The sequence below is a fragment of the Streptomyces sp. NPDC111628 genome, assembly GCF_055635195.1.
Genome location: NZ_JBVKBZ010000001.1, coordinates 591,476 through 705,458, shown reverse-complemented (window position 1 = coordinate 705,458; position 113,983 = coordinate 591,476). Strand labels below are relative to the sequence as shown.

General features: G+C 71.7%; 97 protein-coding genes, 1 pseudogene, 2 riboswitches and 1 other annotated feature (2 of these 101 cut by a window edge). Of the genes and pseudogenes, 36 read left to right on the top strand and 62 right to left on the bottom strand.

The window, feature by feature from the left end:
* The 9 genes from ACZ7MF_RS03440 to ACZ7MF_RS03400 all read right to left on the bottom strand — a co-directional run.
* Positions 1–194, bottom strand: partial view of a hypothetical protein gene (locus tag ACZ7MF_RS03440; RefSeq protein WP_471474226.1) — the 5' portion only. The gene continues 106 nt to the left of window position 1, outside the view; the window shows 194 of its 300 coding nt (coding positions 1–194); its start codon is at positions 192–194; its stop codon lies off the left edge, out of view.
* A gap of 596 nt (positions 195–790) precedes the next feature.
* Positions 791–988: a hypothetical protein gene (locus tag ACZ7MF_RS03435; protein WP_471474225.1), complete on the bottom strand. Its 198-nt coding sequence runs from the start codon at positions 986–988 to the stop codon at positions 791–793.
* A 116-nt stretch (positions 989–1,104) separates the two neighbouring features.
* Complete coding sequence (locus ACZ7MF_RS03430) at positions 1,105–1,377, bottom strand: hypothetical protein (RefSeq protein ID WP_471474223.1); 273 nt, start codon at positions 1,375–1,377, stop codon at positions 1,105–1,107.
* Positions 1,374–1,661, bottom strand: a complete 288-nt coding sequence (locus ACZ7MF_RS03425; RefSeq protein ID WP_471474222.1) for a hypothetical protein — start codon at positions 1,659–1,661, stop codon at positions 1,374–1,376. The genes ACZ7MF_RS03430 and ACZ7MF_RS03425 overlap by 4 nt, the downstream gene beginning before the upstream one ends.
* 951 nt (positions 1,662–2,612) lie before the next feature.
* Complete coding sequence (locus tag ACZ7MF_RS03420) at positions 2,613–3,095, bottom strand: hypothetical protein (RefSeq protein ID WP_471474221.1); 483 nt, start codon at positions 3,093–3,095, stop codon at positions 2,613–2,615.
* Positions 3,096–3,500: 405 nt separating this feature from the next.
* Positions 3,501–3,797, bottom strand: coding sequence for a hypothetical protein (locus ACZ7MF_RS03415; protein WP_471474220.1), 297 nt, complete (start codon positions 3,795–3,797; stop codon positions 3,501–3,503).
* A 342-nt stretch (positions 3,798–4,139) separates the two neighbouring features.
* Positions 4,140–4,278: a sequence feature (16S ribosomal RNA rRNA prediction is too short), on the bottom strand.
* 2,074 nt (positions 4,279–6,352) lie between these two features.
* On the bottom strand, positions 6,353–6,829 hold the full coding sequence (locus ACZ7MF_RS03410) for a hypothetical protein (RefSeq protein ID WP_471474218.1): 477 nt from the start codon (positions 6,827–6,829) through the stop codon (positions 6,353–6,355).
* Positions 6,830–7,131: 302 nt separating this feature from the next.
* Complete coding sequence (locus tag ACZ7MF_RS03405) at positions 7,132–7,314, bottom strand: hypothetical protein (RefSeq protein WP_471475212.1); 183 nt, start codon at positions 7,312–7,314, stop codon at positions 7,132–7,134.
* Positions 7,315–7,318: 4 nt separating this feature from the next.
* On the bottom strand, positions 7,319–7,579 hold the full coding sequence (locus tag ACZ7MF_RS03400; protein WP_471475211.1) for a hypothetical protein: 261 nt from the start codon (positions 7,577–7,579) through the stop codon (positions 7,319–7,321).
* 48 nt (positions 7,580–7,627) lie between these two features.
* On the opposite strand from ACZ7MF_RS03400, the gene ACZ7MF_RS03395 reads away from it, so the two are divergent.
* Both ACZ7MF_RS03395 and ACZ7MF_RS03390 read left to right on the top strand, forming a co-directional pair.
* Positions 7,628–8,521 (top strand): helix-turn-helix domain-containing protein, encoded by an 894-nt coding sequence (locus ACZ7MF_RS03395; RefSeq protein ID WP_471475178.1) that lies wholly within the window; start codon positions 7,628–7,630, stop codon positions 8,519–8,521.
* Entirely contained in the window at positions 8,518–8,724 is a 207-nt protein-coding gene (locus ACZ7MF_RS03390; protein ID WP_471474217.1) for a DUF397 domain-containing protein, read from the top strand. The genes ACZ7MF_RS03395 and ACZ7MF_RS03390 overlap by 4 nt, the downstream gene beginning before the upstream one ends.
* 66 nt (positions 8,725–8,790) lie before the next feature.
* On the opposite strand, the gene ACZ7MF_RS03385 is transcribed toward ACZ7MF_RS03390, so the two are convergent.
* From ACZ7MF_RS03385 to pdxR, 4 genes and pseudogenes are all read right to left on the bottom strand, one after another.
* Positions 8,791–9,558, bottom strand: coding sequence for a putative transcriptional regulator (locus tag ACZ7MF_RS03385; protein WP_471474216.1), 768 nt, complete (start codon positions 9,556–9,558; stop codon positions 8,791–8,793).
* A gap of 42 nt (positions 9,559–9,600) precedes the next feature.
* Positions 9,601–10,383, bottom strand: a complete 783-nt coding sequence (locus ACZ7MF_RS03380; RefSeq protein WP_471475177.1) for a helix-turn-helix domain-containing protein — start codon at positions 10,381–10,383, stop codon at positions 9,601–9,603.
* 381 nt (positions 10,384–10,764) lie between these two features.
* Positions 10,765–11,310 (bottom strand): annotated as a pseudogene (locus ACZ7MF_RS03375) (PLP-dependent aminotransferase family protein); the annotation flags it as partial.
* Between the two features lie 35 nt (positions 11,311–11,345).
* Positions 11,346–11,434: riboswitch (ZMP/ZTP riboswitch) on the bottom strand.
* A gap of 98 nt (positions 11,435–11,532) precedes the next feature.
* Positions 11,533–12,921, bottom strand: a complete 1,389-nt coding sequence (gene pdxR, locus ACZ7MF_RS03370; RefSeq protein WP_471474215.1) for a MocR-like pyridoxine biosynthesis transcription factor PdxR — start codon at positions 12,919–12,921, stop codon at positions 11,533–11,535.
* Between the two features lie 47 nt (positions 12,922–12,968).
* Between pdxR and ACZ7MF_RS03365 the strand changes: the two genes are divergently transcribed.
* Genes ACZ7MF_RS03365 through ACZ7MF_RS03355 form a run of 3 tightly spaced genes read left to right on the top strand, consistent with a single transcriptional unit; the run spans position 12,969 to position 14,649 of the window.
* Positions 12,969–13,478 carry a carboxymuconolactone decarboxylase family protein gene (locus ACZ7MF_RS03365; RefSeq protein WP_356854990.1) on the top strand — a complete coding sequence of 170 codons (510 nt, stop codon included), beginning with the start codon at positions 12,969–12,971 and terminating at the stop codon, positions 13,476–13,478.
* Positions 13,475–13,921, top strand: coding sequence for a carboxymuconolactone decarboxylase family protein (locus ACZ7MF_RS03360; protein WP_471474213.1), 447 nt, complete (start codon positions 13,475–13,477; stop codon positions 13,919–13,921). Before ACZ7MF_RS03365 ends, ACZ7MF_RS03360 begins: the two co-directional genes overlap by 4 nt.
* A complete protein-coding gene (locus ACZ7MF_RS03355) occupies positions 13,918–14,649 on the top strand; it encodes an isocitrate lyase/PEP mutase family protein (protein WP_471474212.1) in 732 nt (243 codons plus the stop codon). The genes ACZ7MF_RS03360 and ACZ7MF_RS03355 overlap by 4 nt, the downstream gene beginning before the upstream one ends.
* A 3-nt stretch (positions 14,650–14,652) precedes the next feature.
* Here ACZ7MF_RS03355 and ACZ7MF_RS03350 read toward each other — a convergent pair whose 3' ends face one another.
* The 9 genes from ACZ7MF_RS03350 to ACZ7MF_RS03310 form a co-directional block, all read right to left on the bottom strand.
* Positions 14,653–15,603, bottom strand: a complete 951-nt coding sequence (locus tag ACZ7MF_RS03350) for an ABC transporter substrate-binding protein (protein WP_471474210.1) — start codon at positions 15,601–15,603, stop codon at positions 14,653–14,655.
* Position 15,604: 1 nt separating this feature from the next.
* The gene (locus ACZ7MF_RS03345; RefSeq protein ID WP_471474209.1) at positions 15,605–17,551 is read right to left on the bottom strand and encodes an ABC transporter permease; all 1,947 of its coding nucleotides are present in this window, start codon (positions 17,549–17,551) and stop codon (positions 15,605–15,607) included.
* Positions 17,551–18,780 (bottom strand): quaternary amine ABC transporter ATP-binding protein, encoded by a 1,230-nt coding sequence (locus ACZ7MF_RS03340; protein WP_471474208.1) that lies wholly within the window; start codon positions 18,778–18,780, stop codon positions 17,551–17,553. The genes ACZ7MF_RS03345 and ACZ7MF_RS03340 overlap by 1 nt, the downstream gene beginning before the upstream one ends.
* Entirely contained in the window at positions 18,777–20,309 is a 1,533-nt protein-coding gene (locus tag ACZ7MF_RS03335; RefSeq protein WP_471474206.1) for a GMC family oxidoreductase, read from the bottom strand. The genes ACZ7MF_RS03340 and ACZ7MF_RS03335 overlap by 4 nt, the downstream gene beginning before the upstream one ends.
* Positions 20,310–20,369: 60 nt before the next feature.
* Positions 20,370–21,899 (bottom strand): aldehyde dehydrogenase family protein, encoded by a 1,530-nt coding sequence (locus ACZ7MF_RS03330; RefSeq protein ID WP_471474205.1) that lies wholly within the window; start codon positions 21,897–21,899, stop codon positions 20,370–20,372.
* A gap of 229 nt (positions 21,900–22,128) precedes the next feature.
* Entirely contained in the window at positions 22,129–23,118 is a 990-nt protein-coding gene (locus ACZ7MF_RS03325; protein ID WP_471474204.1) for a malate dehydrogenase, read from the bottom strand.
* 363 nt (positions 23,119–23,481) lie between these two features.
* The gene (locus tag ACZ7MF_RS03320; RefSeq protein ID WP_471474202.1) at positions 23,482–24,855 is read right to left on the bottom strand and encodes a helix-turn-helix domain-containing protein; all 1,374 of its coding nucleotides are present in this window, start codon (positions 24,853–24,855) and stop codon (positions 23,482–23,484) included.
* A gap of 403 nt (positions 24,856–25,258) precedes the next feature.
* On the bottom strand, positions 25,259–25,831 hold the full coding sequence (locus tag ACZ7MF_RS03315; protein WP_471474201.1) for a DUF3017 domain-containing protein: 573 nt from the start codon (positions 25,829–25,831) through the stop codon (positions 25,259–25,261).
* A complete protein-coding gene (locus tag ACZ7MF_RS03310; RefSeq protein ID WP_003974148.1) occupies positions 25,821–26,675 on the bottom strand; it encodes a bifunctional methylenetetrahydrofolate dehydrogenase/methenyltetrahydrofolate cyclohydrolase in 855 nt (284 codons plus the stop codon). The genes ACZ7MF_RS03315 and ACZ7MF_RS03310 overlap by 11 nt, the downstream gene beginning before the upstream one ends.
* A gap of 295 nt (positions 26,676–26,970) precedes the next feature.
* On the opposite strand from ACZ7MF_RS03310, the gene ACZ7MF_RS03305 reads away from it, so the two are divergent.
* The 9 genes from ACZ7MF_RS03305 to ACZ7MF_RS03265 all read left to right on the top strand — a co-directional run bounded on the left by ACZ7MF_RS03305 (position 26,971) and on the right by ACZ7MF_RS03265 (position 36,960).
* A complete protein-coding gene (locus ACZ7MF_RS03305; protein WP_471474200.1) occupies positions 26,971–27,549 on the top strand; it encodes a hypothetical protein in 579 nt (192 codons plus the stop codon).
* Between the two features lie 149 nt (positions 27,550–27,698).
* Entirely contained in the window at positions 27,699–28,445 is a 747-nt protein-coding gene (locus ACZ7MF_RS03300) for an FHA domain-containing protein (RefSeq protein WP_471474198.1), read from the top strand.
* Positions 28,442–30,040 (top strand): serine/threonine protein kinase, encoded by a 1,599-nt coding sequence (locus ACZ7MF_RS03295; RefSeq protein ID WP_471474197.1) that lies wholly within the window; start codon positions 28,442–28,444, stop codon positions 30,038–30,040. The genes ACZ7MF_RS03300 and ACZ7MF_RS03295 overlap by 4 nt, the downstream gene beginning before the upstream one ends.
* A 98-nt stretch (positions 30,041–30,138) precedes the next feature.
* On the top strand, positions 30,139–30,609 hold the full coding sequence (locus tag ACZ7MF_RS03290; RefSeq protein WP_471474196.1) for a hypothetical protein: 471 nt from the start codon (positions 30,139–30,141) through the stop codon (positions 30,607–30,609).
* 197 nt (positions 30,610–30,806) lie between these two features.
* The gene (locus ACZ7MF_RS03285; RefSeq protein ID WP_471474194.1) at positions 30,807–31,550 is read left to right on the top strand and encodes an FHA domain-containing protein; all 744 of its coding nucleotides are present in this window, start codon (positions 30,807–30,809) and stop codon (positions 31,548–31,550) included.
* Positions 31,547–32,893 (top strand): protein kinase domain-containing protein, encoded by a 1,347-nt coding sequence (locus tag ACZ7MF_RS03280; protein ID WP_471474193.1) that lies wholly within the window; start codon positions 31,547–31,549, stop codon positions 32,891–32,893. Before ACZ7MF_RS03285 ends, ACZ7MF_RS03280 begins: the two co-directional genes overlap by 4 nt.
* Positions 32,894–33,175: 282 nt before the next feature.
* Positions 33,176–35,599 (top strand): glycoside hydrolase domain-containing protein, encoded by a 2,424-nt coding sequence (locus ACZ7MF_RS03275; RefSeq protein WP_471474192.1) that lies wholly within the window; start codon positions 33,176–33,178, stop codon positions 35,597–35,599.
* 1 nt (position 35,600) lies between these two features.
* Positions 35,601–36,293 carry a hypothetical protein gene (locus ACZ7MF_RS03270; protein WP_471474190.1) on the top strand — a complete coding sequence of 231 codons (693 nt, stop codon included), beginning with the start codon at positions 35,601–35,603 and terminating at the stop codon, positions 36,291–36,293.
* A 73-nt stretch (positions 36,294–36,366) separates the two neighbouring features.
* The gene (locus ACZ7MF_RS03265; protein WP_471474189.1) at positions 36,367–36,960 is read left to right on the top strand and encodes a peptidoglycan-binding domain-containing protein; all 594 of its coding nucleotides are present in this window, start codon (positions 36,367–36,369) and stop codon (positions 36,958–36,960) included.
* A 43-nt stretch (positions 36,961–37,003) separates the two neighbouring features.
* Here the strand turns inward: ACZ7MF_RS03265 and purH are convergent, their stop codons facing one another.
* Positions 37,004–38,575: a bifunctional phosphoribosylaminoimidazolecarboxamide formyltransferase/IMP cyclohydrolase gene (gene purH / locus ACZ7MF_RS03260; RefSeq protein ID WP_471474188.1), complete on the bottom strand. Its 1,572-nt coding sequence runs from the start codon at positions 38,573–38,575 to the stop codon at positions 37,004–37,006.
* Entirely contained in the window at positions 38,572–39,219 is a 648-nt protein-coding gene (purN, locus tag ACZ7MF_RS03255) for a phosphoribosylglycinamide formyltransferase (protein WP_471474186.1), read from the bottom strand. Before purN ends, purH begins: the two co-directional genes overlap by 4 nt.
* 294 nt (positions 39,220–39,513) lie before the next feature.
* On the opposite strand from purN, the gene ACZ7MF_RS03250 reads away from it, so the two are divergent.
* The gene (locus tag ACZ7MF_RS03250; protein ID WP_471474185.1) at positions 39,514–40,311 is read left to right on the top strand and encodes a hypothetical protein; all 798 of its coding nucleotides are present in this window, start codon (positions 39,514–39,516) and stop codon (positions 40,309–40,311) included.
* A gap of 141 nt (positions 40,312–40,452) precedes the next feature.
* Here ACZ7MF_RS03250 and ACZ7MF_RS03245 read toward each other — a convergent pair whose 3' ends face one another.
* Positions 40,453–42,111 carry a cell division protein PerM gene (locus ACZ7MF_RS03245; RefSeq protein WP_471474183.1) on the bottom strand — a complete coding sequence of 553 codons (1,659 nt, stop codon included), beginning with the start codon at positions 42,109–42,111 and terminating at the stop codon, positions 40,453–40,455.
* Between the two features lie 96 nt (positions 42,112–42,207).
* Between ACZ7MF_RS03245 and ACZ7MF_RS03240 the strand changes: the two genes are divergently transcribed.
* Positions 42,208–43,296, top strand: a complete 1,089-nt coding sequence (locus tag ACZ7MF_RS03240) for a helix-turn-helix domain-containing protein (protein ID WP_471474182.1) — start codon at positions 42,208–42,210, stop codon at positions 43,294–43,296.
* A 111-nt stretch (positions 43,297–43,407) separates the two neighbouring features.
* Here ACZ7MF_RS03240 and sucD read toward each other — a convergent pair whose 3' ends face one another.
* The 6 genes from sucD to ACZ7MF_RS03210 all read right to left on the bottom strand — a co-directional run bounded on the left by sucD (position 43,408) and on the right by ACZ7MF_RS03210 (position 52,017).
* Positions 43,408–44,292 (bottom strand): succinate--CoA ligase subunit alpha, encoded by an 885-nt coding sequence (gene sucD / locus ACZ7MF_RS03235; RefSeq protein WP_003974163.1) that lies wholly within the window; start codon positions 44,290–44,292, stop codon positions 43,408–43,410.
* A 28-nt stretch (positions 44,293–44,320) separates the two neighbouring features.
* Positions 44,321–45,505, bottom strand: a complete 1,185-nt coding sequence (gene sucC, locus ACZ7MF_RS03230; RefSeq protein WP_471474181.1) for an ADP-forming succinate--CoA ligase subunit beta — start codon at positions 45,503–45,505, stop codon at positions 44,321–44,323.
* 625 nt (positions 45,506–46,130) lie between these two features.
* Positions 46,131–47,039, bottom strand: a complete 909-nt coding sequence (locus ACZ7MF_RS03225; RefSeq protein ID WP_471474180.1) for a hypothetical protein — start codon at positions 47,037–47,039, stop codon at positions 46,131–46,133.
* A 170-nt stretch (positions 47,040–47,209) separates the two neighbouring features.
* The gene (locus ACZ7MF_RS03220) at positions 47,210–48,394 is read right to left on the bottom strand and encodes a VWA domain-containing protein (RefSeq protein WP_471474178.1); all 1,185 of its coding nucleotides are present in this window, start codon (positions 48,392–48,394) and stop codon (positions 47,210–47,212) included.
* Positions 48,391–50,838, bottom strand: coding sequence for a DUF5682 family protein (locus ACZ7MF_RS03215; protein ID WP_471474177.1), 2,448 nt, complete (start codon positions 50,836–50,838; stop codon positions 48,391–48,393). The genes ACZ7MF_RS03220 and ACZ7MF_RS03215 overlap by 4 nt, the downstream gene beginning before the upstream one ends.
* A 57-nt stretch (positions 50,839–50,895) precedes the next feature.
* A complete protein-coding gene (locus ACZ7MF_RS03210; protein ID WP_471474176.1) occupies positions 50,896–52,017 on the bottom strand; it encodes an ATP-binding protein in 1,122 nt (373 codons plus the stop codon).
* A gap of 83 nt (positions 52,018–52,100) precedes the next feature.
* On the opposite strand from ACZ7MF_RS03210, the gene ACZ7MF_RS03205 reads away from it, so the two are divergent.
* Together ACZ7MF_RS03205 and ACZ7MF_RS03200 are read left to right on the top strand one after the other, a co-directional pair.
* The gene (locus ACZ7MF_RS03205) at positions 52,101–53,240 is read left to right on the top strand and encodes a hypothetical protein (RefSeq protein WP_471474174.1); all 1,140 of its coding nucleotides are present in this window, start codon (positions 52,101–52,103) and stop codon (positions 53,238–53,240) included.
* A 35-nt stretch (positions 53,241–53,275) separates the two neighbouring features.
* Positions 53,276–55,057: a DUF5691 domain-containing protein gene (locus ACZ7MF_RS03200; protein WP_471474173.1), complete on the top strand. Its 1,782-nt coding sequence runs from the start codon at positions 53,276–53,278 to the stop codon at positions 55,055–55,057.
* Positions 55,058–55,085: 28 nt separating this feature from the next.
* Here ACZ7MF_RS03200 and ACZ7MF_RS03195 read toward each other — a convergent pair whose 3' ends face one another.
* The gene (locus ACZ7MF_RS03195; RefSeq protein WP_003974171.1) at positions 55,086–55,502 is read right to left on the bottom strand and encodes a cobalamin B12-binding domain-containing protein; all 417 of its coding nucleotides are present in this window, start codon (positions 55,500–55,502) and stop codon (positions 55,086–55,088) included.
* A 395-nt stretch (positions 55,503–55,897) separates the two neighbouring features.
* On the opposite strand from ACZ7MF_RS03195, the gene ACZ7MF_RS03190 reads away from it, so the two are divergent.
* Together ACZ7MF_RS03190 and ACZ7MF_RS03185 are read left to right on the top strand one after the other, a co-directional pair.
* On the top strand, positions 55,898–56,893 hold the full coding sequence (locus tag ACZ7MF_RS03190; RefSeq protein ID WP_471474171.1) for an esterase/lipase family protein: 996 nt from the start codon (positions 55,898–55,900) through the stop codon (positions 56,891–56,893).
* 196 nt (positions 56,894–57,089) lie between these two features.
* Entirely contained in the window at positions 57,090–58,682 is a 1,593-nt protein-coding gene (locus tag ACZ7MF_RS03185) for a M23 family metallopeptidase (RefSeq protein WP_471474170.1), read from the top strand.
* Positions 58,683–58,771: 89 nt separating this feature from the next.
* Here ACZ7MF_RS03185 and pcrA read toward each other — a convergent pair whose 3' ends face one another.
* Entirely contained in the window at positions 58,772–61,294 is a 2,523-nt protein-coding gene (gene pcrA / locus ACZ7MF_RS03180; RefSeq protein ID WP_471474169.1) for a DNA helicase PcrA, read from the bottom strand.
* A gap of 254 nt (positions 61,295–61,548) precedes the next feature.
* Positions 61,549–61,734, top strand: a riboswitch (cyclic di-AMP (ydaO/yuaA leader).
* A 6-nt stretch (positions 61,735–61,740) separates the two neighbouring features.
* On the opposite strand from pcrA, the gene ACZ7MF_RS03175 reads away from it, so the two are divergent.
* Both ACZ7MF_RS03175 and ACZ7MF_RS03170 read left to right on the top strand, forming a co-directional pair.
* Positions 61,741–62,934, top strand: a complete 1,194-nt coding sequence (locus ACZ7MF_RS03175; protein WP_471474167.1) for a C40 family peptidase — start codon at positions 61,741–61,743, stop codon at positions 62,932–62,934.
* A 26-nt stretch (positions 62,935–62,960) separates the two neighbouring features.
* Positions 62,961–63,977: a tellurite resistance/C4-dicarboxylate transporter family protein gene (locus tag ACZ7MF_RS03170; protein ID WP_471474166.1), complete on the top strand. Its 1,017-nt coding sequence runs from the start codon at positions 62,961–62,963 to the stop codon at positions 63,975–63,977.
* Here the strand turns inward: ACZ7MF_RS03170 and ACZ7MF_RS03165 are convergent.
* Positions 63,955–64,308, bottom strand: a complete 354-nt coding sequence (locus tag ACZ7MF_RS03165) for a hypothetical protein (RefSeq protein ID WP_356855070.1) — start codon at positions 64,306–64,308, stop codon at positions 63,955–63,957. The two genes, ACZ7MF_RS03170 and ACZ7MF_RS03165, sit on opposite strands and share 23 nt — an antisense overlap.
* Before the next feature lie 308 nt (positions 64,309–64,616).
* On the opposite strand from ACZ7MF_RS03165, the gene ACZ7MF_RS03160 reads away from it, so the two are divergent.
* The 3 genes from ACZ7MF_RS03160 (at position 64,617) to ACZ7MF_RS03150 (ending at position 67,182) form a co-directional block, all read left to right on the top strand.
* Positions 64,617–65,669, top strand: a complete 1,053-nt coding sequence (locus ACZ7MF_RS03160; RefSeq protein ID WP_471474164.1) for a C40 family peptidase — start codon at positions 64,617–64,619, stop codon at positions 65,667–65,669.
* Between the two features lie 98 nt (positions 65,670–65,767).
* Positions 65,768–66,142, top strand: a complete 375-nt coding sequence (locus tag ACZ7MF_RS03155; RefSeq protein WP_471474163.1) for an ArsR/SmtB family transcription factor — start codon at positions 65,768–65,770, stop codon at positions 66,140–66,142.
* Positions 66,139–67,182: a TIGR03086 family metal-binding protein gene (locus tag ACZ7MF_RS03150; protein WP_471474161.1), complete on the top strand. Its 1,044-nt coding sequence runs from the start codon at positions 66,139–66,141 to the stop codon at positions 67,180–67,182. Before ACZ7MF_RS03155 ends, ACZ7MF_RS03150 begins: the two co-directional genes overlap by 4 nt.
* Before the next feature lie 21 nt (positions 67,183–67,203).
* On the opposite strand, the gene ACZ7MF_RS03145 is transcribed toward ACZ7MF_RS03150, so the two are convergent.
* Positions 67,204–67,950, bottom strand: a complete 747-nt coding sequence (locus ACZ7MF_RS03145) for a LuxR C-terminal-related transcriptional regulator (protein WP_471474160.1) — start codon at positions 67,948–67,950, stop codon at positions 67,204–67,206.
* Positions 67,947–69,239, bottom strand: coding sequence for a PspC domain-containing protein (locus tag ACZ7MF_RS03140; RefSeq protein ID WP_356855080.1), 1,293 nt, complete (start codon positions 69,237–69,239; stop codon positions 67,947–67,949). The genes ACZ7MF_RS03145 and ACZ7MF_RS03140 overlap by 4 nt, the downstream gene beginning before the upstream one ends.
* A 189-nt stretch (positions 69,240–69,428) precedes the next feature.
* Here ACZ7MF_RS03140 and ACZ7MF_RS03135 point away from each other — a divergent pair, with 189 nt between their 5' ends.
* Both ACZ7MF_RS03135 and ACZ7MF_RS03130 read left to right on the top strand, forming a co-directional pair.
* Positions 69,429–70,841, top strand: a complete 1,413-nt coding sequence (locus ACZ7MF_RS03135) for a PspC domain-containing protein (protein ID WP_471474158.1) — start codon at positions 69,429–69,431, stop codon at positions 70,839–70,841.
* Positions 70,828–71,055 carry a hypothetical protein gene (locus ACZ7MF_RS03130; RefSeq protein ID WP_471474157.1) on the top strand — a complete coding sequence of 76 codons (228 nt, stop codon included), beginning with the start codon at positions 70,828–70,830 and terminating at the stop codon, positions 71,053–71,055. The genes ACZ7MF_RS03135 and ACZ7MF_RS03130 overlap by 14 nt, the downstream gene beginning before the upstream one ends.
* Here ACZ7MF_RS03130 and ACZ7MF_RS03125 read toward each other — a convergent pair.
* From ACZ7MF_RS03125 to ACZ7MF_RS03115, 3 genes are all read right to left on the bottom strand, one after another.
* On the bottom strand, positions 71,052–71,579 hold the full coding sequence (locus tag ACZ7MF_RS03125) for a DoxX family membrane protein (RefSeq protein WP_356855086.1): 528 nt from the start codon (positions 71,577–71,579) through the stop codon (positions 71,052–71,054). The genes ACZ7MF_RS03130 and ACZ7MF_RS03125 overlap by 4 nt on opposite strands.
* A gap of 136 nt (positions 71,580–71,715) precedes the next feature.
* Positions 71,716–73,011: a hypothetical protein gene (locus ACZ7MF_RS03120; protein ID WP_356855088.1), complete on the bottom strand. Its 1,296-nt coding sequence runs from the start codon at positions 73,009–73,011 to the stop codon at positions 71,716–71,718.
* Between the two features lie 160 nt (positions 73,012–73,171).
* Entirely contained in the window at positions 73,172–73,975 is an 804-nt protein-coding gene (locus tag ACZ7MF_RS03115) for a class II aldolase/adducin family protein (protein WP_471474155.1), read from the bottom strand.
* Between the two features lie 127 nt (positions 73,976–74,102).
* Here ACZ7MF_RS03115 and ACZ7MF_RS03110 point away from each other — a divergent pair, with 127 nt between their 5' ends.
* Positions 74,103–74,588 carry a pyridoxamine 5'-phosphate oxidase family protein gene (locus ACZ7MF_RS03110; RefSeq protein WP_471474154.1) on the top strand — a complete coding sequence of 162 codons (486 nt, stop codon included), beginning with the start codon at positions 74,103–74,105 and terminating at the stop codon, positions 74,586–74,588.
* Between the two features lie 12 nt (positions 74,589–74,600).
* Here ACZ7MF_RS03110 and guaA read toward each other — a convergent pair whose 3' ends face one another.
* Positions 74,601–76,181 (bottom strand): glutamine-hydrolyzing GMP synthase, encoded by a 1,581-nt coding sequence (gene guaA / locus ACZ7MF_RS03105; protein ID WP_471474153.1) that lies wholly within the window; start codon positions 76,179–76,181, stop codon positions 74,601–74,603.
* Between the two features lie 345 nt (positions 76,182–76,526).
* Between guaA and ACZ7MF_RS03100 the strand changes: the two genes are divergently transcribed.
* The gene (locus tag ACZ7MF_RS03100) at positions 76,527–76,814 is read left to right on the top strand and encodes a chorismate mutase (protein ID WP_356855096.1); all 288 of its coding nucleotides are present in this window, start codon (positions 76,527–76,529) and stop codon (positions 76,812–76,814) included.
* 349 nt (positions 76,815–77,163) lie between these two features.
* Here ACZ7MF_RS03100 and ACZ7MF_RS03095 read toward each other — a convergent pair whose 3' ends face one another.
* Complete coding sequence (locus ACZ7MF_RS03095) at positions 77,164–77,556, bottom strand: hypothetical protein (RefSeq protein ID WP_471474151.1); 393 nt, start codon at positions 77,554–77,556, stop codon at positions 77,164–77,166.
* Between ACZ7MF_RS03095 and ACZ7MF_RS03090 the strand changes: the two genes are divergently transcribed.
* Positions 77,543–78,202: an LAETG motif-containing sortase-dependent surface protein gene (locus ACZ7MF_RS03090; protein ID WP_471474150.1), complete on the top strand. Its 660-nt coding sequence runs from the start codon at positions 77,543–77,545 to the stop codon at positions 78,200–78,202. The two genes, ACZ7MF_RS03095 and ACZ7MF_RS03090, sit on opposite strands and share 14 nt — an antisense overlap.
* 118 nt (positions 78,203–78,320) lie before the next feature.
* Here the strand turns inward: ACZ7MF_RS03090 and ACZ7MF_RS03085 are convergent, their stop codons facing one another.
* The 8 genes from ACZ7MF_RS03085 to ACZ7MF_RS03050 form a co-directional block, all read right to left on the bottom strand.
* A complete protein-coding gene (locus ACZ7MF_RS03085; protein ID WP_471474148.1) occupies positions 78,321–80,138 on the bottom strand; it encodes a GMC oxidoreductase in 1,818 nt (605 codons plus the stop codon).
* 74 nt (positions 80,139–80,212) lie between these two features.
* Entirely contained in the window at positions 80,213–81,826 is a 1,614-nt protein-coding gene (locus tag ACZ7MF_RS03080) for a succinic semialdehyde dehydrogenase (protein WP_471474147.1), read from the bottom strand.
* Between the two features lie 139 nt (positions 81,827–81,965).
* Positions 81,966–83,678, bottom strand: coding sequence for a serine/threonine-protein kinase (locus ACZ7MF_RS03075; RefSeq protein WP_471474146.1), 1,713 nt, complete (start codon positions 83,676–83,678; stop codon positions 81,966–81,968).
* A 92-nt stretch (positions 83,679–83,770) separates the two neighbouring features.
* Entirely contained in the window at positions 83,771–84,871 is a 1,101-nt protein-coding gene (locus ACZ7MF_RS03070) for a serine/threonine-protein kinase (protein ID WP_471475176.1), read from the bottom strand.
* Positions 84,872–84,964: 93 nt separating this feature from the next.
* On the bottom strand, positions 84,965–86,803 hold the full coding sequence (locus ACZ7MF_RS03065; RefSeq protein ID WP_471474144.1) for a serine/threonine-protein kinase: 1,839 nt from the start codon (positions 86,801–86,803) through the stop codon (positions 84,965–84,967).
* Between the two features lie 145 nt (positions 86,804–86,948).
* Complete coding sequence (locus tag ACZ7MF_RS03060; RefSeq protein ID WP_471474143.1) at positions 86,949–89,846, bottom strand: protein kinase; 2,898 nt, start codon at positions 89,844–89,846, stop codon at positions 86,949–86,951.
* Positions 89,847–90,019: 173 nt separating this feature from the next.
* Entirely contained in the window at positions 90,020–92,176 is a 2,157-nt protein-coding gene (locus ACZ7MF_RS03055; protein WP_471475174.1) for a serine/threonine-protein kinase, read from the bottom strand.
* A gap of 99 nt (positions 92,177–92,275) precedes the next feature.
* Positions 92,276–93,982 carry a glycerol-3-phosphate dehydrogenase/oxidase gene (locus ACZ7MF_RS03050; protein WP_471474142.1) on the bottom strand — a complete coding sequence of 569 codons (1,707 nt, stop codon included), beginning with the start codon at positions 93,980–93,982 and terminating at the stop codon, positions 92,276–92,278.
* Between the two features lie 302 nt (positions 93,983–94,284).
* Here ACZ7MF_RS03050 and ACZ7MF_RS03045 point away from each other — a divergent pair, with 302 nt between their 5' ends.
* Positions 94,285–95,502, top strand: coding sequence for a nucleotide sugar dehydrogenase (locus tag ACZ7MF_RS03045; protein WP_471474140.1), 1,218 nt, complete (start codon positions 94,285–94,287; stop codon positions 95,500–95,502).
* 632 nt (positions 95,503–96,134) lie between these two features.
* Here the strand turns inward: ACZ7MF_RS03045 and ACZ7MF_RS03040 are convergent.
* From ACZ7MF_RS03040 to ACZ7MF_RS03025, 4 genes are all read right to left on the bottom strand, one after another.
* Positions 96,135–97,259: a GuaB3 family IMP dehydrogenase-related protein gene (locus ACZ7MF_RS03040; protein ID WP_052839813.1), complete on the bottom strand. Its 1,125-nt coding sequence runs from the start codon at positions 97,257–97,259 to the stop codon at positions 96,135–96,137.
* 140 nt (positions 97,260–97,399) lie between these two features.
* Positions 97,400–98,905 carry an IMP dehydrogenase gene (gene guaB / locus ACZ7MF_RS03035; protein ID WP_076975886.1) on the bottom strand — a complete coding sequence of 502 codons (1,506 nt, stop codon included), beginning with the start codon at positions 98,903–98,905 and terminating at the stop codon, positions 97,400–97,402.
* A 139-nt stretch (positions 98,906–99,044) separates the two neighbouring features.
* Positions 99,045–99,632, bottom strand: coding sequence for a sigma-70 family RNA polymerase sigma factor (locus tag ACZ7MF_RS03030; RefSeq protein ID WP_003974204.1), 588 nt, complete (start codon positions 99,630–99,632; stop codon positions 99,045–99,047).
* Positions 99,633–99,919: 287 nt separating this feature from the next.
* Positions 99,920–100,531: a response regulator transcription factor gene (locus ACZ7MF_RS03025; RefSeq protein ID WP_003948568.1), complete on the bottom strand. Its 612-nt coding sequence runs from the start codon at positions 100,529–100,531 to the stop codon at positions 99,920–99,922.
* A gap of 381 nt (positions 100,532–100,912) precedes the next feature.
* Between ACZ7MF_RS03025 and ACZ7MF_RS03020 the strand changes: the two genes are divergently transcribed.
* On the top strand, positions 100,913–101,251 hold the full coding sequence (locus ACZ7MF_RS03020) for a WhiB family transcriptional regulator (RefSeq protein WP_029394253.1): 339 nt from the start codon (positions 100,913–100,915) through the stop codon (positions 101,249–101,251).
* A gap of 68 nt (positions 101,252–101,319) precedes the next feature.
* Here ACZ7MF_RS03020 and ACZ7MF_RS03015 read toward each other — a convergent pair whose 3' ends face one another.
* Entirely contained in the window at positions 101,320–102,240 is a 921-nt protein-coding gene (locus ACZ7MF_RS03015; protein WP_471474139.1) for a LysR family transcriptional regulator, read from the bottom strand.
* A gap of 96 nt (positions 102,241–102,336) precedes the next feature.
* Between ACZ7MF_RS03015 and ACZ7MF_RS03010 the strand changes: the two genes are divergently transcribed.
* The 3 genes from ACZ7MF_RS03010 to ACZ7MF_RS03000 all read left to right on the top strand — a co-directional run bounded on the left by ACZ7MF_RS03010 (position 102,337) and on the right by ACZ7MF_RS03000 (position 105,223).
* Positions 102,337–103,050: an MOSC domain-containing protein gene (locus ACZ7MF_RS03010; protein WP_471474137.1), complete on the top strand. Its 714-nt coding sequence runs from the start codon at positions 102,337–102,339 to the stop codon at positions 103,048–103,050.
* Positions 103,051–103,059: 9 nt separating this feature from the next.
* A complete protein-coding gene (locus ACZ7MF_RS03005; RefSeq protein WP_471474136.1) occupies positions 103,060–103,833 on the top strand; it encodes an SDR family NAD(P)-dependent oxidoreductase in 774 nt (257 codons plus the stop codon).
* A 235-nt stretch (positions 103,834–104,068) separates the two neighbouring features.
* Positions 104,069–105,223 (top strand): hypothetical protein, encoded by a 1,155-nt coding sequence (locus ACZ7MF_RS03000; RefSeq protein WP_471474135.1) that lies wholly within the window; start codon positions 104,069–104,071, stop codon positions 105,221–105,223.
* Between the two features lie 211 nt (positions 105,224–105,434).
* Here ACZ7MF_RS03000 and groL read toward each other — a convergent pair whose 3' ends face one another.
* The 4 genes from groL to ACZ7MF_RS02980 all read right to left on the bottom strand — a co-directional run bounded on the left by groL (position 105,435) and on the right by ACZ7MF_RS02980 (position 109,535).
* Positions 105,435–107,060 (bottom strand): chaperonin GroEL, encoded by a 1,626-nt coding sequence (groL, locus tag ACZ7MF_RS02995; protein ID WP_356855127.1) that lies wholly within the window; start codon positions 107,058–107,060, stop codon positions 105,435–105,437.
* Positions 107,061–107,180: 120 nt separating this feature from the next.
* Entirely contained in the window at positions 107,181–107,489 is a 309-nt protein-coding gene (groES, locus tag ACZ7MF_RS02990) for a co-chaperone GroES (RefSeq protein WP_003974211.1), read from the bottom strand.
* A gap of 364 nt (positions 107,490–107,853) precedes the next feature.
* Entirely contained in the window at positions 107,854–108,603 is a 750-nt protein-coding gene (locus ACZ7MF_RS02985; RefSeq protein ID WP_471474133.1) for a polysaccharide deacetylase family protein, read from the bottom strand.
* Positions 108,600–109,535 (bottom strand): polysaccharide deacetylase family protein, encoded by a 936-nt coding sequence (locus ACZ7MF_RS02980; protein WP_471474132.1) that lies wholly within the window; start codon positions 109,533–109,535, stop codon positions 108,600–108,602. The genes ACZ7MF_RS02985 and ACZ7MF_RS02980 overlap by 4 nt, the downstream gene beginning before the upstream one ends.
* Positions 109,536–109,625: 90 nt before the next feature.
* Here ACZ7MF_RS02980 and ACZ7MF_RS02975 point away from each other — a divergent pair, with 90 nt between their 5' ends.
* Positions 109,626–110,807, top strand: coding sequence for a class I SAM-dependent methyltransferase (locus ACZ7MF_RS02975; RefSeq protein ID WP_471474131.1), 1,182 nt, complete (start codon positions 109,626–109,628; stop codon positions 110,805–110,807).
* Positions 110,808–110,811: 4 nt separating this feature from the next.
* Here the strand turns inward: ACZ7MF_RS02975 and ACZ7MF_RS02970 are convergent, their stop codons facing one another.
* From ACZ7MF_RS02970 to ACZ7MF_RS02955, 4 genes are all read right to left on the bottom strand, one after another.
* Positions 110,812–112,071 carry an RNA polymerase sigma factor gene (locus ACZ7MF_RS02970; RefSeq protein ID WP_471474129.1) on the bottom strand — a complete coding sequence of 420 codons (1,260 nt, stop codon included), beginning with the start codon at positions 112,069–112,071 and terminating at the stop codon, positions 110,812–110,814.
* 63 nt (positions 112,072–112,134) lie between these two features.
* Positions 112,135–112,491, bottom strand: coding sequence for a YciI family protein (locus ACZ7MF_RS02965; RefSeq protein ID WP_356855139.1), 357 nt, complete (start codon positions 112,489–112,491; stop codon positions 112,135–112,137).
* Between the two features lie 109 nt (positions 112,492–112,600).
* Entirely contained in the window at positions 112,601–113,638 is a 1,038-nt protein-coding gene (locus tag ACZ7MF_RS02960) for an LCP family protein (protein ID WP_471474128.1), read from the bottom strand.
* Between the two features lie 138 nt (positions 113,639–113,776).
* A protein-coding gene (locus ACZ7MF_RS02955; protein ID WP_356855143.1) for a LacI family DNA-binding transcriptional regulator crosses the window boundary here: on the bottom strand, positions 113,777–113,983 show its final stretch. Its footprint extends 861 nt past the window's final position; 207 of the gene's 1,068 nt are visible here — the last part of the coding sequence; its start codon lies beyond the right edge, outside the window; its stop codon occupies positions 113,777–113,779.

Genomic DNA, 113,983 nt, shown 5'->3' with positions numbered 1-113,983 from the left:
AATTTGTGGAGTGCCGTCCCCATGAGGTGATTGAGCCGCTGATTTTCGAGCGTCTCGCCCGGCAACGGGTCAACGGTCTGCACGTCCCACGCGCCGTATTCCTCCGTCAAGTCGTCATCCTTCAAGACGAGACGGAAACCCTTCTCCCCCGCGCGCCAGTAGAAGTAGGCCATGAGGTTAAGCGGCTCTGCCATGTCCGCGACCGCGCAATGAGTCGCGTTGTCTTCCGTAACTTGCACTTGCCTGCCTTCCTAGGGGGAGGGCACCCCCGAATAAGGCACCCCCCAACTTGCTAGCGACTGCTGCGGCATTCCTGGCAGTACTCACACGGATCAGCGAGCCTGATTCCAGACTCCTCCTCCACCATGCGAGCCCAGCCGGTAAGCGGCACGCGACCACTACGGGCGATGCCTGTAGCGGTAAGCCAATGACGGAACCCTTCCGGGTCAACCTCCCGCCATTCCATGAGTGTCTCGTTTCGACGCTCAGCCCACTGCTGCCGATCGGACTCCGGAAGTCCGGCCCTACGGTCGGACCAGTACAGGAGGTTACGGAGACTGATTGCAACTGTCTTAGGTGTTCTCCGCACCGCAACACACCCCCAATGGAACTTGAGCCAGGGGGACGACGAACGCGAAGTAGCGGCGGATGTGCCGTCGCACCGCACCCTTACGCGTGCAGGGGCCACAGAGATGCATGGCGCAAAAGCCATCGTTTACAAGAACGTTGGCCGTGCCTCCACATGCGACACACACGTGCTTGACGAGATTCACACTCACTCGCATACCCCTTACCTGACTTCCATGGACAGCACGCGATTGACGTGAATGTCCTCATGCAGCCGCATGTCCGTGCGGGCACCGATACGGCCACCAATGCCGGTCACGCGACCGGTAAGGATGGACTCACCCGCAATGAAGGTGATGTACAGGGACTCATCCCGGTACAGCCCCCGGAATGCCGCCTTAATCGTGCTCAGCGTCAGCACCTATTGCCCTTTCCCTTACGGCCTCTTGAGAGTGTCTCTAGAGACTCACAGAGTGCAGTAAGGGTGATCCCGCCCGGAATACCGGGTGACCTCCCCTTACTGCCTACTGTCAAGCGCTAGTGACAGAGACGGCCGTTACCGTCCTCCCATACCGACGAACCGTCCTCGTAAGTCGTCTTACTGCACGCGCCGTAGAGAAAACCGTCGTTGAACGCGTCCACCTCCATACGGGAGAGACGCGCTTCGGTTCGTGCCAGTCGTTCCCTGGTCTGAGACAGCCCCGTTTCTGCTGTCTCGGTCCGCTCCTCCATGACTGCCTGAGTGATTCCACCCACCAGGGAACCGGTCACGAGAATGGAGGCAAGCAGGACCATGATGTTTCGCGTCATGCCGACCACTCCGGAAGTTCTTGCGTGATGTACTGCTGTTCCATGTCTCGCACCCACTGAACAGCCGCATCAAAGCTGTCAGCGTTCAACTGACAAGCAACCGTAAGAGGGATGTTCGGTCGGTGGTTGAAGTAGTCGGAACGCCGGTGTGCGACGCTCCAAAAGCTTCCGTCCCGCATCTGAACAACATCAGTTGCCCAGAGCGCGACAGAGTTGCCCAGCATCAACCGGATGCGCCGCGCCATTTTCAGGAGAACAACAGTCCCCCGGTCAAGCTCAATCACTTGAGTCTGCCTTTCCGGCCCCCGTAGGGCCGAGAGAAAGGCACACGTACCCCCGAATAAAGCACGTGTGCCGATTGCCTACAGGGATGACTAGCGACGCCGCCACGCATTCATGCACAAGGGCGAGGCACCGTTGTACGGGCCGCACTCCTCGCAGCACTCCCCTTTGTTGACCACACACCCGCACGGGGCCTGCCAGCGACCCAAGAGGCTGTAGCCGTTGCGGTCCAGGTTGACCAGCGGCACGCGTCCGACGTGCACGCATTCCCCGTCCATGAGTACGTAGGTGCCGACTCCATAGGGGGTCGACTTACGCACGGTCCACCACCCCGGCATCGTGGGGTGAGGCAGGGCCGGACCCTCCACGATCTCTACCGGCTCCATGTGGAAACCGAGCACGACATCCCCCCGCCTGAGGTATTGCGCGGGTACGGACGTACCGAGGTAGCACGAAGCCTTACGCCCTACCTCCTGCCATGCGTTCATCTGTTGCCCTTTCACTCGCCATTGCGCCTATTCGCAACGGTCTAGAGACTGCACGTACAGCCGAATACAGCACGTGCAGACCCTGAGACCCAACGACTATGCGTGTTGCTAGTCCCCGTACACCCAAGAGGAGACGAGAGACGTCTGTTCGTTCTGCCCCCAATACTCATGTTCGGGGCAGTCTCGCCATTCAACGCGCGTGAGTTCTTCCAGTCCCTCACGCTCGTACAGCAGGTCCAGGAGGTGACTACGGCACCCCTCACACGCAACGATGGACGTAGGCACGTTCAGGAACGTGTGCCCCGGCTCAATCGCGTTGAGTTCCTGTACTTCCGTGATGGCACGCTCACGCGTGCTCAGGAAGTAACCGGGGCTGATGAGTTCCCCTTGCCGGAAGACGTAGAAACGGTCTTCCGGTCCCTGAACGAGTGTGCTTTCCAGGAGGATTCGCGTATGAGCCATTGCTCAGACCTCCCGCGACTTGAGCCACGGGGAGGTGGCGTCCACCCGAATGACTTCCCCGCAGTCGTAGTGAGGGTTAGTGCGGGACGTAACCCGCACCTGAACTTCCCTATCGGTCACGGTGACGTGAGACCCCCGGACGTGCCCAACCACGACACCCAAGAGGGTGCCACTACGAAGAGTGCGGTACGACACCTTCGTACGGTCACGGAAACGGGTGATCATCACCCATTCGTTGTTCAGCTCCCGCACGCCGTCCTGCCCGTACTCCTTACGCCAGTGGATACCCGCAATCGTCCTCATGTGGTCCCACATCCCCTCCGCAATGTCCCGGGGTGACTTCCCCCGGTAGTCGGACGGAATGGGGTAGTACCGCACGTGTTCGAAGGGCTGACCTTCGGTGGAACGCTTAACCTCCACGTCCCCACGGTCGTAGTTCCACTCCACTGTGATTTGGACGTTCCCCTGAATCAGGTGAGCGGTCATGCCCCAATTGTGCGCACTGTCGATAACCTTCAATGCCATTGCCTTACCTCCCATTGCACTACCGCGATTCCTGTACGCAGTAGGTAAGGGGGCACACAAGCCTTAACTTGTGCACCCGATACCCATGCTGCGGACTACGCAGGTTCCACCGACAGAACAGAGCTTGCGACTGTCTTACTGTCGGTCTCGTCACCATCCATGAGGTAACGATTCTCGGCATCCTCCACCGACGTTGACGGCACGGCATACGTAATGACCTCCGTACGCGACACCGTGACGTACCGAATGCGCTCTTCTCCCATTGCCCTACCTCCACTTACGCCACTACGAACCGTTCGCAATGGGCCATAGGACACACGGAATGCCGAATACAACCCGTGTGCCCGTCCTACCCCTACGCTGCGGTTAGTCTCCGATCGGAGAGACGCGCACGTTGAAGCCGTTCACCAGGGCATACCCCGTGGAATACAGGTTCGCCTTTGCGGTGAGACGTACGCCGTGATGCGCCACGCTTTCGGTGAATGCGCCGACGGCATCGATCATGTTCCCCCACGAACGCACGTCAAAAGAGAACGTGCTCAGTTCGTCCGTGATGTGCACGCGGAACATGTAGTGATTCCGGTACTCACGATGGAATGAGTACTGCCGCAGCGCCACATTCCCGCGCTTGCGCTCACCCTGTACCGGCTCAATCCCGCTCACTGCCATTACATCCCCTAGGGATCGCTGTACGGCCGTTTCCGGCCCCTGCAAGTGCCTTGACGACACTCCCCTAGACAGACACGTCTCAGGCGCTTAGGAGACAACCCGCAACCGGGTGAGTATCAGTCACCCTGATTGCCGTGTCTCGGCCCTGCCGTGTTGGCGTGTCTGCCGTAGGCAATCTCGTAACGCACCGTGGGTTACCGGGCGTGCAGTCGAGTGCAAGTGGCTGCTTACCCTTGTTGCCCACTCATCCGCTGTACAGCGCTCACGCATTGCTGATTTGCGGGAATGTGAGGTTGCCGTGCGCCTTGTGTTGCGCGCACGGTCTTACTTGAATGCGGCCGGGACGCCCTCTCGGGCCCGATACCCATCGTCGCCTAGGTGAGCCGTTACCCCACCTACTAGCTCAAGGCCGGAGTGCCTGTATTTGAGCCGTCCCCAGCATGCGCCAGGAACACGGTTCACTCCGTATTACTCCCACACCTCACACCTAGTGCAGTCCCTAGGCAGACACTAGGTACTCACCCCTAGTCGGTGTCCCTGGGACCGGCCCCCAGGGTGACCCGCTCAGTTCGTCTCTGAGCGCACGCCATGACTTGTGGCAGCAGGAAGCATGGGCCCTGCCCCGTTCGCGCCCTAGAGACGCTTACAGCGCCATTGCTGGCACCGCGTAGGTGTTGGCCTTAGTCCGCCAACTAGGAGACTCCCGTTTCCGGGTGAGTCACCGTGCGCCCTAGGTAGGGAATGTTCGACGCGTCATCATTGATCGATGGCATTTGGCACGCTATTGAGTTCTCAAGAAACGATCGGCCACTCATCACCCCCGCGCATTCGCGCTGAGTTCACTGAGACCGGATGAAGCTAGGTCCCGCATCAACACCCCGGTGCGATCCCCCGCGCTATCCCCGTATTCGCGTGACGCCCGGTATCTCGACCCCGCTTCAGCGGGTGAGTTCTTCGGGCCGCTCCGTTCGGCGCGGTCGGTGTTGCTGGGAGGACTCCATCACGGATCACCGCAACGTGAACACCGCACCGTGAATTATCGTCAGACTGACGCTTCTTACGTATACGCGCGCGTAAGAGGTCTACGAGGGCTGAGAATGTGGACATACAGGGACAGACCTAGACACAAAATGAGGTGAGCAAGCGCTTAGGTGGCTCGCAAGTTCGTTATCTGGCCGTTACGAAAGTGTCTCGCCATTCGAGAATCAGGGCTCTAGCGTGACCTTTCCGTTACCACGTTTACATAGGGCGTACCCATACAGAATGGACACTGATAGTGCGTCAGATCACCTACTGACCTGCCATTCAGTAGCCCTGTATATAGACCTATGTCCCATATGCGTGTGACCCACATCACCCATGAATCTGCGTACTGACTCGCCATTCAGTACGTACTGACCATTCGTTCAGTAGGGCATGCGTTGTGGTCGTGCACGACCACTGAATGGCCGTGCTGCATTCCGCATCCATTCCGACATGCCTCACTCGTATTCCGTGCCCGCATTCCCACATCAGTGCGTGCTGCAATAACAATGACGAATGTAACGCGTTGATAACGTTAATACTGCATCGCTCCTGCTGCATGAATACGGGGGTAATGCATAACGTAATTGTGGAAGAGGACCGCAGGGGCGCCTTCCTTCCGGCGTGTACGGGTTTCGTTATCTTCACAAGCGCACAAGCCTCTGTGCGGCCCTGTGCGGCCCTCTGAGCCCCTCGGGCCTCTCCAGGTGCCTCAGACCCCCTTCCAGGCCCTTTAAGGGCCCTTCTGGGCCGTTTTGGATCATCACGAGAAGGTAACGGCAGCTCCTCATTCTTGCAGCAAGGCCGCTGCAACAATAATAAAGTTGACTGCATCACAGTCGTGTCCTGGTTCGGAGCAGAGGACACCTACGTAATTTATGTAGGGGTTGGGTATACCCCCCTGCCAGAGCCCTCTAGACACACCTGAGGCCCCCTCCCTGAAGAGGGGGCCCCGAGGTCGACACTCCTACGTGTGTGCTGGCTTGTCCTCAGCATTCATCCTGGGAATGTCCTCCTCCAGAAGGAGCGATCTGGCCTGCTTCATGAGGTCTGGATCTGAGAACTTGAGTCTCCCGACCAGCAATGAGTCATGCCCATAGAGTGACCTCCCGAGATTCACACTCCCATCGACTTCCATTGCCCAGCCGGCATGCCGAAAGTCCAAGGTCTCAGCCTTTTTCACAATTCGGCTTGACCAGCCAGTGCAGAGGAGCCAACTAGCCTCCGAAATTTGACTTCCTGTGCCTCTCCAATCGGTAACCGCGGAAGGTTTATGCCTTGCTGCTACGTCCAACAGGGAGATATCCGGGATTTCGGGGAACGGAATGTACCCAACCACGGCTGTGGTGCCGAAATTGCCCGTTGAAGTGTAGGCGACAATACCCACCCGCCTAGGTGACCACATGTGCAGTAGTCGAAATACAGTTACTCGGCCTGTGCCGGTGATCTCTCTCGCCATATACGCTCCTACGCAATCAGCCCCCGCCACTGTACCGGCGAGGGCTGACGCGATTCAGGGCTACTGACTAGCCGTGGTCACCGCACGGCGGCGGGTCACCCGGCTTCCCGTCGCTGTCGTCGGAGCAGTCCACGTGCGAGGCCGCCCACAGCTCGGGCAGGAGCACGTAACCGGCCTTCTCGATCTCGGCCATGGTCCGGGGGATCACCACGGCGGAGGACTCGTACGTCTTGGAGGGGTCGTCCCAGGGGTTGTGGTGCACCTTGGGCCAGCCGTGAGCCTTGAAGAAGTCGTCGTAGGGCTCCGTGTACTCCAGGTAGCAGTGAAGGCCCATGTCGATGGTCGGGCTCGGGCTGAGGGTGCCGGTGTCCGGCGCCTTCTGCGCCGAGGTGGCGAGGTAGGCCAACGTCTGATCCGTGATGGCCTGCGCCTTGTCGTCGTCCAGGCCGTGAACGGTGGCCACACGACGGCTGAGCCGCGTGAAGAACGCGGGATCGACCAGGGACCTTGCGTGAGTCGCCTCAATGGCGACGCTTGCAGTCATGCTCACTCCTCTTGAATCAGAGATGTGGTGCATTGGAGACCCCTCCCGACTACCGCTTGTGCGGACTCACGGGGAAAGCGGTAGCCGAGAGGGGGAATTGCCCTGCCCTACCGGGCCTGTGGATGGGTTTTGGGGAGCCATCGGTTCATCCGGTAGGACAGGAGACTAGGCGTTGCCCATTTGGACAACTGAGGTAAGGAGAACGGCAACCACTGAGCCCCAGAGCATGAGTCCCAGAATGCCGCCCCAGAAGGGGCCGTCTTGGGTGACCTTCCAGGCCCGTAACCGGCGTCGAGTGTTGTTCATGACCGGATCACCCGGATACTGTCGACCCTCGTAAGGGCGAGGGCGAGTTGAACGGCCTTCGTGGGGTCAATGCCAATGGCGTTGATCCGGGGGCCCTCGCTCGTCTCCTGAATGCGGAACTCGGCGACAACGCCCAGGTCCAGGAAAGCCGTCTGGAGAGCCACCAGGGCGCCGGACACGTCTCTACTCTCCACGGTTCACGGCCTCCTCAGGGTGCCTCTCCCGCAGGGTCATTCCGTCCTTGCAGAGGTTGGCCAGTGCCATGGCTGCCCGGACGTTGCAGGCCCCCAGCTCGACACGCCACGTCCCCTGTACCGGCTGTGCCCAGAGCTGCGGGAGCTTGATCCCGGCCTCTCCGAGCACAACGGCCAAGGCCTCTCGCGCTTCGAACACTTCTCGCTCAAGGATGGGTGGCACGTCGTTGTCACGATCGTCCGGAGACATGGGGGTACCTCTCAGGAGCTGATTACTGCGTGTGCTCCCAGCATCGCCGTGTGCGGCCTACCCTTGACAGGTGCGACGCGGTTACAACTCATCTGTAACGCTGGGGGTGTTCGAGTGATCGAAAGACCAGAGCAGCCGGAAGAGCCGAAGGACGGAGCGGGGTTCATCGGGCGGGAAGTCCGCTTCAGTCGGACACAGGCCGGGATGACCCAAGAGGCGCTGGGAAGCGCCACGGGGTACACCCGCCCCTACGTGGCCCGAGTTGAGTCAGGGAGTCTCCTGGCCTCCGAAGACTTCGTAGAAGCCTGTGACAGGACGTTCAACACGTCGGGGTACCTGTCCCGCCTGCGGCTCAGGCTCAGCGAGGGCGGGCATCCTCGTTGGTTTGTGCCGTACCTCAAGCTAGAGGCATCAGCAGCTCAGATCCTGGACTACTCCAACGCCCTGGTGATGGGCATGCTCCAGACGTCGAACTATGCCGCAGCCGTCTTCCGCGCTACTCGTCCGAGGGAGGGCACAGACGAGATCAAGCAGCGGGTTGAGAGTCGGATACGGCGTCATGACGTGATGACTCGGCCTAGCCCTCCGCTCCTGTGGGTGGTCCTGCATGAGGTCTGCCTGAGAACGCTGGTGGGTGGCCCTGAGGTCATGCGCGAGCAGATGGCTCGGCTCCTGGTGGAGGCTGAGTCCCCTCACGTGACGATCCAGGTTCTTCCCTTCAAAGCGGGTGCCCCTGCGTCCAGCTTGCCGTTTACTCTGATCACGCAGGACGGGGAACCGACCGTCATGTGCTCGGAGTCTCGGGGTCAAGGCCACGTCGATGACTCGGCAACTGAGGTAGACCGTGCGAGTGTTACGTACGATCGCCTCAGGGCTTCGGCCCTGTCTCCCGAGGACTCCTCAACCATGATCCGTGAAGTGATGGAGGGCTACACCCAATGAGCAACATCGACCCCGGCACCAAGTGGGTCAAGTCGAGTTACAGCGGTGGCGAGGGTGGCCAGTGCCTTGAGTGGGCGCCCTCTGCCATTTCGGCCGGCATGGTCCCGGTGCGTGACAGCAAGGCCCCTCAGGGCCCGTCCCTCAACCTCTCGGCCTCGGCTTGGTCGGCGTTCGTCGGCTTCGCCTCTCGGGCCGACGTCTGACAGACTGAACACCTGAGGGTCCCTCCCTGCCGAATACGGGGAGGGGCCCTCTTCGTGTGTCAGGGGTCAGGCTGCGTTGTACCGGTAGTAGGTCGCCTGAGAGATCCCCAGGGCCTGACAGACCCTCTCCACGGTGACCTTCTCACCCTGAGCGGTCAGTGACTGCCGGGTCTCTTCGATCTTGTCCCGCGTGAGAGCGAGAGCCTTCCGGCGAGGCTTCGGGGTGAGAGCCTTCTCCGCCTCCTCCAGCTCCTTGCCAAGGGCCTCGTTCGTCTGAGAGGCCCACTCCGTTAGCTCCTCAGTCTTCTCAGAGGCATGCTCGACCTCCACCAGGACCTGAGAGGCATCCGTGAGCAGAGAGCGGCTCTCAGAGGCGACCAGAGCCGTCATGAGGGCCCGGTTCATCTCCTGCGACTCCTTCAGCTTCTCGTCAGCCGTCTTGACCTCTGAGGGGGTCTCGGCCATGTGGACAAGGTGGAAGATCGTGAGAGGCGGGACGCAGGAGACAGCCACCACCAGGAGAGCGGAAGTTCCCATGTAGTTCTGGGCGATCAGGTGAGAGATCGACTGCGCCGACATGGCCAGCATGCCAGCGAGGACAGCTCCGATGAGAGCCGTCTTCTGCCCGGCGAGAGAGGCCTTGCGGCGGTACGTGGCGATGGCTCCAGCGACCAGGGCGTACACGGAGAGACAGACCGGCATGGCGTACGAGTAGTTCTCAGACCATCCGGCAGTACGGGCCAAGGCCACCTCTCCAGGAATCGAGAGGTACAGCGCCGCAAGGCAGGCCGACGGAAGGCCGATGTACAGCACGGCCTTGAGGTACCAGGGCATAGCGGAAGACATGGGTGTCCCTTCAGATGTGGTGAGAGAGGTTCAGCGGCAGTTGCGGCAGATGCCGCCGGGGTGTCCCAGAGGGAAGGGCACTTCACACTCAGGGCAGGACTGCCGCACGGAGGCCCGTGAAGGGGCCTGAGAGGGGCTAGGAGCCGCTACCGGCTCGGGCTGGTGGTTCTTCAGCCGGTAGGCCACGAGAGCGGCAGCAGAGCTGATCTCGCTCGGGAGAGCGGCAGAGAGGTTCTTGAGCATCTCGGCTTCGCTCAGGCCAGAGGCCAGCCACGCCCCCGCCTGAGGGGCGAGGCGTCGAGCCTCCCGGGGCGAGAGGATCAGCCGATGGCTGTAGGTGGCCAGGTTCAGGAGAGCTTTGGTTGCCTGCTTGCTCAGCGGGGTCTCGGTCTTCTCCTGGTGGGACTTCTCCCCCTCCCCCTCTGAGCCGTCGCGGCCTACCGGCCGCAGCTCCTCACGGATGGGAGTAGGGAGGTCATTACAGCCAGCGTCTTTCTCCGTAGGAGAGGCGCCGACAGCCGGACCAGTCGGAACACCGACCGTCGGCATGTGGTTGGTCGGAGAGTCCGTGACGGAGGTCAGGGTGACCCAACGGCCCGTCTCGGGGTCCTGCATGCGAGCACGCTTGACGTAGCCAGCAGTGACTAGCTCGTTCATGGCGTTGGCGACGGACCGGCGTCCGTTGGGGGTGTGCTCCGTGATGCGCTCGACCGTGGCGCCGTTGGCGTCCGGGAGCGACAGGAGGTATCCGAGGAGTCCCCGAGCCTCAAGGCTCAAGGATCGGTTGCGTGCGATCTCGTTAGGGATCTGCACATAGGCACGGGTGTGCCTTGTACGCTGTACCTGCACTTAGAGACCCACTCTCTAGGTGTACTGGCCTCAGGGGTTGCGCCCCCTGGGGCCTTCATCTTGCCCGCACGCTCACGTTGCGGTGATGGGGACCGTAGCACGTCCCAAGATCATCCGTTAGGAGCCGTCTCCCCGGACGGGGCCACGGATGACCCGAACAGTCATCTTGCGAGTTGTCCGGCTGGTCAGCAGCGGGACGTAGGTACGGACCTCGGGGGGCTCGCTGACAGGCTCTGGGCCGTCGATGATCCGCAACACCTCTGCTTGCCCCGCAGGGCTCAGTGAGGCCAGCTCCTCAGCAAGTTTCCGGAACGTTTCCACAGGTCAGACCCCTACTGCGCTACCGAACATCTTGCCGGAGATGTTCGGGCGGAAGCCGTGGGTGAGGTGGCCGCCGGCGTCCAGGGACATGCCGAGCATCCGCTGGTTGCCGAAGGCGCGGCGCAGCTCGGCCCAGTCGGCGTCGGTCAGGTCGTTGACCTGGCGGGCGCCGGTCTTCTCCAGGAAGGGCACCTCGACGCGGGCGCCGAGGACGGCCCAGAAGGCGACCAGGTTGGCGTCGATGCCGGAGTGCGGCTGGACGTAGGCGTGGCGGGCGCCGAACAGCTCGCGGGCGTGCTCGGCGGCGAGGGACTCGACGGTGTCGACGTTGCGGCAGCCGGCGTAGAAGCGGCGGCCGATGGTGCCCTCGGCGTACTTGTCGCTGAACCAGTTGCCCATCGCCAGGAGCGTGGCCGGGGAGGCGTAGTTCTCGGAGGCGATCAGCTTGAGCATCTCGCGCTGGTCGGCGACCTCCTGGCCGATGGCGTCCGCGACACGGGGCTCGACGGCTCGGATGACGTCGAGCGCGGCGCGGTAGGCGGTGGACTCGGGGGAGATTTCGGCGGGCAAGGGGTCCTCCGGACGTCGGTTTCAGCGTTCGCGGTACGGATGGCCCAGGCGCACGGCTCTCGGTGTTCCGGGGCCGCTTCCCGATGGTTCGTCCCATCCCAGCGCGCCAGTCACGGCCCGGGGCCAGGCTACCGGGTGGGGCGGGGGCATGCCGTGCGTGTCCGTGATACGGAAAGGCGCCGGTCGAACCGGTCGCGGGCCCGGCCGGCATCGCGGCGGACGCTAGGGCAGCGCCCGGCACAGTGCGTCCAGGGCGCCCGTCCAGGCGTGGTCGGGCGGGGTGGCGTAGCCGACGACCACCGCGTCCAGCGGGTCGGTCGTGGCCGCCGGGTGGCGGAAGACGGACAGGCCGTGCAGGCCCAGGCCGTGCCAGGCCGCCGATCTGAGTACCTGCTGCTCGGTGCCGGGCGGCAGCCCGAGTACGGCGTGCAGACCGGCCGCGATGCCGGCGATCCGCACCTCCGGGACCCGCCCGGCGAGGGCCGCGACCAGGGCGTCCCGGCGGCGCCGGTAACGCAGGCGGGAGGCGCGGACGTGACGGTCGTAGGCCCCGGAGGCGAGGAACTCGGCCAGCGTGAGCTGTTCCAGCACGCCGCAGGTGTCGGAGCCGCCGCGGGTCGCCGTGACCTCGTCGGCGAGCCCCGGCGGGAGCACCGCCCAGGCCAGTCGCAGGCCGGGGGCGAGGGACTTGCTGGCGGTGCCGAGGTAGACGACGTGGTCGGGGGCGAGTCCCTGGAGGGCGCCGACGGGCTGGCGGTCGTAGCGGAACTCGCCGTCGTAGTCGTCCTCCAGGATCAGCGCGCCGGTGCGCCGCGCCCAGTCCACGACGGCCGCCCGGCGGTCGGGGTGCAGCGGCACGCCGGTCGGGAACTGGTGGGCGGGGGTGAGCAGTACGGCGCCCGCGTCCGTGAGCGCCCCGGGGTCGGCGCCCCGGTCGTCGACGGGCAGCGGGACGGTCCGCAGACCGGCGGCTTCGAGCAGGTCGCGGTGGACGTGGAGGCCGTACGACTCGACGGCCACGGTGCGCACGCCACGCGCCCGCAGCACCGCGGCCAGCACCACCAGGGCGTGCGCGACGCCGCCGCACACGAGCAGGTGGTCCGGGGCGGCGCGCACGCCGCGGGCACGGGCGAGGTAGGCGGACAGCGCACCGCGCAGCTCGGTGTGGCCGCGGGGATCGCCGTAGCCGAAGGCGTCGTTGGGGGCGGCCGTGACGGCGCGGCGGGCGGCTCTGAGCCACTCGACGCGCGGAAAGCTGGCCAGGTCCGGGCTGCCGGGGCGCAGATCGTGGACGGGCCGGGCGGGCTTCCGGGGGCGCCGGGCCGAGGCTTCGGGCGGCGGGGCGGCGACACGGTCGGCGACGCGGGTGCCCGAGCCCTGGCGCGCGGTGAGCCAGCCCTCGGCGACGAGGTCGGCGTAGGCGTCGGCGACGGTGTTGCGGGCGATGCCGAGGTCGGCGGCGAGGACCCGGGAGGAGGGCAGCCGGGTGCCGGGGGCCAGGCGGCCGGTGCGGACGGCCTCGCGCAGCGCGTCGGTGAGGCCGCGGCGCAGGCCGGGACCGGTGGGTTCGAGGTGGAGGTCGACGCCGAGAGTGGCCCAGGAATTCGCCATGGAAATGGACCATACCGGTGGGCTGTTTTCTTCCTAGGGTCGAAGGCATGACGACACCCACCGATGACACGAAGACCACGGCCTACGCCCCCGAGCTGCCCGTCCGGCTGAACTGGTCCCAGCACGCCCCCGAGGTCTACAAGGCGATGATCCGGCTCGAGACCGTCGCCAAGCGGGGACTGGACCCGGCGCTGTACGAGCTGGTCAAGATCCGCGCCTCGCAGATCAACCACTGCGCCTTCTGCCTCGACATGCACACCAAGGACGCCCTCGCCGCCGGCGAGAGCGTGGAGCGGATCGTGCAGTTGGCCGCCTGGGAGGAGTCGCGGCACTTCTACACGGAGAAGGAGCTGGCGGCGATCGAGCTGACCGAGGCGGTCACCGTCCTGACCGACGGCTTCGTGCCGGACGAGGTGTACGAGAAGGCCGCCGAGCACTTCGACGAGCCCGAGCTGGCGCAGCTGATCGCCGCGATCACGACGATCAACGCCTGGAACCGGTTCGGCGTGACCTGCCGGATGACGCCGGGCCACTACACGCCCGGCGGGCACGCGTGACGGCACGCACCCAGCTCCTGGACCGGGAGGTCGGGAAGGCGCTGTCGGCGCTGAGCGCGGCGGCCAAGAAGGGGCTCGGCGACCCCGTCCTCGCCGAGCTGGTGATGATCCGGGCCTCGCAGCTCAACCACTGCGCGTTCTGCCTGGACATGCACCTCACCCTGGCCCGCAAGAACGGGGAGGACGAGCAGCGCCTCGGTCTGCTCGCCGCCTGGGAGGAGGCGGCGGACCTGTACGACGGGCGGGAGCGGGCCGCGCTCGCGCTGACCGAGGCGATGACCGTGCTGACCGAGGGCTTCGTGCCGGACGCGGTGTACGAGGAGGCCGCCGTACACTTCGACGACGGTGAACTGGCCCATCTGATCGGGCTGATCACCGTCATCAACAGCTGGAACCGGCTGATGGTCAGCCGCAGGGTCCCACCGGGGGGTTACACACCGTGAGTCACGCCGCCGCGTTCCGCGCCCTGCACCACGGCCGGGTCCCGGACGACCCTCTCGTCCTGCCGGGACCCTGGGACGCGGCGAGCGCCCGGGTGTTCGTGGAGGCCGGGTTCCCGGCGCTCGCGACCCCGAGCGCCGGGGTGGCGGCCTCGCTCGGGTACGAGGACGGGCAGACCCCGGCCGACGAGATGTTCGCGGCGGTGGCGCGGATCGTGCGCGCCGTGGACGTACCCGTGTCGGCGGACGTCGAGGACGGCTACGGCCTGGCGCCGAAGGAGCTGGTGGAGCGGCTCCTCGAGGTGGGCGTGGTCGGCTGCAACCTGGAGGACTCCACCGACGAGGGGCTCAAGGACCCGGCGGAGCACGCCGAGTGGCTGGCCGGGGTGCGGGAGGAGGCCGGTGACCGGCTCTTCCTGAATGCCCGGATCGACACGTTCATCCGGGGCGTCGACGACCCGGGAGCGGCGATCGAGCGGGCCGCCGCCTACGTCGCCGCGGGCGCCGACTGCGTGTATCCCATCGCCGCACCCACCAAACTGCTGCCGCTGCTGCGGTCCGGGATCCAGGGCCCGGTGAACGTGTTCGCGCGGCCCGGGCAGGGCCCCGCACCCGCCGAACTCGGCGGGCTCGGGGCCACCCGGATCACGTTCGGGCCCGGCCTCCAGCGGCATGCGGAGCAGTCGGTGCGGGAGGCCGCGGCAGGGCTCGCGGCACGCCCCGCGGAGTGAGGGTCAGGGCAGCCACTTCTTCCAGACGGACTCGTGGCCGTCCACCCACTTCTTCGCCGCCTCCTCGGGCCGCATCTTCTGCTCGGCGATCATCAGGGAGACCTGGTTCTGGTCCTCCGTCGTCCACTTGAACCGCTTGAGGAACTCCGCCGCCTTGCCGCCGTCCTTCGCGAAGCCGGCGTTGAGGTACTTCTGCAGCGGGGTGACGGGGTAGGCGCAGGCGACCTTCTCCGGGTCGGCGTCGCAGCCCTCCTCGTACGGCGGCAGCTTCACCTCGGTCATCGGGACCTTCTCCATCAGCCACTGGGGGGTGTACCAGTAGCTGAGGAAGGGCTTCTTCTCCTTGGCGAACTGCTGCATCTGGGTGATCTGGGCGGCCTCGGAACCGGCGAAGACGACCTGGTAGTCCAGGTCCAGGTTCTTCACCAGGGCCTTGTCGTTGGTGACGTAGGACGGGGAGCCGTCCAGGAGCTGGCCCTTGCCGCCGCTCTCCGCGGTGCGCAGCAGGTCGGCGTACTTGTCGAGGTTCTTCCAGTTCGTGACGTCCGGGTGCTTCTTGGCGAAGTACGTCGGGACGAACCAGCCGATGTGCCCGGTGACGCCGAGGTCGCCGCCGGGGGCGATGGTCTTCTTGTCCTGGACGTAGCGCTGTTCCTGCTCGGGGTGGCCCCAGTCCTCCAGGATGGCGTCGACGCGGCCCTGGCTGAGCGCGTCCCAGGCGGGGACCTCGTCGACCTGGACGGTGTCGACGCGGTAGCCCAGCTCGTGCTCCAGCAGGTACTGGGCGACGGCCACGTTGGCCTGGGCGCCGACCCAGGACTGCACGGACAGGGTGACGGTCTTGGCGCCCTGGGCATTGGCGTAGGGGGATGCCTGCTTGGTCATGTCGGCGGCACCGCAGCCGGTGGCCAGCACCAGCACGGCGGCGGCCGCCGTGATCCGCTTGCGGGACATCTCAGGCTCCCTTCTTGGTCGTACGGCGTTCGGTGGGCTGGGTGACGCGGTCGAGCATCAGGCCGAGGCAGACGATCGCGGCGCCCGCCACCAGGCCGGTCGCCAGGTCGCCCTGTGCCAGGCCGAAGACGACCTGGTAGCCGAGCGCGCCACCGCCGACCAGGCCGCCGATGATGACGACGGCGAGGACCAGGACGACGCCCTGGTTGACGGCGAGCAGCAGGGCCGGGCGGGCCAGCGGAAGCTGGACCTGGCGGAGCTGCTGGCCGCTGGTGGCGCCGAGCGAGCGGGCCGACTCCAGGGCGGCCGGGTCGACCTGGCGCAGGCCTTGGGCGGTGATGCGGACGACGGCCGGGAGGGCGTAGACGACGGCGGCGGCCACGGCGGGCGCGCGGCCCACGCCGAACAGGGCGACGACCGGGATCAGGTACACGAACTGCGGCATGGTCTGGAAGACGTCGAGCACGGGCCGCAGGAGGCGCTCGAAGCGGTCGCTGCGGGCGGCGGCGATGCCGGTGGCGAAGCCGACGACCAGGGTCACGGCGACGGCGGCGAGCACCTGGGAGAGCGTGTCCAGGGACGGGTTCCACACGCCGAGCACGCCGATCGCGGCCATCGCGAGGACGGCGGTGAGCGCGGTGCGCCAGGTGCCGATGAGCCAGGCCAGGGCGGCGACGATCAGGAGTACGGACCACCAGGGCAGCCACTGGAGGCCGTCGCGGAGCGGGTTGAGGACCCAGCTGGTGAAGTGCGCGGCCCAGTCGGCGGTGCCGCCGACGACGGGGACGCCGGAGTACAGGTGGGCGGTCATCCAGTCGACGGCCCGGTTGACGGGCTCGGCGATGTTCAGCTCCCACCCGTCGGGCCAGTCGAGGAAGCCGGCCAGGCGTCCGGCGAGCGCCACGGCCGCGGCGACGACCAGGGCGTACAGCCAGGTCACCGGGGACTTTCCGGACTCGCCGAGCTGCTCCCCCGCCGCGCCGGTCACCCGGTCCAGGACGACGGCGAGCAGCACGATGGGGATGCCGGCCGCGAGGGCGGCGCCGACGTCGACCGAGGCGAGCGCCTGGTAGACGCGGTCGCCGAGGCCGCCGGCGCCGATGACCGAGGCGATGACGGCCATGGACAGCGCCATCATGATCGTCTGGTTGACGCCGAGGAGGAGTTCCTTGCGGGCCAGCGGGATGCGGGCGGTCAGCAGGCGCTGGCGGGCGGTGGTGCCGAGGGACTCGACGGCCTCCAGGACCTCCCGGTCCGCGCCGCGCAGGCCGAGCGAGGTGAGCCGGGCCATGGGCGGGGCGGCGTAGACGACGGTGGCCAGGACGGCGGCGGGGACGCCGATGCCGAAGACCAGGACGACGGGGAGGAGGTAGGCGAAGGCGGGCAGCACCTGCATGGTGTCCAGCACCGGGCGCAGGACGCGGTCCATCCGGTCGGACAGGCCCGCGGCGAGGCCCAGCAGGGCGCCGACCGCGACGGACGCGAGGACGGCCACGACCATCAGGGCGAGGGTCTGCATGGTCGGCACCCACATGCCGAGCAGGCCGCAGGCCAGGAACGCGGCCGCGGTGCCCGCCGCGAGCTTCACACCGGCCACCCGCCAGGCGACCAGGGCGCCGATCGCGGTGACCCCGGCCCAGCCGACGGCGAGGAGGGCGAGGTACACGGCGCGTACGGCGATGACGACGATGTTGCTGACGTGGCCGAAGAAGTAGAGGAACAGGGGGTGGCTGTCCCGGTTGTCGATGATCCAGTCGCTGGCCTTGCCGAGGGGTTCGGAGACGTCGACGGTGAGGGCGGTGGGCCAGGTGGCGCCGGGCCACTGCGTGGCGGCTATGGGGGTGAGGATGGCTGCCAGTGCCGCCAGGGCGAGGAGCTTGCGGGTTGCGGGGTGGGTGAGGATGCCCGGCGGGGTGGCCTTTCGGGGCGCTGCGGTGATCGTTGCCATCAGACCGGCTCCTCGGTCGTGGCTGGGCGAGGGTCGGTCGGCTCACGGCGCTCGCCGGTTGCCGCTGCGCCCACCCGTGCCGCCCCAGCGGCACGACTGCCCGCAGCTGCGGCGGCTGCGGCGTCACCGTCCGCCGTGGCGGGCTCGTCTGTTGTGCCTGCTACCACCGACAGGAGGTCGGTCGCGTCCACCACGCCCAGGCAGCGGCCGTCGGACATGACGCGGGCTGCCGAGCCTGCCCTCGCTACGGCCTCGATGGCCTCCGAGACGGTGGCCTCGGGGCGGATCGCCGGGCCCGTGCCCGCCTCGTCGGCGGAGGTGGCGGGGCGCATCGCCGTGCGGACGGTGAGGACCTGCTCGCGCGGGACGTCGCGGACGAACTCGCGGACGTAGTCGTCGGCGGGTGAGCCGACGATCTCCTCCGGCGTGCCGAGCTGCACCACCCGGCCGTCGCGCATCAGGGCGATGCGGTCGCCGAGCTTGAGGGCCTCCTGGAGGTCGTGGGTGATGAAGACCATCGTGCGGCCCTCCTCGCGGTGCAGCCGGACGACCTCCTCCTGCATGTCCCGCCGGATCAGCGGGTCCAGCGCGCTGAACGGCTCGTCGAACAGCAGCACCTCGGGGTCGACGGCGAGGGCGCGGGCGAGGCCGACGCGCTGGCGCTGGCCGCCGGAGAGCTGGCCGGGGCGGCGCTGCTCCAGGCCCTCCAGGCCGACCTTGGCGACGATCGCGGCGGCGCGCTCGCGGCGCTCGGCGCGGCCCATGCCCTGGACCTCCAGGCCGTAGGCGACATTGTCCAGGACGGTGCGGTGCGGGAGCAGGCCGAAGTGCTGGAAGACCATCGCGGCGCGGTGGCGGCGCAGTTCACGCAGCCGGGACCTGTCCATCGCACGGACGTCCTCGCCGTCGATGGCGATGGACCCGGCCGTCGGCTCGATGAGGCGGGTCAGGCAGCGTACGAGGGTGGACTTGCCGGAGCCGGACAGGCCCATGACGACGAAGACCTCGCCCTTGCGCACGTCGAAGGAGACGTCAGCGACGGCGGCGGTGCAGCCGGTGCGGGAGCGCAGCTCGGCCGGGCTCAGGGCGGTGAGGTCCGGGTCGGCGGGGACGCGGGCGGCCTTGGGGCCGAAGACCTTCCACAGGCCGTCGACGGAGAAGACCGGCGGGCGCTCGGTCACGGTGTCGGTCGCGGCGGCGGTGGTGGTGTCCTTGTCGGTGGTGCTCATCGGGCGTCACCGCCGATCAGCTCGACGGCGCGCTCGCCGACCATGAGGACGCCGATCATCGGGTTGACGGCGGGCATGGTCGGGAAGACGGAGGCGTCGGCGATGCGCAGGCCCGTCAGGCCGCGGACGCGCAGCTCGGGGTCGACGACGGCCTGCTCGTCGGTGGCGGCGCCCATGCGGCAGGTGCCGGCCGGGTGGTAGACGGTGTGGGCGACCTTGCGGGCGTACTCGCTCAGCTCCTCGTCGCCAGTGACGTCCGGGCCGGGGCAGACCTCGCGCCTGAGCCAGCCGGCCAGCGGCTGGGACTTGGCGATCTCGCGGGCGATGCGGATGCCGTCGACGAGGGTGCGGCCGTCGTAGTCGTCCTCGTCGGTGAAGTAGCGGAAGTCCAGGGCGGGCTTCTCGGCCGGGTCGGCGCTGGTGAGGTAGAGGCGGCCGCGGGACTTCGGCTTGGGGATGTTCGGGGTCATGGAGACGCCGAACTCGGGGCGCTCGTAGCCCAGGCGCTCCGGATTGTCCGTGAACGGGATCTGGTAGAAGTGGAACATCAGGTCGGGGCCCGCGTGTTCGGGGTCGCGGCGCACGAACAGACCGGCGTCGGAGTCCATCGCGGAGTTGTCCGGGATGGGACCGTTCGTCTCCCACACGATCACCGACTCGGGGTGGTCGAGCAGGTTCTCGCCGACGCCGGGCAGGTCGAGCGCCACGGGTATGCCGAGGGCTTCGAGGTCCTCGCGAGGGCCGATGCCGGAGTGCAGCAGCAGGCGCGGGGAGTCGACGGCTCCGGCGCTGAGGACGACCTCGTTGCGTGCCTTGACGAGGATCTCCTCGCCGTCCTTGGTGCGGACGTGGACGCCCTCGGCGCGGGTGCCGTCCAGCTCCAGCCGGTACGCCCAGGTCTCCAGCATAAGCGTGAGGTTGGCGCGCTCGTCCATCACGGGGTGCAGGTACGCCACCGACGCCGAGGACCGCTTGTTGTTCTCGGGGTGGTAGGCGAGGTCGAAGAAGCCGACGCCCTCGGTGAACGGCTTCTTGTTGAAGCCCTCGACCCGGGGGACGTCCAGTGTCTGCTGCGCGGAGTCGACGAAGTCGCGGGCGATGGCGTTCCGGTCCTTCTCGTCGACCGGGACGATGTTGTTCTTCAGCCGGGCGAAGTACGCCTCCATCTGCACCGCGCCCCAGCCCTTGGCACCGGCCGCCTCCCACTCGTCCCAGTCGGACGGCAGCGGCTTGAAGGCGATGAGGGTGTTGTGCGAGGAGCAGCCGCCGAGGACGCGGGCGCGGCTGTGCCGGATGTGCGAATTGCCGCGCGGCTGCTCGGTGGTGGGGTAGTCGTAGTCCAGTTCGCCGCCGAGCAGGCCCATCCAGCGGCGCAGGGTCAGCACGTCGTCGCGGCCGACGTCACTGGGGCCGCCCTCGATGACGGCGACGGTGACGTCCGGGTTCTCGGTGAGGCGGGAGGCGATCACGGAGCCTGCCGTACCGCCGCCGATGACGACGTAGTCGTAGACGTGAGTGGTTTCTGGCATGGGGGTACTCCAGTGGGGCGAGCGGATGATGACGAGGAGGAGTGCGGGGACGCGGTGGGGTCAGCCGGAGAACCAGCGGACGGGCTTCGGCGCGAGGTTCTGGTAGACGTGCTTGCTCTCGCGGTACTCGGCGAGGCCCGCGGGGCCGAGTTCGCGGCCGACGCCGCTCTTGCCGAAGCCGCCCCACTCCGCCTGCGGCAGGTAGGGGTGGAAGTCGTTGATCCACACGGTGCCGTGCCGCAGCCGGCCCGCGACCCGGCGGGCCCGTCCCGCGTCGGCGGTCCAGACGGCACCGGCCAGACCGTACTCGGTGTCGTTAGCGAGGGCTACGGCTTCGTCCTCGGTACGGAAGGTCTCGACGGTGAGGACCGGTCCGAAGACCTCCTCCCGTACGACCCGCATCTCGCGGTGGCAGTGGTCGAGGACGGTCGGCTCGTAGAAGTAGCCGCTCTCGGGCCGCTGGGGGGACGGCTCGGGGCGCTTGCCGCCGCAGCGCAGCTCGGCGCCCTCGGCGAGGGCGGAGGCGACGTAGTCCTCGGTCTTGGCGCGCTGCTGTGCGGAGACGAGCGGGCCGCACTCGACGCCTTCCTCGGTGCCGCGGCCGAGGCGGATCCGCTCCGCGCGGCGGGCGAGTTCGGCGACGAAGCGTTCGCGCACCGACTCCTCGACGATGAGCCGGCCGCCCGCGGAGCAGACCTGCCCGCTGTGGATGAAGGCGGCGTTGAGGGCCTGGTCGACGGCGGTGTCGAAGCCCTCCTCGGTCTCGCAGGCGTCGGCGAAGACCACGTTGGGGTTCTTGCCGCCCAGTTCGAGGGCGACCTTCTTGACGGTGACGGCGGCGGCCTGGGCGACCTTGATGCCGCTGGTCAGGCCGCCGGTGAAGGAGACCAGGTCCACGTCGGGGTGCTCGGCGAGCCGGGCGCCGACGGTGTGGCCGGGGCCGGTGACGACGTTCGCGACGCCGGTGGGGAGACCGGCCTCGACGAGCAGGTCGATCAGGGCGACCGTGGTGAGCGGGGTGATCTCGCTGGGCTTGATCACGAAGGTGTTGCCGGCGGCGAGTGCCGGGGCGATCTTCCAACTGGCCTGGAGGAGCGGGTAGTTCCAGGGTGTGATCATCGCGCAGACGCCGACCGGCTCGTGCACGACGACGCTGTGGACGTCGGGCGAGCCCGCGTCGACGACCCGGCCGGGGGCCTCGCCCGCGACCAGGTCGGCGAAGTAGCGGAAGGCGTCGGCGACGCAGTCGATGTCGACGCGCCCCTCCTCGACGGTCTTGCCCGCGTCGCGGCTCTCCAGCAGGCCCAGCTTCTCGCGGTCGCGCACGAGGAGGCCGGCGACGCGGCGCAGCAGGGCGGCGCGCTCGGCGACCGGGGTGTGCGGCCAGTCGCCCGTGTCGAAGGCGCGGCGGGCGGCGGCCACCGCGAGGTCGGTGTCCTTCTCGTCGCCCTCCGCGACCACGGCGAACGGCAGGGCGTCGGCGGGGTCGAGGATCTCGCGCGTGGCGCCGGAGGACGCCGCGAGCCACTCGCCTCCCGCATGGATCGTCCGGTGCGCCTGCTCCGCCGGAGTGTGCGTGCTGTTCGCCATGGTCGGTGTTGCCTTCCGTTCCTGATCGGTCCCCCTGCGTCACCCGGGTGTCGCTCTCGGGGACCGTGAGCCCCTGCCCCGCGACCCCGTTTGCATGCCGATTCGACGCGGAAAGTGCGGCGCATCACGAAGGAAAGCGGCAAAAGGGTCTTATGGGTGTACAGAAACGGACACGGGCCCCGTCCCGGCCTGAGCCGGAACGGGGCCCGTGCGGGCGTCGGGGGCGGGCTCAGATGAGGCCGAGACCGCGGACCGCCTCGCGCTCCTCCGACAGCTCCTTGACGGAGGCGTCGATGCGGGCGCGGGAGAACTCGTTGATGTCCAGGCCCTGGACGATCTCGTACGAGCCGTCCTTCGTGGTGACCGGGAAGGAGGAGATGATGCCCTCGGGGACGCCGTAGGAGCCGTCCGACGGGATGCCCATGGAGGTCCAGTCGCCCTCGGCGGTGCCGTTGACCCAGGTGTGCACGTGGTCGATGGCGGCGTTGGCGGCGGAGGCGGCCGAGGAGGCGCCGCGGGCCTCGATGATGGCCGCGCCGCGCTTGGCGACGGTCGGGATGAACTCGTCGGCCAGCCACTTCTCGTCGTTCACGGCCTCCGCGGCGTTCTTGCCGGCGACCGTGGCGTGGAAGATGTCCGGGTACTGGGTGGCGGAGTGGTTGCCCCAGATGGTCAGGCGCTTGATGTCGGCGACCGTCGAGCCCGTCTTCTTCGCCAGCTGGGTCAGCGCGCGGTTGTGGTCCAGGCGGGTCATGGCGGTGAAGCGCTCGGCCGGTACGTCCGGGGCGGCGGCCTGGGCGATCAGGGCGTTGGTGTTGGCCGGGTTGCCCACGACGAGGACCTTGATGTCGTCCGCGGCGTGGTCGTTGATGGCCTTGCCCTGCGGCTTGAAGATGCCGCCGTTGGCCTCCAGGAGGTCGCCGCGCTCCATGCCCTTGGTGCGGGGGCGGGCGCCGACGAGGAGGGCGACGTTGGCGCCGGCGAAGGCCACGTTCGGGTCGTCGGTGATCTCGATGCCCTGGAGGAGCGGGAACGCGCAGTCGTCCAGCTCCATCGCGGTGCCCTCGGCGGCCTTGAGCGCCGGAGTGATCTCCAGGAGGCGCAGCTTGACCGGCACGTCCGCGCCGAGCAGCTGGCCGGAGGCGATGCGGAAGAGCAGGGCGTAACCGATCTGGCCGGCCGCGCCGGTGACGGTGACGTTCACGGGAGTGCGAGTCATGGCGTTCTCCGTATGACAGCTGGCGGTGGGGCGTCCCGGCCCCGGGCGTTTGATCGATCTCTTGGTATCAAGAGATCGATCCAGCCGTCAGGCTATCGCGCCCGTGGTGTCCGGCACGTCCGGGTCGGTGTGGCCCGGCCCACAGGTCCGAGCCGCACAACGGCCGAAGGGCGCGCAAAAGAAGGCGGCCGCCTGTCCGGGAGAGGGAGGACGAAGGCGACCGCCGTTCGGGGATACCGTTGCCGGACTCCCGTGGGGGTACTTCTCGCGTGCCCGTGACGCCGCGGGGCATGCCTGCCGCGGACGAACTTTCTTCGACGGCCCGTCGTCGGCCGCCGTCCGCCCGCTGCGGCCCGGGCGCGGCTACTTCGTGCAGCCCTGCGTCCCCGCCGCCAGCGTCGCGCACGCCGTGGCGTCGGCCGCGGACTTCACGGCGACCATCGGGGTGTACGCGACGGTGTTGCCGGCGTTGCCGACGGTCGCCCGCTGCTCGCCCGCGCCACCGGCGCTGACCTGGACCTCGTCGCCCTGTGCGGCCTGGGTGACGCGGGCCCACGCGGCACCGCAGACCTTGCTGTAGCGGACCTCGACGGCGGCCGTGCCGACCACGGCGGTCGCGCCGGTGGTCACCAGGTCGCCGCCGCAGCCCATGGCCTCCGGGTCCTTGCCGGTGCAGGCGTCGCCGCTGCACTTCACGCCCGGCGGCAGCTTCGGGTTGCTGCTCACGGTGGTTGACGGTGAGGGCTTGGTGCCCTCGTTCTTCTTGTCGCCGCCGTCCTTCAGGAAGAAGAAGGCGCCCGCGATCACGACGAGGACACCGACGACGCCCGCGACGACGGTCGTCACCCGCTTGTTGCCGCCGCCCGGGGGTGTCCGGCGGGACGCACGGGGGCCGCCGTGCGGGGGCTCGCCGTACCCGCGGGAGGAGGGCTCGCCGTACGCGCCGGAGGAGGGCTCGGGGTACGCGCCGGAAGAGGGTTCACCGTATGCACCAGAGGGGCCGGGGCCGTTCGGCTCGGCGGGTCCGGCCGGTCCCAACGGCTCTCCGGTGCCGGTCCGGACGCCGGAGCGGGCCGCGCGGTCACCGGTCGGCGCGGGGCCCCGGTACCCGGCGAGACCCCACGAGTTGCCGTCGGTCGCTCCGCCGGGGGACGGCACGGAGGACGTACCGGGTCCGCCGTCGTCCCGGACCGCGCCGAGGGCCGAGTCGGGGCTGTCGGCGGCCGTCGGCTGGGCCGGCACCGTCGGCGGCAGCGTGGGCGACACACCCGCGGGTCCGGCGACCCCGGACGCGGCCGAGGCGCCGCCGCCGTGGCGGCCGGTCCGGCTCCCCTTGCCGTTCCTGCCGCCGTGGCCCGACTTGGCCGCCGAGTTGCCCGACTTGGCTGCGGGCGTGCCCAGTTCGCCGAGCGCCGCACGGGCCTGGGAGATCCGGATGGCCTCCATGGTCATGTCGTGGCGCATCTCCGAGCGGCTCCAGGCGCGCTCGGCCAGCTCCCACATGGTGGTCAGGTGGACGGGGTTGGTCCCCGTCACCTCGGCCAGGGCCACGATGGCGCCCTTCGGCGCCAGCAGCCGGCCGTTCAGATAACGCTCCCAGGACGTCTTGCTGTAGCCCGTGGCGTCGGCCACCGACGCCACGCTCAGCTCACTGCGGTCCACGAGCCGGCGCAGCTGACTGGTGAACTCCCTGATCTGCGGATCGAGTTCCTCCGGCAAGGCCTTCCAACGAGGCACTGCTTCCCCCTCTTCCCCCGGTGACGTGCTGGTCGATTCCCCGCTGGTCCCCGCGCGCGGCGTCCCCCCGCGCGGCACCCGTTTCTGGCTACCCACAGGGATGCGCCCGGTCAGGATCTCAGTTCCCGGGGTGGGGGCGCACAGGAGCACAGAGGCCGCGAACGTGCACCGTCGCACGCCCACCGACCCGGGTCCAGTGTCCCACCGGCGGTCCCGTGACCGGAACGGAACCCCCGAGAAGGAGGCGCGTAGCGGAGTAGCGGAACGGTCACTTCCGTGCCACAGCGCCCTGCCAGGCGTTGAACAGGGCGTTCGAAGTGCAGGAAGGTTGTTCCCGGCGGCGGCCCGTCCTTTCACGGGGGTGAGGACGGGCCGCCGTTCCGCGTCGCGGCGGGGACGCCCCCTAGCTGACCGTGAAGTGCAGGGTGTCCTTGAGGAACGGGATCTCCAGCACCGGGTTCGGCTGGGCCATCAGCGCCAGCAGGGCGATGGAGAGGCCGAGGACGCCGTAGGTCGCGATGTCCGTGAAGCGCGAGCGCACGGCGAGCATGCCGACGCGGGGCATGGTCCAGCGGAGCGCGGCGCCGAGCAGCAACGCGGCGCCGACGAGGACCAGCCCCCAGCGGAACACGTCCAGCGCGGTCAGCAGGAGCCCCACACCGACCAACAGGGTCACGGTGAGCACCGGCCACTGCCGGGCGGGCGCCGGGGCGTCGCCGGCCGCGGCTCGGCCGCCGCCCTCGGGTCGGGCGGTGTCCCGGGTGAAGAGCGGGAACCGGCGCGTGGTGCGCCGTGGCCGCCCCTCGGCGTCGGGCGCGCTGACGGGATCGCGGACGGTGATGCCGTCCGGGTCCTCGGAGGTCTCGGAGGCCTGTGCTGCCTGCGGGGCCGGGGCGGGGGCCGCCGGGTCACCGGCGCTGTCCTCCGGGACCCGCGCGTCGTCCGGACGCTCGGCGTTGGTGTCCTCAGCCGGCACTGCGCTCCGCCGCCTCCACCACGTTGACGAGCAGCTGGGCCCGGGTCATGGGGCCGACGCCGCCGGGGTTCGGGGAGATCCAGGCGGCCACCTCGGCCACGCCGGGGTGCACGTCGCCCATGATCTTGCCCTCGGCGTTGCGGGAGACGCCGACGTCCAGGACGGCCGCGCCCGGCTTGACGTCCTCGGGCCTGACCAGGTGCGGGGAGCCGGCCGCGGCGATCACGATGTCGGCGCGCTTCAGGTGGGCGGCCAGGTCCCGGGTGCCGGTGTGGCACTGGGTCACGGTGGCGTTCTCGCTGCGCCGGGTGAGCAGCAGCGGCATCGGGCGGCCGATGGTGACACCGCGGCCGACGACCACGACCTCGGCGCCCTTGATCTCGACGCCGTAGCGGCGCAGGAGGGTGAGGATGCCGTTGGGGGTGCAGGGCAGCGGCGCCGGCTCGTTCAGGACGAGGCGGCCCAGGTTCATCGGGTGCAGGCCGTCCGCGTCCTTGTCCGGGTCCATCAGTTCGAGGATGCGGTTCTCGTCGATGCCCCTGGGCAGCGGCAGCTGGACGATGTACCCCGTACAGGCCGGGTCCTCGTTCAGCTCGCGGACGACCGCCTCGATCTCCTCCTGCGTGGCCGTGGCCGGCAGTTCGCGCTGGATGGAGGCGATGCCGACCTGCGCGCAGTCGCGGTGCTTGCCGGCGACGTACTTCTGGCTGCCTGGATCGTCGCCGACCAGGACGGTGCCGAGACCGGGCGTGACACCCCTCTCCTTCAGCGCCGCCACGCGGGCGGTCAGTTCGGACTTGATCGCGGCTGCGGTGGCCTTGCCATCGAGAATCTGGGCGGTCATGCCCCCATCCTCGCGGATGACCGGCCCCCGGTTCCAATCAGGTCGGCATGCGGGCACCGCGCGGGAACCTTCCGGACGCCGCGGGACACGTCCCGCCCTATCCGCTCATGATCGATGTTGTTGCACTTGCACAACGCCTTGCGGGCGGGCTGGACAAGTAAGAGTTCGGTCAAGAACGATTGGGCAGCACAGTGCCGCGGGGCCGTACCGGGGGGACGAACCGCTCGAGAAGAATCTCCTCCGAGTCGAGCCGCGCGTCGTCCCCGCACTTGACAGCGACGGAGGAAGACCCGCCATGAGTTTCGGCGACCCGAACAACCCCTACGGCCCCCCGCAGGGCGGCCAGCAGCCGAACTACGGCTACCCGCAGCAGCAGCCCCAGGGCCAGCCCGGCTACGGGTACCCCCAGGCTCCCCCGGTGTCGGCAGGCTACGGCTACCCGGCCGCCCCGACCTCGATGCCCGGCACGGTCAGCGCGGCCCGCGTCATGCTGTGGATCATTTTCGGCCTCCAGGTCGTCGGCGTGATCCTGTTCGCCATCAGCGCCGCGGGCGTGGACGCCGCGAAGAACGACGACGCGCTGAAGGACGACGCCACCTTCCAGCAGCTGGCCGACTACTCGTCCGGCAGGCTGTGGGGTCTCGCGGTGTTCGCGCTGGTGTGGGGCGTGCTCGCGCTCCTGGCTGCGATCAAGGTCGGCAAGGGCGGCAACGGCGCCCGCATAGCGACGATGGTCTTCGCCATCATCACCGCGATCCTCGGTCTGTACCCGTTCATCGTCGTGGGCCTGGTCCACACGGTGCTCGCCATCCTGGTCGCCGTGTTCGTCGGCAACGCGAACGGCTCGGCCTGGTACAAGCGTCCCCGTTACTGAGGACCGGAGATCAGGGAGGGGGTGGCCGCGACTGAACAGTTCGCGCCAATCCCCGCACAGGGCCGTGTCTCACCCGTACGAGGGGGGCACGGCCCTGGTGCGTCGCCCTAGTCTGGCCCGGGTAGCCGTCAGGCACGGGGAGACGCACCTTGTACAGCATCATCGTGGTACCTCCGCCGACCCCGGAGGACGAAGACACCGGCACCCAGTACCGGCTCGCACCCGGCGAACGGCTCGTCTTCGGGCGGTCCGTGCCCGGTGGCGGGCTGCGGATCGGGCACGACGGGGTGTCCCGCAGAGCCGGTGAGATCGCGGCGCACGGCACCTTCTGGACCCTGAGCAACCTCTCCGCCCACCAGACCTACGTGGTGGAGAACCCGGAGGGCGCGGGCGAGCACATCAAGGTGGCGCCCGGCCGCCTCGACGCCCCGGTGCCGTTCGAGTTCTCGCGGATCGTGCTGCCCGCCGCCGGTGACCTGCTGCCGGTCGAGGTGTGGGCGCCGCGCCACGACTATCTGCGCGGCGAGGACGGCACCGACGGCGAGCCGACCGCCCCGGCCTTCTCCGTCGACCGCACCAAGCGGTACTTCGCGGTGCTGGCCGCGCTGTGCGAGCCGCGGCTGCGCGGGGCGCCGCACGCGCCGCTGCCGACCATGGACCAGGTCGTCGAACGGCTCCGCCCGGCCTGGCCGGCCGCCTCCCGTACGTCGGTGCAGTGGAACATCGACTACCTCGCCGTGAAGCTGCGGCTGAAGCCGGGCCCGGAGACCGCCGAGCCGGGTCCCCGGCTGAACGGCAAGAAGGAGTCGCTGGTCTCGCTGGCGCTCCGCTTCGACCTGGTCCGCGAGGACGACCTGGTGGTCCTCGCGGCACCGTCCGGCCGGGCCCTGCGATGACCGAGCCGTACGCCGTCCCGGTGCCCAGCGGGTACCGGGTGGGCGCCTGGGAGGTGCACGCCCCGATCGCGACCGGCGCCTTCGGCAGCGTGTACGCGGCACGCCGCACCGCCACGGGCACCGCCACCACCGCCACCACCGCCGACGGTCCCGCCGGGCCACCGCCGGACACCGTCGCGCTGAAGTTCCTGCCCACCGGCACCGGCACCCCGCGGCAGCTGTCCCACCTGCGGGACCTGGTCGAGCGCGAGGTCGGGTTGCTGCGCCGGCTGCGACAGCCCCGGCTGATCCGGATGTACGAGACCCTCACCGTCGACGACCCCGCCCACCCCCGGCTCGACGGCGCCACCGTCCTCGTCCTGGAGCGGGCCGAGGGCTCGCTGTCCGCCCTGCTCGCCGCCACGCCCCGCCCGCCGGCCGGACCCGCGCTGCTCGCGCAGGTCTGCGAGGGCCTGCAGCAACTGCACCGTGCGGGCTGGGTGCACGGCGACCTCAAACCGGCCAACGTACTGCTGATGGCGGACGGTTCGGCCCGCCTCGCCGACTTCAACATGGCCGCCGAACTGGAGGGCACTCACGCCTACACGCCCGCCTTCTCCACCCCGGACTACACGCCCCCCGAGCTGCTGTGGTCCGAGGTCGGCGAACGGGGCCGCCGGATCCGCCCCTCCGCCGACGTGTGGGCCTTCGGCGTGCTGGCCCACCTGGTGCTCACCGGGTCCTTCCCGCTGCCCGGCGGCACCCCCACGGCCCGCCGCGACGCCGCCGTCGCGTACGCCCGGGGCGGCCACGAGCTGCGCCTGTCCCCCGAACTGCCGCCGGGATGGCGGGAGATCGTGCGGGCGTGCCTGACCCGTACGCACGCCGACCGGATCGGCACCGACGCCCTGCTGCGCCGTGTGACGGGCACGACGGGGGGCGTGAGCGGCAGGGCGAGGCTCTCGCTCCGGAGCCGCGCACGCCCCCGGCGCAGGGTCCTGGCCGCCGCGGCCGCAGGCCTCCTCGCCCTCGCCGGGCTCGGTTACGGCGCCGTCCGCTGGGCCGGTGACGGCCGGGAGCCCGCCGCGGGCCCGCGCCCCGGCGGCACCGCGAGCGTCGCCGCCGCCTCCTACGGGGCGGCCGAACTGCGCACCGACCGGGACGTGCCGCCCGCCTACCGCCTGCTGATCGTGGAGACGGCGCACGACTGCGGACACGAGGAGGTCAGCCCGGCCCTGATCGCGGCCATGCTGAAGGTCGAGAGCGACTTCGACCCGGATCTCGCCGACCCGGCCAAGGACGAGTACGGCATCGCCCGCTGGACGCCGAGCGTGCTGCGCTGGTGGATGAACGAGGACGGCACACCGGGCGAGACCGTGCCGCAGCCTCCGTTCCCGCCCGCCGAGTCCATTCCGGCGATGGGCCGTTACCTGTGCTGGATCACACCCCGTCTCGACGCCGGCCTGCCGGGCGACCGCAGCGTGCTGGTCGCCGTGGCCTACCGGACGTCGTACCGGAAGGTGAACGACGCGGGCGGTGTTCCCCCGAAGTACCGCGACTACGCCGACCGCGTCGCTCACCACCTCAAGGAGTACACGCCCCGGCGGGGGAAGTGACCCTGGGAGTTCCGAGGTTCCGCTCGGCGGGCGCCGGGGGGCACGGTGTGAGCACACCGCCTCGGCGGTACGACACCGACGTTCACGGGGGAACGACAATGAACATCGTCAAGCCCGCAGCACTCCTCCTCGCGGCCACGGCCCTGGTCGCCGGCTCCACGGCCGCGGCCACGGCCGCCGACAGCCCGGGCGGCACCCGGGTGACCGGCCTCCAGCAGACGGCCGACCAGGTACTGGCCGACAGCCCGAAGCCCCTGCGCGTGACCGCCGACGCGGTCGAGTACCAGGGCCTCACCGTGACGGACGCGCCCGTGACCAAGGGCGCCCAGGACCTTGCCTGCGACTACGGCCACCTGTGCATGGTGGTCAAGGGCACGAAGTTCGACTTCTACAAGTGCCAGACCTGGAACCTCACCAACTGGACCGGCGACGGTCCGTTCACCAACAACCAGACGCGCGGCACCGTCGCCAAGTTCTTCAACAAGGACGGCAGCGTCCGCTGGACGTCGACGGCCTACCAGGCGGGCACCGCGACCTGGGACCCGATCTGGTCGCTGCGCCCCTGCTGATCCCCCCACCGGATCCGCCGCGGCGGCCCCCGGTTCCCTCCACGGAGGGGGCCGGGGGCCGCCGCTTCGCCGTCCGGGCCGCACCGACCCGCCGTGGCGTCCGAATGCTTGGGCTGCCCTCACCCGTCTCCCGTAGCCTGCCCGTTGTTGGACTGGGGAAAGTTGACCCCGAGCAATCGGGGGAGGGGGACGACTCCATGTACAGCGTCATCGTCGTGCCGCCGTCGTGCGGCAATGTGGCCGACCAGTTGAGGATCAGCGCGGGTGAGCGCATCGAGTTCGGCAGGACCGAGCCGAGCGGCGGGGGACTCGCCATCGCACACGCGGGGGTGCCCCGGGTCGCCGGGGAGATCGCGGCGCACCGGACCTTCTGGCTGCTGAGCAATCTCAGCGAGGACCAGACCTACGTGGTGGAGAACCCGGAGGGGGCCGGCGAGCACATCAAGGTCGCGCCGGGCCGCGTGGAGGCGCCCGTACCGTTCGAGCTGGCGCGGGTGACCCTGCCCGCCGCGGGAGACCTGCTCAGCTTCGACGTCTGGGCGCCGCGGCACGCCTTCCGCAGCGTCGAACGCGGGGGCCTGGAAGGGGCCGGTACCGTACCGGCGTTCGCCCTGGACCGCACCAAACGGTACTTCGCGGTGCTGGCGGCCCTGTGCGAGCGGCGCCTGCGCGGTGAGCCCCGGGCGCCGCTGCCCGCGGTCGAGGAGATGGTGGAGCGACTGCGCCCCAGCTGGCCCAAGGTCAGCCGCTCCGCCGTGTACTGGAACATCGACTACCTCGCCGTCAAACTGCGGTTGAGACCGGGCCCGGACACGGCCGAGCCCGGCAGACGCACGCACGGCAAGAAGGAGTCCCTGGCCTCTCTCGCCCTCCGCTTCGACCTCGTCCGCGAGGACGATCTCGTGGTGCTCGCGCCGGTCCCGAGCGAGGCGAAGCGGTGACCGGGCGGCCGTACACGGTCCCCGTACCGAAGGGCTACCGGATCGGACCGTGGGAGGTGTGCGAGCCGCTCGCCTCCGGAGCGTTCGCCACGGTCTACGACGCGGCCCTTCGCACCTTGGACGGCGCCGAACTGCCGCGCCGGGCGGCGCTGAAGTTCCTGCCCACCGGCACCCGTACCCCGCGCCAACTGCACCACCTGCGCGACCTGGCCGAACGCGAGGTGCAACTGCTGCAACGGCTCCACTCCCCCCGACTGATCCGGATGTACGACACGCTGACGGTCGACGATCCGGCCCACCCCGAGCTGGACGGCGCGACCGTCCTGGTGCTGGAACGCGCCGAGGGCTCCCTGGACGCCGTACTGGGCCGGACGCCGACCCCGGAGTACGGGCCCGCCCTCCTCGCCCAGATCTGCGAGGGCCTGCACCAGCTGCACCACGCGGGCTGGGTGCACGGCGACCTGAAGCCGGCCAACGTGCTGCTGATGGCGGACGGTTCGGCCCGCCTCGCCGACTTCAACATGGCCGCCGAGCTGGAGGGCACCCACGCCTACACGCCGGCCTTCGCCACCCCCGACTACACCCCGCCCGAACTCCTGTGGCCCGAGGTCGACGAGCGCGGCACCCGCATCCGCCCGTCGGCCGACGTGTGGGCCTTCGGCGTCCTCGCGCACGTCGTCCTGACCGGAGCCTTCCCCCTGCCCGGCGGCACCCAGGAGGCCCGCTCCGACGCGGCGATGCGCTACGCCCGCGGCCGTGAGGAACTGCGCCTGTCCCCCGGCCTGCCCGACGCCTGGCGGGACATCCTGCGGGACTGCCTGGCCCCGACCCACGCGGAGCGCACCCTAGGCACCGCCGCGCTACTGCGCCGCGTGGAGGAGGCGGCGGGCGCCTCCCGGTCGCCCCGGCTGCCGAGACTGCGGCCGCGCCGGTGGCGCCGCCCGGTCCTGGCGGCGGCGCTGGCGGCGGCCGTGGTGGGCGCGGCGAGCCTCGCCTACACCACCCCGTGGGAACCGGAACCCACCGCCGCGGCCCCTCCCACCTGCGAGAAGCCGGTGCTGTACGAGGACGCCCACGGCCGCGGCTACCAGGCGGGCCACAGCGGCACCTGGGACTTCACCATCACGCGGGGCGACGGCGGCAGCCAGGTCCGGGAGTTGCAGTGCCTGCTCCGGTACCTGCACGGCATCACGGCGGTCGGCGAGATCGACGGCGACTTCGGCCCGATGACCCAGCAGGCGGTCATCACCTTCCAGAAGCGGGCGGGCCTGGACGCGGACGGAATGGTGGGTCCGGCGACCTGGCGGGCGCTGCGGAAGGCGGAGATTCCTGATCACCGGTAGTCCGACAGGACCCGGAACTCGGCGGATCAGTCTGCGTCGGCAGGCCGTCATGAAAAGTCAAGGTTGTTGACCCTCGAACCTTTCAGGTTCCTCACGCCCCGTTCTCGTACGAGGCTTCCTCCCACACCACCGCGAACATCCTGAACACCGTGGACGTGGACGGCGGCTACGGCCCGCAGACAGGCAACGCGCTGACCTGGTTCTGCACGCCAGTCACCCGGCGACTCCCCCAGGCCAGCCTCGGCGCGTCGGGCAGAGGAACCTGAACCGTGGAGGTTGTACATGTCGGCAGACCCGAATGTCCTGGCTGCTCAGAGGTGGGTCAACACGACCTACGCGAACGCGCCCGGGTACGTGCCGTGCCCGGCAGACGGCAGTACGGGCTGGGCGACCGTGGACTGCCTCACCCAGGCGCTCCAGCACGAACTGGGGATCTCCCCGACCGTCAAGAACTTCGGGCCGGGCACCTTCGAAGCGGTGAGGAGGCGCTTCCTGCTCCCCGACCGGGAGACCAACGCGAACATCATCCGCATCTACAACGCCGCGCTGTGGTGCAAGGGCTACTACGGCTCGGAGCATCCCGCCGAATGGGACGAGAGAGCCTCGGACTCCCTGGCCGAGCTCTACGGCGACGTAGGTCTCCTCTACGGCGAGTCCATCGACGCCGACCTGTGGGCCCGCATCACCCGTTCCCTGCTGCGCATGGACCAGTTCCGTACCGTGCCGGGCGGCGACGGCACCACCAAGCGCATCCAGCAGCACCTCAACCAGCGCTACGTCCAGCTCGTCCGTATCCCCGCCATGAACCTGGTGCCGACCGACGGCATCTACTCGCGCGACGTACAGCAGGGGCTGATGCTGGCCATCCAGTACGAACTCGGCCTGGACAAGGCGACCATCAACGGATATTTCGGCCCGGGTACGCAGCAGGCCCTCAAGACCACGGGCACCGGTGACACCCTGACCGCCGGCCTGGAGCTGCTGTTCCGTGCCGCCTGCTGGTTCAACTCCCCCACCTGGGACAGCGACGGCAGCGCCGTCCACTTCCACCCCGAGAACGTGCTCGACGAGGACCTGTGGGCCGCCATCGAGGACTGGGTGCACACCTTTCAGGCGTTTTCCCAGCTCCTTCCCCACGACGACAACTACAATTTCCAGACCTGGGCCCAGTTGCTCATCTCCTCCGGTGACACCAGCCGTGCCGCCGACGCCTGTGACACCGCCGCGTACACGAGCGAAGAACGCGCCCAGGCCCTCAAGAACAAGGGCTACAGGCTCGTCGGCCGGTACTTGGACGAGCATCTCGCCCCCGACGACCCGTACTACCTCGGCAAGGCGCTCAAGCCCGGCGAGGCCCAGGGCATCATCGACAGCGGCATCGGGCTGTTCCCGCTGTTCCAGTACAACGGCACCGAGTTGTTCAACTTCACCTACGAGAAGGGGTACGACCAGGGCCTCAAGGCCGACGCCAAGGCCAGGGAGCACGGCATCCCCCACGGGTCCTGCATCTACTTCGCCGTGGACTACGACGCCCAGGACCACCACATCACCTCGAACGTCGTGCCCTACTTCCACGGTGTCCGCACAGCCCTCGAGCAGAACGGCGCCCGCTACATCTTCGGCGTGTACGGCACCCGCAACGTATGCGAACGGGTCTCCCGCGAGGCGGGCGCCCGATGGTCGTTCGTCTCGGGCATGTCCTGGGGCTACTCCGGGAACCTCGGCTACCCGATGCCGCACAACTGGTCGCTCAACCAGATCCGCGAGTACGAGTTCCAGGCCGGCTACGGCCTCGACGCCAACGTCTGGCGGAAGAACAGCGACCTGGGCGTGTTCCGCCTCGACGCCACGGGCGACGGCGACCAGAGCCTGCGGACCTACATCGACTTCGTGAAGCGTGTCGAGGGCGTCATCTCCAACATGGGTTCAGGACCCCCCCGGGCCTCAGTGATCGACGGAACTCTCGCCTTCCTGCGTTCCGCCGAGCCCGGTTACCACGGCTGGAAATGGACGGCCATACTCGGCGCCATCTGGGACGAGATCACGGATGCCTGCGCGGCCGCGGGCATCGAGGCCGGCGACATGCGCAAATACTATGATCCGCGGGCGAACCACTACATCACCCTCGCGCACTTCGGAGCCGCCACCGAGGGCCTGTTCGCCCACCCCGGAAGCGGCAACGACGCGACCGTGGGAGAGGGCTGCGGATGGGCTGGGGACATCCTCAACGCCTACACACAGTGGCGTGAGAACCACCCCTCGATGTCCGGCGAGGACTTCTGCGTCCAGGTCGTCGGATCCGCCACGGTGGAATCCCGGTTCAGCAGCGACGACCTCGTCGCCGACGTCGACGCCTACAACCTCTCCCATTTTCTGCTCGGATTGGACGGCGAGTCCGGTGGCGGGGACGACAGGCTGTTGTCCGACGCGCTGTTCACGTATCACTTCTGGGACGGAGCGAATCGCTCGGCGAAGCGGTTCACCCATTTCTATGAGACCCGATTCAACGGCAGCCGCAGCACGTTCGTGGCGACCGTGCGCAACATCCTGCTGGATTTCGAATTCTACTCCCTGTTCGACTGGGGCAAGCAATTCTTCCTGCCCGAGGACAAAGACCAGTGGCCGGAAAATATCCCCTCGGACCAGCTCACCTCGTTCATTGACGGACTGCACACCGTCATCACCCGCCGCATGGAAGGGGAATAGCGTGAGCCGCACCATGACGCGCCGGGGCGTTCTCGCCGCCGGGGCCACCACCGCCGTGGCCGCCTGGATCGCCCACGCCGCCCCGGCCGCAGCCGCACCGGTCTCCCCGTCGAACGGGAGGAGCACGGCATGGACCCGGGAACGGTCCGCGAACGGCTGGCCCATCGCCCCCGACACCGTCAGCACCCACCTGGTGGAGGGCTCGACGGCCTCCGTGGACGTGCGCGACGGCCAGGTGGCAACCGTGCTCCTGCACATCGCGCGACGCTGGCACTACGAGATCGCGCCACTCGACACCGGCCAGGGCGGCGGCATCAGCGGCCACACCACCAGCCGCACCGTCGCCGCGGAGTTCGAGTCGAACTACCTCTCCGGCACCGCACTGTGCCTCCACCCCACCGCCTACCCTCTCGGCGGCTCCGAGGAGCTGTGGCCTCACCACGAACTGATCGTGCGGGACATCCTCCTGGACTGCGAAGGCACGGTCGTATGGGGTGGCGACCTCGACGCGGTCAAGCGGTCGCACTTCCACATCGCCGTCGGGCCGGGCAGCGATGCCCTCGCCGACGTCGCCGAACGGCTGTCCCCGCTGCCGGGCGTCGGACGGGCCCGCAGAGCGGGAGCGGTCGGCGACCCGGCCCACACGGCAAGGCGGGTCAAGGCACGCCGTCTTGAACGCGCCCAGAACAACTGACAGCACTTTGCACGTACTCCGGCTCCCGCAGATCCATCACATAGAACACACGACCTCCACCGGAAAGGACCCCATGCTGAAGAAGCGATGGAAGATCGGTCTTGCCGTGCTGGCCTCAGGGCTGGCCTCCGTACTCGCCGTCGGCCCCGCGCACGGCGCGTACTCACAGAACTCCGGGGCGTACAGCACCTCGTTCGTGGACGGTGCCGGCGTTCTCACCGACGACTTCGGCGACCACTTCAACGAACTCGGGAATTCTCTCTGCTACGGCTGTGGAGAATCCTCGAACACCGACATCGTCATGCTCTGGCAGAGCATCCTGGTCTCCGAGCACCTGCTCGACTTCCAGGACGTCGACGGGTATTTCGGTTCGCAGACCAAGGCGGCCACCGTCAAGTGGCAGCAGCGCTACGGCCTCGGCGACGACGGCATGGTCGGCGCGAAGACCTGGGCCAAGGCCGACGACCGGCTCCGGTGGAGCGGCTCCTCCGTGAGATACAGCAGCGGAGGACTCTTCGGTTTCGTCGAGTTCCACAGAGGAGACAGCTCCAAGTACCACGACGGCGGCGCCTACCATCTCCACAAGATCATGCAGGGCGACGGCGTCCAGGTCTTCGAGAGCGGGACACGCGTCTACCTCCGCAGCAAGACCGTCAGCCAGTACTGACGTCTCCGGTGCCCCGGACCGGTCCGGGGCACCGGCTGCCGTGTCAGTGGAAGAAGTGCCGCGTCCCCGTGAAGTACATCGTGACGCCCGCCTTCTTCGCCGCCTCGACGACCAGTTCGTCGCGGACCGAGCCGCCGGGCTGGACCACGGCCTTCACGCCGGCTCCGGTGAGGATCTCCAGGCCGTCGGGGAAGGGGAAGAAGGCGTCGGAGGCCGCGTACGCCCCCTGCGCCCGCTCGGCGCCCGCGCGCTCCACCGCGAGCTTCGCGGAGTCGACGCGGTTGACCTGGCCCATGCCGACGCCGACGGAGGCGCCGTCCTTGGCGAGGAGGATCGCGTTGGACTTGACGGCCCGGCAGGCCTTCCAGGCGAAGGCCAGCTCGGCCAGCTCCGCCCCGGACAGCGCCTCGCCGGTGGCCAGGGTCCAGGTGGCGGGGTCGTCGCCCTCGGCCTGGAGGCGGTCGGTGACCTGGAGGAGGGCACCGCCGTCGATGTGCTTGACCTCGACCGGGGCGGCGGGGGCCTCGGGGGCGCGCAGGACGCGGATGTTCTTCTTCTTGGTGAGGGCTTCGAGGGCGCCGTCCTCGTAGTCCGGCGCGACGATGACCTCGGTGAAGATCCCCGCGACCCGCTCGGCCATCTCCTTGGAGACCGGGCGGTTGACGGCGATCACACCGCCGTACGCGGAGACCGGGTCGCAGTCGTGCGCCTTGCGGTGCGCCTCGGCGACGTCCGCGCCGACGGCGATGCCGCACGGGTTGGCGTGCTTGATGATCGCGACGCAGGGCTCGGCGTGGTCGTACGCGGCACGGCGGGCGGCGTCCGTGTCCGTGTAGTTGTTGTACGACATCTCCTTGCCGTGCAGCTGCTCGGCCTGGGCCAGGCCGCCGCCTTCGGGGGAGGTGTAGAGCGCGGCCGGCTGGTGCGGGTTCTCGCCGTAGCGCAGGGTGTGGGCGCGCTCGTGGGTGGCACCGAGGAAGTCCGGGAAGCCCGACTCGTCGACGGGAGCGTACTCGGCGGCGAACCAGGAGGCGACGGCCACGTCGTACGCGGCGGTGTGCTGGAAGGCCTCGGCGGCCAGGCGCTTGCGGGCGGCCAGGTCGAAGCCGCCGTCCTTGACCGCGGAGAGCACGTCGGCGTACCGGGCGGGGCTGGTGACGACCGCGACGGAGGGGTGGTTCTTGGCGGCGGCGCGCACCATGGAGGGGCCGCCGATGTCGATCTGCTCGACGCACTCGTCGGCCGTGGCGCCCGAGGCGACGGTCTCGCGGAACGGGTAGAGGTTCACCACGACCAGGTCGAACGGCGCCACGCCCAGTTCGTCGAGCTGCTGCCGGTGGCTCTCCAGACGCAGGTCGGCGAGGATGCCCGCGTGGACCTTGGGGTGCAGGGTCTTGACGCGGCCGTCCAGGCACTCGGGGAAGCCGGTCAGCTCCTCGACCTTGGTGACGGGGACACCGGCGGCGGCGATCCGCCCGGCGGTGGACCCGGTGGAGACCAGCTCGACGCCGGCCTCGTGCAGCCCGCGCGCGAGCTCTTCCAGCCCGGTCTTGTCGTAGACACTGACGAGTGCGCGACGGATGGCCCGCTTGTTGCTTCCGGCGGTGGCGGTCACTGGATAACTACCTTTCGTCCCTCAATGCGATAGCCGTTGCGGGCGAGCCGCCCCACGACATCGACGAGCAGCTTTCGCTCGACTTCCTTGATGCGCTCGTGCAGAGCGGCACCTTCGTCTTCGTAGTCCTCGTCCCGGACCTCCACCACGCCCTGCGCGATGATCGGCCCGGTGTCGACGCCGTCGTCGACGAAGTGGACGGTGCAGCCGGTGACCCTGGCGCCGTACGCGAGCGCGTCCCGCACACCGTGGGCCCCCGGGAAACTGGGGAGGAGGGCGGGGTGGGTGTTGACGAACCGCCCGCCGTACCGCGCGAGGAACTCCTTCCCCACGATCTTCATGAACCCGGCCGAGACGACGAGGTCCGGCTCGTGGGCCGCGACGGCCTCGGCGAGCGCCGCGTCCCACTCCTCGCGGGTCCCGAAGTCCCTGACCCTGCGGACGAAGGCCGGCACCCCGGCCCGCTCGGCGCGGGCGAGCCCCTCGATGCCGTCGCGGTCGGCGCCGACCGCCACGATCTCGGCACCGTAGGCCTCGGCCCCGGTGGCGGCGATCTCGTCGAGGAGCGCCTGGAGGTTGGTGCCGGATCCGGAGACCAGCACGACGAGGCGCTTGGCTCGCCGGTCCACGGGCTTGGCGGCCACGGTGGGGCCTTTCTCGGGAAAGCGGATCTGTTTGTACGGTCGTACGAATGCTTCGTGTCCCGGGATACGGGGAAGTCTACGAAGCGGCCGACCGTCAGCAACGATACCGGCACACCGGACGGCCCCCTCGGGACGGGGGCGTGGCCGGAAGGTAGCGTCTGCGTGGAGCCGGAGCGGGAACGCGGCCTGTGCGTCGGGCGTTCACCAGACGTACCGACCCGTTCGCCCGTTCCACCAGCTCGCCCGTTCCACCAGCCGCCCGTTCATCGTCGCCAAGGGGAAGACGCTCAGTTGATGCCGGACCGCAGCCTGCGACTGCTCACGCTCCCCCAGCAGTCGGCGCAGCCAGGGGAGCGCAGCACCGTGTTGCTGCGGGAGCGCCCCTCGTCACCGCCCGACACGCCCTCGGACCGGAGGGACGGCGGCGAGCGGGACGGCTCCACCGACCAGGACAATCCGTTCGCACCGCCCCCGGAGGGCACACCGGACAGCCCGTGGCAGCCGCGGCACCCGTCGGGCGACGGCGACTCCCAGGGCGGTTCCGGCTCCCCGGGCGAGGGCGGCCGTTCCCCCTGGGGCGGTCAGTGGAGCGACCGGCAGCCCGGCCGGTCCCCCGGCGGCTTCGGCGAGCGACCCAGCGGTACGGGCGGCCCCGAGGGGTCGGGCAGCGGCCCGGGCCCGCGCTGGGACCCGACGGACCCCGCGCAGCGGCGTGCCCGTTACGCCCTGCTGAGCGGCATGTGGGCGCTGTTCTTCGCCCTCTTCACCTGGCCGTACGTGGCCCTGCTGCTCGGCGCCCTGGCCCTGTACTGGGGCATCAGCGCGCTGCGCGCCAAGCCGCGGTCCGCCGCCGACCCGGACACTCCCGCCCCGCCCGCCGAGCAGACCGGCCGCCCGCAGCGCACCGCCGCGATCAGCGGCCTGGTCACGTCGTCCCTGGCCATCCTCCTGGTCGCCGCGTCCTTCGGCGCCCAGCTGATCTACAGCGACTACTACACCTGCCGCGAGGACGCCCTGACCAACGCGGCGGAACAGTCCTGCGAGCGCCACCTGCCGGAGCAGCTCCGCCCGCTGCTGGGCTCGGAGGACTGAGCTCCCTTTTCGGCGCCGGACGCGTCTTCCAGCCCGTCCGGCGCTTGAGGACGAGGCCGTCCAGGCCGAAGGGGCGGGCTGGGGGCGCAGCCCCCAGGGACGGGAATGGGAAGGGGCGGCGGGGGCGAGGAAACCTCTTCGTCACCGAGGCGACTCCCCAGGCCGGTCAGCCGGCAGCAGGTCATACGCACCCCCACCGTCGCCGTCGTACAACCCGAACGGCACCGCGTCCACGTCCTCATCCACCCCCGCCCCGGCCCCGGCCCCGGCCTCCGCATCCTCCGTCGCCCCCCGCCTCCACCACCGCCCCACGGACGGCACCGGAACCCGTACCCACCGCCGCCGACGCCCCCCTCCGTCGGCCGCCTCCACGGCCCCGGACGCCTCCACCACCGCCTCCGGCGCGGCAGCGCTCCGTCCCCGCCACGCCCGCGCCGCCACGGCCACCGGCACCGCCACCACCCCGATCCACACCAGCGTCGCGCCCCCGGCCTGCCACCAGACCGGCCCGAACCGGGCGAGCGCGGCGCTGCCCAGCGGCCCGCCGGCGAACGCGGCCAGCAGGGCGACGAGGACCGCACACAGCACGGCCGCCACGAGGGCGGCGGCCGCGGTCCGCCGCCACGACCACACCCCGGATGCCGGGCCCGCTCCCCGCTCCTTCGGCTCACCCGCCGTGGCCGACCGCGCCGTGAACCACCCCACCACCGCCCCCGCCAGCAACGGCACCGCCCCGGCCGCCCAGTGCAGCGGCGTACCGGGCCCGGCGTCGGGCACCGCCGCAAGCAGCGGGAACGGCGGCAGCAGCGGTGCGGGAGCGGAGGCGGTGGGCGCCACGACGTGCCCCGCCCCGAGTACGAAGCCGGGGCCGAGGGCGTAGACCGCCGCCCACACCGCCGCGTTCGGCACCAGCGTCAGGCAGAGCAGCAGTACGGCGAGCCTCCCCGACCATCCTTCGGTCAGCCGCAGGAACGCCTCGCCCGCGGCGTGCGAGTGCCACACGAGCGACACCGCGAGGAGCAGCGCGCCGCCCCCGACGAGCATCGCCGCACCGGCGCCCGCGGCGCGCGTCGCGGCGCCCAGGCGCGCGTCCGGCTCCACCATCAGCTCCCGCAGCTTCCGGGGCAGCACGCGCAGCGCCCGTCCCACGGGCCCGCCCGGCCGGCCGAACGCCGTCCACACCCCGGCGCCCGCCGCTCCCATGGCGACCAGCGGCAGACACACCGCCGCCCACCACGACGAGGGCCGCAGCGCGCCGCCGTGCGCGTACAGGACGACGGGCGCGGCGACGGCGAGGTAGCCGAGCACGACCCCCGTCCAGGCCATGCGCGCGGAGACGGGCGGCGGCCCGGTGTCGGGGGCGCCCGCCAGCCACGCCGGGCGCGCCCCGGGCCCCGCCTTCGGAGCCGCGCCGACGGCCACGCCCACACCGTCCCCGGGGTCCGTGGCGTCCCGGGCGGCGCGGTGCAGCAGCCACACCGGCAGGAGGAGGAACAGCAACGGGGTGACGCCGACGGGCGCGGGGGTGCCGGAGAGCGTGTCGGCGCGCACCAGTTCGGCCCCGTGCGCCAGCACCCACAGCGCCGCGGCGACGTGGAGGGCGCCGCCGGGCCCGCTGTCGGGGTACGGCGAGCTGATCCAGAGCAGCGTCACGAGCGCGGCGCACGCCGCCAGCCCCAGCACGGCGGCGACCACGCCGCCCAGGAGGCCGGCGGCCAGCCCGGGGGACCGGTCCCGCCACCGGGTGCGCAGCAGAGAGAGCGGGGCTGGACGAGCGGTCGTCTGGATCACGCCCGCCATGCTCCCAACGACACGCGCTTTCCGGTCGTAACGAGCCAAGCTCCGTTGTGTCGCTCAATATATGTTTATGTACTTTTTCGTACGAAGGGGTGTCCTGTGACGCGCAGCCCCGCAACTCCCCTCCCCCCTCCCAAGGAACGCCGACGTCTGCGTGAGTCCGCCGCACTGACACAGCCTCAGCTCGCGACACGGGTGGGCGTCACCCCCGGGACGGTCCGTGCGTGGGAGAGCGGCCGTACGACTCCGCGAGGCCGGAAGCGGGAGGCGTACGCGAAGTTGCTGAAGACGCTGGCCGAGGAAGAGGCGGCACGGGCACCAGAACCGGACCCGCAGCCGAAGCCGGAGCCGGAGCCGGAGCCGGAGCCCGATGTGGCGCCCGCGCCCGCGGCGCTGACCCCCGCTCAGGCCTTCGACGCGCTCTACGCCTTCGGCGCCCCCGCCCTCGTACGGCAGACCTTCCTGCTGACCGGCCGGCGCGAGCAGGCGCGCGAGTCGGTGGAGCGGGCCTTCCAGGCGGCCTGGGAGCACTGGCCCGAGGTGGCCCGCGACCGTGACCCGGTGGGCTGGGTGCGGGCGACGGCGTACGAGTACGCGCTGTCGCCCTGGCAGCGGTTCCGGCCGCGGCACCGGCACCCGGAGCCGCCACCCGCCGACCCCGGCGACCGCACGCTGCTCAACACCCTGCTCAGGCTCCCCGCGAGGCACCGCCGCACGCTCGTGCTGTACGACGGTGTGGGTCTGGACCTGCCCGAGACGGCGGCGGAGACGGAGGCGAGCACCCCCGCGGCGGCGAACCGGCTGCTGCACGCCCGCGAGGCCGTCGCCGCCCGGCTGCCCGCGCTGGCCGACCCGCAGGTGCTGCACCGGAGGCTGGCCGAGCTGGCGTCGAACGAGCGGCTGCGGGCGGCCGAGCCGCCGACCGTACGCCGGGGCGGCGAACGCCGGGCGCGGTTGCGGACCCGGGCCGCGATCGCGTTCACGGTCGCCCTCGTCGGGGCCACGGCCCTGACCGTGATCACGGCGCCCACGCACTACGAACCGCCCGTGTCACCCGGGCAGGCGGTGCGCGGTGTGCCGCACCGGGTGGCGCCGGGGGCGCTGTCGGACGAGGAGCTGGAGCTGCGGCAGAAGCTGCGGGACCAGGTGCAGGACGGTCCGGAACGGCTGCTGCCGAGGCTCGAATGAGGGGGTCTGCCCGGCGGGCCGGCGCCCGGAACGCCGAGTGGCCCGCCCCCTGGGAACAGAGGGCGGGCCACTCGGTGTGCGACAGGCGCTGGGCCTTCGTACGAGGCGGTGTCAGCCGGCCAGGATGGCGCGGGCGAGCTTCGCCGTCTCGGTCGGCGTCTTGCCGACCTTGACGCCGGCGGCCTCCAGGGCCTCCTTCTTCGCCTGGGCGGTGCCGGACGAACCGGAGACGATGGCGCCGGCGTGGCCCATGGTCTTGCCCTCGGGCGCGGTGAAGCCCGCGACGTAGCCGACGACCGGCTTGGTCACGTTCTTCGAGATGTACTCGGCCGCACGCTCCTCGGCGTCGCCGCCGATCTCGCCGATCATGACGATCAGGTCGGTCTCGGGGTCGGCCTCGAACGCGGCGAGCGCGTCGATGTGCGTAGTGCCGATGATCGGGTCGCCACCGATGCCGACGGCGGTCGAGAAGCCGATGTCACGCAGCTCGTACATCATCTGGTACGTCAGCGTGCCGGACTTCGAGACCAGGCCGATGCGGCCCGGCTTGGTGATGTCGCCCGGGATGATGCCGACGTTGGACTGGCCCGGCGTGATGATGCCGGGGCAGTTCGGGCCGATGATCCGGGTCTTGTTGCCCTTCTTGCCGGCGTACGACCAGAAGGCGGCCGAGTCGTGCACGGCGATGCCCTCGGTGATGACGACGGCCAGCGGGATCTCGGCGTCGATGGCCTCGACGACGGCGTCCTTGGTGAACTTCTCCGGCACGAAGATGACGGAGACGTTGGCGCCGGTCTTCTCGATGGCCTCCTTGACGGTGCCGAAGACCGGTACCTCGTTGCCGTCGAAGTCCACGGAGGTGCCCGCCTTGCGCGGGTTCACGCCGCCCACGACCTCGGTGCCGTCGCCCAGCATGAGCTTGGTGTGCTTCATGCCGGTGGCACCGGTCATGCCCTGGACGATGACCTTGCTGTCCTTGTTGAGCCAGATAGCCATGGTGTGTTGGTGTCCTCGTCCTGAGTGCTTACTTGGCGGCGGCGTGAGCCAGCTCGGCGGCCTTGTCGGCCGCGCCGTCCATGGTGTCGACGCGCTGGACCAGCGGGTGGTTGGCGTCGGTGAGGATCTTGCGGCCCAGCTCGGCGTTGTTGCCGTCGAGGCGGACGACGAGCGGCTTCTCGACCTTCTCGCCGCGGTCCTCCAGGAGCTTCAGCGCCTGGACGATGCCGTTGGCGACCTCGTCGCAGGCGGTGATGCCGCCGAAGACGTTGACGAACACGGAGCGGACGTCCGGGTCGCCGAGGATGATCTCCAGGCCGTTCGCCATGACCTGGGCGGAGGCGCCGCCACCGATGTCCAGGAAGTTGGCGGGCTTGACGTTGCCGTGCGCCTCACCGGCGTAGGCGACGACGTCCAGGGTGCTCATGACGAGACCCGCGCCGTTGCCGATGATGCCGACCTCGCCGTCGAGCTTGACGTAGTTGAGGTTCTTCTCCTTGGCGGCGGCCTCGAGCGGGTTGGCCGCGGCCTTGTCGTGGAGCGCCTCGAAGTCGGGGTGACGGAACTCGGCGTTGTCGTCCAGCGACACCTTGCCGTCCAGGGCGATGACCTCGCCGGAGACGACCTTGGCCAGCGGGTTGACCTCGACCAGGAGGGCGTCCTCCTTGATGAAGGTGTCCCACAGCTTGACCAGGATGTCGGCGACCTGGTCGGCGACCTCGGCCGGGAACTTCGCGGCCTCGACGATCTCGCGCGCCTTCTCCGGCGTCACGCCGTCGATCGCGTCGATCGGGGTCTTGGCGACGGCCTCCGGACGGGTGGCCGCCACCTCCTCGATCTCCATGCCGCCCTCGACGGAGGCGATGGAGAGGAAGGTGCGGTTGGCACGGTCGAGGAGGAAGGAGACGTAGTACTCCTCGACGATCTCGGGGGCGGTCTCGGCGATCATCACCTTGTGGACCGTGTGGCCCTTGATGTCCATCCCGAGGATGTCCGTCGCGCGGGCGACGGCCTCGTCCGTCGAGGCGGCCAGCTTCACGCCACCGGCCTTGCCGCGGCCACCGACCTTCACCTGGGCCTTGACGACGGACTTGCCGCCCAGACGCTCGGTGATCTCGCGCGCCGCCTCAGGCGTGTCGATGACTTCACCGGCCAGCACCGGTACATCGTGCTTGGCGAAGAGGTCCCTCGCCTGGTACTCGAACAGGTCCACGCGCTTCCGTCCCTATCAGTGATCTCGCGGTTCGTTGGATGCGTGGGCGTGCCGCGAGGGCAACGTGACGTCCGCTGTGAGTCACAAGGGGGGCGCACACGGTGTCCGAGCGCGCGGCATGTCCGTCTCGCAGGTTATCGCCGCTTCCCGGGGGTCTCTAAATCGTGGGTCACACCTGAGCGGTGATGCCTGTCACATGATGCCGTGCTCACTGGCACGCGGTGCCGTGCGTGAGGCCGATCCAGGGCGTTCCGCACACCGGTGAAGGGCCTCACCGGGCTGGGGTTGACCCGGTGAGGCCCAGGGGCTCCCGGCGGGCCGCGCGGGTGCGGTCCGCCGGGGGGCGGTCCGGCTGATCCCCACCCCAATGGGGACCAGCCGGACCGGACCGCGGGGTTTCGGCCGGACGGAGGCCGACGGCTTTCGGCCGTCCGGGGCCTGCCGCCCCGCGGAGTCTGTGCCCGCCGCGCACCCGGGCCGCGCGCCGCCGCCGGCCCGTGGGAGACGGGCGCGCCCGTGACTGGCGGACGCCGGTGGCGTACGGACGGCGAGCAGGCCTCACGGTGGGTGCGACGGGTGCGTGGCGACGCGCCGCGGGTGCGTGCGCGGCGGAGGGAGCGGCGTTCTAGGCGGGAGAGACGGGAATGGCCCGGTACGGCTCCCGGACCCCGGCCGCGTGGGCTCGCTCCGCGATGCCGGGCACGAGGCGGAACGTGATCCGGTGCAGCGGGGTGACCGCGCGGGCCTCCCCGTGACGCGGCGTTCCCTGGTCGGCACCGGACGCGGTGCCGAGTGCGCCGTCGGGGTCGCCGGTGGGCGCGGGGCGGGCGGGGGCGTACCCGGTCAGCGCGGTCCCGGCCGGGTGGGTGCGTGCGGGTGCGGCGGGCGCCGCTCCGGTGCCGGGCTCCGGCCCGTAGCCGACGACGCCTACCGGGCTTCCGGTGCCTTCGACGACCCGGGAGTCGGTGGTGTCGGACGGGGCGGGCTCGCCGCCGGAGGTGTCGGCCACCGCCGGGGCGGGATCGGCCTCCGGATCCGGGACGGCCGACGACGAACGACCGGAACCATCGGTGAGGTCTTGCACGGCACCGCTCGGGTCCGACGAATCTGTCAGGCCCGACGGATCTGTCAGGCCCGAAGAATCTGTCAGGTCGGGGAGCACCCGCAGCGGCGGCACCTCAGTCCGCAGGGCCACCTCGGCGCCCTCGACCCTCTCGGTCACCGTCTCCACCGCGGCACCGACCGGTCGGGCCACCCGGTCCTTCACGGCCCGGACGACCTTCTCGGAGACGGGACGCAGGCCCGGAAGCACCGCGTCGGGGCGTCCCTCCGCCCGCGCGGGGATGTCGAGCACTCGACCGACCGTGTCCTTGGAAGTTCCCGTCGCTCCGTCGGCCGCCTGTGCCCGCCCCCCGCAGAGCAGCCCGAGGAGGAACAGCCCGCCGGCCAGCAGTGCCACGTGCAGCGCACGCCGCCCGGCCGCCGTGCGCAGGACGCGCAGAGCGGCACCGGGCAGGACTGCTGACCAGATCAAGAGGGGGAGCTTCCTCCCGTGCGGCGGAACGGGCCGCGCGTCGAACAACGCATCGACACGCCGCGCGATACTCGCACGGGGATCCGGAGGTTGCGCAAGCCCGGTCCCTCCAACGGCCCGTCATATCCGTTTTGTACGCGGGAATCGGGTCACCTCGGATCGACAAATCGTCACCCGGCATCCGGTATCGGCAGCGGTCGCCCCTCGATCGCCGCCGCCATCACCTCCGGGAAGAGACCGGGCGTGCAGGCGAAGGCCGGGGCGCCGAGCGCCGCGAGGGCCGCCGCGTGTTCCCGGTCGTAGGCGGGTGTGCCCTCGTCGGACAGGGCCAGCAGGGTCACGAACCGCACCCCCGCCGCCTGCATCGCCGCGACCCGCTTGAGCATCTCGTCGCGTATGCCGCCCTCGTACAGGTCGCTGATCAGCACGACCACCGTGTCCGCGGGCCGGGTGATCCGCGACTGGCAGTACGCCAGCGCGCGGTTGATGTCCGTACCGCCGCCGAGTCGCGTGCCGAAGAGCACGTCGACCGGGTCGTCGAGCTGGTCGGTGAGGTCGGCGACCGCCGTGTCGAAGACGACCAGCCGGGTGTCGATCGAGCGCATGGACGCCAGCACCGCACCGAACACGGAGGCGTACACGAGGGAAGCCGCCATCGACCCGGACTGGTCGACGCACAGGACGATCTCCTTCTGCACCGAACGGGACGCCCGCCCGTAGCCGACGAGCCGCTCCGGCACGACCGTGCGGTGCTCCGGCAGGTAGTGCTTGAGGTTGGCCCCGATCGTGCGGTTCCAGTCGATGTCGTGGGGGCGGGGCCGGCCGGTGCGGGCGCTGCGGTCCAGGGCGCCGGACAGGGTGGCACGGGTGCGGGTGACGAGGCGCTTCTCCAGGTCCTCGACGACCTTGCGCACGACGGCCCGTGCCGTCTCCTTCGTCGTGTCCGGCATCGCCTTGTTCAGGGACAGCAGGGTGCCGACGAGGTGTACGTCGGCCTCCACGGCCTCGAGCATCTCCGGCTCCAGCAGAAGCGTGGCGAGTCCGAGCCGGTCGATCGCGTCCCGCTGCATCACCTGGACCACGGAGGACGGGAAGTAGGTCCGGATGTCTCCCAGCCAGCGCGCCACCGAAGGTGCGGAGGCCCCGAGTCCCGCCGCACGGTCGCGGCCCGCCCGCGGGGCGCCCCCTCTTCCGTACAGCGCGGTGAGTGCTCCGTCCATGGCGGCGTCCCGTCCGGAGAGCACGTGGCCGGTGCCGTCGGCCGGGTCACCGCCGAGTACGAGGCGCCACCGCCGCAGCCGCTCCCGTGCCGCGTCGGCGTCCACCGGCTCGCTCGCCGTCATGCTTCCGGTCATGTGTCCGCCCCCACCAGGTCGTTGTCGTCCGGCGCCGGGTGCCGGCCCAGCAGCAGCCGGACCACCGGCAGCACCGCGTCGGCCCGCGCGGTGTCGAGGCCCGCGGCGAAGCCCGGTATGCCGGAACCGGCCGTCGTCACACTCCCCCGCGCCTCCGGTCCGCGCCTGACCAGCTCGCCGAGGCTGCGGCGCACTCCCGGCTCGTAGGCGGAGAAGGTACGGCGCAGCAAGGGCAGTACGTCCGTGAACGCGTCCGCGGGCACGCCGGTCAGCCAGGCGTCGACCAGGGCCAGCAGCCGCTCGTCGTGCAGGAGGAGCATGCCGCCGCCCGAGCCGCCGCCGACGAAGCCCTCGATCCAGGCCGCCGCGTCCGCCGGTGGCGTCCCCGGGGACAGCACCAGGCCCATGAGCCGCGCCGCCTGGTCCGGTGCCAGCTCGCCGTCGTCCAGCAGGAGCCGGACGGCACGCCCGCGGACCACGCCGGGCACCGTGTCCCGGGCGGACAGGGTCTCCAGCACGGCTCGCCAGCGGGAGCGCAGGTCGCCGCGGCCCGGCGCGGGGGCGTCACCGAGCAGACCCACGGCCGTGTGCACGGCGTCCACGTGGCCGCGCATCTCCTCGGCCGCGTCGGCGTCCAGCGCGGCACAGGCCGCGGGCAGGCCGACGAAGACGCGCTCGGCGAGCCCCGCGGCCACCTCCGCCAGAGCGCCGGTGTCCGTACCGCGCACGTCGCCGTAGCGCAACGAGCGGACGAGGGCGGGCAGGGCCTGGGCGAGGTGGCCGACGTCCGTGTCGAGCGCGGCCCGGTCGGCGAGTATCCGCATCACCGGCGCGAGCGCGTCCGGCAGTTCGGCCAGCAGGCAGCGTTCGGCGAGCGCGGTGACCTCGGCGAGGTCCCGCGCGGTGACGGCGTCCGCCTCGGCCCTGGCGGTCGCGGCGGACAGCACGGTCGTGCCCCACACCCCGGCCTCGGCCACCCGCACCGACAGCTCCGGCTCCCACCGCAGCCGCCAGGTCTCCCGGAACGTGCCCGTGCTGCGCGACGCGACCGGCTCGCCCCAGCCGACACCGAGCAGCCGCAGCCGGTGCAGCAGTCTGCTGCGCCCGGCGTCGGTCTCCTTGCGCAGGTCCAGCTCCAGCTCGCGCTCCGGCGCCTCGGGCCGCAGCCGCAGCCGCCGCTGGGCGCGGGCGAGGTCCCGCTGCAGCGGCACCGCGGGCGCCTCCGCCGGCACCTCCCCCAGCACGTCCCCGACCACCAGGCGGTCGTGGACCAGCGCCAGTGGCACGTCCGAGCCGTCGCACATCACCGCCCGCACCGCGTCCGTCGTCTCGGTCAGCCCGGGCAGCGGGCGTCCGCGGAGCACCGCGAGCGTCTCGGCCAGCCGCGTCGCCTCGATGACGTGCGCCGGGGAGACGATCCTGTCCTCCTCCCGCAGCAGACCGGCCACCTTGGTCAGCCAGCGCTCGACGGGCCGGTCGACCGCGGCGAACAGATGCCCGTACCAGCCGGGTGACTCGATCCCCGCCCCGTACCCGCCCGCCCGGGACAGTCTGCGATGGGTCCAGGGCACCCAGGTCATGTCCACCTTGGTCCTGGGCAGCCCCTTCAGCAGGGCCCGGTCGGCGGCGACGGAGGCCTTGCGTCGCAGCGCGGGCACGTGCCACGCCCCGCAGACCACGGCAACGCCCTCGGCGAACTCCCGTCGCGCCGCCCGCACCTGGAGCCGCATGTGGGCCTCCCGCACGAGGTCCCGTACGTCACCACGACCCCATTCCCGGTCCCCCTCGTCGTCCGACTCACCGTCCTCCTCTGTCTCGCGCAGCGCCGTCATCGCCTCCTCCAGCGCCGTGAACGGTGCGAGCGCGTCCCCCGCTTTCCGGCCCCGGTGCTCGATCACGTCCTCCCACCAGCGCTCGGGGTCGTCGTGCCCGGCGGCCGCGGCGAGGGCGGCGAGCGGATCGCCGCGGACATCGGCGGGTGCGGTACCGGGCCGGCCGGCCCGGTCCTGGTCGTCCGTGCGGCCGTCCGCACCGACGTCCGCGGGGCCGTCCGCCGCCCGCCACGCCAGCGTGTGCGTGGCGGCGAGGTCGATGAAGCGGGCCGGGACGTCGTGCTCCAGGGCCCAGCGGACGGCGACCCATTCCGGGGAGAACTCGGCCAGCGGCCAGAACGCCGAGCGGCCCGGCTCGTCCACGGCGTGGGCGAGGAGCGCGACCGGCGGCCGCATGTCCTCGTGGGCGGCCAGCGGGATCAGGGCGTCGGCCTCCGGCGGCCCTTCGATCAGCACGACCCCTGGCCGGGTCGCCTCCAGCGCGGCCCGCACCGCCCGGGCCGACCCCGGCCCGTGGTGGCGTACCCCGAGCAGCAGCGGCCGGCCGCCGGGCTCCCCGGCGCCGCCCGGCCCACCGGGCCCGCCGCTCCCCACCCGGTCAGCGCCCGTCACACCGTCCCCCTCGCCTGCGGGGCCCACTCGAGTCCCCGTCGCCACCCGTGGTGCCGTTCACGCGGTCACCTCCCGGCAGGCCCGGTAGAAGTCCTGCCAGCCCTCGCGCTCGCGCACGACCGTCTCGAGGTACTCCTGCCAGACGACGCGGTCGGTGCCCGGGTCGCGGACGACCGCGCCGAGGACGCCGGCGGCCACGTCGCCGGGCCGCAGCACCCCGTCGCCGAAGTGGGCGGACAGCGCGAGACCTCCGGTGACGACGGAGATGGCCTCGGCCGTGGACAGCGTGCCGCTGGGCGACTTGACCTTCGTACGGCCGTCGCTCGTCAGCCCGTCGCGCAGCTCGCGGAAGACGGTGACCACGCGGCGGATCTCGTCGGAGCCGTCGGGCGCCGACGGCAGGTCGAGGGAGCGGCCGATCTGGTCGACGCGGCGCGTGACGATGTCGACCTCGGCCTCGGCGCTCTCCGGCAGCGGCAGTACGACGGTGTTGAAGCGGCGGCGCAGGGCGCTGGACAGGTCGTTGACCCCGCGGTCGCGGTCGTTGGCGGTGGCGATCAGGTTGAAGCCGCGCACCGCCTGCACCTCCTCGCCGAGCTCCGGTATCGGCAGGGTCTTCTCCGACAGGAGCGTGATCAGGGAGTCCTGCACGTCGGCCGGGATGCGGGTCAGCTCCTCGACCCGGACGGTCGCGCCCTCCGTCATCGCCCGCATGACCGGGCTGGGCACGAGGGCGTCCCGGCTGGGGCCGTGGGCGAGGAGCCGCGCGTAGTTCCAGCCGTAGCGGATCGCTTCCTCCGGGGTGCCGGCCGTGCCCTGCACCAGCAGGGTCGAGTCGCCGCTGACGGCCGCGGCGAGATGCTCGGACACCCAGGTCTTCGCGGTGCCGGGCACGCCGAGCAGGAGCAGGGCGCGGTCGGTGGCGAGCGTGGTGACGGCGACCTCGACGGCTCGGCGCGGGCCCACGTACTTCGGGGTGATCACCGTGCCGTCGGGCAGGGTGCCGCCGAGCAGGTAGGTGGCGACGGCCCACGGCGACAGCTTCCAGCGGGCCGGACGCGGACGGTCGTCCTGCCGGGCCAGCGAGGCCAGTTCGGCCGCGAACGCGTGCTCGGCGTGCGGCCGCAACACCTGCCGCGGCACTTCGGCCCCGGACGTCCGTTCAACGAATGCAGGCATGGCCGATTCCCCCTCCAGCTAGACCGGTCCGATCTGCCATCCACGGTGCACCACGCCACTGACAATCGCTCTGACCTGCGGAAATGGCCTCGGACAGGTCATTGTCAGTGGGGGGATCTACCTTCGATGACATGACTCGGCACGGGGTGCGCCGGGGTGGGGAGCTGCGACGAGGGGGCGGCGTGGGGACAGCAGTGCGAAGGCCGGGCGGGGAGGGCGAGAGCGGGCCCGCGGAGGAGGGGACCGCGGGTCCGTCCGCCCCCACGGCCACGTCCGATCCCGAGGCGGCGCGGCGCCGGGCGGAGCGGCGGGCCGAGCGGGTCACCGCGGGCGCGACGGAGCTGGAGCAGCGGCTCGCGGACCTCCTGCGCACCGGCCTGGCCGGCGCCGAACGGGCGGGGTACGGGCTGTGGGAGGAGACCGCGGCCCGCATGGTCGACGCCCAGGCGCCGGGGCTGGCCTCGCGCGTGCGGGAGCTGGGCGCCATACCGTCGTCGGGCCCGGGCTGGCCGGTGCGGCTGCTCGAGGAGTGCGCCCTGCTCCACCTGCTCGACCGGGGCTGGCTGGGCCGCGGGCGGCTGCCGGACGGCCTGGCGGCGACGGTCCGTTCACGCGTGGGCCTGCCCACGTCCGCGGAGGGCCCCGCGGTGCGGGACCACTGGCTGGTCCTCGCCCAGTACGACACCGCGGACGCCCGGCTGACGACCCGTCGCGTCTGGTTGTACGGCGCGGAGTCGGACCGCACGGCGCTGCTCCTCTCCTACGGCGCCGCGGGCCGGGCGCCCGAGCTGACGCTGCCGGTGGGGACGGTGCTGGACGCCGAGATCTCCTGGTATCCGGATGCGGGGCGGCAACGAGCGGCCCTCGGCCGCCGGTTCGCACCGCCCGAGCCCGCGCGGATACGCCCGACGGGGGTGACGACCTCGCAGGCGGCCGTCCGGTACGGCGAGGCCCTCCGCGACGACCCGTGGCTGGACTCGGTGCCGGTCTCCCTGGAGCGGGTGGTGCCCGTACCGGACGGCGACGGCTGGCAACTGGCGGACGCCGACGGGGACACGGCACTGCCGCTCGCCGGGGCCACCGGGAACCAGCCGGGGTGGTGGCGGCTGGTCGCGCTGGCGGGCGGTGCGCCCGTCACGGTCTTCGGCGCGTGCGGCCACCGGGGCTTCACGCCGCTGACGGCCTGGCCGGCCGGACCGGGCCCCGCGGTGCCGCTGTGCTGACCCGTCCCAGGCCTTTCGAATCGGAGGCGAACGACATGACCAGGACGCCCGCCCCCACGGACACGTCCGCACCGGCGCGGGCCACCCCGCCGACGCACCCCACAACACCCGGGACGGACACAGCCCCCCGGGCCGACGCCGAGCCCGCGCCCGGGGCAGACACCAACGCCGTTCCCGAGACCGCCGCCCCTTCGACCGCCACCACCGACCTCGGCCCCGCCCCCGGGCCCGGTGTGTGGGAGCAGCTGGTCACCTCGGCCCTGCTGGGTACGGACCGGCGTACGCCGCCGGGTGGCGAGCGCGGGCCGGGTGCCGCGGCCGCGTTGCTCGACGCGGCGGCCGCGGAGACCGTCCGCCGCCGCGCCGGACTGCGACCGGCCCGTGCGGCCCGGCGCCCGGAGCCCGCACCCGAGGACCCCCGCCCGCCGTTGCCGGCCGCCGCCGCCCGTCGGCTCACGACGCTGCTGGCCGACCGCCCCGGCACGGCGGGCGGCGGCCGCAGAGGCAGCGCGCCCGATCTGATGGAGCTGCTGCCCCAGTGGCTGGCGACGGCGAACGCCCGCGGTTTCGCGGCGCCGCCCCAGGCGCTTCCGGCGCTGCTGGACGCGGCCCGGGGCCGTACGGACCTGCGGCCGGCGGCGCTGACGTTCGCGGGGCCCCGGGCCCTGTGGCTGGCCCGGCTGAATCCGGACTGGCGGTTCGCCCTGCGCGCGACGCCCGGCGGAGGGACCGCACTCCCGGGTTCCGATGCCACGGAGCGGGTGCGCAGGCTCTGGGACGAGGGCCTGTTCGCCGAACGGGTCACCCTCCTGGCGTCCCTGCGCGCCCGTGACCCGGCCGGTGCGCGCGAGCTGCTGGCGTCGACCTGGGCGACCGAGCGGGCCGAGAACCGGCTGATGTTCCTCGACTCGCTGCGGACGGGGCTGGAGGCGGCGGACGAGCCCTTCCTGGAGCAGGCGCTGGCCGACCGCAGCCGCAACGTACGGGCCACGGCTGCGGAGTTGCTGTCGGCGCTGCCGCACTCCGCGCTGGCCGCGCGGATGGCGGCGCGGGCCGCGACGTGCGTGTCCCTCGACCGCACCCTCACCCCGCCGGCGATCGCCGTCGAGGCGCCGCACGAGTGCGACGCGGCCATGGAGCGGGACGGCGTGGTGGCCAAGCCGCCGGCCGGGCGGGGGGAACGGTCGTGGTGGTTCGGCCAGTTGGTGGAGGCGGCCCCGCTGGCCACCTGGCCGACCCGGCTGGCGGGACGCACGGCCGAGGAGATCGTCGCCCTGCCAGTGTCCGACGGCTGGCAGAGCGAGCTGCACGCGGCCTGGTGCCGTGCGGCCGTACGGCAGCGCGACGGCGGGTGGGCGAGGGCGCTGCTCGGCGCGCCCACGGCGCCGGAAGCGGGCGGTCCGGGTGCGGTCTCCCTGGCCGAGCGGGCCAAACTGCTCGGCACGCTGAGCGCCGGTGAACGCGCCGAGTGGGTCGCCGGGTTCATCGCGACGCACGGGCTGTCCGAGGCGTTCCAGCTGCTCGGCATGTGCGGGGTGCCGTGGGCCACCCCGCTCGGCCGGGCGGTGGTCGACGCGCTCAACATCGCCCGGGACGCCGGGAGCTACCCGTGGAGCTTCAGCGGCGTCATGGGCCTGGCCGAACGCTGCCTCGACCCCTCGGAGGCGGGCCGGCTCGACGGCCTGCTGGCGATACCGGACGAGCCGGAGGACGCGTCGCCGGGGGCCGGCGGGTACTGGGCGGAGGCGTTCCAGCGGCTCGTCACCACGTTGCGCCTGCGGGCGGCGATGGCCGGGGAACTCGGGGCGGGGTCATGAGCCACCACCCCGTGAACCACCACCGGGCCTACGCTCCCGCGGGCTCCCGCACGTTCGCCCGGACCCAGTCCACGATGGACGCCGTGGTGGCGCCGGGCGTGAAGATCTCCGCGACGCCCTTCTCCTTCAGCGGGGCGATGTCCGCCTCGGGGATGATCCCGCCGCCGAAGACCAGGATGTCCGCGGCGTCCCGTTCCCGGAGCAGCTCGATCACGGCGGCGAAGAGCGTGTTGTGCGCACCGGAGAGGATGGACAGCCCGATCGCGTCGGCGTCCTCCTGGATCGCGGTGTCGACGATCTGCTCGGGCGTCTGGTGGAGCCCGGTGTAGATCACCTCCATACCGGCGTCGCGCAGGGCCCGCGCGATCACCTTGGCCCCGCGATCGTGGCCGTCGAGCCCCGGCTTGGCCACCACCACGCGGATCGGACCGGCTGCCACACCCATCACTGCCTCCATGAAGCGACTACATCCATCCGTACCGACAAGTACCGCACACTTCACGTCCTCGCGGCGCGGATCCCCGCACCACAGCGTCCGGGGGAAGTGAACGAACGTTATCGCCAGCATCCCGCAACCGGCAGTTTCGCGGTGGATACAGAGGGGGAAATCACACGGTGGGACACGTCCGCCGGGCACCGCTCCAGGGCCCGGCGGCAACACGCGCACGGGGAGCCGTGAGCCGCACAGACCTCATCAGACCCACCGGTCTCTGATACGGCATGCCGAAACACGGGTAGGCATAAACCTCGCAAACAGCACCAGTCACTGGTGTCACGGCGCTCCACGAGGGCACACGGGGGACAGAGGCGTCCCTGCGCGTGCCGACAGGAGGTCGGCCCATGAAGGTCACCACGGCAGCACTGCCCCTTCTCCCGCTCTTCCAGCGTCTCCTGCCCGGACTCCCGGGACTCCCCGGTCTGCAAGGGCTCCCCAGCCTTCCAGGACTCCCCGCGGTCCCCGGACTGCCGGAGCTGGCAAGCCTCCCGGGCCGGCTGACCGGCCTCTCCCTGACCCTGCTCAAGGCCAGCGCCCTGGAGGCCGCGATCCTCGCCGGGCACCTCCTCCTCTACCCCTCGGGGATCATCCAGGAGCGCCACCCGGTCCAGGCCCTGCGCCCGACGAGCGCCCAGGACCCGCAGCCGTCGCCTCCGCCCCCGAGGCTCCCGGCCCCGGCCAGCCCCCCGGTCGTGCTGCTGCACGGCTTCATCGACAACCGCTCGGTCTTCCTGCTGCTGCGCCGCAGCCTGGCCCAGCACGGCAGGCACGAGATCGAGTCGCTGAACTACTCCCCCCTGACCTGCGACATCCGTACCGCGGCCGAGCTGCTCGGACGGCACATCGAGGAGATCTGCGAGCGGACGGGCAGCGAGCAGGTCGACGTCGTCGGGCACAGCCTGGGCGGGCTGATCGCGCGCTACTACGTGCAGCGCCTCGGCGGAGACCTCCGCGTGCGCACGCTGGTGACGCTCGGTACCCCGCACACCGGCACCACGGTGGTCCCGCTGGCGAACGCGCACCCGATCGTGCGCCAGATGCGCCCCGGATCGGCCGTGATCGAGGAGCTGGCCCGCCCGGCGCCCGGCTGCAGCACCCGGTTCGTCAGCTTCTGGAGCGATCTGGACCGCGTGATGGACCCGCTGGAGACGGCCTGCCTCGACCACCCCGACCTGAGCGTGCAGAACGTACGGGTGAGCGGCATCGGCCACCTCGCCCTGCCCGTGCACCCCGCCGTCGCCACGGGGATTCGGCAGGCACTCGACACCGCCGGACCGGAGACAGCCGGGCAAACGGACGTGGAACCGGGCAAACGCTCCGGCGGGCTGACCGTCGCCTGAGAACGAAGCAACCCGTTCGGACTCGAACAATTCTCGAACACAAAGCCAAACTCGTGCCCGCCGTCCCCCAAAACACGGCCGATTGCCCGTTTCCTTCGCTCGCGAAACCTGACGAAGATTGTCGTGCCCGTATACCGCCGGGTACAGTCGCCGCACTGCTCTGGCAGCCCCTGTTGTCGAGGCGAAAGAGAAGTTGGTGAACGACCGTCACCCGTCGGGGACAAGGACCACCCCGGCTCCGGCTTCCGACGCCGCTTCGGCGCAGTACGCGTCGTACGGCACGGGGGAGGCCCAGTACGGCGACCTCACCACGTTCGGCGGCTACACCTCCACCGGTTTTTCCACCGGCACCGCCGACACCTCGGCCTTCGACGCGGACCCCCTCTTCGGCAGCATGCCGGGCCACTACACCGGCACCCACGAGGCGACGGGTTCGTACGACGCCACCCAGTGGTCCACCGGCGGCGAGCAGGCCCCGCAGTACGACGCGTACGCGGCCCAGCACCACGCCGCCTACGACACCGGCGCCTACGACACGACGGCGTGGACGTCCGGATACCAGCAGCACGAGGCCGTACCGCCGCACGGCGCGGGCGCCGAGGCCACCGGACAGTGGGACACCGGCGCCTGGAGCCACCCGGACCAGTCCGGCGCTCCGGTCGACGCGACCCAGCAGTGGGGCTGGGGCACGCAGACCTTCGACACCGGCGCCCACGAGACGAGCACCTTCGCGACCGGCACCTTCCACACCGGCGCGTTCGCGGGCGGCCCCGTGGACACCGGCGCCTACGACGCCACGCAGTGGAACGCGGACCCCGCGGCCCCCGGCGCGATCGAGGACCCGGCCCGCCCGGCCGGGCACCCCGCACCGGACGACGAGGCGCCCGTCGACCTCGACGCCGAACCCGCCCCGTACGACGGCCAGTTGGCCGCCACCGGCGAACTCCCCGCCGTGACCGCCCTGCTGGACGACCAGGAAGAGGTCACGCCGGCCGCGCGGATCCCGGCCGCCCGCACCGGCTCCCGCGCCGGGGCGCGCTCCCGTCGCCGCCAGCCCGCCAAGCGCTCCGCACTGCTGACCATCGCCGTGCCGTCGGCCTGCGTGATGAGTGTCGCCGGTATCGCGGCCGCCTCCGTCGGCAGCCTGACCGGCGACGAGGGCACGGAGAGCGCGGCGTCCGCGCCGGACCCGGGCAACGCCAAGGCCGCGCCGGTGAAACCGTCCGCCGCCAACAACAAGCTGGACACCCAGCTCACCAGCCTGGCCGCCGGGGCCGACGACTTCGCCGACCGGGCCAGCCGGACGCAGGAGCGCATCGACCTCAAGGCCCAGCAGGCCGCCGAGAAGAGGCAGGCGGCGGAGGAGGCGGCCCGCAAGGAGCGGCTGCGCCCCAAGTTCGCGCTCCCGGTGGCACAGCACGGCCTCAGCGCGTACTACGGGCAGGCCGGCATCAACTGGATGTCCGTCCACACCGGCATCGACTTCCCCGTGTCGTACGGGACGAAGGTGATGGCGGCGACCGACGGCACCGTGCGGACGCAGTACAACAGCGCGTACGGCAACATGATGATCGTGACCGCGAAGGACGGCACGGAGACGTGGTACTGCCACCTCTCCAGCTACCAGGTCCCCTCCGGTACGACCGTGAAGGCGGGCGACGCGATCGCGTTCTCCGGCAACTCGGGCAACTCGACCGGTCCGCACCTGCACTTCGAGGTGCGCCCCGCGGGCGGTTCGTCGATCGACCCGCTTCCCTGGCTGCGCAGCCACGGCATCAGCCCGACGTGACGCCGTAACGTCTCAGCAGCCCGGGCCGGGCCGGACCCGGGCCGACGCCCGGGCCCGCCGCCCGCACCGGGCCGCCCCATGCCGCGCCGTTAGAGCTTCTCCACCGGCGCGTACCGCAGCAGCAGCCGCTTCGGCTTGGTGTCCCCGAAGTCGATCGTCGCCTCGGCGTTCGACCCGGTGCCCTTGACGCCGACCACCGTGCCGAGCCCGAACTGGTCGTGCGTGACGCGGTCGCCGACCGCCAGCGAGACCGTCGGCTGCTCGGCGCCGGCCGACCTGCCCGTGGCGAAGCCGGACGCGCCCGATGCCGAGGACCGGGACCGCGACCGGGACGACGACAGCGAGGCCGCCACGCCCGAGACCGGAGCGGAGGGCGCGGGACCGTTCGCCCCGGTGCGCTTCCACTCCAGGTGCGGGGCCGGGATCTCCTCCAGGAACCGGGAGGGCGGGTTGTACGACGGCTGTCCCCAGGCGCTGCGCAGCGTCGACCGGGTCAGGTAGAGCCGCTCACGCGCGCGTGTGATGCCGACGTAGGCGAGGCGCCGCTCCTCCTCCAGCTCCTTGGCCTGGCCGAGGGCGCGCATGTGCGGGAAGACGCCGTCCTCCATGCCGGTGAGGAAGACGACCGGGAACTCCAGGCCCTTGGCGGTGTGCAGGGTCATCAGGGTGACGACGCCGTCGCCGTCCTCCTCGTCCGGGATCTGGTCCGAGTCGGCGACGAGCGCGACCTTCTCCAGGAAGTCGGCCAGCGTCCCGGTCTCCTCGCCCTCGGCCCGCTCCTGCTCGAACTCCAGGGCGACGGCGGCGAGTTCCTGGAGGTTCTCGATGCGGGTCTCGTCCTGCGGGTCGGTGGAGGCCTGCAACTCGGCGAGGTATCCGGTGCGTTCGAGGATCGCCTCCAACACGGTCGCCGGTCCTGCGCCGGACTCGACGATCGTACGGAGGTCCTCCATGAGCGTGTTGAACCGCTTGACGGCGTTCGCGGAGCGCGCGGCCATGCCGTACGCCTCGTCGACGCGCTTCAGCGCCTGCGGGAAGCTGATCTTCTCGCGCTGGGAGAGGGCGTCGATCATCGCCTCCGCACGGTCGCCGATGCCGCGCTTGGGGACGTTGAGGATGCGGCGCAGCGGCACCGAGTCCTCCGGGTTGGCCAGCACCCGCAGGTAGGCCAGGACGTCCCGGACCTCCTTGCGCTCGTAGAAGCGGACACCGCCGACGACCTTGTAGGGCAGGCCGGTGCGGATGAAGACCTCTTCGAAGACACGGGACTGGGCGTTGGTCCGGTAGAACACCGCGACGTCGCCGGCCTTGGCCTCGCCCGCGTCGGTGAGGCGGTCTATCTCGTCGGCGACGAACTGCGCCTCGTCGTGCTCGGTGTCGGCGACGTACCCGGTGATCTGGGCGCCGCTGCCCTGGTTGGTCCACAGGTTCTTGGGGCGGCGGGACTCGTTGCGCTCGATGACCGCGTTGGCGGCGCTGAGGATGGTCTGCGTGGAGCGGTAGTTCTGCTCCAGCAGGATCGTCGTCGCGTCCGGGTAGTCCTCCTCGAACTGGAGGATGTTGCGGATGGTGGCGCCGCGGAAGGCGTAGATCGACTGGTCGGCGTCGCCCACCACGCACAGCTCGGCGGGCGGCACCTCGGCCTCGGGCGGCACGTCGACGGGGTGCTCCGAGGGCACGCCGACCAGCTCGCGCACCAGCGCGTACTGGGCGTGGTTGGTGTCCTGGTACTCGTCGACCAGGACGTGCCGGAAGCGGCGTCGGTAGTGCTCGGCGACGTCCGGGAAGGCGCGCAGCAGATTGACCGTGGTCATGATCAGGTCGTCGAAGTCGAGGGCGTTGGCCTCGCGCAGCCGCGACTGGTACATCGCGTAGGCCTGCGCGAGCGTCTTCTCGAAACCTCCCCCAGACTCCGTCTGGGAGGTGCCCCCAGCGGCCTGGGCGGCGAAGTCCTCCTCGTCGATCAGCTCGTTCTTCAGGTTGCTGATCTTCGCGCTGAAGGACTTCGGCGGGAAGCGCTTGGGGTCGAGGTCCAGGTCGCGGCAGACCAGCGCCATGAGCCGCTTGGAGTCGGCGGCGTCGTAGATCGAGAACGACGAGGTGAAGCCGAGCCTCTTCGACTCGCGGCGCAGGATACGCACGCACGCGCTGTGGAAGGTCATCACCCACATCGCGTTGGCGCGCGGGCCGACGAGCTGCTCGACGCGCTCCTTCATCTCGCCCGCGGCCTTGTTGGTGAAGGTGATCGCGAGGATCTGGCCCGGGTGGACGCTCCGCTCGGCCAGCAGGTGGGCGATGCGGTGGGTCAGCACGCGGGTCTTGCCGGAACCGGCACCGGCCACGATGAGCAGCGGGGAGCCGGAGTGGACGACGGCGGCGCGCTGGTTCTCGTTCAGCCCCTCCAGGAGCGCGGCGGCGTCCAGGGCGGGGCGCGGGGCGCCGTCCCGGTAGTGGGTGTCCCGCTCCGGGGGCGCGTCGAACTTCCCGCCGAACAGATCGTGCGGCACCGGCTCCGGTCCGTGCTCGTCCTCGGGCGGCGGCGGGGGTTCCTCCTCGTGACCCCGGGGGGTCTGGAGGTTCGCCAGGAAGCTGTCGTCAAAGAGGCTGCTCATCGCTCTCCGAGTCTAGGGCGCCCCACCGACAACCCGGTGCCACCCCGGAAAATGCCCGCCGCCCCTCGGCGCGGGCACACCCTGCGACCAGCGGAACCACGAAGAGTGACGCCCGCGGCCGCCCCGGAGCCACCCGAACGAAAGGTCACGAAAATGTATCGGGCATATCACCCACCAACCTTCACAGCGGCCACACGAGTTGGCTACGGTGCGGGGCAGGCCGCTCGACCCCCTCCGGCGAACCTCGCCGGTCCGCGCGGCCTCCGCCGAGTCCGACGTGCCCGCACGGCACCCGGAGCCGGGGACCCACCGAGACCTTGGGGTGAATCGGCCGCACCGCCCTCGACGAGACGCGAGGACGGTCACGCCGTAGGGCAACCCTTCCGAACCACCGCCCGAACCCGACAGCTAACCCGGTAGGCGGAGCACTGGAAGGAGTCGCCTCCTTGGCGTCGCACCGCAAGTCGCGTCCCACCGGTACCCGCGTCGCGGGCATACGGACCCCGGCCCTCGCCACCGCGGCCCTCACCTCCGTCGCCCTGCTGTCCCAGACGGCGAACGCCACGCCGTCGGACGACCGGCCGACCCTGGAGGAGGTCGAGAAGAAGGTCGACGACCTCTACCGCCAGGCCGGGTCGGCGACCGAGAAGTACAACGCGGCCAAGGAGAAGACCACCAAGCAGCGCAAGAAGGTCGACGGCCTCCTCGACGACGTCGCCCAGCGCACCCAGAAGCTCAACGACGCGCGCGAGGAGCTGGGTTCCTTCGCCTCCGCCCAGTACCGCACGGGCGCCTCGGTCCCGGAGACCGCGACGCTGCTGCTGGCGGACTCGCCGCAGGACTACTTCGACCAGAACCAGCTGATGAACCGGCTCACCGGCCGGCAGAAGACCGCCGTCGACGACTACGTCACGCAGCAGTCCGAGACGATGAAGAAGCGCCGGGAGGCCACCGAGAGCCTCGAGACGCTCACCGACTCGCAGACCGATCTGAAGACGGCCAAGTCGACCGTCCAGAAGAAGCTGGCCACCGCGCGGGAGCTGCTCTCGGAACTGACCGCCGAGGAGAAGGCCCGGCTGGCGGCGATCGAGAAGAAGAAGCAGGAGGAGGCCGAGCGCAAGGCCGCCGAGCTGGCGAAGCAGCAGGCGGCGCAGGAGGAGGCCGAGCGCAAGCGCCGGGAGGAGGCCGCCCGGCAGGAGAGCGGCTCCGGGTCCTCGGGGACCTCCGGCGGCACCGGCTCGTCGGACTCCTCGGGCTCGTCGACGCCGGGCACCTCGACCGGCACCAAGGCCGAGAAGGCGATCGCCTTCGCCCGCGCCCAGATCGGCAAGCCGTACGTCTGGGGCGCCACGGGCCCCGGTTCCTACGACTGCTCGGGCCTCACCCAGGCCGCCTGGAAGGCCGCCGGCGTGACGCTGCCGCGCGTCACCTACGACCAGGTCAACGCGGGCACCACCGTCTCCGTCTCCCAGGCGCAACCCGGTGACCTGGTCTTCTTCTACGACGACATCAGCCACGTCGGCCTGTACATCGGCGACGGCATGATGATCCACGCCCCGAAGCCGGGCGCGTACGTCCGCGAGGAATCGATCTTCTACGACGGCGAGTCGTCGATCTACAGCGTGGTGCGCCCGGGCTGATCGGCGAGGTATTTAGCATCGGGCGCATGTCATCGGCCACCCATCCCTCCGCGCTGCGCGCCTGGTGGGCGCAGCGTCCACCGGCGGCCGGGGCCGCGGTGATGGCGACCGGCATCGTGTCGGTCGCCCTGCATCTGACGGGCCGCGAGGTCCTGTCCCGGATCGCCCTGGTGCTGGCCTGCGGCGCCTGGCTGATACTGGCGGCGAACTTCGTCTACCTGCTGCTGGCCGACCGGGTGCAGTGGGTGCAGCGGGCGGGGACGCCGGGGGCGCTCACCGCCGTCGCCGCGACGACCGTGCTCGGCACCCGTTTCTCCCTGCTCGGCTGGTCGCTCCTGGCGGCGGTGCTGCTGGCGCTGGCGGCCCTGCTGTGGCCGTGGCTGCTGTTCCTGGTGGTGCAGCACTGGGGGCGGCGGATGCCCGGGGCGGTGTTCCTGGGCTGCGTGGCCACGGAGGGGCTCACCGTGCTCGCCGCCACGCTGGCCGCGGCCACCTCGACGCCGTGGCTGGCGCACGCGGCGCTGGTGCCGTTCTGGCTGGGGATCGTGCTCTACCTGATCGCGCTGTTCCGCTTCGACCTGCGACAGGTGGCCCGGGGGGCCGGGGACCACTGGGTGGCGGGCGGCGCGCTCGCCATCTCGGCGCTCGCGGGTGCCAAGCTGCTCGCGGCGGCCGGGACCGGCATGTACCTGTGGAACGCGGACGACCAGGCCGTCCTGCACGACGTGACCGTCCTCCTGCTCACGCTCGACCTCGCCTGGTACGCCGTGCTCCTGGCCGCCGAGATCGCCTGGCCCCGCCCGCGCTACGACGTGCGCCGCTGGTCGACCGTCTTCCCGCTCGGCATGACGGCGGCGGCGACGCTTTCGGTGTCCGTCGTCGTCGACGTCCCGTGGCTGGACGCGCCCGGCCGGGCGCTGCTGTGGATCGCGGTGGCCGGGTGGCTGGCGGTCGCGGCGGGGGCGGTCGGCCGGGCCCGGGCCGGGCTGCGGTCCGCGGGCGAGGGCTCGGGGGCGGCCGTCAGGTCCACAGCACCGCGATGAAGACGTTCACCACCGTCAGCGCGCCCACCAGGCCGAACAGCGGCTTGTCCACCTTCTCGTCGTCGCGCTTCACGTAGACCAGACCCAGGATCACGATCAGTACGGCGAGCTTCACGCCGATCTTGACGTTGTCCACGGAGTAGTCCTGGGCCTGGTTGAGGCCGACCAGGACGGCACCGGTGACCAGCATCGTCAGCGCGCCGTGCAGCATCGCGGGGGTGAACCGGGCCGCGCCCTGGCCCATCGCCTTCATCTGGGTGAGGAAGCCGCCGAGGAGCGAGGCGATACCGATGATGTGCAGGCCGACGAAGAGGTGGATGAGTACGTCCATGAGGCCGGAGCCTAATGAGGGGCCCGACAGGCACGGACACCGGCCCGCCCCGGCCCTCCCATAACAGCTCACGTCCCCCACCCGCCCCCGGTCCGGCATATCGGTCATCACCCTGCGTGAAGGCGTCGGGCCTCGGAGGCCGTGACGATCACATACGGTCGCCGCCCGATCCCCTGCCGCCACTTCCGCGCATCCCGTCACCGGGCCGTTACCGTCGCGCCTAGCGTCCTGGCCCAGGCAGCCGGAACGGACCGGGGCCGATCCGGCGCCGGCCGGAGTCGAGTCGTACGGAAGGACGTGGATCGCAGGTGGGAGCGCACCGCAGGCCGCGACAGCGCGCGAAGGGCGGGAGCAGGGCCCGTACGGCGGCCACGATCACCCTCGCGGGCGCCGCCACCGCGACGGGCCTGGGCGGGACCGGACACGCCGACCCGCAGCCGACGGCGGCACAGGTCAGGGCCAAGGTGGACAAGCTCTACCAGGAGGCCGAGGTGGCCACGGAGAAGTACAACGGAGTGAAGGAGAAGGCCGACGCCGCCGAACGGCGCCTGGAGGAACTGCGGGACGAGGCCGCCCGCAAGGAGGACGGGCTGAACTCGGCGCGGGAGGCACTGGGTTCGGTCGCGGCGGCGCAGTACCGCAGCGGTGGCCTGGACCCGGCGCTGCAGCTCGCGCTCTCGTCCGACCCGGACCGGTACCTGGACGGCGCCGCGTTCGTCGAGCGCGCGGGCAGCCGGCAGAACGCCACCGTGGGCCGCGTGCGCAAGGAACTCCGCGACATCGAGCGACTGCGCGGCGCCGCCCGCGTCGAGGTGGCCTCGCTGACCTCGCGCCGGGCCGAGCTGAAACGTCACCGCGAGACCGTCACCGGCAAGCTGGAGAAGGCCCGCCGTCTGCTGTCCCGGCTGACGGCGGAGGAACGCGCCCGCGTCGGCGACGGAACGGGGGACCGGGCCGCTCGCTCCGCGCCGGGTCCCCGGGAGAGTCTGTCGGCAACCGCCGAAGCCCCCAACTCCCGCGCCGCGGCGGCCGTCGCCTACGCCTACCAGAAGCTCGGCAGCCCCTACGTGTGGGGCGCGACCGGCCCGAACGCCTTCGACTGCTCGGGCCTCACCCAGGCCGCCTACCGCGCCGCCGGAGTCTCCCTCCCCCGCACCACCTACGCCCAGATCGACGCGGGCCGCCGGGTCTCCCGGTCCGAACTCCTCCCGGGCGACCTGGTCTTCTTCTACTCGGGCATCAGTCACGTCGGCATCTACGTCGGCAACGGGCAGATGATCCACGCCCCGAACCCGTCGGCGCCGGTGCGTGTCGCCCCGGTCGACGAGATGCCGTTCGCGGGGGCCACGCGGGTGGTGTGAGGCGCTGGGCCGGACGCGAACGGGACGGGTATTCAACCGAGCGGTTGACCACGAACGCGAGAGACCCGTACCGTGTATTCAACCAATCGGTTGACAACGTGAGGTGCGAGTTGCCCGACGACCGGCTGTCCCAGGTGTTCTCCGCACTGGCCGACCCGACCCGCCGCGACATCGTGGCCCGCCTCTCCGCAGGTGACGCCACGGTCAACGAACTGGCCGAGCCGTACGACATCACCGTACAGGCCGTCTCCAAGCACATCAGGGTGCTGGAGGACGCCGGTCTGGTCAGTCGCAGCAAGGACGCCCAGCGCCGGCCCTGCCACCTCGAAGCGAAGGTCCTCGATCTGACGACCAAGTGGATCGAGCGCTACCGGCAGGAGGCGGAGGACCGTTTCCGCCGTCTGGACGCCGTTCTGGAGCGGATGGACGAGCGGCCGGCGACGCGCACCACGACGGAGGGAGCAGCATCATGAGCAGCATGGACGCGGCCCATCGTGACGAAGCCCGGATCGAGGCCGACCCGGTCCTGCCCACCATCCTGATCACCCGGGACTTCGACGCTCCGCCCGAGCGGGTCTTCCGGGCCTACACCGATCCCGACCTGGTCGTCCAGTGGCTCGGCCCGCGCCGGCTCACCATGCGCATCGACCAATACGACGCGCGCAGCGGCGGGTCGTACCGGTACGTGCACCGCGCGGACGACGGGACCGAGTACGGCTTCCACGGCGTGTTCCACGAGGTACGGCCGGGCGAGCGCATCGTCCAGACCTTCACCTACGAGGGAGCGCCGGACGGCGTCAGCCTGGAGACGGTCGTCTTCGAGGACCTCGGCGACCGGCGCACCCGGCTGATCGCCAAGTCCCTCATGGACTCCGTCGAGGCCCGCGACGCGATGCTCGCCGGCGGCATGGAGGGCGGTGTACGGGAGGGCTACGAGCGACTTGACGAACTGCTCCGCGGCAGGGCGGCGGCCGACGAGCACCGAAGGATCGCCCGGGTCTTCACGGAGCGCGTGCGCGGGGTGGCCCCGGAGGCGTGGGAGAGTCCGGCTCCGTGCGAGGGATGGGTCGCCCGGGACGTGGTGCGCCACCTGGTCGAGTGGTTCCCGGCCTTCCTGAAGTCCGGCGCCGGGATCGAACTGCCGCAGGGGCCGTCGGTGGACGACGACCCCGTGGCGGCCTGGACGGTGCACAGCGAGGGCGTCCAGGCTCTGCTCGACGACCCCGCCACGGCGCGGGGGGTCCTGTCGAACCCGCACATCGGCGAGGTCCCGCTGGACCAGGCGGTCGACCGCTTCTACACCGCCGACGTCTTCATGCACACCTGGGACCTGGCCCGGGCCACCGGCCAGGACGAGCGCCTCGACCCCGGCAAGTGCGCCCAGCTGCTCGACGGCATGCTGCCGCTGGACGGCGTACTGCGCTCCAGCGGTCAGTACGGCCCGCGGGTCGAGGTCCCCGACAGCGCCGACGTGCAGACCCGCATGCTCGCCTTCATCGGCCGCACCCCCTGACACACCCCGGCCCCCGGACGGTCACACCAGGCGGCGTGCCGTGGCCCAGCGGGTCAGCTCGTGCCGGTTGGACAGCTGGAGCTTGCGCAGGACCGCCGAGACGTGGGACTCGACCGTCTTCACGGAGATGTACAGCTGCTTGGCGATCTCCTTGTACGCGTAGCCGCGGGCGATCAGGCGCAGCACCTCGCGCTCGCGCTGGGTGAGCCGGTCGAGGTCCTCGTCGACCGGCGGCGCGTCGGTGGAGGCGAACGCGTCGAGGACGAAGCCGGCCAGCCGCGGGGAGAAGACGGCGTCGCCCTCCTGGACGCGGAAGACGGAGTTGACCAGGTCGGTGCCGGTGATGGTCTTGGTGACGTAACCGCGGGCGCCGCCGCGGATCACGCCGATCACGTCCTCCGCCGCGTCCGAGACGGACAGGGCGAGGAAGCGGACGGGCCGCTCGGCGTCGCTCATCAGGGGCGCGCAGCGGCGCAGCACCTCGACCCCGCCGCCGCCGGGGAGGTGGACGTCGAGGAGCACCACCTCGGGGCGGGTCGCGGTGATGACGGTGACGGCCTGGTCGACATCGGCGGCCTCGCCGACGACCTCGACCCCGGTCACGTCGGTCTGGCCGATCTCGGCCTGGACGCCGGTGCGGAACATGCGGTGGTCGTCGACGAGCACCACGCGCACGCGGCGCTCCCCCGCGCCGCCACTGGCCGGCTGTGCGGGCTCGGCCGCCCCGCCCGCTCCCGCCGTTCCGTTCGTCTCGGTCGGGTCGCTCATGACGTCTTCTCCGCCCTCTCCATTTCCAGTTCGACCTCCGTGCCGCCGTCCGGCACCGCGCGCAGCCGCGCCGTGCCGCCGTTGCGCTCCATGCGGCCGATGATCGATTCTCTGACGCCCATGCGGTCGGCGGGTATCGAGTCGAGGTCGAAGCCGGGACCGCGGTCCCGGACGGACACGAAGACCGTCCTGCCCTCGACTTCGGCGTAGACCTGTACGGCGCCGCCCTCGCCACCGTACTTGGCCGCGTTCACCATCGCTTCGCGCGCGGCCTGCATCTGTGCGCTGATCCGCTCGTCGAGCGGGCAGTCGCCGACGACGACCACCTCGAGGGGAACGCCGTGCTTGTCCTCGACCTCCGCGGCGTTGCGCTTCACGGCCTCGGCGAGGGTGGTGGGCTCGTCGTCCTCGTCCTTGCCGTTGCCCTCGGGTTTGTAGAGCCAGGAGCGCAGGTCCCGCTCCTGGGCCCGGGCCAGGCGGCGCACCTCGCCCGCGTTCTCCGCGTTGCGCTGGATCAGGGTCAGGGTGTGCAGCACGGAGTCGTGGACGTGCGCGGCGACCTCGGCGCGCTCCTGCGCGCGGATGCGCATCAGCCGCTCCTCGGAGAGGTCCTGCGTCATCCGCACCAGGTAGGGACCGGCGAGGAGGGTTATGCCGACGAGGACGGCCAGGGCCGCCTGGAGGACGGAGCCGAGGTGGGCGGCGGATCCCTGGAGGACGAAGATGCCGGTGACACCGGCCGTCACCAGCAGGACGCCCCCCACCGAGCGCAGCAGGGTGACCGTGCGGCGATGGCGTCCCACCTCGGCCCAGCGGGCCCGGCGCGCGTTGTCCGCCTGGCGCCAGACGAGGGCGACGCCGGCGCCGACGAGCACGGTCGGCCAGAGATAGGCCTTGGCGCCGCCGCCCAGGTCGACGTTGCCCACGAAGACCAGGGCGACGACGACCATGAGGAGCAGGGCGACCATCTGCCCCTTGTCCGGCTTGCGGGCGACGAGTCTGCGGCGGCCGTCCGGCGCGGTCTCGGAGGTGACGAGGGACGGCGGCTTCTGCGCCTCCACTCCCCCGACGCCCAGCGGCACGAAGAACCAGAAGGCCGCGTACAGCAGCGCACCCAGGCCGTCGGCCATGAACAGGCCGACGAAGGCGAACCGGACCCAGACGACGGGCAGCCCGAGATGCCCGGCGAGCCCCCGCGCCACCCCGCCGAGCCAGCGTCCGTCGCTGCTCCGGTAGAGCTTGCGCGGCGGCCGCGGTTCGACGACGGGTGCTGCTGCGGCTTCCGGCATGACACCGATGGTCACACGGGTGCGGGAGGCTGAGCATCAGGGTCGTTCCCCCAATCACCCCTGATCTTCGGACCGCCGGAGGGCGGGGGGTGTCGAACACTCCCCCGGCCGGGAGTCAGGGCCGATATCAGGGTCCGACCAGGGTCGAACCGGCTGCCGTCACGGCGCCGCGCCCGTCACCATGGACTCATGACCGATCACGAGCATGCCGCGACGGGTCCGGGACCCGGCTCCGGCCCGCGCCCCCCGCAGGGCGCCGGGCCGCAGGATGCCGCGCCCGCCGCGGATGCCGGTGCGGCCGGCCCGGGCGCCGTCGGCGGCCCGGAGGCCCCCGGGCCGCCGCACCGGTTCCGGCGCGACCGGCGGCACAAGACGCTGGCCGGAGTGTGTGCCGGCCTCGGGCGGCAGTGCGACCTGGACCCGGTGATCTTCCGGATCACGCTCGCCGTGCTCTCCGCGACCGGCGGCATCGGCCTGATCTTCTACGGCTTCGCCTGGCTCTTCGTCCCCTACGAGGACGAGGAGGAGAACGAGGTGCGCAAGCTGCTGACCGGCCGGGTCGACGGCCAGGCACTGGCGGCGGTGCTGTTCGCCCTGGTCGGCTGCGGCGTCTTCCTCACCATGCTGCACAACGGCGGGGTGCTGACCTTCGCCGTCGTCCTCTCCCTGCTCCTCGCGGGCACCGGGTACTGGTCGCGGCACCGCAGGGCCCCCGAACCGGACCCGCTGTCGGCGCAGGCCGTCGCGGACGCCCCGCCGGAGGCGAAGGCACCGCCGATCATGTACACCTGGCCCTCCTGGTGGCGCGACCCCATCGTCAAGGACGGCACCCACGACGGCGGGACGGGCTACATGTGGGGGCCGCCGGACTCCGCGGAGCGTGACATCGCGGCGGCCGTCAACATCGGCCGCGGCATCCCGGGGCGCCGCGACCGCGCCCCCGCGGGCGGCCGGCGCTCCCGGTCCCCGCAGCCCCTCGGCATCGGCGGCTGGGTGTTCCTCCTCGCCCTGCTGGCCGGCTTCCTCGGGACCCGGCTGACCTGGGACGACCACCCGCTCGGCACGAGTCTGCAGACCGGACTGGCGTGCGCGCTGGCCGTCTTCGGCCTCGGTATCGCGGTCAGTGCCTTCCTCGGGCGCACCGGAGCCGGTTCGATCTTCCTGGCCGTCATCACGGCGGGCCTGCTGGCCGGATCGGCCGCCGTCCCGGACAACGTCGGCACCGAATGGGTCCGGACCACCTGGAAGCCCGTGGTGGCGGCCGACGTGCGCGACCAGTACGACCTCGGCACGGGCAGCGGCACCCTCGACCTGTCCCGCCTCGACCTGGCCCGCGGGCAGACGGTGACCACCCGGGCCGACGTGGGCCTGGGCCGCATACGGGTCGTCGTGCCGCCGGACGTGACCGTGCGGCTGTACGTCGAGGTGGGCGTGGGCGACATCCAGCTGCCCGGCGACGACAAGAAGGACGTGGACGTGGCACCGGGCAAACGCGAGGAGATCACCCTGTCCCCCACCGAGGGCGGCAAGGACTCCGGCACCCTCGACCTCGACCTCCAGGTCGGCGTCGGCCAGGCGGAGGTGTCCCGTGCTGCGTCATAGGTTCCAGCCCGGACGCCTGGTGGCCGGGGTCTTCCTGATGCTGGCCGGCGTCCTCTACGCGGGCGACGCGGGCGGCCTCTGGCAGACGCCGTGGTTCGTGGTGATCCCCGTCGTCAACGGCGGGCTCTGCCTGGCCGCCGTGGTCGGCATGGTGGCCCGCTCCGCGCACCGGCGCCGCGCGGAACCCCACGCGGCGCCGCCGGACCGGGCCTAGCGGTACCCGCCCGTCCGTCGCCTGCGCCGGGAACGCAGTACGGCGTCCAGTGACAGCAGCGGGGCGCCCGCGAGGACGAGGGGGAGCCAGGCCATCAGATAGGCGAGGTCGTTGCCGTAGTAGTAGGGGTCGGAGGCCCAGCTGACGGTCAGCCACAGGCTGAGCGAGATCAGCGCACCGCCCAGCGCCGCCAGGCGCGTCAGCAGCCCGAGCAGGGTGCCGATGCCGACGGCCAGCTCGCCCAGAGCGATGGCGTAACCGAAACCGGGCGGGTTCTTCAGGGCGAGGTCGACCAGGGCGGGGACGGCCGAGGAGTCGCGGACGGCACGCATCATGTCGCCGATGGAACCGGCGCCGGAGTCCTTCATGAAGGCGCTGTCGGTGAGCTTGTCCAGACCGGCGTAGACGAAGGTGACACCGAGGAAGATCCGCAGGGGCAGGAGGGCGTACCGGGCGGCGTTGTCCCGCCAGTCGCCCCCGCCCCCGGGTGAGATGTGCACATCCGTCCGCATACCGTGCGTCATCACTGCCAGCCGCCTCTCGCCGCGCGTGCCCAGACCCCCCACCAGACCATACGTACGGCACGCCGGCCCGGCTCAACCTCGCGACCGTTTTCTCGTCGTCGGCCCCGACGGGTTGCCGACCGGGGCGGACGAGGTGTCAGTCCGTCACGTCGATCGCGTACCGGTTGGTCTCCACACCCGCGCCCGTGACCACCTGGACGTCCACCCGCCCCGGTTCCACGTCCGCCGGGACGGGGACCGTCAGCAGGTCGTCCGTGGGGTTGCTGAAGCCGCCCGTCACCGGCACCAGGGGGACGTGGACGTTGACCGCGCCGATGCGGACGACCATCCGGGACAGCCGGTCCGCCCGCTGGGCACCCGGCGGCACGAAGCCCGCCCCACGGATCTCGATGTCGTCGCCCGTGCGGATCGGCGCGTCCAGGTCACCGGCCTCGCGCGCCCGGACCACGGAGAGGATCACCGGCCGGCCGCCCTCGGCGTACTTCCCGGCCACGTAGGTCGCCGCCGACACCAGCACCACCACGGCAAGGCCCCAGGGCAGGTCCGGCAGTTGCTCCGGGCGCCGGGCCAGCCGCACCGCCGCGAACACCAGGGCCACGGTGCTGATCACGACGTACTGGATGTCGGCGAAGGTCCCGCGGCCCGCGTCGTCCGTCAGCAGGTCGGAGGCGCGCGGCCGGTCGGCCCGTACCTTCTGCAGCCGCTGTCCCAGCACCCTGAGGCCGACCACCCGCCGGACCAGGACCGCGATCCCGCAGACCACCGCGAGCACGGTCACCGCGCCGGTGCCGCGGCCGAGTTCGAGACCCGAGATCAGCGCGTCCCGCCGGTCGTGCCCCGAGGCGACGGCCAGCTGCCCGGCGAGCACCAGCACCGCGTAGGCGACGAAGAGGACCCAGGCGGCCGCCACGGCACGGGAGGTGGACAGGCGGTTGTCCTCGCCGATGACCGGGGCCAGCGCGCCGCCCCGGGCCCGGTGGAACCAGGACGCCGCCGTCAGCGCGCCGCCCACCACCAGCGCGGCCGCGAGCCCGGCGGTGCGCGCGGCGGACCAGCCGGTGCCGACCGCGGTGAGCGACTGCCCGAGCAGCAGCAGGACGACCGCCGCCCACACGACGGCCGCCGTACGCCGGCCCAGCGCCGCGAGCCACGCGTCGCCCTCCGCACGGCCGCGTTCGGCGACGGCCTCCGCGGACTGGGTCAGCTCCTCCGAGACCCACTGGCGGGAGGCGGAGGCCGAGTGGGCCACCGCGGCGGGCAGCCCCTGACCGGCCGCGAACTCGTCCCGCCGCAGCAGGAACGCGGCGACCGCCCGGCGGTGCCCCTCGCGGGCGCCGTGCGGGCAGTCCCCGCAGGTGCAGCCACCGCCGTGCGCCGCCTCGTACGCGTCCCTGTCCGAGCCGCTCCCGCGTCTCGCCTCCTGCACCGCCACGCCCGACGCCCGCCTTCCCGCACCGCTAAGTCCCTTGGAACGACAGCGAATTGTGCCGTATCCCGGCCCGCGCCCGCGCGCTGCCCCGCCCAACGTCTGCTCAGCGCGGGTGATGCGCGGATCACCGTGTTGACGCCGCCCCGAGCCGCCTCGGAGGCGGTCAGTCGAACAGGTCCGGTTCGCGGCGGGTGACCTCCTGCCACAAGGGCTGGTAGTTGATCCACGCCACCAGGTCGCCGCCGAGCTGTTCCCGGGTCGCCACGGCCTGCCGGTGGCCGATCGGCACCGGCCGCCCCGCCGCCTTCGCCAGCAGCTGCACCTGGCAGGACCGCTCCAGGGACAGGAACCACCAGGCCGCCGCGTCCACGGAGTCGCCGACCGTCAGCAGCCCGTGGTTGCGCAGCACGAGCGCCTTGCCGGAGCCCAGCGCCCGTGCGATGCGCCGCCCCTCCTCGGCGTCGACGGCGACGCCCGAGTAGGAGTTGTACAGGGCGTGGTCCTCGTAGAAGGCGCAGCTCTCCTGGGTGATCGGTTCGAGTGGCTCGCCGAGGGCCGACAGCGCGCGCCCGTGCACCGAGTGGCAGTGGGCGACCGCGACGACGTCCGGACGGGCGGCGTGGACCTGGGAGTGCACCGTGAAGGCGGCCTGGTTGACGTGATGGCCGCCCTCCACCACCTGCCCCTCGGAGTTGACCAGCACCAGATCGCTCACCGTGATGTGGGCGAAGGGCACACCGAACGGGTTGACCCAGAAGCAGTCGGTGTACTCCGGGTCGCGGGCCGTGATGTGACCGGAGACCCCGTCCTCGAACCCGTACCGCCCGAAGAGACGCAGCGCGCAGGCGAGCCGCTCCTTGCGGTGCAGGCGTTCGTCCTCGACCGAGTCGTGCCGCGGCGGCATCGCGAACCGCAGCCGGTCGGTGGGCAGCGGCGGGGGCTCGGTGGCCCCGGGCGTCCCGTGCATGTGTTCTCTGTCCTTCGGCGCCGGATGTGCCCTACGTGCCGGAAGTTACCGGCGGTGCGGCCGGGAGGACAGGTTCGGGGGCCAATACGCGACAGAGGATGTCGGTTTTGGCGTTCACACTCGGTGCATGACTTCAGGCACTCCTGTGAACTGGGCCGGTTTCGCCGCCGCGGAACCGGCACTGGCCGACACCGTCGAGGCGCGCTTCGGCGCGTACACGCACCACGTCCTCGCCACCCTCCGCAAGGACGGCTCGCCGCGCACCACCGGCCTGGAGGTGCGTTTCCTCTCCGGGGAGCTGTGGCTCGGCATGATGCCGGACTCGCTGAAGGCGCTCGACCTGCGCCGCGACCCGCGCTTCGCGCTTCAGGCGAACCCGGGCGACGGCACCGGCATGGGCGGCGGGGACGTGCGGATCGCCGGCCGGGCGGTCGAGGTCGAGGACGGCGAGACCAGGGCCGGGTACGTGAAAGAGGTGGAACCGCCGGAGCCGTTCCACCTCTTCCGCACCGAGCTGACGGAAATCGTGCGCACCTCCGTCGAGGACGACAAGTACCTCGTCGTCGAGATCTGGCAGCCCGGAAAGCCCCTGCGCACCGTCAGGCGCGCCTAGGGCCTCTGGGGGTCACTCCCACTCGATCGTCCCCGGCGGCTTCGAGGTCACGTCGAGGACGACGCGGTTGACGTCCGTGACCTCGTTGGTGATCCGGGTCGAGATCTTGGCGAGCACCTCGTACGGCAGCCGGGACCAGTCGGCCGTCATGGCGTCCTCGGACGAGACCGGCCGCAGGACGATCGGGTGGCCGTAGGTGCGGCCGTCGCCCTGGACGCCGACGGAGCGGACGTCCGCCAGCAGCACCACGGGGCACTGCCAGATGTCGCGGTCGAGGCCGGCCGCGGTCAGCTCCTCGCGGGCGATGGCGTCGGCCTCGCGCAGCAGGTCGAGCCGCTCCCTGGTGACGTCGCCGACGATCCGGATGCCGAGGCCCGGGCCCGGGAACGGCTGGCGCTGGACGATCTCGTCCGGCAGGCCCAGCTCCTGGCCGACCATCCGGACCTCGTCCTTGAACAGCTGGCGCAGCGGCTCGACCAGTTCGAACTCGATGTCGTCCGGGAGCCCGCCCACGTTGTGGTGGGACTTGATGTTGGCGGTGCCGGTGCCGCCGCCGGACTCGACGACGTCCGGGTAGAGCGTGCCCTGCACGAGGAAGGCGACCTCCGGGCCGTCCTCCCGCATGATCTCCAGCTGGGCCTGCTCGAAGACCCGGATGAACTCGCGGCCGATGATCTTCCGCTTCTGCTCGGGGTCGGAGACCCCGGCCAGCGCGCCCAGGAAGCGCTCACTGGCGTCCACGACCTTCAGCTGCACGCCGGTCGCGGCGACGAAGTCCTTCTCGACCTGCTCGGTCTCGCCCTTGCGCATCAGGCCGTGGTCGACGTAGACGCAGGTCAGCTGAGAGCCGATGGCCTTCTGGACGAGGGCGGCGGCGACCGCGGAGTCCACGCCGCCGGACAGCCCGCAGATGGCCCGCTTGTCGCCGACCTGCGCGCGGATCGCCGCGACCTGCTCCTCGATGACGTTGCCCGTGGTCCAGTCGGGGCTCAGGCCCGCACCCCGGTACAGGAAGTGCTCCAGCACCTGCTGCCCGTGCGTGGAGTGCATCACCTCGGGGTGGTACTGGACGCCGTAGAGCTTCTTCTCGTCGTTCTCGAAGGCGGCGACCGGGACGACGTCCGTGGAGCCGGTGACGGTGAAGCCCTCGGGGGCGGCGGAGCAGGCGTCACCGTGCGACATCCACACGGCCTGCTCGGCCGGGGTGCCCTCGAAGAGGGTGGAGGACGGCTTGGAGACGGCCAGCTCGGTACGGCCGTACTCGCGGGCGCCGGAGTTGTCGACCGTGCCGCCGAGGCTCTGCGCCATCAGCTGGAAGCCGTAGCACATGCCGAAGACGGGGACACCGGCCTCGAACAGGGCGCGGTCGAGGGTCGGGGCACCCGGCTCGTACACCGACGAGGGGCCGCCCGAGAGGATGATGGCCGCCGGGTTCTTGGCGAGGATCTCCTCGACCGGCATGGAGCTCGGCACGATCTCGCTGTAGACCCGCGCCTCGCGGACACGACGGGCGATGAGCTGGGCGTACTGCGCGCCGAAGTCGACGACCAGGACGGTGTCGGGGGCGGCGGCAGCGGGAGTCGCTGATGACACGGGGTGCCTTCCGGCGGTCGGGCGGGGGGCTTGTGCCCCCGATTCTACCGAGCTGGGCAGGTGCCCCGGCCCCGGCGTCCGCCCCCTCTCCCGGTCCACCCTCGTGTCTCACCATCCGAACCGGCTTGGACACCGGCCGTCGCCGGGGCATACTGGGCCCATGCTCAAGCACCAGGCGTTCCTGTTTACCTATGGCAACCGGCCCACCGGCTGCCATGGTCGTGCTGCTTGAGCAACTGACAAGCGACTTCCCAGGCGCCCCGGGCCGACAAGGTCCGGGGCGCCTGGCGTTTGCGGACCGTGCCGGTCCGGGGTGCCGCCACCCTTCGGCGAGGAGCCACCGACATGACCGTCACCGCAGCAGACAAGACCGGCGCCCGTACCCCCGAGGCCGTCGACGTGATCACCGGCGCCCGGGAGCGGATCGACGCCCTGGACGACCGGATCATCGGGCTGATCCAGGAACGGATGGCCGTCTCCGCCGTCATCCAGGAGGCGCGGATCACCTCCGGCGGCCGGCGCGTGAACCTCTCCCGCGAGATGGAGGTGCTGGACCACTACCGGGAGGCGCTGGGCAAGCCGGGCACGGCGCTGGCGATGACGATGCTGGAGCTGTGCCGCGGACGCGTGTGAGGGGCGCGGCGCGGCCGGGGAGGGTCGTATCTGAGTTCGGTCCCCTTCTCACCCGTACGGCGCGTGACCGGCACGCGAGCGGCTTCGTTGGTCCCGATGTCCGTGTCAGCCAGGGGCGGGCCCGAAGAGAACCACGCGTGGCTCGCTGGAGCGATGAGACGTACGGATCGTGCCGTGCGTCGTGGGACCTCGCTCCAGGAAGTGACCGGACGGCAGGGGACAGCAGCCCGGTCACCCAAGAGAACGGCCGGCTCCGGGGACGCCCGGGGCCGGCCGACGGAACGGGTAGTGACACAGGGCACATAAGGTTTCTGTGAATACGGAGACAACCCTTCACAGGTTCCAGTGATCAAACGGGCATGAAGCTTCGTCGCGCCCTGGCCGCAGCCGCCGCCACGGCAGTGATCTCCCCCGTCGCGCTGCTCGCGGCCCCGGCCGCCGCCTCCGCGACCGGCAGTACGTCGCCGGCCCCGTCCGCCTCGTCGGACAGCTCACCGTCCCAGGGCGGGTCGACGAGCGGGACCTCGCCCGCCCCGAGCGACTCGACGAGCCCGTCCACGAGTTCCTCCGCCTCCCCTGCCTCCCCTGCCTCCCCTGCCTCCCCGAGCACGACGGGCGCGGGCACTCCCGTCCCCGACGGCACGCAGGCGACCACGTCCGCCCCCGCGAACCCCTCGCCGAGCACCTCCGAGCCGGAGGAGAGCGCGAGCCCGGACCCCGAGCCGTCCGTGTGCGAGGACACCAAGGTCGACGTCGGCATCGAGGGCCTGCCCGGCGAGATCGCGGCGGGCAGCGGCTGGCACCGGTTCTCGCTGAACGTGGCGAACGACTCCGGCTCGACGCTGCAGAACCTCGAGTACCTGGCCGGCGCCTCCGCCGACCGCGACGGCGAGGACCTGTTCGAGAGCGAGAAGGTCCGTCTCCAGGCCTGGAACCCCGAGGACCGGACCTGGGAGAACCTCGACGAACTCGGCTACGCGGTGGGCTACATCGGCTACACCGACGAGCTGGCGCCCGACTACGAGGTCGCCATCCCGATGCGGATCGACGTGCGGGCCGGTGCCCCGGTCGGCACCGGCTTCACGCTCGGCGCGACGGTCTACGGCGACGCGGACGGCGAGTGCACCGGCTTCGGCGACGTCGCCTACAGGTTCCGGATCACGGCCCCCGGCACGGACACGGACGGCACCCGGCCGCAGGAGGGCGGGAAGGCGCCCGTGACCGTCCGGAAGCCGGCCGCCGGCACCCCGGAGGTCACCGGGAGCCTCGCCGCGACCGGCTCCAGCTCGGCGCTGCCGGTGATCGGCCTCGTCGGCGGGCTCGCCGTGGTGGTCGGCGGCGGCGCGGTGTTCGTGGTCCGGCGGCGCAGGGCCGGCTCGGACTCCTGACGCCCACGCTCGCGGGAGCGGCGGGACACAGGCTGGGTGAGGGGGACCCGCGCTCGGAGGGGGGTGCGGGTCCCCTTCGCCTTCTCGGGTCCGGGCGGCGGCTGTTCCTCGGTGGCCGCTACTTCTTCGGCGGCACCGTCGGCATCTCCACGAACGGCAGGCGCAGCGCGCCGAAGGCCTGCTCCGGGACAGCCGGCGACCGGGGCGCGACGGCGGCCACCCGCTCGTACCCGGCGCCCTGCGCCGGGCGCGGGTCGCTCTCGCCCTTGTTGGGCCAGTACGACATGGCGCGCTCGGCCTGCGCCGTGATGGTCAGGGACGGATTGACGCCGAGGTTGGCCGAGACGGCGGCGCCGTCGACGACCGAGATGCCGGGGTGGCCGTAGAGGCGGTGGTAGGGGTCTATGACGCCGGTCTCGCGGGAGGCGCCGATCGGGCAGCCGCCGAGGAAGTGGGCGGTGAGCGGGGTGCCCATCAGCTCGCCGACGTTGGAGCCGGCGAAGCCGTTGATCTCGGCGGCGAGTGCGGAGGCGCCCTCGGTGGCGGCCTTGATCTGCTTGGGGTTGGGCGAGCCGTGGCCCTGGCGTGCGGTGAGCAGGCCCTTGCCGACGCCCGTCGGTTTCAGGTGCGTGGTCAGGGAGTTGTCGAGGGACTGCATGACCAGGCCGATGATGGTCCGCTCCGACCACTTGCGGTTGGAGAGCGAACGCAGGACCAGCAGCGGGTGCTTGGCCGCGTGCCCCAGGAAGCCCAGGACGCGCGAGGCGCCCGAGGCGGCCTGTCCGGCGTAGGGGACCTGGAGGATGGACAGGCCGCCCATCGAGTTGGAGCCCTTGCCGTAACGCACCGGCTCGATGTGGGTGTTGGCGTCCGGGTGGATGGAGGACGTGATGGCGACGCCGCGCGTGAAGTCGGCCCGCGGCTCGCCGGTGGCGCTGCGGTAGCGCCGGTCGTCGGTCTGGGCGCCGACCAGTGCCTCGGAGTTGGTGCGGGTCAGCTCGCCGAGCGCGTCGGACATGTAGGGGAGCTGACCGCCCGCCTTCATGCGGTGCAGCAGGGTCTGGGTGCCGTAGGTGCCGGCGGCTATGACGACGCGGCGGGCGGTGAAGGTGCGGCCCGCGTCCTTGTTCCCGCGCTTCCCGCGCTTCTTGCTCTTCTTGCGGTCGGTGGGGAGCGTGGCGATCGCGAAGCCGCCGCGCGAGTCGTCCGTGACGGAGACGGCCGTGGTCATCGGGTGCACGACGGCGCCGGCCTTCTCGGCGAGGTAGAGGTAGTTCTCGTTGAGGGTGTTCTTCGCGCCGTGCCGGCAGCCGGTCATGCACTCGCCGCACTCGTTGCAGGCCTTGCGGTCGGGGCCAGCGCCGCCGAAGTACGGGTCGGGCACCCGCTCGCCCGGTCCGGCCTTCGCCGTGCCGTCGGCGTCCTCGCCGTCGCCGAAGAAGACGCCGACCGGGGCCATGTGGAAGGTGTCGCCGCAGCCCATCCGCTCGGCGGCGGCCTTCAGGTGCACGTCGGAGGGGGTCATCGTCGGGTTGAGACGGACCCCGAGCATGCGCCGGGCCTGGTCGTAGTACGGCGTCAGTTCCTCGTGCCAGTCGGTGATGCCGCGCCACTGGGGGTCGTCGAAGAAGGGCTTCGGCGGCACGTACAGGGTGTTGGCGTAGTTGAGCGAGCCGCCACCGACCCCGGCTCCTGCCAGGACCATGACATTCCCGAGCAGGTGGATGCGCTGGATGCCGAACATGCCGAGCTTCGGCGCCCAGAGGTAGTTCTTCAGGTCCCAGGAGTTCTTGGGCAGCGACTCCCGGGTGAAACGGCGGCCGGCCTCCAGGACGCCGACGCGGTAGCCCTTCTCGGTGAGGCGGAGGGCGGAGACGGAGCCGCCGAAGCCGGAGCCGACTATCAGGACGTCGTAGTCGTAAGCGTCCTCGGGCACGGGGGTCTCCTCTTTGAGTATCGCGTGCGGGTCGTCTGTGGCTGGTCGCGCAGTTCCCCGCGCCCCTGGGTTGGCTACCGGAACCGGAGAGTCTTCATCAGCCGGAGACTGCGGCTCATGAACACCGCGTACTTCTCGTCGTCCATGCCGAGCGAGGGCGCCATCGGCAGCAGGCGCTGGTGGGCGACCGTCTGGGCCTCGGTGTACTTGAGGATGCCCTCGGAGCCATGCCGGCGGCCGAGACCGGAGTCCTTCATGCCGCCCATCGGGGACTGGACGCTGCCGTAGGCGGGCGCGTACCCCTCGTTGATGTTGACGGTGCCGGTGCGCAGCCGGGCGGCGACGTCGCGGCCGCGCCGGGCGTCCTTCGTCCAGACCGAGGAGTTCAGGCCGTACGGCGTGGAGTTGGCGTGCTCGACGGCCTCGTCCTCGGTCGTGAAGCGGTAGACGGAGACGACCGGGCCGAAGGTCTCCTCGGTGCACACGGTCATGGGACCGGTGACGCCGTCGAGGATGGTCGGCTCGTAGAAGTACGGGCCGATGTCCGGGCGGGCGACACCGCCGGCGACGAGCTTCGCGCCCCGCTCCACGGCGTCCGCCACGTGCGCCTTCACGGTCTCCAGCTGCCGCTCCCCCACCAGCGAGCCCATGTCGGCACCGTAGGAGAGGGAGGTGCCGAGCCGCATGGCCTTGGTGCGGGCGGCGAAGCGTTCCAGGAAGGCGTCGGCGACGGACGCGTGGACGTAGAGCCGCTCGATGGATATGCAGAGCTGGCCGGCGGACGAGAAGCAGGCGCGGACGGCACCCGCCGCGGCCTTCTCGATGTCGGCGTCCTGAAGGACCAGCATGGCGTTCTTGCCGCCGAGTTCCAGGGAGACGCCGACCAGGCGGGCGGCGGCGCCCCGGGCGACCTCGCGGCCGGTGCGGGTGGAGCCGGTGAAGGAGACGTAGTCGGCGTGCTTGACGACCTCGGGGCCGACGACCGGACCCTCGCCGAGGACGACCTGGAAGACCTCGGCGGGCAGCCCGGCCTCGATGAGCAGGTCGCGGGCCCACAGGGCGGTCAGACAGGTCTCGGTGTCGGGCTTCATCACGACGGCGTTGCCCGCGACGAAGGCGGGGAGCGCGTCGCCGACGGACAGCTCCAGGGGGTAGTTCCAGGGGGCGATCTGGCCGACGACGCCGCGCGGGTGGCGCAGCTCGGTGACCTTGGTGAGGGTCGGTACGGCGCCGGTGTGCCGCTTGGGGCGCAGGTAGGCGGGGGCCTTGCGGCCGTAGTGCCGGGCGGCGACGGCGACGGCCTGGACCTCCTCGTGGGCGTGCAGGCGGGCCTTGCCGGTCTCCAGCTGGATGAGGTCGAGGACCTCGGCCTGGCGCGCGAGGACCAGGTCGTGGAACCGCAGCAGGACCGCGGCACGCTGCCGCACCGGCACCTGTGCCCACACGGCCTGGGCGGCGCGGGCCCGCTCGAAGGCCGCGGCCACGTCCTCGGGCGTCGCCTCGGGCAGGTCGGCCAGCTTCTCGCCGGTGAACGGGGTGTGGTTGGCGGTGCGGCCGGACCCGACCACGCCCTTGGTGAGCTGGGCGACCAGCTCGGGCGTGACCACGTCGGCAGCCGTGCGGGCGCCCTCCGGGGTGGGGGCGAGGGGGTTCGTGCCGGTGAGTTCCGGGGCCTGCGCGTCCGTCATGAGCCGCAGGGTATGACGCCGGGCGGGCTTTGTGTACCCGTCGGTAATGGGGATTCACCACGATTCACCGAGTGCTCACACAACGCCAGTGATCGCTGGCAACAAACCCGCTGATCAGGGCGTTGTGCGAGCGGGACGCTCAGGTGCCGTCGATTTCCAGATTGGCGACGGCCGTCCCGGCCACCTCGCGCCCCCGCTCGGTGAAGTCGCCCTTGCCCGGATAGCTGACGGTGAGCTTGTACATGTCGCCCCCGGACGTCCGGTAGTAGAAGATCCGCAGTTCGCGCGGGCGGGGGTTCTGGCTGTCGGTGGTGGTGTAAATGACCGTGTTCTCGGCGGACTTGCCACCCCGGTACTCGGTCTCTCTGGGGTCGGTCTTCGGGTTCTCGGGCATGGAGAGCTCGTACTCCCCGCTCGCCTTGAACTTCCCGTCGTCGTCGTACATCTCGGCCGCGGCGGACCCGGCGATGTTACCGGCCGTGTCCTCCGCCTTCTTGTCCAGGGTCAGGCCGATCCAGACGGCGCCGCTCTCGTCGGTGTAGGTGACCCAGTGCTGGTCGGCCTCGTCGGGAACGGTGCGCTTGTAGCCCTCGGGCACCGCCAGGGTCGCGGCGAGCTGCTTCTCGTGCGGGGTGTCCCATCCGTCGGGCAGCGGGCCCGCGAAGGGGTCCGCCATCACCAGGTACGAGGCCACCGCCGCCGCGACGACCACCGCACCGAGGGTGAGCCACGCGTTGCGGCCCAGCCGGACGCTCCAGCGGGACGCGGGCGCCGCGCCCGGCTCCTCGGGACCGCCGAGCCGGACCACCTGCGTGGGCTGCGGCGCGGGCGGGTTCGCGGCGGCGTCCAGCAGGGCGCGGACCCGGGCGGCGTCCGGACGGCGCGCCGGGTCCTTCTCCAGCAGTCCCGTGATCACCTCGGCCAGCGGGCCCTGCGCGGAGGCGGGCGGCGCGGGCGTGGCGTTGAGCACCGACTGGAGCGTGGCGGGGGTGTTGCTGCGGCGGAACGGCGAGACGCCCTCCGTCGCGGCGTACAGCACCACGCCCAGGGACCACAGGTCGCTCGCCGGGCCGGGGCGCTGGCCCAGCACCCGCTCCGGGGCGATGTACTCGGGCGAGCCGACGAAGCCGCCGGTGTCGGTCAGGCTGGTCTCGCCCTCGATCTGGGCGATGCCGAAGTCGGTGAGGACCACCCGGTCGTGCCGGCCGAGCAGGACGTTGTCCGGCTTCACGTCCCGGTGCAGGACACCGGCGGCGTGCGCGGCCTCCAGCGCGCCGAGCACCTCCAGGCCGACCCGGGCCGCCTCGCGGGCGCTCAGGGTGCCCTCCTGGAGGGCGTCGCCGAGCGAGCGTCCGCGCACGAGTTCCATCACGATCCACGGCTGGTCGTCCACGACCGCCACGTCGTGCACGTCGACCACCGCGGGGTGGTCGAGCCGGGCGGCGGCGCGCGCCTCGCGGCGCATCCGCTCGAAGGCGTTGTCCCGTTCGCGTTCGGGAAGGTGGTCGGGGACGCGGGGCTCCTTCACGGCGACCTCGCGGTCGACGGTCTCGTCCTTCGCCCGCCAGACCGTGCCCATGCCGCCGTGCCCGAGCTTCGCGATCAGCCGGTAGCGGCCGGCGATCAGCCGCCCGGCACCCGGGTCCGGGGCGGCGGCAGGAGTGGACGACGGGGCCTCCGAAGGAGCCGCCGGAGGGGTGGACGACGGGGTCTGCGACCGCGTCGGCACGACCTGGGTCGGCGTCGCGTACGGATTGCCGGGATGCGGCACCGCGGCCGGCCGGTTCGGCGGTTGCAGGTCAAAACTCGTCGGCTCGTCCGCCCCACTGCGGGGCCCCCCGTTGCTGCTCATGGGTCCATCCATATCGCGCCGGGCGTGCCCCTTTCCACCGCGGGTGCCCGGCGGTCACAGACCCGTGACGCATGATGCCGCTTATCTCCCGTTTAGGTGCCGTTGCCGGAGCCGGAGGCGGCCGGGGAGGCGGGATCCGTCGTCGGCGGCGGTGTCGACGTCGGCGTGGCGGGCACCGAACTGGTCGGCGTACCGCCCCCGTCGTCGCCTCCGTCGGCGAACAGCGCGGCCGCCGTGACACCCGCGCCCGCCGCCGCGACGACCAGCAGCACCGCTATCAGCACGCTTCGCTTCACGCTCCGCCGCGCGCGCAGGGGCCGGCCGGTGGTGGCCTCCTGCGGTGTCGCGGGCGTACGGCCCGTGCTCAGGAAGGCGCGCAGCATCCGCTGGGCCGACGCCGCGTCCAGCCGCCGCCGCGGATCGCGTTCCAGCAGGCCCCGTACGACCGGCAGGAGCGGTCCGGCCTGCGCGGGCGGGCGGATCTCCTCGGTGACCACGGCGTGCAGGACACCGCCCAGCGAGTCGCGGTGGAAGGGGGACGCGCCGCTGAGGACCGCGCACAGCAGCACGCCCAGCGACCACAGGTCGGACTCGGGCCCCGTCCCGGCCCCGGACATCCGCTCCGGCGCGGTGTACTCGGGGGAACCGACGAAGGAACCGCTCTCGGTGAGCGTGGTGGCGCCCGCGACCTGGGCCACCCCGAAGTCGGTGAGGACGACCCGGCCGTCCTCGGCGACCAGCACGTTCGACGGCTTCACGTCCCGGTGCAGGATCCCGGACGCGTGGGCCGTGTCCAGGGCGTCGAGCAGGGCGACGCCGATGCGGGCCGCCTCGACGGCGTCGACCGGACCGCGCGCGAGGACGCGGTCGGCGAGCGAGCCGCCGTCGACCAGTTCCATGACCATGTACGCGCGTTCGTCGTCCTCGACCACGTCGTGCACGACGATGACGTGCGGATGCCGCAGCTGCGCGACCGCGCGGGCCTCGCGCAGGGTGCGCTCACGGCGCCGTCGGGCCTCGGCCGCGGAGAGGGTCTCGTCGAGGGGGAGGGCCTTCACGGCCACTTCGCGGGCGAGCAGTTGGTCGGTGGCCCGCCACACGATGCCCATGCCGCCGCGGCCGAGCCGCTCATGGAGCCGGTAACGGCCCGCGATGACACGCCCGCCCGCCCCCTCGGTCACCATGCGCCCCATCATGCCCCACCGGACGCACCGGCTCCGGGCCGCTGTCACCCGGGTGGCCGACAACCGACGGGCGTGCGGACGGCGTCGCGACGGGGGCGTGGCTCAGCCGGTCTTCTCCTGCCAGCTCTGCAGCACCGCCTTGAACCGCCGTTGCGTGGCCGGCCAGTCGCCCGCCGGTCCCGTCATGTTGAGGGCGTACTCGACGCCGTCGCGGGACATGTACATCTGCGACACGGCGCGGCGCGGGCCGGGGAACTCGGTGTCCTTCGCCAGCGCGGTCCAGGTGTACTCCCACCGGGCGCTGTCGCGGTCGCGGTAGCCGGCGCGTTCGAGCTTGACGCGCCGGTAGTCGACGAGCCGCTGGAGCAGTTGGGCGTCCAGGTCCTGCTGGTGCGCGTACGGGTCGTTGTAGTCGGGAGCGGTGTCGACGGATATGCGCAGGACGTGTTTGCCGCCGTCGGGGGTGTAGTCGATCTGCCGGAGTTCGGCGCTGTCGCCGTCGAAGTCCCTCCGCTGCCAGTTCTCGGGCAGGTAGAGGCTGAAACCCAGCGGGTCGTCGCGGCGTGTCCAGTCGGCCGGGACGGACCCGCCGGGGCCCTTGCCGGTCGTGGCGGAGGCGGAGGGGGAAGGAGCGGCCGAACCGGACGGCCCCTGGGTGGGGTCGGCGACGGCCGACGAGCCGCCCTCGTCGCGCTGTTGCAGCACCACGGCGGTACCCGCGCCGATCAGCGCGGCGACGGTGACGACCAGGGCGAGCGTGCGCATGCGGACCCGCCGTGCGCGTCCGGGAGCGGCGCCGCCCGCAGCCGGGGCCGACGCGTAGCCCGGCGCGGTGTGCCCGGTCGGGGTGTGACCCATCGGGGTGTGACCGGTCGGCGCGTGGCCGACCGCCGTGGGGCCGGTCGTCGGCGGGTACGGCGTGGCGCCGGTCCCGCCGGTCTGCTGGTACGGCGTGGCGCCGGTCCCGCCGGCCGGACCCGGTGCGCCCGGCATGCCGAGCGTCCCCGGAGCCCCGGGCATCCCCGGTGTCCCGGGAGCGGCCGGCATCCCCTGGACGGCCGTGTCGCCCGCGCGCGGCGGCCCCGCGTACTGGGTGGTCGGCACGTAGGCCTGGGCCGCGTCCGGGCGTCGCCCCTCGGCAGCCTGGGCGAGCAGGTGCTCGGCCTCGGTCGCGTCGGGACGCCCGGCCGGGTCCTTGCGCAGCAGGGCGCTGATGACGGGCGCGAGCGCACCGGCGTACCGGGGCTCGGTGGCCTCCTCCTCGACGACCGCCTGCATGGTGGTCAGCGGTGAGGTGCGGCGGAACGGCGACCTGCCCTCCACCGCCGTGTACAGCGTCGCGCCGAGCGCCCACAGGTCGGAGGAGGGCCCGGGGTCGTGGCCGCGGACGCGCTCGGGCGCGAGGTAGTCGACGGAGCCGACGACCTCTCCGGTCCTGGTGATGGTGGAGTCGCCCTCGATCTGCGCGATGCCGAAGTCCGTGAGCAGGACCCGGCCGTCGTCGGCGAGCAGCACGTTGCCCGGTTTGACGTCGCGGTGCAGGACCCCGGCGGTGTGCGCGGCGCGCAGGGCACGCAGCACCCACAGGCCGATGCGGGCCGCCTCCCGCGGGTCGACCCGCTCCTCCTCCTTGACGGCGTCGGCCAGCGAGCGGCCCTCCACCAGCTCCATCACGATCCACGGCCGGCCGTCGTGTTCGAGTACGTCGTGCACGGTGACGACGGCCGAGTGGTTGATCCGTGCCGCCGCGCGCGCCTCGCCCCGGGTGCGTGCCAGGAGGATGGCCTGGTCGCTCTCGGAGACGTAGAGCGCGGCGGTCAACTCCTTGATGGCGACGGTCCGGTGCAGCACCTCGTCGTGTGCGCGCCACACCCGGCCCATGCCGCCGCTGCCGATGGCTTCCCCGAGCCGGTAACGTCCCGCGACGAGCCGGCCCTGCATCTGATTCACGTTGCCCCGCAATGGTCTTGTCAGGGTCAGACTAGGGACCGGCCCCCGCCCGGGGAACGGGTGGGGTGGCATGGAAACCGCTCTGTGACGGTTGTCGCTTTCCGTGACAGGAGGCAACCATCGGGCCGAACTGCGTTCAGCGCGTGTACTGGTAGGTGGCCGAGGCCTGCTCGAACAGCCGGGTCACCTCGTCACGCTCCGCCTCCGGGCCGCGGACCTGCACCACGTGGTAGCGGCCGTCGATGAGGATGGCGACGTTGCGCACGTACAGCTCGCCGCCGGCGCCGGTCCAGGTGAACTGCCCCTCCGCCATGGTCCGTCCGCCGACCTCGATGGTCTTCAGGCCGCTGGAGGTGGCCCAGCTGGAGGCGCGGTACGAGGCCAACTCCGGTTCGCTGTCGCGCTGGTAGGTCATCGGGTCGTCGCCGAACTCCGAGGCGCGGTCGCGGCCCGGCACGACGATCAGCTCGAAGTCGCCCTTGCCGTAGACGACCTGGCCGCTGCCGTTGCGGGGCGTGCGGTTCCAGCCCTCGGCGACGGCGACGCGGAAGCCCTCGGCGTCCTTGCGCAGGGTGAATCCGTCGGCGACGTTGGACTGGGGCTCGGTGGAGCCGCCCGCCGTCCGCGAGGCGTCGGGGTCGGGTTCCGGGGAGGTCCGGTCCGGCCGGGGCTCGCCTTCGGCGTCCGGTGACTTCGCGGGCGGTGCCTGGCTCGCCTCGCCGGCGGCGCCGGTGCGGTCGGCGGCCCCGGCCCCGCTCGTGTCGCTCTTCGGCATGAAGAACATGGCGTAGGCGACCGCCCCGGCCATCGCCAGCAGTATCAGCAGGAGCAGGGTCCGGCCGAGGCTGCGTGGCGAGCGGTCGGTCTCCGCCCTGCCCCGCTTGTGCCGTCCGTGGTGCGCGGGCAGTCCGGCGCGCCGCCTGCGCACCAGCTCGCCGCGGCGGCGCACGATGGGCAGCCGGCCGGTCTCGACGGGCGGCGCCGAGATGACGTGCAGACCCGCCTCCGGCTCGGGCGCGGACCGGACGAGGGAGCGCAGCCAGCCGCTCAGTTCCTCGAAGTCGATGCGTTCGGTGGGGTCCTGACGCAGCAGCGACTCCACGACCGGCCGGAGCGGTCCGCACTCCTCGGCGAACGCGGGCGGCTCCGCGCACACGATCTGCACCAGCTCGGCGGTCGACTCCTCCGGGTAGGGCGCGTGCCCCTGTACGGCACGGAAGAGCAGCGCGCCCAGGGCCCACAGGTCGGTGGCGGGGCCGATGGGCGCGGCCAGCTGCCAGTTCTCGTGCACGGGTCCGGCCTGTTCCGGCGCCCAGCGCTCGGTCACGGGCCCGACCACGGCCATCCGGGTCTGCCGGGCCCGCTCGGCGGCGAGCGCGGTGGCCGGACCTCGCCGTCCCGCTGCCCGGCCGGCCAGGTCGTCCCAGCCCGCGGCGGGCCCGGACCCGCCCTCCCGCACCGGGTCGGCCGCCCCGGAGGGTGCTGCTGCCCGCCACGGCCCGGCGGCGGCCTCGGAAGCGGCCTCGCGCGACCGGGCGGCGGACCCGGAGGCGGTCTCCCGCCACGGAGCGGCGGACCCCGCGGTGCCCTCCGTCCGCGCGCCGGTACCGGCCGCCGGTTCACCGGCCGGGCGGGGGGCGGGGAACGCCGGGTCGCCCGTGGGGCGTGCGGCGGAGGACGCCGGGTCACCTGGGGTACGGGGCGTGGCGCCGTGCCAGGCGGTGGTGCGTACGCCGTAGGGGTCCGTGATCTGCCCCGGAGGCACGGCGGCACCCGACGCGGCGGGGTCGCCGACGCTCTCCCCGTCCCATGGTGCGCCGGACGCGGCGTCGGGCCCTATGGCGTACGGAGCCTGGCCGGAACCGGCGGCGAAGGCCGCCCGGCCGCTTCCCGCGCCGGGCCGGGCGCCGCCGGGCGCCGTGCCGTGCGGCGACCGGCCGTCGGCGTCGTCGCCGTCGCCGTCGCCGTCGCCGTCACCGCCGTACGAGGTGCCGGGACCGGCGGCGAGGCCCTGGCGGCCGCCGCTCGTGCCGGGGCCACCGGCCCGCGTGGCGTCGTCGGGGGCGGGGCGGGCGCCCGGCAGGGCCGCACGGCCGTTCTGGGCCTCCTGGACGCGCGCCGCGGCCCTGGCTCCGGCGCGGTAGGCGGCGATCGCGCCGGCCCGGGCGGCGCGGGCGTCCGCGGCGGCGTCGAGCGAGGCGGGTGCGAGTCCGGCCGGGGCGGTGCCCGGCACCGGGGTCCCGGGCACCGGGAGCCCGCCGACGCCCCGCGCCTCGATGGCGGCCCGGCGGGCTGCCTCGGGGTCGGCGTCCCCCGGACCGAAGACCCCGGCGCGGGGGACGCCGCCGCCCGCACCGGAGGCTGCGTCGGGCTCGGGGGCGCCGTCCGGTTCGCCGTCGGGCGGCGGGGGCACCGGGTCGTACCCGCACAGCGCCTCCTCCGCCGCCCCGACCGCCAGGCCGGTCAGCATGACCCGCCCGTCGTCGCAGACGAGCACGGTGCGCGCGGTGATGTTGCGGTGCACCCAGCCGTACGAGTGCAGCACCCGCAGCGCCAGGAGGACGTCGGAGGCCACCTCGGCCGCCCGGTACGGCGTCAGGGTCTGTTCGGTGAGCAGCGCGGCCAGCGGCCTCGCGGCCACCAGCTCGCTGACGATCCACATCGAACCGCCCTCGGCGAAGACGTCGAAGACCTGGTCCAGGCGCGGATGGTCGGGCACCGCCGCCGCGGACTGCGCGGCCTCGACGGCACGCCGCACCACCGGGTCGGCCGGTCGCCCGGGTCCGCCGCCCGCGGCCGGGGACCGCCTGCCGGGGTGCCGGACACCGCCGTCCCGGGCGGTGAAGCCGTCGGGCAGACCGTCCGCGTCGAGCACCTCGGCCTCGACGACCTCCGGCAACGGCACCTGACGGACCAGGACTTCCTGGCCGCTGTAGGTGTCGAAGGCCCGGGTCTCGGTGAGTTCGTACTCGTCGGACGGCGGCAGGGGCAGGCGGTAGCGGTCGGCGAGTACCCGTCCCGCGTAGTCGTCCACGTCGCCACCCCCGGCAGCCGTCGGTCAATTCCGTTCGTCCGGCGGGCCGTTCCGGCTGCGTACGGTCCGCAACCACTCACGATACGTGCCGGAGGCAACCCGCAATGAGCTGATGCCAGATCTCGGGCGGCTCAAACCCGGGTCCCGCCGCCGCGGGTCCCGGGTCGCTCCGCTCAGGACTTGGGTTCGAAGGTCTTCGACAGGGTCCGCCAGGTGTCCCGGCGCAGATCGTCGCCCCAGTCGGCGGCCTTCGCGGTGTACATGAGCGCGTAGCCCTGGTGGTCGTTGACGACGAACCCGCGGTCGATGGTGCGGTACTTGGTGCCGCCGTCGGTGTAGGTGAACTCCCAGTCGGCCGCGTTCCAGTCCCGGTAGCCCACCTTCTCTATGCGGACCTTCTGGTAGTTCGAGCGGACCATGTACTGCTCCTGGCTCTTCCAGTCCGCGACGGGGTCGTCCTTGGGCGTGGAAGTCCAGGCGACCAGCAGTTTCTGCCCGCGGGGCCCGGTGAACCGGTCGCCCGAGGAGCCCTTGGAGGCGAACTTCCAGCCCTCGGGCAGTCCGATGCGGTAGCCCTGGCCGCCCTTATGGGTGGCGGCCACGTCCTCGTCGTCCTCGGACTTCCCGGCGTCGTCCGACGCGCCGTCGGTCTTGCCGGACGCGCTCGCTCCGGTGTCCGGGGCGCCGGTCGGGTCCCCGTTCGTCGCGGGGTCGGAGGCGGAGCCGTCGGTCCCCGTGCCGCTCTCCCCGTCCTGCTTGGTGTCGCCGCTCGCACCGGCGGAAGCCACGGCCTTGCCGCCGCTGCCGCCCTCGGCGCCCTGGTCGTCGTCGCCACCGCCGAGCGTGAGCGCCAGCACGGTGCCGAGCACGGCCAGCGCCACGACCACCGCGATGATGATCAGCGTCCGGCGCGGCACCACGTCGGTGAGCGGGGCACGGGGCACGGGCCGGGCGGGCAGGTCCGGCGGCGGTACGACGGGCCAGCCGGAGCTTCGCGCCTCCCCGGCCGCGTTCGCCGCACCGGCCCCCGTGCCGACGGCACCGGGACGCGTGCCCGCACTCGCGCCCGCGCCGGGTCCCGAGGCCGATCCCGCCCTCGGTGCCGGCGGCGCGGCGGCCGTCCCGGCGGTCCCGTGGGCGGCGGTTCCGTGGGCGGTGGACCCGTGAGCTGGGGACCCATGAGCGGTGGACCCGTGGGCGGTGGCCCCGTGGGCGGTGGGCGTCCCCGCGGTTCCCGCCGCGTTCCGGCCGCCGTCGCCGGGCTTGGCCCGCGAGGCGGCCGCGGCGCCCGCCGCACCGGCCCCGACGGCGGCCTTGCGCACCGAACGCAGCGCTCCGCGGAGCTTCTCCCCGGCCTCCTCGCCCAGCTTGCCGCCGGAGCCCTGGGAGCCTCCGCCGCGGCGCCTGCGGCCGTCCGGCTGCGGGGGCAGCGGCACGACCTTGGTAGCGTCGACCGGTTCGGTCCCGGCCGCCTGCTCGGGCGCGTGGATGACCTTGTTGAGCATCGCGCGGGCGCCCGCGTCGTCGAGCCGCTGGTCGGGGTCCTTGGTGAGCAGCCCGTAGATGACGTCCCGCAGCGGGCCGGCGTTCTTCGGCTCCTCCAGGTTCTCCGTCATCACCGCGGTGAGCGTCGCGATGGCCGAGCCCCGGTCGTAGGGCGGGGTGCCCTCGACGGCGGCGTACAGCAGTCCGCCCAGCGACCACAGGTCGGCGGCCGGGCCCGGCTTGTGGCCGCGGGCGCGCTCGGGGGAGATGTAGGAGGGGGCGCCGACGAGCATGCCGGTGGAGGTGATGGAGGGGTCGCCTTCGACCTGGGCGATGCCGAAGTCGGTGAGCACGACACGGCCGTCCTCGGCGATCAGCACGTTGGACGGCTTCACGTCGCGGTGCAGGATGCCCTCGCGGTGCGCGGAGCGCAGCACGTCCAGGACGGCCAGGCCGACCTCGGCGGCACGCTTCGGCTCCAGCAGTCCGTCCTCACGGATGGCCTCGGCGAGCGACTTGCCCTCGACCAGTTCCATCACGATCCACGGCCGGTCGTCCTCCTCGACCACGTCGTAGACCGTGACGGCGCTGTTGTTGCGGATCCGCGCGATCGCCTTGGCCTCACGCAGCGTGCGCGTGATCAGGCGCCGCTTCTCCTCCTCGTCGATGTTCCCCGGGAACCGCAGCTCCTTGACGGCGACCGTGCGTCCGAGGGTCTCGTCCTCCGCCCGCCACACCGTCCCCATGCCGCCGCGGCCGAGCACGTCTCCCAGCCGGTACCGCCCGGCGAGGAGACGTGCGCTCTTGTCCGTACGGGATGTCCCCGCCCGCTCCGCCTCCGACATGCGTCCCCTCATGCAACCCGCCCTGACAGAGCCTTCATTGTCCCTCACCCGACAAGTGCTCTACGCCCAGGGTGCCCGCAGGGTTCCCGCCCGCCCTCCTTACCTCGCCGCGATGTCCGGCGCCCCCAGCCGCGCCGCGTCGGCCGTCAGGTCGTCCGGCTGGCGCTGCGACTCCCGCTCGGCCTCGACCCGCTTCTCGTAGTGCTGGATCTCCCGGTCGACCTGGCCCTTGTCCCAGCCGAGCACCGGCGCCATCAGCTCGGCGGCCTCGCGGGCGCAGCGCGTGCCCCGGTCGAAGGTCTCGATGGAGATGCGGGTGCGCCGGGTGAGTACGTCGTCCAGGTGCCGCGCGCCCTCGTGCGAGGCGGCGTAGACGACCTCGGCGCGCAGGTAGTCGTCGGCGCCGGTGAGCGGCTCGCCCAGGGAGGGGTCGGCGGCGACGAGTTCGAGCAGTTCCTCCGTCAGCGAGCCGTAGCGGTTGAGGAGATGTTCGACGCGTACGACGTGCAGTCCGGTGCGGGCGGCGATCCGGGCCCGCGCGTTCCACTGCGCGTGGTAGCCCTCGGCGCCGAGCAGCGGGGTCTCCTCGGTGACGCAGTCGGCGACCCGCAGGTCCAGCCCGTGCACGGCCTCGTCCACGGCGTCCTTGGCCATCACCCGGTACGTCGTGTACTTGCCGCCCGCCACGACGACCAGGCCGGGCACCGGGTGGGCGACGGTGTGCTCGCGCGACAGCTTGCTGGTGGCGTCCGACTCGCCGGCCAGCAGCGGGCGCAGCCCGGCGTACACGCCCTCGACGTCGTCGCGGGTGAGGGGCACCGACAGCACGGAGTTGACGTGTTCCAGCAGGTAGTCGATGTCGGCGCTGGAGGCGGCCGGGTGGGCCTTGTCCAGGTCCCAGTCGGTGTCCGTGGTGCCGATGATCCAGTGCCGGCCCCAGGGGATGACGAACAGCACGGACTTCTCGGTGCGCAGGATCAGGCCGGTGCTGGAGTGGATGCGGTCCTTGGGCACGACCAGGTGGATGCCCTTGGAGGCCCGGACGTGGAACTGGCCGCGCTCGCCGACCATCGCCTGGGTGTCGTCGGTCCACACCCCGGTCGCGTTCACCACCTGCTTGGCGCGGACCTCGTACTCGCCGCCCGCCTCGACGTCCTGCACCCGGGCGCCGACCACCCGTTCGCCCTCGCGCAGGAAGGAGGTGACCCGCGCGCGGTTGGCGACCTTGCCGCCGTACGCCGCCGCGGTGCGCACCAGCGTGGCCACGAAGCGGGCGTCGTCCATCTGGGCGTCGTAGTACTGCAACGCGCCGACGAGCGCGTCCTTCTTCAGCGCGGGTGCCACGCGCAGGGCGTGACGGCGGCTCAGGTGCCGGTGCAGCGGCAGGCCACGGCCGTGACCGCGGGCCATGGACATGGCGTCGTAGAGCGCGACGCCCGAGCCCGCGTACAGCCGCTCCCACCCCTTGTGCTGGAGCGGGTACAGGAACGGCACCGGCTTCACCAGGTGCGGCGCCAGCCGTTCGAGCAGCAGTCCGCGCTCCTTCAGCGCCTCCCGCACGAGCACGAAGTCGAGCATCTCCAGATAGCGCAGGCCGCCGTGGATCAGCTTGCTGGACCTGCTGGAGGTGCCCGAGGCCCAGTCCCGGGCCTCCACCAGGCCCACGGACAGACCGCGCGTCACGGCGTCGAGCGCGGTGCCCGCACCGACCACGCCGGCGCCCACCACCAGCACGTCGAGCTCGCGCTCGGCCATGGCCGCGAGCGACTCGGCGCGCTGCGCCGGCCCAAGGGTCGCTGTCCTCACTGCTGCCTCCCGCTGTCGGTCGCGTCGGCCGCACCCGTCGGGCGAGCCCGGTTCCTGGTACCCACCATGCCCAGATTCTGACCAGCCTGCCCGACTTCGGCAGCCGCAGGCCCGAACCTGTGGACAACTTGCCCACGGGCCCTTACCGGCAGGCACCGCGCCGTCGACACTCGCCGAAACTCCGCAGATCAATACCGCAAATCGGTCATATTTACTCCTAGTCTGACGTTGTGCTCGCCCGTCCTGTCCACCGGGCTTGCGCACCTGTCCCGCTTCGGCTACTGGGAAGGACGGCCCACGCCATGCCCGCAGATCTCGCCGTCATCGGACTCGGCCCGTACGGCCTGCCGCTGGCCCAGGCCGCCGTCGCCGCCGGCATCCCCACCCTCGGCTACCGCACGGGACCCGAGGCCGACCCGCTCACCCCCGCCGAGGTGCGCCGGATGCTCGCCACGGGCTTCCGCACCCCGAGCGGACCGGCCGGACCGGCCGAGCTGGGCCGGGTCCGCACCGCCGTCATCTGCGCGCCCACTCCGCCGGGCGCGGACGGCGGCCTGGACCTCACCCAGGTGGAGGCCGCGGCCCGCACCCTCGCCGCCCACATGCGCCCGCACACCACCGTCGTCCTGGAGTCGCCGGTACGGCCCGGCACGACCGAGGACTTCCTGCGCCCGCTCCTGGAGCAGGGCTCGGGGCTGCGCGCCGGCCGCGACTTCCACCTCGCCTACTCCCCCAGCCGCGTCGACCCCGGCAACCGCGACTTCACCCCGGCCAACACGCCGAAGGTCATCGGCGGCCTCACCCCCGCCTGCACGGAGTCGGCCGCCGCCTTCTACAGCCGCCTCACGGACAAGGTGGTCCGCGCGCGGGGCCCGCGGGAGGCGGAGACGGTGCAGCTCCTGGAAACCAACTTCCGGCACGTGAACATCGCCCTGGTCAACGAGATGGCCGTGCTCTGCGACGACCTCGGCGTCGACCTGTGGGACGTCCTGCGCTGCGCGGAGACCAAACCCTTCGGCTTCCAGGCCTTCCGCCCCGGTCCCGGCGTCGGCGGCCACTCCGTCGCCCAGGACCTCACCGGCCGGGCCCCGCACAGCCTGCGCATGGTGGAGCTGGCCCAGCAGGTCAACGCCCAGATGCCCCGCTACGTCGTCCAGCGCGCCGCCGCCCTGCTCAACGAGCACGGCAAGTCCGCGCGCGGCGCCCGCATCCTCCTGCTCGGCGTCACCTACAAGGCCGACCTCGCCGACCAGCAGGCCACCCCGGCCGAGGAGATCGCGACCCGCCTGATGTCGATGGGCGCCGCCGTGAGCTACCACGACCCGCACATCCCGTCCTGGAACGTCGCCGACCGCCCCGTCCCCCGCGCCGACTCCCTCTACGAGGCCGCCGCCGACGCCGACCTCACGATCCTCCTCCAGCAGCACCGCACGTACGACCTCCAGGGCCTCTCAGTCAAGGCCCAGCTCCTTCTGGACACCCGGGGCGCCACACCGACGGGGGCGGCGCACCGGTTGTGAGCCGGGGGCGCACGGGGGTGACCGTGCCACGGGGTTGGTGGTGGGAGGGCGGCTGCGCCGGTACGGTGGGGAGCGGATGGCGCCCTCCGCAGGGATGTGCGGCCGGTTACGGGTGTCCGCCCCTATGTCTTCTAGGGACGGCCGCTCACCATCCGCAAAGGGTGGAGCCCACCGCAGCCGGATACTGAGGCAGGCTCCAGAGAAGTGAACGGAGTGTCCACCCCTACGTCTTATAGGGGTGGCCGCTCACTTCCCGTAAATCCGCAGGATCCACCTCCTCCGGAACTTCACCATCCGCAGACGGATCCGGTCCCAGCGGGTGGGCTTGCGGTGACGGCCCATGGCGCGCCCCCTTCCACGATGCCGCCCATATCCCGGTGAGGCGGTCCGTCTGGAATTCGGGCCGGGCCCCGAGGAGCGGGGTCCGGAACGGTTCCTTGGAAGGGGGCGCCCCGAAGACGGGGTCGCCGAGCAGGGACATTACCGATCCGGCACGGCCCTCCCCCGCGTATTCGCCCCGAACACCACCGCACGCCCCCGCGCCGCGTCACGCGCCCCCTCAAGAGCCCCCGAGCACGCGAAAGGGGCCGGTCACCCCACCAGGTGACCGGCCCCTTCACATGCCGTGGCGACTACCGCCGGTGCTGCGAGTCCGCGACCGTGACCTCGACGCGCTGGAACTCCTTCAGCTCGCTGTAGCCGGTGGTGGCCATGGCGCGGCGCAGGGCGCCGAAGAAGTTCATCGAGCCGTCGGGGTTGCGGGACGGGCCGGTGAGGATCTCCTCGATGGTGCCGACCGTGCCGAGGTCGACCTTCTTGCCGCGCGGCAGCTCCTCGTTGACGGCCTCCATGCCCCAGTGGTTGCCCTTGCCCGGCGCGTCGGTGGCGCGGGCCAGCGGGGAGCCCATCATTACGGAGTCGGCGCCGCAGGCGATGGCCTTGGGCAGGTCGCCGGACCAGCCGACGCCGCCGTCGGCGATGACGTGCACGTACCGGCCGCCGGACTCGTCCATGTAGTCCCGGCGGGCCGCGGCCACGTCGGCGACCGCGGTGGCCATGGGCACCTGGATGCCGAGCACGTTGCGCGTGGTGTGGGCGGCGCCGCCGCCGAAGCCGACCAGGACGCCTGCGGCGCCGGTGCGCATCAGGTGCAGGGCGGCGGTGTAGGTGGCGCAGCCGCCGACGATCACCGGGACGTCGAGCTCGTAGATGAACTGCTTCAGGTTCAGCGGCTCGTGCGAGCCGGAGACGTGCTCCGCGGAGACGGTGGTGCCGCGGATGACGAAGATGTCGACGCCCGCGTCCACGACGGCCTTGGAGAACTGGGCGGTGCGCTGCGGGGAAAGCGCGGCGGCGGTGACCACGCCCGAGTCGCGCACCTCCTTGATGCGCTGCCCGATCAGCTCCTCCTTGATGGGAGCCGCGTAGATCTCCTGGAGGCGGCGGGTCGCGTTGTCCGTGTCCAGCTCGGCGATCTCGTCGAGCAGCGGCTGCGGGTCCTCGTGCCGGGTCCAGAGCCCTTCCAGGTTGAGGACGCCGAGGCCGCCCAGCTCGCCGATGCGGATGGCGGTGGCCGGGGAGACGACCGAGTCCATGGGAGCGGCCAGGAACGGCAGCTCGAAGCGGTAGGCGTCGATCTGCCAGGCGATCGAGACCTCCTTCGGGTCCCGCGTACGGCGGCTGGGGACGACGGCGATGTCGTCGAAGGCGTACGCCCGGCGGCCGCGCTTGCCGCGCCCGATCTCGATCTCAGTCACGTCTGTGGCCTTTCCCTGATGCGTTGCAGCGCCTTCCAGTATCCCCGACGGGTGCGCCGGGGCACCGCGGAGGGCGGCCCCGGATGCTCCGGAGCCGCCCTCGGGAGGCTGCTGCCCGTGTGCTTGCTCGCTACGGCCGCTTACTTGCTGCGGCTGTAGTTCGGCGCCTCGACCGTCATCTGGATGTCGTGCGGGTGGCTCTCCTTGAGGCCCGCGGAGGTGATCCGGACGAAGCGGCCCTTGGACTCCATCTCCTCGATGGTGGCGGCGCCCACGTAGCCCATGGTCTGGCGCAGGCCGCCGACGAGCTGGTGCAGGACGTTGGCCAGCGGACCGCGGTAGGGCACCTGGCCCTCGATGCCCTCGGGGACGAGCTTGTCGTCGGAGGCGACCTCGGCCTGGAAGTACCGGTCCTTCGAGTACGACCGGCCCTGGCCGCGGGACTGCATGGCGCCCAGCGAGCCCATGCCGCGGTACGACTTGAACTGCTTGCCGTTGATGAACTGCAGCTCGCCCGGCGACTCCTCGCAGCCCGCCAGCAGGCTGCCCAGCATCACGGTGTCGGCACCGGCGGCGAGCGCCTTGCCGATGTCGCCGGAGTACTGGAGACCGCCGTCGCCGATCAGCGGCACTCCGGCGGCGCGGGCGGCGAGGGAGGCCTCGTAGATGGCGGTGACCTGCGGGACGCCGATGCCGGCGACAACGCGGGTCGTACAGATGGAGCCGGGGCCGACACCGACCTTGATGCCGTCGACACCGGCGTCGATCAGGGCCTGGGCGCCGTCGCGGGTGGCGACGTTGCCGCCGACGACGTCGACGCCGACGCTCGACTTGATCTTCGACATCCAGCTCAGCGCGTTGCTGTTGTGGCCGTGCGAGGTGTCGACGACGAGGAAGTCCACCCCGGCCTCGGCGAGGGCCTGGGCGCGGTCGAGGGCCTCGGGGCTGGCGCCGACGGCGGCGCCGACGAGCAGGCGGCCCTTCCCGTCCTTCGCGGCGTGCGGGTACTGCTCGGCCTTGACGAAGTCCTTGACCGTGATCAGGCCCTTGAGCACGCCGTCGCCGTCGACCAGCGGCAGCTTCTCGATCTTGTGGCGGCGCAGCAGCTCCATGGCGTCCACGCCGGAGATGCCGACCTGGCCGGTGACCAGCGGCATCGGCGTCATGACCTCGCGCACCTGCCGGGTGCGGTCGGTCTCGAAGGCCATGTCGCGGTTGGTGACGATGCCGAGCAGCTTGCCCGCGCCGTCGGTGACCGGGACTCCGCTGATGCGGAACTTGGCGCACAGGGCGTCGGCCTCGCCGAGGGTGGCGTCCGGGTGGATGGTGATGGGGTTGGCCACCATGCCGGACTCGGAGCGCTTCACCAGGTCGACCTGGTTGGCCTGGTCCTCGATGGACAGGTTGCGGTGCAGGACGCCGACGCCGCCCTGGCGGGCCATGGAGATGGCCATCCGGGACTCGGTCACCTTGTCCATGGCCGCGGAGAGCAGCGGGATGTTGACCCGCACGTTGCGGGAGATGCGGGACGAGGTGTCGACCGCGTTCGGAAGCACCGCGGAGGCGCCCGGCAGCAGCAGCACGTCGTCGTAGGTCAGCCCGAGTGTCGCGAATTTCTCGGGCACTCCGTCGACGTTGGCAGTCATGACACCTTCCCCAAATGGCCTTGATCGGTGCGGATGTCCATGCTAACGGGAAGTGGACGTGGCTCATTCCACGATCAAGGAAGCGTGCGACCTTCGTGCTTTTGTACGAGCGGGGCCGTCGCGCGGGTGGTCGTCCGAACTACTGCTCCGCCAGCGCCCGCAGCCGGCTCAGCGCCCGGTGCTGGGCGACCCGCACGGCACCCGGTGACATTCCCAACATCTGTCCGGTCTCCTCGGCCGTGAGCCCGACCGCGATGCGCAGCAGGAGCAGCTCGCGCTGATTCTCGGGCAGGTTGGCCAGCAGTTTCTTGGCCCAGGCGGCGTCGCTGTTGAGCAGCGCCCGCTCCTCGGGGCCCAGCGAGTCGTCCGGCCGCTCGGGCATCTCGTCGGACGGGACGGCCGTCGAGCCGGGGTGGCGCATCGCGGCGCGCTGGAGGTCGGCGACCTTGTGGGCGGCGATGGCGAAGACGAACGCCTCGAAGGGGCGTCCGGTGTCCTTGTAGCGCGGCAGCGCGAGCAGCACCGCGACGCAGACCTCCTGGGCAAGGTCCTCGACGAAGTGCCGGGCGTCGCCGGGCAGCCGGGACAGCCGCGTGCGGCAGTAGCGCAGCGCCAGGGGGTGGACATGGGCGAGCAGGTCGTGCGTGGCCTGCTCGTCCCCGTCCACGGCGCGGTGGACGAGCCCACCGACCGTCCCCTGGTCCGGGGGCGCATCGTCGTCACGCATCGGTCCATGGTGCCTTGCGGCCGTCCGATCCGTGGCTCCGTGCCCGTTGTTGTGCACCGAAGCGTTATGAGCAGGTGCGCCGGAACTCATCCCCTGCGCCCTCCCCTTCCGCTTGACCGACTCGTCCCCGAGGAACTCCACACCTCAAGGATGCGTCATCCGCGGCGAAACGAGGAGCGGGCACCCGGCGGGTCGCCTTGTCACCCCCGCTCACCTCGCGATAAGCGGGGATCGCCGACTTCCCGACGGGCCCTCTCGGACTCCCTCGCACGGGGGCTCCCCAGGACCTAGCGGACCAGGCCCCACCGGAAGCCGAGCGCCACGGCGTGTGCCCGGTCCGAGGCGCCGAGCTTCTTGAAGAGCCGACGGGCGTGGGTCTTGACGGTGTCCTCGGAGAGGAACAGCTCGCGGCCGATCTCCGCGTTGGAGCGGCCGTGGCTCATGCCCTCCAGGACCTGGATCTCCCGCGCGGTGAGCGTGGGCGCGGCGCCCATCTCGGCCGAGCGCAGCCGGCGCGGGGCGAGCCGCCAGGTCGGGTCGGCCAGGGCCTGGGTCACGGTGGCGCGCAGCTCGGCGCGCGAGGCGTCCTTGTGCAGATAGCCACGTGCACCGGCGGCGACCGCGAGGGCCACGCCGTCCAGGTCCTCGGCGACGGTGAGCATGATGATGCGCGCGCCGGGGTCGGCGGACAGCAGCCGCCGTACGGTCTCGACGCCGCCCAAACCGGGCATGCGCACGTCCATCAGAATCAGGTCCGAGCGGTCGGCTCCCCAGCGGCGGAGGACTTCCTCGCCGTTGGCGGCCGTCGTCACGCGCTCGACGCCGGGCACGGTCGCGACCGCGCGGCGGAGCGCCTCTCGGGCAAGCGGGGAGTCGTCGCAGACGAGGACGGAAGTCATGGCCGTCCTCCGCAGCTGATGCGCGTCACGTTGAGCCTCCAGGCTGGTACGAAATCGTCACCTGTGCGGTCGACCGTCCCGGACGCCCGCCCGAGCACTTGTTCCTTCAACCGCCTCCGCACTCTCAACGATGGTCACTCGAAAGAGTTACGGGGCTGTGTGTCGTCTTCGGCACTCTACGTGAGGGGCCAGCCACGCAGCAGACATGCGGCCGGGACCCGCGCCGTTTCATCACAAGCGGTGCCCCATTCAGCCGCTTTTCTTCCACTTCGCTGGTGTCTGCGGCTAGATTCGCAATGAGTCATATTTTCATCTCCTTAGATCGTAGTTGTACGGTCGTGGACACCGTATCCACCCATAACGGCTACAAGGGGTCACGCAATGGCAGATTTCTCCCGCCTTCCCGGACCGAACGCGGACCTGTGGGACTGGCAGCTCCTGGCTGCGTGCCGCGGGGTGGACAGCTCGCTCTTCTTCCATCCGGAAGGCGAACGCGGTGCGGCACGGAGTGCTCGCGAGAACTCGGCCAAGGAGGTGTGCATGAGGTGCCCGGTCCGCGCCGAGTGCGCGGCGCACGCGCTGGCGGTGCGTGAGCCGTACGGCGTGTGGGGCGGGCTGACCGAGGACGAGCGCGAAGAACTCATGGGACGGGCCCGCAACCGCCTGGTGGCGGCGACGGCATCGGCGTCGGCCGGCGGGGAGGCGGCCGCCCCTCACTGAAGGAACGTTTCTCTGAAAGGGCGCGACGACAAGCTCTCAAGGACCCCAGCAGGACTCCCCCGACGCGGTCAGCGCGCCGCCGACTGGCGCGCCCCCGCCCGGGCCAGCTCGTCCAGGGTGGCCGTCACCGCCGGCACCTGCGCCAGGTCGGGCAGCGTGAGGGCGACGATCTCCCGCCGCACGGCCGGCTCCAGCGTGACCGTCCGCACCCCCCTGGGCCGTACGGACTCGACGGCGAGCTGGGGCAGCACGGCCACGCCGAGGCCCGCGCCGACCAGGCCGACCACCGCCGGGTAGTCGTCGGTCGCGAAGTCGATGCGCGGAGTGAAACCGGCCCCCTCGCACACCTCGACCAACTGGCCGCGACAGCGCGGGCAGCCCGCGATCCAGGACTCCCGGGCCAGCTCCCCGATCGCCACGGACCCGACCCCTTCCGCACGGGCGAGCCGGTGCCCCTCGGGGACCAGCGCCACCAGCCGGTCGGTCAGCAGCGGCCGTACGACGAGGTCGTCCCACTCCTCGGCACCGGCCGCGCCCTCGTAGCGGAAGGCGAGCGCCACGTCGCAGTCGCCCTCGCGCAGCAGCTCGACGGACTTCGGCGGCTCGGACTCCTCCAGGGAGACCCGGGTGCCGGGGTGCGCGGCGCGCAGCGCGGCCAGGGCGGTCGGTACGAGGGTGGAGCTGCCGCTGGGGAAGGAGACCAGCCGGACCCGCCCGGCGCGCAGCCCGGCGATCGCGGCGACCTCCTCCTCGGCCGCCGTGAGCCCGGCGATGATCCCGGCGGCGTGCCGCACCAGCGCCTCTCCGGCCTGGGTCAGCCGCATCTCGCGCCCGGTGCGCACGAGCAGGGGGGTGCCGACGGAGGACTCCAGGGCCTTCATCTGCTGGCTGACGGCGGGCTGGGTGCAGCCCAGCTCGCGCCCCGCGGCGGAGAAGGAACCGGTGGATGCCACGGCGCGCAGCACGCGGAGATGACGAGCCTCGATCACACCCCCGAGGATAAGCGACCCTTTGACCGGACGCCGAATAATGCGTAGCCGCTTTGATCGCGCATGACCTACCGTTCCGGCATGCACCCTTCCGCCATGAGGCTCCTGTCCGTCAACCTGGGACGCGCGAAGGCGGTGCCGTACACGGACCAGCCCGAGGGCGTCACCGGCATCGACAAGCGGCCGGCCGACGGGCCCGTGCGGGTGGCGGTGCCCGGGTCGGCGGGCTTCGGGGCGAGCGGCCTGGCCGGCGACACCGTCTGCGACACGCGGCACCACGGCGGCGACGAGCAGGCGGTCTACGCGATGGCGCGCGAGGACCTGGACGACTGGGAGCGCGCCCTGGGCCGCGCGCTGCCGAACGGCTCGTTCGGGGAGAACCTCACCACCACGGGCCTGGACCTCGCCGGGGCCCTCATCGGCGAGCGCTGGCGGGTCGGTCCCGAGGTGCTCCTCGAGGTGACGTCCGGGCGCATCCCCTGCCGCACCTTCCAGGGCCACATGGGTGAACAGCGCTGGGTGAAGCGCTTCACGGAGAAGGGTGCGCCGGGCGCCTACTTCCGCGTCCTCGAGGCCGGTGAGATCCGGGCGGGCGATCCGGTGCGGATCGTGCACCGGCCCGCGCACGAGGTGACGGTGGCCCTGCAGTTCCGCGCGGTGACGACCCAGCGGGACCTGCTTCCCCGGCTGCTCGCGGCGGGCGACGCGCTGCACCCGGAGGCGCTGGCCTCCGCGCGGAAGTACGTGGCGCAGTACGGCGCCGCGGCGAAGCGGACGGGCTCGGTCCGCGGCCATCGCCCCGCGCCCTAACCTTGCGCCATGACAACGGCATTGATTACGGGCTCGACGGCGGGCCTCGGCGCCGCGTTCGCGCGGCGGCTGGCGGCCGACGGACACGACCTGGTGCTGGTGGCCCGTGACACCGAGCGGCTGCGCGAGCAGGCCACGGAGCTGCACGACCGGCACGGCATCGAGGCGGAGGTGCTGACGGCGGACCTGTCGGCGGACGCCGGCATCGACGCGGTGGCGGCCCGGCTGTCCGACCGCAGGAACCCCGTCGACCTGCTGATCAACAACGCCGGTTTCGGCAACAAGGGCCGTTTCCTCGACGTCCCCATGGCCGACGAGCTGACCATGCTCAAGGTGCACTGCGAGGCGGTGCTCCGGCTGACCGCCGCGGCGGTGGAGGCGATGCGGGAGCGGGGCCGCGGCGGCGTCGTCAACGTGGCCTCGGTCGCCGCCTTCGTCCCGCGCGGCACCTACGGCGCCTCCAAGGCGTGGGTCGTCCAGTTCACCCAGGGCGTGGCCAAGGACCTGGCCGGCAGCGGCGTCCGCCTGATGGCCCTGGCCCCCGGTTTCGTGCGCACGGAGTTCCACGAGCGGGCCGGCATGGGCACGGACAACATCCCGAACTGGATGTGGCTCGACGCGGACAACGTCGTCGCGGCGGCCCTCGCCGACCTGTCCCGCGGGAAGCCCCTGTCGATCCCCGACCCCCGCTACAAGACCCTGATGGGCGCGGCGAAGCTGGTACCGCGGGGGCTGCTGGGCGGGATCACGTCACGGACGGGGCGCAAGTACGGGCCGCAGTAGGGGTCGCCGACCGGCTGAATCGTCACCCGAACGTGTGGTCCATCCCGGACCCTTCCTGGCGGGCTGACCGTGCGACGTAGCGTCGGGTGGCTGCGCCCGCAGCGGGCGGGAGGTCGCAGGTTCGGCGAGGAGAGGGCGGCATCGCGTGAACGCGGGCGCTGGTGACCGGGGCGAAGTGTTCGTCGACGGCACGGACAAGGGGCGTACGGGCAGGGTGAGAAGGGGCCCAGGGGCCATGGCCGTGGAGGGGACGGTGATGTTCTCCGACGCTCCCGGCAGTGGGGCGCCTTCGGTGGCCCCGGCCCCCGCCCCGGCCCGCCATGGTGGCGCCGGTGCCGGGGCCGCCTCCGTCCCGCATGCCCGGCCCGCCCCGCGTCCCCAGCCCGGCGGTGTCCCCGCCCGGGCCCGGAAGGCGGGTCGGTGGGCGAAGGTCGCGCAGCGGATCGTGCCGGACGACCTTCAGCCCGAGGTGCTCCGCGTGGAGCTGACCGAGCTCGGGGACGCGTTCCGCGCCTACCAGCGGCGCCCGGAACCGGACCTCGCCGTCCTCGCCGAACTGCACGACCGCAAGGCCCGCGCCTTCGCCCTGTGGGCGGACGTCACCGACGACGCGTCCCTGCGGGAGGAGGCGGACCGGGCCGCGGCTGCCGCGCGGACCACCCGCGAGATGGACGCCAACCGCCGCGGCGTCCCGGTGGACGGGGAGGGACCGGTGATCGAGCGGTTGCTGACCCGGGGCCAGGGCGTCCATGCCCGCAACGTGCTGGAGCACGTCCGGACCGGCTCCCCGCTCCCCGGGGCCGAGGCGCGGCTCGCGGTGCTGATGCTCACCCTGCGGGCCGCGCGCGCCGGTACCGGGAACGTCACCGGGCAGGACCTCGGCGGCTGGTTGCAGGGCGACGCCGAGCGGGTGCTCCAGGAGCTCGTCGACGTGGGCTGGCTGCTGCTGCCGGAGGACGTCACCGCCGACGACGCGCTGACGTCCCGGCCCGAGGAACCCACCCCGATCACGGTGCCCACGCTGATTCCCACGCAGCCCCGCCCGTTCCTCTTCGGCAAGGTCACCCGGGCGCGGCTGTCGGGGTGGGCGCAGAAGGTGGTGGGCGACCGCAAGCTGCGGAAGAAGAAGGCGGGGGCTGCCACCAGGCTCCTCGCGGTGTACACCGCGGCCCACAGCCGTCCCGACGGGTGCCTGGGAGACGTCGGCGAGGACGCCGGTCTGGCGCTGGACGAGGTCGCCCAGTTCTGCGGCCTGCGCCCCGAGGACGTCGCCGAGCACGCGGGGCTGCTGGTCGCGGCCGGCTGGCTCGCGGAGGAACCCGACACGGCCGGGGGGAGGCTACGGGGCCGTCTCGCCGACCGCGCACTGCCGCTGAGCGGCCTGTTGTGACGGCTCCTCACTGAGGTTCGTCAGGGCAATCGCCCCGCAAGGGGCGCGGGGAACTGCGCGCGCAACCACGACGTCGCGGCACCCGGCAACGAACCCAACGGGGCAGACGCCGCACCGGCACCGGACCCGGCACCGGACCCGGCAACCAAAAAGAACGGTGCCCAGCCCCCCGCAGGGGACCAGGCACCGTTCGCTCAGCTCAGCGCAGCGCTCAGTGGGCGTGGCCGTGGCCGTGGCCCGCGGCGGCCGGCTCTTCCTCTTCCTTCTTCTCGACGACCAGGGTCTCGGTCGTCAGCAGGAGGGAGGCGATGGAGGCGGCGTTCTCCAGGGCGGAGCGGGTGACCTTCACCGGGTCGATGACGCCGGCCTTGACCAGGTCGCCGTACTCGCCGGTGGCGGCGTTGAAGCCCTGGCCCTTGTCGAGCTCGGCGACCTTGGAGGTGATGACGTAGCCCTCCAGGCCGGCGTTCTCGGCGATCCAGCGCAGCGGCTCGACGGCGGCGCGGCGGACGACCGCGACACCGGTGGCCTCGTCGCCGGTCTTGCCGAGGTTGCCCTCGAGCACCTTGACGGCGTGGACCAGCGCGGAGCCACCACCGGAGACGATGCCCTCCTCGACCGCGGCGCGGGTCGCGGAGATGGCGTCCTCCAGACGGTGCTTGCGCTCCTTCAGCTCCACCTCGGTGGCGGCGCCGACCTTGATCACGCACACGCCGCCGGCCAGCTTCGCGAGGCGCTCCTGGAGCTTCTCGCGGTCCCAGTCGGAGTCCGTGTTCTCGATCTCGGCCTTGATCTGGGCGATGCGGCCCTGGACCTCGTCGCGCTTGCCGGCACCGTCGACGATCGTGGTGTCGTCCTTGGTGACGGTGATGCGGCGGGCGGTGCCGAGCACCTCGAGGCCGACCTGGTCGAGCTTGAGGCCGACCTCCTCGGAGATGACCGTGGCGCCGGTGAGGACGGCCATGTCCTGCAGCATCGCCTTGCGGCGGTCGCCGAAGCCGGGGGCCTTGACGGCCACCGCGTTGAACGTGCCGCGGATCTTGTTGACGACGAGGGTGGAGAGCGCCTCGCCCTCCAGGTCCTCGGCGATGATCAGCAGCGGCTTGGAGGCGTTGGCCTGGATGACCTTCTCCAGCAGCGGCAGCATGTCCGCGATGGAGGAGATCTTGCCCTGGTTGATGAGGATGTACGGGTCCTCGAGGACCGCTTCCATGCGCTCCTGGTCCGTCACGAAGTACGGCGACAGGTAGCCCTTGTCGAAGGCCATGCCCTCGGTGAAGTCCAGCTCCAGACCGAAGGTGTTGGACTCCTCGACGGTGATGACACCGTCCTTGCCGACCTTGTCCATCGCCTCGGCGATCAGCTCGCCGACCTGCTGGTCCTGCGCGGACAGCGCGGCCACGGCGGCGATGTCGGACTTCTCGTCGATCGGGCGGGCGGTGGCGAGAAGGTCTTCCGACACGGCGGCGACGGCCGCGTCGATGCCCTTCTTCAGCAGCGCCGGGGAGGCACCCGCGGCGACGTTCTTCAGGCCCTCGCGCACGAGCGCCTGGGCGAGCACGGTGGCGGTGGTGGTGCCGTCACCCGCGATGTCGTTGGTCTTGGTCGCCACCTCCTTCACCAGCTGGGCGCCGAGGTTCTCGTACGGGTCCTCGACCTCGACCTCGCGGGCGATGGTGACGCCGTCGTTGGTGATGGTGGGGGCGCCGAACTTCTTGTCGATGACGACGTTGCGGCCCTTGGGGCCGATCGTCACCTTCACGGTGTCGGCGAGCTTGTTGACGCCGCGCTCGAGGGCGCGACGGGCGTCCTCGTCGAACTTCAGGATCTTCGCCATGGGAGCGTGAGCCCTCTTCCGGAAATCTTGGGGTTATACGGCAACTGCGCCCCCGACGCCCGGCTTTTTATGGTCGCGGGAGCCAGGGGCGCAGCTGGAAAGCAAGGTGCTTCGGGTGAACTACTTCTCGACGATCGCGAGCACGTCGCGGGCCGAGAGGACGAGGTACTCCTCGCCGTTGTACTTCACCTCGGTGCCGCCGTACTTGCTGTAGAGCACGACGTCGCCGACGCTGACGTCGAGCGGAAGGCGGTTGCCGTCCTCGAAGCGGCCCGGGCCGACGGCCAGGACGACGCCCTCCTGGGGCTTCTCCTTGGCGGTGTCCGGAATGACCAGGCCCGAAGCCGTGGTCTGCTCGGCGTCGAGCGGCTGGACCACAATGCGGTCCTCGAGCGGCTTGATGGCAACCTTGGAGCTGGTGGTCGTCACGATCCGACCTCCCCCTTCGGAGATCTCACGGGGTTAACTGTCTGAGGTGGCGACCAGGTGGATCCGTCGTCGCGGGTGCCGGACCTGCCCGTCGCGTAGTTGGCACTCTCCAGTGGGGAGTGCCAGGGCCGAGACTATGACTGCGATTAGCACTCGGTCAAGCGGAGTGCCAATGCCGGCGGCGCGTCGGCGGGGTTTTCTGGTGAACGCCGGTTCGTGGAGGCACCCTGCGTGGGTGTGGGCGTCGCTGGGGGCTGCCGCCCCCGGGCCGCCGCATCGGCCCTGAACGGGCCTCGTCCTCAAGCGCCGGACGGGCTGGATGATGCCGACCGGCGTCGAGAGGTCACGGGTCTGCGGCAAGAAGTCAGACGTAGTCCTCCAGGTTGCCCACCCTCAGCCCCTGCTCCTCGATCGTCTCCAGCAGACGTTCCGTGCGGGCCGTCAGGTTCGTGGCCGTCGGGTGGTCCGGGTCGACGGCGATGATGTCGCCGGGGTGGAGGCGGTGGCCGCCGCGGGTGTAGGTGAGGGTGCCGTCGGCGTCGAGAATGGCGCGCCACAGGACCAGGGCCGTGATGCCGCAGTCGGCGGCGGCGCGCAGGGTCGTGGTGTCGTACGTGCCGTGCGGCGGGCGGAAGAGGTGGGCGCGGACGCCGAAGCGGGACCTGAGCTTGGTCTGCTGACCGCAGATCTCGGCGCGCTGGCCGGCGTAGGGCAGGCCGCGCAGGGAGCGGTGGTCGAGGGTGTGGTTCTGCAGGCTCGCGCCGAACGGGCGCAGCCGGGCGAGGTCGCCGTACGCCGGTCCGGCGACGGTGTCGGTGAGGAACAGGGTGACCGGGAGGCGCCGTTCGCGGATCAGGCCGGCGAAGGCGGGGTCGCGTTCGGCGCTGTCGTCGTAGGTGAGGAAGACGACCGGGTCGTCGGTGCGGACGTGGTCCACGACGGGCGGCAGGCGACGGCCCCGGTCGGCGTCCTGGGCGGGGTCCCCGGCCGCCGCCGCGTGTTCGGCGGGGGCGGCGGCGATCCGGTCGCAGCCGGTGAGCGGGAGCAGCAGGAGCAGCGGGAGCAGGAGGGCGGCCGGGGCGGCGCCGGGCGGGCGGGACCGCCCTCGCCTCACAGGTAGTCCTCCAGGCGGGCCACCGCGTATCCGTCGGCGGTGATCCGGTCCAGGAAGCGGCGGACCATGTCGGTCATGGTGCCGTCCCAGTCGTTCTCGCCCCGGAAGTGGGTGAGGACGATGTCGCCGGGGTGCAGGTCCTGGTCCCACTCGCGGTACTCCCAGTGGTCGACGTACACCTCCTCGCTCCAGATCGGGGCGTACTTGATTCCGCAGGACTTGGCGGCGCGCAGGGTGTCGCGGTTGTAGTTGCCGTACGGCGGGCGGAAGAGGGTGGGGCGCTTGCCGTAGTGCTTCTCCATCACGTCCTGCATGCCGCAGATCTCCCGCTTCTGGTCCGCGTAGGAGAGCCCGGGGAGGTAGGGGTGGCTCAGGGTGTGGTTGTTGAGGGTGATGCCGCGGGCCTGCATCTTCTTGAAGTAGCCGTAGTCGTCCTTGATCTCCTCGTCGGTGAGGAAGACGGTGTACGGGATCTTCAGCTCGCTCATCATCTTCAGGAACGCCGGGTCCTTCTCGGCGCCGTCGTCGATGGTGAGGAAGACGATCTTCTCCTTGGTGGGGACCGTGGTGAAGACCGGCGGGAGGCCGTCCTCCTCCTGGCCGTCGACCTCGAAGCCCTCGCGGGCCTCGATCTCCGGCTTCTTCTCGGGGGCCGCGGGGGCCGTCAGCGGGACCTTCTTGAGGTCCCAGCGCTTGGCGGCGGCGGCCAGGGCGGCCTTCGCCTCGCGCGCCTCGGCCGCGCCGTCGACCGCGCGGGCGGGGGGCGCCTTCGGGGCCTGCTGGCCGGCGGCGCCGCGCACCTCCTGGTGGTCACCCTGGGCACAACCGGCGGCGAGGGCGGCTACGGCGACGGCGAGGACGGCGGTGGCACGAGGTGTCCGGGACACGCGACGCGATGCCCGACTCTTATCATTTTGTACGACTTCTCGCATGGTGCCGGATCCTCGCAGTCCCCGGCCGCCGAACCCGGCCCGACACCGCGCCGGAGGCACACCATCCACCGACTGGCCCACAATGACCCGGTGAACGACCTCGACTTCCTCCTGACCCCCGAAGGCCGCGCGCTCCTCGACGAGGTGCGCGACACCGACCCCGCGCGGGAGTTGGCGGTCGCGACCCGGCTGCGGCGCACGCATCCCGCCGAGCTGGTGTCCGCGGCGCTCGGGCAGGCCCGGCTGCGGCAGCGGGCGGTGGCGAAGTTCGGGGCCGAGGACGCCGGGCGGATGTTCTTCACGCCCAACGGGGTCGAGCAGTCGACGCGGGCGAGCGTGGCGGCGTACCGGGCGGAGTGCCTCCGGGCGGTCGGGGTGCGGTCCGTCGCCGACCTGTGCTGCGGGATCGGCGGCGACGCGATCGCGTTCGCCCGTGCCGGGATCCGGGTCCTCGCCGTCGACCACGACCCGGTCACCGCCGCGGCGGCCCGCGCCAACGCCGACGCGCTCGGTCTCGCCGACCTGATCGAGGTGCGCGAGGCCGACGTGACGGAAGTGGACACCGCCGGGTACGACGCCGTGTTCGTCGACCCCGCCCGGCGTTCGTCCAGACGCGGCCGGATCTTCGACCCGGAGGCGTACTCCCCGCCCCTGTCCTGGGCCGTGTCCGCCGCGCTCGGGGCGCCGCTCGGCCTGCTGAAGATCGCGCCCGGCATTCCGCACGAGGCGATCCCCCCGCAGGCGACGGCCGAGTGGGTCTCGGACGGCGGGGACGTCAAGGAGGCCGTGCTGTGGTTCGGCCCGGACGTGACGCCGGGGGCGCGGCGGGCGATGCTGCTGCCCGCCATGGCGGGGATCTACGTGACACCCGAGACCATGCTCCCGGACCCCGGGGCGCGGCCGGTCGGGAGGTATCTGTACGAGCCGGACGGCGCCGTCATCCGCGCCCACCTGGTCGCCGAGGTGGCCGACGACCTGGACGGCGGGCTGATCGACCCGACCATCGCCTACGTCACCGCCGACGAAGCGCACCGCACGCCGTACGCCACCGCCTACGAGATCACCGACCAGCTCCCGTTCAACGTCAAGAAGCTGAAGGCGCTGCTGCGGGAGCGCGGGGTCGGCACGCTGACCGTGAAGAAGCGGGGCTCCGCGGTCGAGCCGGAGGAGCTGCGGAAGAAGGTCAAGCCGCAGGGACCGAACGCCGCGACCGTGTTCCTGACGCGCGTCGCGGGGGCGCCGACGATGCTGATCGGGCACCCCGTCCGGTAGCGGGCTAGGGGGTGTCCGTCTCCCGCGCCCGGCGCCGCAGGAGGGCGCGTTCGCGGGCGTTGCGGGTCAGGGAGGCGGCCCGTTCGAACTCCTCGCGGGCCTCCGCCGTGCGGTCCAGGCGGAGCAGGAGGTCGCCCCGGACGCTGGGGAGCAGGTGGTAGTCGCGCAGGGCCGGTTCCGCGGCGAGGGCGTCGACGAGGGCCAGGGCGGGGGCCGGGCCCTCGGCCATCGAGACGGCGACGGCGCGGTTGAGTTCGACGACCGGGGACGGGGCACGGGCCGCGAGCAGGCCGTAGAGCGTGGCGATGCGCGGCCAGTCGGTCTCCTCGTAGGTGAGGGCCGTCGTGTGGCAGGCGGCGATCGCGGCCTGGAGGGCGTACGGGCCCGGCCCTGCGGCGCCGGTGGTGGCGTGGGCGTGGCCGAGGGCGGTGATGCCGCGGGCGATGAGCAGGCGGTTCCAGCGGCGGCGGTTCTGGTCCTTCAGCAGCACCGGCTCGCCGTCGGGGGCGGTGCGGGCGGCGGTGCGGGAGGACTGGAACTCCAGCAGCGCGGCCAGGCCGTGGACCTCGGGCTCCTTCGGCATCAGGGCGGACAGGACGCGGGCCAGGCGCAGGGCGTCCTCGCACAGGGCGGGGCGGAGCCAGTCGTCGCCCGCGGTGGCCGCGTAACCCTCGTTGAAGATCAGGTAGAGGACCTCCAGGACCGAGCCGAGGCGGGCCGCGCGGTCCGGTCCGTACGGCACCTCGAAGGCGACGTTCTTCCTGGCCAGGGTGCGTTTGGCGCGGACGATGCGCTGCGCGACCGTGGGTTCGGGCACGAGGTGTGCGCGGGCGATCTCGGGCGTGGTCAGGCCGCCGAGCAGGCGGAGGGTGAGGGCGATGCGGGCCTCGGCGGACAGCACCGGGTGGCAGGCGGTGAAGACCAGCCGCAGCAGGTCGTCGTCGATGTCCTCGGGGTCGGCGGGCTCCTCGGGCGGGGGCGCCGAGGCGGGCAGGTCCCGGCCGATCTCCGCGAGCTTGCGGGCGTAGGTCTCCCGGCGCCGGATCAGGTCGACGGCGCGGCGGCGGGCGGTGGTCATGAGCCAGGCGCCCGGGTTGTCGGGCACGCCGTCCCTCGGCCACTGCTCCAGGGCGGCGACCAGGGCGTCCTGGGTGAGTTCCTCGGCGATGCCGACGTCCCGGACGATCCGGGCGACCCCGGCGATCACGCGGGGCGACTCGAGCCGGAAGACGGTTTCGAAGGCTGCGGTGGGCTGCGGCTGCACAGCCCACCATGCAACACCCTCGGACGGCCGGGGCAAAACGGGACCGGACCGTCCTCCGTGAGCTCAGCCCTCCATCAGTTCGCGCACCTCGCAGGTCACCGTCCAGTACTCCTCGTGCACCTTCAGGAACCGCTTGGTCCACTCGACCGCCTCGGCCAGGTCCTTGGCCTGGAGGAGGGAGTAGCCACCGATGACCTCCTTGGTCTCGGTGAAGGGCCCGTCGGTGACGGAGAGCTGTCCGCCCTCGTAGTGGACGCGGGTGCCCTGGGCGGTCGGGGTCAGGCCGGCCGTGTCCAGCAGGACACCGGCCTTGGTCATCTCCTCCATCAGCTTCTCCATCCGCTGGATCAGCTCGGGGCTGGGGCCGCCGGAGAGGGCGTCGGACTCCTCGATGCGGATGAGGGACAGGTAGCGGGGCATGGTGGCTCCTCGGGTGGTTCGGCTGCCGGGCTTCCCCCGGACTCTCACCCTTGCGTCGAACGGACCGGCCGCGGATCGACACACGCCGGGAAAATTTCCGGGCCCTCTCTCAGCGCAGCGATTCCCACAGGTCGGCGGCGTCCGGCTGGTCGGCCACGACCCGGTTGGGGTCCGATGGTGCGGGCAGCACCGGCATCGTCAGCGTGCGTACGTCGTCCGCGGCGAGGTCCCCGAGGCTGCGGCCCAGGTTCGTCAGCTCGCCCAGCGAGTCCAGGCCGGTGTCGGTGGTGAGGCTGCCGGTGAGGGCGTCGGCGACCTGGTAGAGGCGGGCGGGGTCGGTGAGCAGGTCGGTGGCGGAGATCTGTTCGAGCAGCGCCTTGACGAGCTTGTGCTGGAGCTCTATCCGGGCGAGGTCGCTGCCGCCGGCCAGCCCGTACCGGGTGCGGGCCAGGCCGAGGGCGTCGGTGCCGTCGAGGTGGTGGGTGCCGGCGTCCAGGTGCAGGTGGCTCTTGTCGTCGTCGATGTCCACGTCCGTGGTGACGGTGACCCCGCCGAGCGCGTCCACCAGGTCGGCGAAGCCGGAGAAGTCGACCTCGACGTAGTGGTCCATGCGCACGCCGGTGAGCGACTCGACGGTCTTCACGGCGCAGACCGGCCCGCCCACTTCGTAGGCGGTGTTGAACATCGCGCCGCTCGCCGCCCTCGTCGTACCGCCGGACGGCAGCGGGCAGGAGGGCCGCTCGACGAGGGTGTCGCGCGGGATGCTGACGACGGTGGCGGCGGTGCGGCCCGCGTCGAGGTGGACGACCATGGCCGTGTCCGAGCGGGCTCCCCCGCTGTCGCCGCCGCCCAGCTCCTGGTTCTCCTCGCCGCTGCGCGAGTCGGAGCCGAGGACGAGGATGTTCAGGGCGCCGGTGGGCACCGGGGAGGCGGAGGGCGAGGCGGAGGGAACGGTGGCCGGTCGCGCGGGGCGGTCGTCTCCGAGCGCGCCGTTGATGTCGACGCTTCTGATGTTGCCGTTCAGGTGCCAGTAGGCCCAGCCCGCCGCACCGGCGCCGAGCAGCAGGGAACCGGCCAGGGCCAGGCCGGCCACCTTCAGCCCCTTCCGGCGGCCGCCCCGACCGTCCCGTCCGCCCCGCGCCGCCATGCGTCAGCCCCCGCCCTGCCCGTCCCGTCCGCGTCCCCACCCGGATGCCCCACCGGAAGGAACATAAGTCCGAATTATTGAAACTGGAACAGGTGGGTCGGGCTTCTGCGGAAATTCTCAGACTGAGGGCTTATCCGCTCATCCCGCCGCGGCCTGGCCCTCCCGGGGCGGCGCCGTGCTGCTGCGCACCTCCAGGCTGGTGGCCAGCTCCACGCGGGTCGCCGTCGAGGAGCCGTCGTCCCGCCCGAGGTCCAGGACCAGCCGGGCCGCCGCCTCGGCCATCTCCATCAGCGGCTGCCGTACGGTCGTCAGCGGCGGCCCCACCCAGCGGGCCACCGGCAGGTC

What these genes read in the sequence shown, in the direction of transcription:
- ACZ7MF_RS03135 (WP_471474158.1), top strand. Translation starts at nt 69,429, where the DNA reads ATGACCGATCACGAGCATGCCGCGACGGGTCCGGGACCCGGCTCCGGC.
- ACZ7MF_RS03115 (WP_471474155.1), bottom strand. Translation starts at nt 73,975, where the DNA reads ATGCACGGGACGCCCGGGGCCACCGAGCCCCCGCCGCTGCCCACCGAC.
- ACZ7MF_RS03410 (WP_471474218.1), bottom strand. Translation starts at nt 6,829, where the DNA reads ATGACTGCAAGCGTCGCCATTGAGGCGACTCACGCAAGGTCCCTGGTC.
- sucD (WP_003974163.1), bottom strand. Translation starts at nt 44,292, where the DNA reads ATGGCTATCTGGCTCAACAAGGACAGCAAGGTCATCGTCCAGGGCATG.
- ACZ7MF_RS03065 (WP_471474144.1), bottom strand. Translation starts at nt 86,803, where the DNA reads ATGCAGGGCCGGCTCGTCGCGGGACGTTACCGGCTCGGGGAAGCCATC.
- ACZ7MF_RS03285 (WP_471474194.1), top strand. Translation starts at nt 30,807, where the DNA reads ATGTACAGCGTCATCGTCGTGCCGCCGTCGTGCGGCAATGTGGCCGAC.
- ACZ7MF_RS03430 (WP_471474223.1), bottom strand. Translation starts at nt 1,377, where the DNA reads ATGACGCGAAACATCATGGTCCTGCTTGCCTCCATTCTCGTGACCGGT.
- ACZ7MF_RS03390 (WP_471474217.1), top strand. Translation starts at nt 8,518, where the DNA reads ATGAGCAACATCGACCCCGGCACCAAGTGGGTCAAGTCGAGTTACAGC.
- ACZ7MF_RS03075 (WP_471474146.1), bottom strand. Translation starts at nt 83,678, where the DNA reads ATGAGCAGCAACGGGGGGCCCCGCAGTGGGGCGGACGAGCCGACGAGT.
- ACZ7MF_RS03000 (WP_471474135.1), top strand. Translation starts at nt 104,069, where the DNA reads ATGGCCGTGGAGGGGACGGTGATGTTCTCCGACGCTCCCGGCAGTGGG.
- ACZ7MF_RS03020 (WP_029394253.1), top strand. Translation starts at nt 100,913, where the DNA reads ATGGCAGATTTCTCCCGCCTTCCCGGACCGAACGCGGACCTGTGGGAC.
- ACZ7MF_RS03150 (WP_471474161.1), top strand. Translation starts at nt 66,139, where the DNA reads ATGAGCAGCATGGACGCGGCCCATCGTGACGAAGCCCGGATCGAGGCC.
- ACZ7MF_RS03400 (WP_471475211.1), bottom strand. Translation starts at nt 7,579, where the DNA reads ATGTCTCCGGACGATCGTGACAACGACGTGCCACCCATCCTTGAGCGA.
- ACZ7MF_RS03365 (WP_356854990.1), top strand. Translation starts at nt 12,969, where the DNA reads ATGACGACACCCACCGATGACACGAAGACCACGGCCTACGCCCCCGAG.
- ACZ7MF_RS03330 (WP_471474205.1), bottom strand. Translation starts at nt 21,899, where the DNA reads ATGGCGAACAGCACGCACACTCCGGCGGAGCAGGCGCACCGGACGATC.
- ACZ7MF_RS03265 (WP_471474189.1), top strand. Translation starts at nt 36,367, where the DNA reads ATGCTGAAGAAGCGATGGAAGATCGGTCTTGCCGTGCTGGCCTCAGGG.
- guaB (WP_076975886.1), bottom strand. Translation starts at nt 98,905, where the DNA reads ATGACTGCCAACGTCGACGGAGTGCCCGAGAAATTCGCGACACTCGGG.
- groL (WP_356855127.1), bottom strand. Translation starts at nt 107,060, where the DNA reads ATGGCGAAGATCCTGAAGTTCGACGAGGACGCCCGTCGCGCCCTCGAG.
- ACZ7MF_RS03335 (WP_471474206.1), bottom strand. Translation starts at nt 20,309, where the DNA reads ATGCCAGAAACCACTCACGTCTACGACTACGTCGTCATCGGCGGCGGT.
- ACZ7MF_RS03340 (WP_471474208.1), bottom strand. Translation starts at nt 18,780, where the DNA reads ATGAGCACCACCGACAAGGACACCACCACCGCCGCCGCGACCGACACC.
- ACZ7MF_RS03110 (WP_471474154.1), top strand. Translation starts at nt 74,103, where the DNA reads ATGACTTCAGGCACTCCTGTGAACTGGGCCGGTTTCGCCGCCGCGGAA.
- ACZ7MF_RS03100 (WP_356855096.1), top strand. Translation starts at nt 76,527, where the DNA reads ATGACCGTCACCGCAGCAGACAAGACCGGCGCCCGTACCCCCGAGGCC.
- ACZ7MF_RS03305 (WP_471474200.1), top strand. Translation starts at nt 26,971, where the DNA reads ATGAGTTTCGGCGACCCGAACAACCCCTACGGCCCCCCGCAGGGCGGC.
- ACZ7MF_RS03195 (WP_003974171.1), bottom strand. Translation starts at nt 55,502, where the DNA reads ATGGGTGTGGCAGCCGGTCCGATCCGCGTGGTGGTGGCCAAGCCGGGG.
- pdxR (WP_471474215.1), bottom strand. Translation starts at nt 12,921, where the DNA reads ATGGCGAATTCCTGGGCCACTCTCGGCGTCGACCTCCACCTCGAACCC.
- ACZ7MF_RS03030 (WP_003974204.1), bottom strand. Translation starts at nt 99,632, where the DNA reads ATGCGTGACGACGATGCGCCCCCGGACCAGGGGACGGTCGGTGGGCTC.
- ACZ7MF_RS02965 (WP_356855139.1), bottom strand. Translation starts at nt 112,491, where the DNA reads ATGCCCCGCTACCTGTCCCTCATCCGCATCGAGGAGTCCGACGCCCTC.
- ACZ7MF_RS03170 (WP_471474166.1), top strand. Translation starts at nt 62,961, where the DNA reads ATGTCATCGGCCACCCATCCCTCCGCGCTGCGCGCCTGGTGGGCGCAG.
- ACZ7MF_RS03250 (WP_471474185.1), top strand. Translation starts at nt 39,514, where the DNA reads ATGCCGGACCGCAGCCTGCGACTGCTCACGCTCCCCCAGCAGTCGGCG.
- ACZ7MF_RS02980 (WP_471474132.1), bottom strand. Translation starts at nt 109,535, where the DNA reads ATGCGAGAAGTCGTACAAAATGATAAGAGTCGGGCATCGCGTCGCGTG.
- ACZ7MF_RS03070 (WP_471475176.1), bottom strand. Translation starts at nt 84,871, where the DNA reads ATGGGGCGCATGGTGACCGAGGGGGCGGGCGGGCGTGTCATCGCGGGC.
- ACZ7MF_RS03210 (WP_471474176.1), bottom strand. Translation starts at nt 52,017, where the DNA reads ATGCCTGCATTCGTTGAACGGACGTCCGGGGCCGAAGTGCCGCGGCAG.
- ACZ7MF_RS03190 (WP_471474171.1), top strand. Translation starts at nt 55,898, where the DNA reads ATGAAGGTCACCACGGCAGCACTGCCCCTTCTCCCGCTCTTCCAGCGT.
- ACZ7MF_RS03025 (WP_003948568.1), bottom strand. Translation starts at nt 100,531, where the DNA reads ATGACTTCCGTCCTCGTCTGCGACGACTCCCCGCTTGCCCGAGAGGCG.
- ACZ7MF_RS03420 (WP_471474221.1), bottom strand. Translation starts at nt 3,095, where the DNA reads ATGACCGCTCACCTGATTCAGGGGAACGTCCAAATCACAGTGGAGTGG.
- ACZ7MF_RS03200 (WP_471474173.1), top strand. Translation starts at nt 53,276, where the DNA reads ATGACCAGGACGCCCGCCCCCACGGACACGTCCGCACCGGCGCGGGCC.
- ACZ7MF_RS03140 (WP_356855080.1), bottom strand. Translation starts at nt 69,239, where the DNA reads ATGCCGGAAGCCGCAGCAGCACCCGTCGTCGAACCGCGGCCGCCGCGC.
- ACZ7MF_RS03385 (WP_471474216.1), bottom strand. Translation starts at nt 9,558, where the DNA reads ATGCCCTGGTACCTCAAGGCCGTGCTGTACATCGGCCTTCCGTCGGCC.
- ACZ7MF_RS03350 (WP_471474210.1), bottom strand. Translation starts at nt 15,603, where the DNA reads ATGTCCCGCAAGCGGATCACGGCGGCCGCCGCCGTGCTGGTGCTGGCC.
- ACZ7MF_RS03245 (WP_471474183.1), bottom strand. Translation starts at nt 42,111, where the DNA reads ATGGCGGGCGTGATCCAGACGACCGCTCGTCCAGCCCCGCTCTCTCTG.
- ACZ7MF_RS03045 (WP_471474140.1), top strand. Translation starts at nt 94,285, where the DNA reads ATGCCCGCAGATCTCGCCGTCATCGGACTCGGCCCGTACGGCCTGCCG.
- ACZ7MF_RS03145 (WP_471474160.1), bottom strand. Translation starts at nt 67,950, where the DNA reads ATGAGCGACCCGACCGAGACGAACGGAACGGCGGGAGCGGGCGGGGCG.
- ACZ7MF_RS03055 (WP_471475174.1), bottom strand. Translation starts at nt 92,176, where the DNA reads ATGTCGGAGGCGGAGCGGGCGGGGACATCCCGTACGGACAAGAGCGCA.
- ACZ7MF_RS03205 (WP_471474174.1), top strand. Translation starts at nt 52,101, where the DNA reads ATGGCCTCGGACAGGTCATTGTCAGTGGGGGGATCTACCTTCGATGAC.
- ACZ7MF_RS03310 (WP_003974148.1), bottom strand. Translation starts at nt 26,675, where the DNA reads ATGACCGCCCAGATTCTCGATGGCAAGGCCACCGCAGCCGCGATCAAG.
- ACZ7MF_RS03165 (WP_356855070.1), bottom strand. Translation starts at nt 64,308, where the DNA reads ATGGACGTACTCATCCACCTCTTCGTCGGCCTGCACATCATCGGTATC.
- ACZ7MF_RS03125 (WP_356855086.1), bottom strand. Translation starts at nt 71,579, where the DNA reads ATGACGCACGGTATGCGGACGGATGTGCACATCTCACCCGGGGGCGGG.
- ACZ7MF_RS02960 (WP_471474128.1), bottom strand. Translation starts at nt 113,638, where the DNA reads ATGGCGGCGCGGGGCGGACGGGACGGTCGGGGCGGCCGCCGGAAGGGG.
- ACZ7MF_RS03290 (WP_471474196.1), top strand. Translation starts at nt 30,139, where the DNA reads ATGAACATCGTCAAGCCCGCAGCACTCCTCCTCGCGGCCACGGCCCTG.
- ACZ7MF_RS03345 (WP_471474209.1), bottom strand. Translation starts at nt 17,551, where the DNA reads ATGGCAACGATCACCGCAGCGCCCCGAAAGGCCACCCCGCCGGGCATC.
- ACZ7MF_RS03005 (WP_471474136.1), top strand. Translation starts at nt 103,060, where the DNA reads ATGACAACGGCATTGATTACGGGCTCGACGGCGGGCCTCGGCGCCGCG.
- ACZ7MF_RS03010 (WP_471474137.1), top strand. Translation starts at nt 102,337, where the DNA reads ATGAGGCTCCTGTCCGTCAACCTGGGACGCGCGAAGGCGGTGCCGTAC.
- pcrA (WP_471474169.1), bottom strand. Translation starts at nt 61,294, where the DNA reads ATGAGCAGCCTCTTTGACGACAGCTTCCTGGCGAACCTCCAGACCCCC.
- ACZ7MF_RS03220 (WP_471474178.1), bottom strand. Translation starts at nt 48,394, where the DNA reads ATGACCGGAAGCATGACGGCGAGCGAGCCGGTGGACGCCGACGCGGCA.
- ACZ7MF_RS03295 (WP_471474197.1), top strand. Translation starts at nt 28,442, where the DNA reads ATGACCGAGCCGTACGCCGTCCCGGTGCCCAGCGGGTACCGGGTGGGC.
- ACZ7MF_RS03325 (WP_471474204.1), bottom strand. Translation starts at nt 23,118, where the DNA reads ATGACTCGCACTCCCGTGAACGTCACCGTCACCGGCGCGGCCGGCCAG.
- ACZ7MF_RS03080 (WP_471474147.1), bottom strand. Translation starts at nt 81,826, where the DNA reads ATGACGGACGCGCAGGCCCCGGAACTCACCGGCACGAACCCCCTCGCC.
- ACZ7MF_RS03275 (WP_471474192.1), top strand. Translation starts at nt 33,176, where the DNA reads ATGTCGGCAGACCCGAATGTCCTGGCTGCTCAGAGGTGGGTCAACACG.